This is a genomic window from Asticcacaulis sp. DW145 (assembly GCF_037101385.1).
GTDB lineage: Bacteria > Pseudomonadota > Alphaproteobacteria > Caulobacterales > Caulobacteraceae > Asticcacaulis > Asticcacaulis currens.
This window is the reverse complement of sequence record NZ_AP029024.1, coordinates 2,301,856-2,417,198: the sequence shown is the minus strand read 5'-3', so window position 1 is coordinate 2,417,198 and position 115,343 is coordinate 2,301,856. Positions and strand designations below refer to the sequence as shown.

General features: G+C 53.9%; 103 protein-coding genes (2 of these 103 only partly in view). 66 read left to right on the top strand and 37 right to left on the bottom strand.

Features of this window, described 5'->3' with window-relative positions:
* Together AACH73_RS11040 and AACH73_RS11035 are read left to right on the top strand one after the other, a co-directional pair.
* Positions 1 to 65, top strand: the final stretch of a protein-coding gene (locus tag AACH73_RS11040) for a hypothetical protein (RefSeq protein WP_338734981.1). The gene continues 604 nt to the left of window position 1, outside the view; the window shows 65 of its 669 coding nt (coding positions 605–669); its start codon lies beyond the left edge, outside the window; it ends in the stop codon at positions 63 to 65.
* Positions 62 to 916, top strand: coding sequence for a nucleotidyl transferase AbiEii/AbiGii toxin family protein (locus AACH73_RS11035; protein WP_338734980.1), 855 nt, complete (start codon positions 62 to 64; stop codon positions 914 to 916). Before AACH73_RS11040 ends, AACH73_RS11035 begins: the two co-directional genes overlap by 4 nt.
* Before the next feature lie 60 nt (positions 917 to 976).
* On the opposite strand, the gene thrC is transcribed toward AACH73_RS11035, so the two are convergent.
* Positions 977 to 2,374 carry a threonine synthase gene (gene thrC, locus AACH73_RS11030; protein ID WP_338734979.1) on the bottom strand — a complete coding sequence of 466 codons (1,398 nt, stop codon included), beginning with the start codon at positions 2,372 to 2,374 and terminating at the stop codon, positions 977 to 979.
* A gap of 139 nt (positions 2,375 to 2,513) precedes the next feature.
* On the opposite strand from thrC, the gene proB reads away from it, so the two are divergent.
* From proB to AACH73_RS10980, 10 genes are all read left to right on the top strand, one after another.
* Positions 2,514 to 3,659 carry a glutamate 5-kinase gene (proB, locus tag AACH73_RS11025; protein ID WP_338734978.1) on the top strand — a complete coding sequence of 382 codons (1,146 nt, stop codon included), beginning with the start codon at positions 2,514 to 2,516 and terminating at the stop codon, positions 3,657 to 3,659.
* A 51-nt stretch (positions 3,660 to 3,710) separates the two neighbouring features.
* The gene (locus tag AACH73_RS11020) at positions 3,711 to 4,976 is read left to right on the top strand and encodes a glutamate-5-semialdehyde dehydrogenase (RefSeq protein WP_338734977.1); all 1,266 of its coding nucleotides are present in this window, start codon (positions 3,711 to 3,713) and stop codon (positions 4,974 to 4,976) included.
* 180 nt (positions 4,977 to 5,156) lie between these two features.
* Positions 5,157 to 6,620 carry an ATP-binding protein gene (locus AACH73_RS11015; protein WP_272739658.1) on the top strand — a complete coding sequence of 488 codons (1,464 nt, stop codon included), beginning with the start codon at positions 5,157 to 5,159 and terminating at the stop codon, positions 6,618 to 6,620.
* A gap of 92 nt (positions 6,621 to 6,712) precedes the next feature.
* Positions 6,713 to 7,399 carry a phosphate signaling complex protein PhoU gene (gene phoU / locus AACH73_RS11010; RefSeq protein WP_272739657.1) on the top strand — a complete coding sequence of 229 codons (687 nt, stop codon included), beginning with the start codon at positions 6,713 to 6,715 and terminating at the stop codon, positions 7,397 to 7,399.
* An 18-nt stretch (positions 7,400 to 7,417) separates the two neighbouring features.
* On the top strand, positions 7,418 to 8,113 hold the full coding sequence (gene phoB, locus AACH73_RS11005) for a phosphate regulon transcriptional regulator PhoB (protein ID WP_272739656.1): 696 nt from the start codon (positions 7,418 to 7,420) through the stop codon (positions 8,111 to 8,113).
* Positions 8,114 to 8,163: 50 nt separating this feature from the next.
* Positions 8,164 to 8,766 (top strand): hypothetical protein, encoded by a 603-nt coding sequence (locus AACH73_RS11000; protein WP_338734976.1) that lies wholly within the window; start codon positions 8,164 to 8,166, stop codon positions 8,764 to 8,766.
* Positions 8,767 to 8,818: 52 nt separating this feature from the next.
* Entirely contained in the window at positions 8,819 to 10,456 is a 1,638-nt protein-coding gene (locus tag AACH73_RS10995) for an MDR family MFS transporter (RefSeq protein ID WP_338734975.1), read from the top strand.
* An 82-nt stretch (positions 10,457 to 10,538) separates the two neighbouring features.
* On the top strand, positions 10,539 to 11,414 hold the full coding sequence (gene trxA / locus AACH73_RS10990; RefSeq protein ID WP_272739653.1) for a thioredoxin: 876 nt from the start codon (positions 10,539 to 10,541) through the stop codon (positions 11,412 to 11,414).
* An 11-nt stretch (positions 11,415 to 11,425) separates the two neighbouring features.
* Positions 11,426 to 11,662 (top strand): Trm112 family protein, encoded by a 237-nt coding sequence (locus tag AACH73_RS10985; RefSeq protein ID WP_272739652.1) that lies wholly within the window; start codon positions 11,426 to 11,428, stop codon positions 11,660 to 11,662.
* Positions 11,663 to 11,929: 267 nt separating this feature from the next.
* Complete coding sequence (locus AACH73_RS10980) at positions 11,930 to 12,838, top strand: LysR substrate-binding domain-containing protein (protein ID WP_338734974.1); 909 nt, start codon at positions 11,930 to 11,932, stop codon at positions 12,836 to 12,838.
* On the opposite strand, the gene AACH73_RS10975 is transcribed toward AACH73_RS10980, so the two are convergent.
* Positions 12,835 to 14,082 carry a UbiH/UbiF/VisC/COQ6 family ubiquinone biosynthesis hydroxylase gene (locus AACH73_RS10975; protein ID WP_338734973.1) on the bottom strand — a complete coding sequence of 416 codons (1,248 nt, stop codon included), beginning with the start codon at positions 14,080 to 14,082 and terminating at the stop codon, positions 12,835 to 12,837. The two genes, AACH73_RS10980 and AACH73_RS10975, sit on opposite strands and share 4 nt — an antisense overlap.
* Before the next feature lie 101 nt (positions 14,083 to 14,183).
* Here AACH73_RS10975 and AACH73_RS10970 point away from each other — a divergent pair, with 101 nt between their 5' ends.
* A complete protein-coding gene (locus tag AACH73_RS10970; RefSeq protein ID WP_338734972.1) occupies positions 14,184 to 15,617 on the top strand; it encodes a serine hydrolase in 1,434 nt (477 codons plus the stop codon).
* Positions 15,618 to 15,710: 93 nt separating this feature from the next.
* On the opposite strand, the gene galE (AACH73_RS10965) is transcribed toward AACH73_RS10970, so the two are convergent.
* The 3 genes from galE (AACH73_RS10965) to AACH73_RS10955 are packed head-to-tail and all read right to left on the bottom strand — an operon-like array spanning position 15,711 to position 18,459.
* Complete coding sequence (galE, locus tag AACH73_RS10965; protein WP_272739648.1) at positions 15,711 to 16,691, bottom strand: UDP-glucose 4-epimerase GalE; 981 nt, start codon at positions 16,689 to 16,691, stop codon at positions 15,711 to 15,713.
* Positions 16,692 to 16,742: 51 nt separating this feature from the next.
* Positions 16,743 to 17,246: an FKBP-type peptidyl-prolyl cis-trans isomerase gene (locus AACH73_RS10960; RefSeq protein WP_338734971.1), complete on the bottom strand. Its 504-nt coding sequence runs from the start codon at positions 17,244 to 17,246 to the stop codon at positions 16,743 to 16,745.
* 10 nt (positions 17,247 to 17,256) lie between these two features.
* The gene (locus AACH73_RS10955; RefSeq protein WP_338734969.1) at positions 17,257 to 18,459 is read right to left on the bottom strand and encodes a threonine ammonia-lyase; all 1,203 of its coding nucleotides are present in this window, start codon (positions 18,457 to 18,459) and stop codon (positions 17,257 to 17,259) included.
* 241 nt (positions 18,460 to 18,700) lie between these two features.
* Here AACH73_RS10955 and AACH73_RS10950 point away from each other — a divergent pair, with 241 nt between their 5' ends.
* Positions 18,701 to 20,740 carry an NAD(+) synthase gene (locus tag AACH73_RS10950; protein ID WP_338734968.1) on the top strand — a complete coding sequence of 680 codons (2,040 nt, stop codon included), beginning with the start codon at positions 18,701 to 18,703 and terminating at the stop codon, positions 20,738 to 20,740.
* 119 nt (positions 20,741 to 20,859) lie between these two features.
* On the opposite strand, the gene atzF is transcribed toward AACH73_RS10950, so the two are convergent.
* The 5 genes from atzF to AACH73_RS10925 are packed head-to-tail and all read right to left on the bottom strand — an operon-like array spanning position 20,860 to position 28,218.
* Positions 20,860 to 22,635: an allophanate hydrolase gene (atzF, locus tag AACH73_RS10945; RefSeq protein WP_338734967.1), complete on the bottom strand. Its 1,776-nt coding sequence runs from the start codon at positions 22,633 to 22,635 to the stop codon at positions 20,860 to 20,862.
* Positions 22,635 to 26,258 (bottom strand): urea carboxylase, encoded by a 3,624-nt coding sequence (gene uca, locus AACH73_RS10940; protein ID WP_338734966.1) that lies wholly within the window; start codon positions 26,256 to 26,258, stop codon positions 22,635 to 22,637. Before uca ends, atzF begins: the two co-directional genes overlap by 1 nt.
* Positions 26,251 to 26,865: an urea amidolyase associated protein UAAP2 gene (locus AACH73_RS10935; RefSeq protein WP_338734965.1), complete on the bottom strand. Its 615-nt coding sequence runs from the start codon at positions 26,863 to 26,865 to the stop codon at positions 26,251 to 26,253. Before AACH73_RS10935 ends, uca begins: the two co-directional genes overlap by 8 nt.
* Before the next feature lie 5 nt (positions 26,866 to 26,870).
* Positions 26,871 to 27,680: an urea amidolyase associated protein UAAP1 gene (locus AACH73_RS10930; protein WP_338734964.1), complete on the bottom strand. Its 810-nt coding sequence runs from the start codon at positions 27,678 to 27,680 to the stop codon at positions 26,871 to 26,873.
* A gap of 40 nt (positions 27,681 to 27,720) precedes the next feature.
* Complete coding sequence (locus tag AACH73_RS10925; RefSeq protein ID WP_338734963.1) at positions 27,721 to 28,218, bottom strand: CopG family ribbon-helix-helix protein; 498 nt, start codon at positions 28,216 to 28,218, stop codon at positions 27,721 to 27,723.
* Positions 28,219 to 28,434: 216 nt separating this feature from the next.
* Between AACH73_RS10925 and AACH73_RS10920 the strand changes: the two genes are divergently transcribed.
* The 4 genes from AACH73_RS10920 to AACH73_RS10905 all read left to right on the top strand — a co-directional run bounded on the left by AACH73_RS10920 (position 28,435) and on the right by AACH73_RS10905 (position 32,526).
* Positions 28,435 to 29,526 carry a putative urea ABC transporter substrate-binding protein gene (locus tag AACH73_RS10920; protein WP_338734962.1) on the top strand — a complete coding sequence of 364 codons (1,092 nt, stop codon included), beginning with the start codon at positions 28,435 to 28,437 and terminating at the stop codon, positions 29,524 to 29,526.
* A gap of 8 nt (positions 29,527 to 29,534) precedes the next feature.
* Positions 29,535 to 30,353 (top strand): ABC transporter permease, encoded by an 819-nt coding sequence (locus tag AACH73_RS10915; RefSeq protein ID WP_272739638.1) that lies wholly within the window; start codon positions 29,535 to 29,537, stop codon positions 30,351 to 30,353.
* Positions 30,350 to 31,129: an ATP-binding cassette domain-containing protein gene (locus AACH73_RS10910; RefSeq protein ID WP_338734960.1), complete on the top strand. Its 780-nt coding sequence runs from the start codon at positions 30,350 to 30,352 to the stop codon at positions 31,127 to 31,129. The genes AACH73_RS10915 and AACH73_RS10910 overlap by 4 nt, the downstream gene beginning before the upstream one ends.
* A 467-nt stretch (positions 31,130 to 31,596) precedes the next feature.
* Positions 31,597 to 32,526, top strand: a complete 930-nt coding sequence (locus AACH73_RS10905) for a glycoside hydrolase family 16 protein (RefSeq protein ID WP_338734959.1) — start codon at positions 31,597 to 31,599, stop codon at positions 32,524 to 32,526.
* 17 nt (positions 32,527 to 32,543) lie between these two features.
* On the opposite strand, the gene AACH73_RS10900 is transcribed toward AACH73_RS10905, so the two are convergent.
* Positions 32,544 to 33,164 (bottom strand): carbonic anhydrase, encoded by a 621-nt coding sequence (locus tag AACH73_RS10900; RefSeq protein WP_338734958.1) that lies wholly within the window; start codon positions 33,162 to 33,164, stop codon positions 32,544 to 32,546.
* Between the two features lie 70 nt (positions 33,165 to 33,234).
* On the bottom strand, positions 33,235 to 33,438 hold the full coding sequence (locus AACH73_RS10895; RefSeq protein WP_338734957.1) for a hypothetical protein: 204 nt from the start codon (positions 33,436 to 33,438) through the stop codon (positions 33,235 to 33,237).
* 74 nt (positions 33,439 to 33,512) lie between these two features.
* Between AACH73_RS10895 and AACH73_RS10890 the strand changes: the two genes are divergently transcribed.
* Together AACH73_RS10890 and AACH73_RS10885 are read left to right on the top strand one after the other, a co-directional pair.
* Positions 33,513 to 34,499, top strand: coding sequence for an NUDIX domain-containing protein (locus tag AACH73_RS10890; RefSeq protein WP_338734956.1), 987 nt, complete (start codon positions 33,513 to 33,515; stop codon positions 34,497 to 34,499).
* Between the two features lie 303 nt (positions 34,500 to 34,802).
* Positions 34,803 to 35,183: a helix-turn-helix transcriptional regulator gene (locus tag AACH73_RS10885; RefSeq protein ID WP_272739632.1), complete on the top strand. Its 381-nt coding sequence runs from the start codon at positions 34,803 to 34,805 to the stop codon at positions 35,181 to 35,183.
* On the opposite strand, the gene AACH73_RS10880 is transcribed toward AACH73_RS10885, so the two are convergent.
* Genes AACH73_RS10880 through AACH73_RS10870 form a run of 3 tightly spaced genes read right to left on the bottom strand, consistent with a single transcriptional unit; the run spans position 35,167 to position 36,569 of the window.
* Positions 35,167 to 35,613 carry a hypothetical protein gene (locus AACH73_RS10880; RefSeq protein WP_338734955.1) on the bottom strand — a complete coding sequence of 149 codons (447 nt, stop codon included), beginning with the start codon at positions 35,611 to 35,613 and terminating at the stop codon, positions 35,167 to 35,169. The genes AACH73_RS10885 and AACH73_RS10880 overlap by 17 nt on opposite strands.
* Positions 35,610 to 35,957 carry a hypothetical protein gene (locus AACH73_RS10875; RefSeq protein WP_338734954.1) on the bottom strand — a complete coding sequence of 116 codons (348 nt, stop codon included), beginning with the start codon at positions 35,955 to 35,957 and terminating at the stop codon, positions 35,610 to 35,612. Before AACH73_RS10875 ends, AACH73_RS10880 begins: the two co-directional genes overlap by 4 nt.
* 36 nt (positions 35,958 to 35,993) lie before the next feature.
* Positions 35,994 to 36,569, bottom strand: a complete 576-nt coding sequence (locus tag AACH73_RS10870; RefSeq protein WP_338734953.1) for a helix-turn-helix transcriptional regulator — start codon at positions 36,567 to 36,569, stop codon at positions 35,994 to 35,996.
* Between the two features lie 218 nt (positions 36,570 to 36,787).
* On the opposite strand from AACH73_RS10870, the gene AACH73_RS10865 reads away from it, so the two are divergent.
* From AACH73_RS10865 to AACH73_RS10810, 12 genes are all read left to right on the top strand, one after another.
* The gene (locus AACH73_RS10865) at positions 36,788 to 37,390 is read left to right on the top strand and encodes a hypothetical protein (RefSeq protein WP_338734952.1); all 603 of its coding nucleotides are present in this window, start codon (positions 36,788 to 36,790) and stop codon (positions 37,388 to 37,390) included.
* Positions 37,383 to 38,375, top strand: a complete 993-nt coding sequence (locus AACH73_RS10860) for a serine/threonine dehydratase (RefSeq protein ID WP_338734951.1) — start codon at positions 37,383 to 37,385, stop codon at positions 38,373 to 38,375. The genes AACH73_RS10865 and AACH73_RS10860 overlap by 8 nt, the downstream gene beginning before the upstream one ends.
* 558 nt (positions 38,376 to 38,933) lie before the next feature.
* Positions 38,934 to 39,848 carry a hypothetical protein gene (locus AACH73_RS10855; RefSeq protein WP_338734949.1) on the top strand — a complete coding sequence of 305 codons (915 nt, stop codon included), beginning with the start codon at positions 38,934 to 38,936 and terminating at the stop codon, positions 39,846 to 39,848.
* Between the two features lie 639 nt (positions 39,849 to 40,487).
* Positions 40,488 to 41,258, top strand: a complete 771-nt coding sequence (locus AACH73_RS10850) for a hypothetical protein (RefSeq protein WP_338734948.1) — start codon at positions 40,488 to 40,490, stop codon at positions 41,256 to 41,258.
* Complete coding sequence (locus AACH73_RS10845) at positions 41,258 to 42,133, top strand: hypothetical protein (RefSeq protein WP_338734947.1); 876 nt, start codon at positions 41,258 to 41,260, stop codon at positions 42,131 to 42,133. Before AACH73_RS10850 ends, AACH73_RS10845 begins: the two co-directional genes overlap by 1 nt.
* A gap of 76 nt (positions 42,134 to 42,209) precedes the next feature.
* Positions 42,210 to 43,370, top strand: a complete 1,161-nt coding sequence (locus AACH73_RS10840; protein ID WP_338734946.1) for an AGE family epimerase/isomerase — start codon at positions 42,210 to 42,212, stop codon at positions 43,368 to 43,370.
* A gap of 71 nt (positions 43,371 to 43,441) precedes the next feature.
* Positions 43,442 to 44,242, top strand: a complete 801-nt coding sequence (gene cysQ, locus AACH73_RS10835) for a 3'(2'),5'-bisphosphate nucleotidase CysQ (protein ID WP_338734945.1) — start codon at positions 43,442 to 43,444, stop codon at positions 44,240 to 44,242.
* Between the two features lie 110 nt (positions 44,243 to 44,352).
* Positions 44,353 to 45,267, top strand: a complete 915-nt coding sequence (cysD, locus tag AACH73_RS10830; protein ID WP_338734943.1) for a sulfate adenylyltransferase subunit CysD — start codon at positions 44,353 to 44,355, stop codon at positions 45,265 to 45,267.
* Positions 45,267 to 47,189 (top strand): sulfate adenylyltransferase subunit CysN, encoded by a 1,923-nt coding sequence (gene cysN / locus AACH73_RS10825; RefSeq protein ID WP_338734942.1) that lies wholly within the window; start codon positions 45,267 to 45,269, stop codon positions 47,187 to 47,189. The genes cysD and cysN overlap by 1 nt, the downstream gene beginning before the upstream one ends.
* A gap of 113 nt (positions 47,190 to 47,302) precedes the next feature.
* On the top strand, positions 47,303 to 48,163 hold the full coding sequence (gene kdsA / locus AACH73_RS10820; protein WP_272739620.1) for a 3-deoxy-8-phosphooctulonate synthase: 861 nt from the start codon (positions 47,303 to 47,305) through the stop codon (positions 48,161 to 48,163).
* Between the two features lie 3 nt (positions 48,164 to 48,166).
* Positions 48,167 to 48,898 carry a 3-deoxy-manno-octulosonate cytidylyltransferase gene (locus AACH73_RS10815; RefSeq protein ID WP_338734941.1) on the top strand — a complete coding sequence of 244 codons (732 nt, stop codon included), beginning with the start codon at positions 48,167 to 48,169 and terminating at the stop codon, positions 48,896 to 48,898.
* Between the two features lie 2 nt (positions 48,899 to 48,900).
* Positions 48,901 to 49,899 (top strand): KpsF/GutQ family sugar-phosphate isomerase, encoded by a 999-nt coding sequence (locus tag AACH73_RS10810; protein ID WP_338734940.1) that lies wholly within the window; start codon positions 48,901 to 48,903, stop codon positions 49,897 to 49,899.
* Here the strand turns inward: AACH73_RS10810 and AACH73_RS10805 are convergent.
* Positions 49,879 to 50,916: a hypothetical protein gene (locus AACH73_RS10805; protein ID WP_338734939.1), complete on the bottom strand. Its 1,038-nt coding sequence runs from the start codon at positions 50,914 to 50,916 to the stop codon at positions 49,879 to 49,881. The two genes, AACH73_RS10810 and AACH73_RS10805, sit on opposite strands and share 21 nt — an antisense overlap.
* Positions 50,917 to 51,022: 106 nt before the next feature.
* On the opposite strand from AACH73_RS10805, the gene AACH73_RS10800 reads away from it, so the two are divergent.
* From AACH73_RS10800 to galE (AACH73_RS10745), 12 genes are all read left to right on the top strand, one after another.
* Complete coding sequence (locus AACH73_RS10800; RefSeq protein ID WP_338734938.1) at positions 51,023 to 51,352, top strand: transposase; 330 nt, start codon at positions 51,023 to 51,025, stop codon at positions 51,350 to 51,352.
* Positions 51,349 to 51,693: an IS66 family insertion sequence element accessory protein TnpB gene (gene tnpB, locus AACH73_RS10795; protein ID WP_338734937.1), complete on the top strand. Its 345-nt coding sequence runs from the start codon at positions 51,349 to 51,351 to the stop codon at positions 51,691 to 51,693. The genes AACH73_RS10800 and tnpB overlap by 4 nt, the downstream gene beginning before the upstream one ends.
* Before the next feature lie 67 nt (positions 51,694 to 51,760).
* Positions 51,761 to 53,374, top strand: a complete 1,614-nt coding sequence (locus AACH73_RS10790; RefSeq protein ID WP_338734936.1) for an IS66 family transposase — start codon at positions 51,761 to 51,763, stop codon at positions 53,372 to 53,374.
* Between the two features lie 320 nt (positions 53,375 to 53,694).
* Complete coding sequence (locus AACH73_RS10785) at positions 53,695 to 54,486, top strand: ABC transporter permease (RefSeq protein WP_338734935.1); 792 nt, start codon at positions 53,695 to 53,697, stop codon at positions 54,484 to 54,486.
* A gap of 9 nt (positions 54,487 to 54,495) precedes the next feature.
* Positions 54,496 to 55,254 (top strand): ABC transporter ATP-binding protein, encoded by a 759-nt coding sequence (locus tag AACH73_RS10780; protein ID WP_338734934.1) that lies wholly within the window; start codon positions 54,496 to 54,498, stop codon positions 55,252 to 55,254.
* A 4-nt stretch (positions 55,255 to 55,258) separates the two neighbouring features.
* A complete protein-coding gene (locus AACH73_RS10775) occupies positions 55,259 to 56,083 on the top strand; it encodes a glycosyltransferase family 2 protein (RefSeq protein WP_338734933.1) in 825 nt (274 codons plus the stop codon).
* A 1-nt stretch (position 56,084) separates the two neighbouring features.
* Positions 56,085 to 58,229: a glycosyltransferase family 2 protein gene (locus AACH73_RS10770; protein ID WP_338734932.1), complete on the top strand. Its 2,145-nt coding sequence runs from the start codon at positions 56,085 to 56,087 to the stop codon at positions 58,227 to 58,229.
* Between the two features lie 210 nt (positions 58,230 to 58,439).
* Entirely contained in the window at positions 58,440 to 59,630 is a 1,191-nt protein-coding gene (locus AACH73_RS10765) for a glycosyltransferase family 4 protein (RefSeq protein ID WP_338734931.1), read from the top strand.
* Between the two features lie 39 nt (positions 59,631 to 59,669).
* Positions 59,670 to 61,478 (top strand): glycosyltransferase, encoded by a 1,809-nt coding sequence (locus AACH73_RS10760; RefSeq protein ID WP_338734930.1) that lies wholly within the window; start codon positions 59,670 to 59,672, stop codon positions 61,476 to 61,478.
* A gap of 59 nt (positions 61,479 to 61,537) precedes the next feature.
* On the top strand, positions 61,538 to 62,731 hold the full coding sequence (locus AACH73_RS10755; protein ID WP_338734929.1) for a hypothetical protein: 1,194 nt from the start codon (positions 61,538 to 61,540) through the stop codon (positions 62,729 to 62,731).
* Between the two features lie 4 nt (positions 62,732 to 62,735).
* Positions 62,736 to 65,177, top strand: a complete 2,442-nt coding sequence (locus AACH73_RS10750; protein ID WP_338734928.1) for a glycosyltransferase — start codon at positions 62,736 to 62,738, stop codon at positions 65,175 to 65,177.
* Between the two features lie 11 nt (positions 65,178 to 65,188).
* Positions 65,189 to 66,187, top strand: a complete 999-nt coding sequence (gene galE / locus AACH73_RS10745; protein ID WP_338734927.1) for a UDP-glucose 4-epimerase GalE — start codon at positions 65,189 to 65,191, stop codon at positions 66,185 to 66,187.
* Here galE (AACH73_RS10745) and AACH73_RS10740 read toward each other — a convergent pair.
* The 3 genes from AACH73_RS10740 to AACH73_RS10730 form a co-directional block, all read right to left on the bottom strand.
* Complete coding sequence (locus AACH73_RS10740) at positions 66,184 to 67,380, bottom strand: UDP-galactopyranose mutase (RefSeq protein WP_338734926.1); 1,197 nt, start codon at positions 67,378 to 67,380, stop codon at positions 66,184 to 66,186. The genes galE (AACH73_RS10745) and AACH73_RS10740 overlap by 4 nt on opposite strands.
* A 218-nt stretch (positions 67,381 to 67,598) precedes the next feature.
* A complete protein-coding gene (locus AACH73_RS10735; protein ID WP_338734923.1) occupies positions 67,599 to 68,414 on the bottom strand; it encodes a glycosyltransferase family 2 protein in 816 nt (271 codons plus the stop codon).
* Positions 68,415 to 69,411: 997 nt separating this feature from the next.
* Complete coding sequence (locus AACH73_RS10730; RefSeq protein WP_338734922.1) at positions 69,412 to 70,266, bottom strand: aspartate/glutamate racemase family protein; 855 nt, start codon at positions 70,264 to 70,266, stop codon at positions 69,412 to 69,414.
* 169 nt (positions 70,267 to 70,435) lie between these two features.
* Between AACH73_RS10730 and AACH73_RS10725 the strand changes: the two genes are divergently transcribed.
* The 7 genes from AACH73_RS10725 to AACH73_RS10695 all read left to right on the top strand — a co-directional run bounded on the left by AACH73_RS10725 (position 70,436) and on the right by AACH73_RS10695 (position 78,466).
* Entirely contained in the window at positions 70,436 to 72,547 is a 2,112-nt protein-coding gene (locus AACH73_RS10725) for a M3 family metallopeptidase (protein WP_338734921.1), read from the top strand.
* Positions 72,548 to 72,666: 119 nt separating this feature from the next.
* Positions 72,667 to 73,209: a dTDP-4-dehydrorhamnose 3,5-epimerase gene (rfbC, locus tag AACH73_RS10720; protein ID WP_338734919.1), complete on the top strand. Its 543-nt coding sequence runs from the start codon at positions 72,667 to 72,669 to the stop codon at positions 73,207 to 73,209.
* Between the two features lie 30 nt (positions 73,210 to 73,239).
* Entirely contained in the window at positions 73,240 to 74,298 is a 1,059-nt protein-coding gene (gene rfbB, locus AACH73_RS10715) for a dTDP-glucose 4,6-dehydratase (protein WP_338734918.1), read from the top strand.
* Entirely contained in the window at positions 74,298 to 75,200 is a 903-nt protein-coding gene (gene rfbD / locus AACH73_RS10710; RefSeq protein WP_338734917.1) for a dTDP-4-dehydrorhamnose reductase, read from the top strand. Before rfbB ends, rfbD begins: the two co-directional genes overlap by 1 nt.
* Before the next feature lie 4 nt (positions 75,201 to 75,204).
* Complete coding sequence (gene rfbA, locus AACH73_RS10705; RefSeq protein ID WP_338734916.1) at positions 75,205 to 76,077, top strand: glucose-1-phosphate thymidylyltransferase RfbA; 873 nt, start codon at positions 75,205 to 75,207, stop codon at positions 76,075 to 76,077.
* A gap of 272 nt (positions 76,078 to 76,349) precedes the next feature.
* The gene (locus AACH73_RS10700) at positions 76,350 to 77,576 is read left to right on the top strand and encodes a putative DNA modification/repair radical SAM protein (RefSeq protein WP_338734915.1); all 1,227 of its coding nucleotides are present in this window, start codon (positions 76,350 to 76,352) and stop codon (positions 77,574 to 77,576) included.
* Positions 77,573 to 78,466 carry a TIGR03915 family putative DNA repair protein gene (locus tag AACH73_RS10695; RefSeq protein WP_338734914.1) on the top strand — a complete coding sequence of 298 codons (894 nt, stop codon included), beginning with the start codon at positions 77,573 to 77,575 and terminating at the stop codon, positions 78,464 to 78,466. Before AACH73_RS10700 ends, AACH73_RS10695 begins: the two co-directional genes overlap by 4 nt.
* A 22-nt stretch (positions 78,467 to 78,488) precedes the next feature.
* Here AACH73_RS10695 and AACH73_RS10690 read toward each other — a convergent pair whose 3' ends face one another.
* Together AACH73_RS10690 and bioB are read right to left on the bottom strand one after the other, a co-directional pair.
* Complete coding sequence (locus AACH73_RS10690; protein WP_338734913.1) at positions 78,489 to 78,716, bottom strand: hypothetical protein; 228 nt, start codon at positions 78,714 to 78,716, stop codon at positions 78,489 to 78,491.
* 87 nt (positions 78,717 to 78,803) lie between these two features.
* The gene (bioB, locus tag AACH73_RS10685) at positions 78,804 to 79,793 is read right to left on the bottom strand and encodes a biotin synthase BioB (RefSeq protein WP_338734912.1); all 990 of its coding nucleotides are present in this window, start codon (positions 79,791 to 79,793) and stop codon (positions 78,804 to 78,806) included.
* A gap of 111 nt (positions 79,794 to 79,904) precedes the next feature.
* Here bioB and AACH73_RS10680 point away from each other — a divergent pair, with 111 nt between their 5' ends.
* From AACH73_RS10680 to AACH73_RS10670, 3 genes are all read left to right on the top strand, one after another.
* Positions 79,905 to 80,558 carry an exopolysaccharide biosynthesis protein gene (locus AACH73_RS10680; RefSeq protein WP_338734911.1) on the top strand — a complete coding sequence of 218 codons (654 nt, stop codon included), beginning with the start codon at positions 79,905 to 79,907 and terminating at the stop codon, positions 80,556 to 80,558.
* A gap of 103 nt (positions 80,559 to 80,661) precedes the next feature.
* Positions 80,662 to 82,059 (top strand): adenosylhomocysteinase, encoded by a 1,398-nt coding sequence (ahcY, locus tag AACH73_RS10675; RefSeq protein WP_338734910.1) that lies wholly within the window; start codon positions 80,662 to 80,664, stop codon positions 82,057 to 82,059.
* A gap of 942 nt (positions 82,060 to 83,001) precedes the next feature.
* Entirely contained in the window at positions 83,002 to 83,298 is a 297-nt protein-coding gene (locus AACH73_RS10670; protein ID WP_338734909.1) for a TrbC/VirB2 family protein, read from the top strand.
* 78 nt (positions 83,299 to 83,376) lie between these two features.
* Here AACH73_RS10670 and AACH73_RS10665 read toward each other — a convergent pair whose 3' ends face one another.
* Positions 83,377 to 83,577: a hypothetical protein gene (locus AACH73_RS10665; RefSeq protein WP_338734908.1), complete on the bottom strand. Its 201-nt coding sequence runs from the start codon at positions 83,575 to 83,577 to the stop codon at positions 83,377 to 83,379.
* 46 nt (positions 83,578 to 83,623) lie between these two features.
* On the opposite strand from AACH73_RS10665, the gene AACH73_RS10660 reads away from it, so the two are divergent.
* The 10 genes from AACH73_RS10660 (at position 83,624) to AACH73_RS10615 (ending at position 95,954) form a co-directional block, all read left to right on the top strand.
* On the top strand, positions 83,624 to 86,047 hold the full coding sequence (locus AACH73_RS10660; RefSeq protein WP_338734907.1) for a VirB4 family type IV secretion/conjugal transfer ATPase: 2,424 nt from the start codon (positions 83,624 to 83,626) through the stop codon (positions 86,045 to 86,047).
* A 2-nt stretch (positions 86,048 to 86,049) separates the two neighbouring features.
* Positions 86,050 to 87,147, top strand: a complete 1,098-nt coding sequence (locus AACH73_RS10655; RefSeq protein WP_338734906.1) for a type IV secretion system protein — start codon at positions 86,050 to 86,052, stop codon at positions 87,145 to 87,147.
* Entirely contained in the window at positions 87,144 to 87,899 is a 756-nt protein-coding gene (locus tag AACH73_RS10650; protein ID WP_338734905.1) for a type IV secretion system protein, read from the top strand. Before AACH73_RS10655 ends, AACH73_RS10650 begins: the two co-directional genes overlap by 4 nt.
* On the top strand, positions 87,896 to 88,648 hold the full coding sequence (locus AACH73_RS10645; RefSeq protein ID WP_338734904.1) for a type IV secretion system protein: 753 nt from the start codon (positions 87,896 to 87,898) through the stop codon (positions 88,646 to 88,648). The genes AACH73_RS10650 and AACH73_RS10645 overlap by 4 nt, the downstream gene beginning before the upstream one ends.
* Entirely contained in the window at positions 88,645 to 89,511 is an 867-nt protein-coding gene (locus AACH73_RS10640) for a TrbG/VirB9 family P-type conjugative transfer protein (protein WP_338734903.1), read from the top strand. Before AACH73_RS10645 ends, AACH73_RS10640 begins: the two co-directional genes overlap by 4 nt.
* Positions 89,498 to 90,745, top strand: coding sequence for a TrbI/VirB10 family protein (locus AACH73_RS10635; protein WP_338734901.1), 1,248 nt, complete (start codon positions 89,498 to 89,500; stop codon positions 90,743 to 90,745). The genes AACH73_RS10640 and AACH73_RS10635 overlap by 14 nt, the downstream gene beginning before the upstream one ends.
* Positions 90,746 to 90,773: 28 nt before the next feature.
* Positions 90,774 to 91,757, top strand: a complete 984-nt coding sequence (virB11, locus tag AACH73_RS10630) for a P-type DNA transfer ATPase VirB11 (RefSeq protein ID WP_338734900.1) — start codon at positions 90,774 to 90,776, stop codon at positions 91,755 to 91,757.
* On the top strand, positions 91,754 to 93,676 hold the full coding sequence (locus AACH73_RS10625) for a type IV secretory system conjugative DNA transfer family protein (protein ID WP_338734899.1): 1,923 nt from the start codon (positions 91,754 to 91,756) through the stop codon (positions 93,674 to 93,676). Before virB11 ends, AACH73_RS10625 begins: the two co-directional genes overlap by 4 nt.
* A gap of 248 nt (positions 93,677 to 93,924) precedes the next feature.
* Entirely contained in the window at positions 93,925 to 94,980 is a 1,056-nt protein-coding gene (locus AACH73_RS10620) for a mannose-1-phosphate guanylyltransferase/mannose-6-phosphate isomerase (protein WP_338734898.1), read from the top strand.
* A 290-nt stretch (positions 94,981 to 95,270) separates the two neighbouring features.
* Positions 95,271 to 95,954, top strand: coding sequence for a sugar transferase (locus AACH73_RS10615; protein ID WP_338734897.1), 684 nt, complete (start codon positions 95,271 to 95,273; stop codon positions 95,952 to 95,954).
* Between the two features lie 6 nt (positions 95,955 to 95,960).
* Here AACH73_RS10615 and AACH73_RS10610 read toward each other — a convergent pair whose 3' ends face one another.
* Both AACH73_RS10610 and AACH73_RS10605 read right to left on the bottom strand, forming a co-directional pair.
* Positions 95,961 to 97,133: a glycosyltransferase gene (locus AACH73_RS10610; RefSeq protein WP_338734896.1), complete on the bottom strand. Its 1,173-nt coding sequence runs from the start codon at positions 97,131 to 97,133 to the stop codon at positions 95,961 to 95,963.
* Between the two features lie 27 nt (positions 97,134 to 97,160).
* Positions 97,161 to 98,231 carry a glycosyltransferase gene (locus AACH73_RS10605; RefSeq protein WP_338734895.1) on the bottom strand — a complete coding sequence of 357 codons (1,071 nt, stop codon included), beginning with the start codon at positions 98,229 to 98,231 and terminating at the stop codon, positions 97,161 to 97,163.
* Between the two features lie 606 nt (positions 98,232 to 98,837).
* Here AACH73_RS10605 and AACH73_RS10600 point away from each other — a divergent pair.
* The gene (locus tag AACH73_RS10600; protein WP_338734894.1) at positions 98,838 to 99,743 is read left to right on the top strand and encodes a glycosyltransferase; all 906 of its coding nucleotides are present in this window, start codon (positions 98,838 to 98,840) and stop codon (positions 99,741 to 99,743) included.
* 2 nt (positions 99,744 to 99,745) lie between these two features.
* Here AACH73_RS10600 and AACH73_RS10595 read toward each other — a convergent pair whose 3' ends face one another.
* From AACH73_RS10595 to AACH73_RS10575, 5 genes are all read right to left on the bottom strand, one after another.
* The gene (locus AACH73_RS10595) at positions 99,746 to 100,678 is read right to left on the bottom strand and encodes a glycosyltransferase family A protein (protein ID WP_338734893.1); all 933 of its coding nucleotides are present in this window, start codon (positions 100,676 to 100,678) and stop codon (positions 99,746 to 99,748) included.
* A 56-nt stretch (positions 100,679 to 100,734) separates the two neighbouring features.
* Positions 100,735 to 102,333 (bottom strand): hypothetical protein, encoded by a 1,599-nt coding sequence (locus AACH73_RS10590; RefSeq protein WP_338734892.1) that lies wholly within the window; start codon positions 102,331 to 102,333, stop codon positions 100,735 to 100,737.
* A gap of 276 nt (positions 102,334 to 102,609) precedes the next feature.
* Positions 102,610 to 103,563, bottom strand: coding sequence for a glycosyltransferase (locus tag AACH73_RS10585; protein WP_338734891.1), 954 nt, complete (start codon positions 103,561 to 103,563; stop codon positions 102,610 to 102,612).
* Positions 103,564 to 103,726: 163 nt separating this feature from the next.
* Positions 103,727 to 104,494, bottom strand: a complete 768-nt coding sequence (locus AACH73_RS10580; RefSeq protein WP_338734890.1) for a metallophosphoesterase — start codon at positions 104,492 to 104,494, stop codon at positions 103,727 to 103,729.
* 155 nt (positions 104,495 to 104,649) lie between these two features.
* Positions 104,650 to 105,084, bottom strand: a complete 435-nt coding sequence (locus tag AACH73_RS10575; RefSeq protein ID WP_338734889.1) for a VanZ family protein — start codon at positions 105,082 to 105,084, stop codon at positions 104,650 to 104,652.
* A 270-nt stretch (positions 105,085 to 105,354) separates the two neighbouring features.
* Between AACH73_RS10575 and AACH73_RS10570 the strand changes: the two genes are divergently transcribed.
* Entirely contained in the window at positions 105,355 to 106,524 is a 1,170-nt protein-coding gene (locus AACH73_RS10570; protein WP_338734887.1) for a nucleotide sugar dehydrogenase, read from the top strand.
* 47 nt (positions 106,525 to 106,571) lie between these two features.
* Here the strand turns inward: AACH73_RS10570 and AACH73_RS10565 are convergent, their stop codons facing one another.
* From AACH73_RS10565 to AACH73_RS10530, 8 genes are all read right to left on the bottom strand, one after another.
* Positions 106,572 to 107,531 (bottom strand): glycosyltransferase, encoded by a 960-nt coding sequence (locus AACH73_RS10565; protein ID WP_338734885.1) that lies wholly within the window; start codon positions 107,529 to 107,531, stop codon positions 106,572 to 106,574.
* Positions 107,532 to 107,555: 24 nt separating this feature from the next.
* Complete coding sequence (locus tag AACH73_RS10560) at positions 107,556 to 108,761, bottom strand: glycosyltransferase (RefSeq protein WP_338734884.1); 1,206 nt, start codon at positions 108,759 to 108,761, stop codon at positions 107,556 to 107,558.
* Between the two features lie 77 nt (positions 108,762 to 108,838).
* The gene (locus AACH73_RS10555; RefSeq protein WP_338734883.1) at positions 108,839 to 109,918 is read right to left on the bottom strand and encodes a glycosyltransferase family 1 protein; all 1,080 of its coding nucleotides are present in this window, start codon (positions 109,916 to 109,918) and stop codon (positions 108,839 to 108,841) included.
* Positions 109,919 to 109,945: 27 nt separating this feature from the next.
* Positions 109,946 to 110,929, bottom strand: a complete 984-nt coding sequence (locus AACH73_RS10550; protein WP_338734882.1) for an NAD-dependent epimerase/dehydratase family protein — start codon at positions 110,927 to 110,929, stop codon at positions 109,946 to 109,948.
* Positions 110,929 to 112,344, bottom strand: coding sequence for a nucleotide sugar dehydrogenase (locus AACH73_RS10545; protein ID WP_338734881.1), 1,416 nt, complete (start codon positions 112,342 to 112,344; stop codon positions 110,929 to 110,931). Before AACH73_RS10545 ends, AACH73_RS10550 begins: the two co-directional genes overlap by 1 nt.
* A gap of 184 nt (positions 112,345 to 112,528) precedes the next feature.
* Complete coding sequence (locus tag AACH73_RS10540; protein ID WP_338734880.1) at positions 112,529 to 114,271, bottom strand: ABC transporter ATP-binding protein; 1,743 nt, start codon at positions 114,269 to 114,271, stop codon at positions 112,529 to 112,531.
* Positions 114,252 to 115,145: a hypothetical protein gene (locus AACH73_RS10535; protein ID WP_338734879.1), complete on the bottom strand. Its 894-nt coding sequence runs from the start codon at positions 115,143 to 115,145 to the stop codon at positions 114,252 to 114,254. Before AACH73_RS10535 ends, AACH73_RS10540 begins: the two co-directional genes overlap by 20 nt.
* A protein-coding gene (locus AACH73_RS10530) for an asparagine synthase-related protein (protein WP_338734878.1) crosses the window boundary here: on the bottom strand, positions 115,142 to 115,343 show its 3' end. 1,646 nt of this gene lie beyond the right edge of the window; only the last 202 of its 1,848 coding nucleotides appear in the window; its start codon lies beyond the right edge, outside the window; it ends in the stop codon at positions 115,142 to 115,144. The genes AACH73_RS10535 and AACH73_RS10530 overlap by 4 nt, the downstream gene beginning before the upstream one ends.

The following is a 115,343-nucleotide window of genomic DNA, read 5'->3' as shown; positions in this document are numbered from 1 at the left end:
ACACAAAGGAGTTCTCAAACAAGCTCTACGAAGCCTGCCTGAAGAGCAATGGATCGAAGCGATGATAGAGATCATCCGTCAAAAACTGAATGAGTACAATGTCGTCAACACGCTTGAAGAGGAAAATGCCCTTAAGGAAATCCTTCAGGAGATCGCGCTCCACGCGCTTTGGCGTGCAGACTTTTTCGAGAGAGCGTTGTTTCAGGGGGGGACGTGCCTGCGCATTCTACACGGCCTGCCCCGATTTTCTGAAAATCTTGATTTTATCCTGCGGGAGCCGAACCCGTCCTTTGAGCTTCAACCGTACTTGAAAACCCTATCCGAGGTCTTCAATCAGTTTGGTCTCAGGCTTGAGATCATATCGAAAGAACGCATGGACAGTGTCATTCGGGAGGCGGTAATCAAAGATACCGCTATCGCGCGCCAACTTGACCTGAGTTTTGCCAACAGTCGGCACAAAACGATCAAAATCAAACTGGAAATCGATACAAATCCGCCAGTGGGTTCAACAGAAGCGAAAACCTATCTAGATTTTCCGACGGATTATGAGGTCAGACATCAAGACCTCGCGTCAAATTTTGCCCTGAAGATACACGCGCTTCTTTGTCGGCCATATGTGAAGGGGCGCGATTGGTTCGACTTCTCATGGTATGTCGCCCGACGCGTTATGCCTAATCTTACGCTGCTCTTAGCAGCCTTGCGGCAAAAAGGGCCGTGGGCAGGCCAGTCTGATCTTGATGTTGATATCAACTGGCTGAAAACCGTCCTTGCGGACAAGATCGACACCATCGCGTGGAGCGACGCAACGGAGGATGTCAGGCGCTTCCTGCGAGCCTCCGAAGCGAAATCGCTCGATTTATGGGGCGCGACGTTCTTTCACGCACGCCTTCAGAAAATTCTCCCTACAACCCCATAAGCGCAGGTTTCTTGCTGACGACCTGGGATGGGCTTGAAACCCGACATTGACCTCGACCGATTAATCGATCCATTCGATGAAAGCCTTCACGGTAGTGACCGCCGCAGTGACGTCGGCAGGCATTTCGCTTAGGGTTTCGGTTAAGCCATAGAGGTTGGTAATGGCGTCCGGAGCCTTAGGCTCAAAGCCCAGCGCTTCGGTCACAAAGGCAGGGAATTTGGCCGCATGTGCGGTAGACAGAACGATCTGTCCGCCTTTGGCTTCGCCCGTTTCGCGACGCGTCAGGGCCGCCGAAAGCGCTACGGCGGTATGCGGGCAGATCACCTGACCGTATTTTTCGTAAGCCAGCTTGATGGTAGCCTTAGTCTGATCTTCGGAAACGGTCGAGGCTGAGACCTCGGATTTCAGCGCCTCTTGCAGATGTCCGGACAATGCCACCTCACCGGACTGCCCGAAGGCATTAAATAGGTCACGCGTCGCGTCCGCGTCACGGCCGGAGGCTTCAAAGACCAGCCGCTCAAAGTTTGACGGCGCCTGCACGTCCATCGAAACGGAGGCCGTTTCGACGGCCTGACGGCGCACATAGCGGCCGTTATTGATGGCCTGATTGAGCGCGTCATTACGGTTCACTGCAGCGTGCAGATGACCGACATTGCCGCCAATCTGGCGCGCCACCCAGCCGGCAAACGCGTCGCCGAAATTGCCCGTAGGCACGATAAATTCCGGCTTGTGGAGGCCCGAATGGGCCGCGGCGGACAGATAATAGGGTACCTGCCCCAGAAGGCGGCCCCAGTTGATCGAATTGACCGAAGAGATCAGGCCCTGAGCTTTCAAGGCGGGCTCTGACAACAACGCCTTTACGATCTTCTGGCAGTCATCGAAATCGCCGTTGACCCCGACATTCAGCACATTGTCGGCCTGAACCGTCGTCATCTGCAGGCGCTGCACGGGCGAAACGCGACCCAGCGGATGAAAAACGATCAGCTTGACGTGTTCTGAGCCGGCGAAGGCGCGCACCGCGGCCGCACCCGTATCACCAGAGGTGGCGGTTACCAGAGTGAGTTTTTCGCCGCGCTGTGCGAGGGCGGCATCGGTAAGCGGGGCCATCATCTGCATGGCCATGTCTTTGAAGGCGTGGGTCGGGCCGTGGTAGAGTTCGAGCAGATAAAGATCGTCTTCCAGTCGCGTCAGCGGCACGGCCCCATCGCGCAAAAAGGCGTCTTCGGTGCGCTGAGCCGCCGCCTTGACCGCCTGATCGCCCAGAACGCCCACGCCGAAGAGGTTGAGGAGTTTCACCGTCAGGTCAGCATAGCCACCATTCGAGGCCGCTGACAGGTCGAAATCCGGAGTCGGCCACGCCTGAGGTACATAAAGCCCGCCATCGGGGGCCAGACCGTCTAGCAATGCGCCCGCAAAGCTGCGTTGCTCTTTGAAACCGCGCGTGCCGATATAGTTCATTTTGTTACCATTTCTTAAAAGCATTCAAACCCTTCTTGCTTCGCGAAGGGATTGTCCGCTAATAGGCGCAAGGGCGCTGCCCGCGATAAAACACTCGCGGCGGGCCTATCATTTTCAGACGCCTGAGAAAAGACTTTCCATGACGGTCGCCGCCATAAAATCGGACTTTCCGGCGCATATCGCGCAGGCGAAGCGCGTGACGCTGAAGGTCGGCTCGGCTCTCATCGTTAATCCGCAAACGGGGGCGGCCAATACTTTGTGGATGCGCGGCCTGGCTGAGGACGTGGCGCGGCTGAGGCGGGCCGGGGTCGAGGTTATGATTGTCTCCTCCGGGGCAGGCGCCCTGGGGCGGCGTTATCTGGGGCTCACGACGAGGCAGTTGCCGTTAGACCGGAAACAGGCGGCAGCGGCGGCAGGTCAGCCCATCCTGATGCGCGCCTGGGATGAGGTTTTCTCCGAACACGGAATCAAGGTGGCCCAGGTCCTTCTGACGCGTGAAGACACCGAACGCCGCCGACGCTGGCTAAATGCCCGTGAAACGGCAGATACGCTCCTGAAGCTGGGGGTTGTTCCCATCGTCAATGAGAACGACACGGTGGCAACGGAAGAAATCCGCTATGGTGACAACGACCGGCTGGCGGCGAGGGCGGCCATGTTGGTCCGGTCTGAAGCCTTAGTCCTTTTGTCGGACATTGATGGGCTTTATACCGCTGATCCGCGTAACAATCCGTCAGCGGAACATATTCCCATCGTTGACGCCATTACGCCAGAAATTGAAGGCATGGCCGGAGGCGCCAATGCGGCCGCCGGGGTGGGCACGGGCGGTATGGCGACCAAGATTGCGGCCGCACGCATTGCCGGGGCGGCGGGCTGCTCGACCACCATTATGAACGGGCTGGCTCTGCGGCCGCTGTCGGCGCTCAGTCAGGGCGCTCGCTATACACTCTTTGTGGCGCAGGCATCTTCCGGTGCCGCCTACAAAGCCTGGATCGCCGGGACGGTGGTGCCGGCAGGGCAAATCCATATCGATGCCGGGGCTGCCAGAGCGCTCGCGTCCGGCAAATCGCTTCTGCCTTCAGGCATCAGCTCGGTCGTGGGTCTCTTTGACAAGGGTGACAGCGTCTCGATCCTGCACGACGGTCGCGAACTGGCACGTGGCATCGCTGCCTATAGTTCAGACGATATTGCCGCCATCAAGGGTCGCGCGAGCAGGGACATAGAAGGTCTTCTGGGGTACACGTCAGGTGATGAGGTCATACACCGGGACGATATGGTGATGGTGTGAGCGCTCAATGGCGCTCACTGTATCGCAAGACAATCCATCTGGGATAGCAAAATGGACACCAACGGCAATCTGACCCACCTCATGACTGACCTGGCCGCTAAAGCCAGGGCAGGTGCTGAGGCGCTACGTCTTTCCGGTCCGGACGCACGCACACGGCTGATCCTCAGCGCGGCCAGACATATCCGTGCTCAGCAGGACGCTATTTTGAAAGCCAATGCGGCCGATGTGGAGGCGGCCTCCCAGAAGGGGTTATCGAGTGCGATGGTCGAACGTCTGGTGCTTAACCCAGATCGCGTAGAAGCCATGGCCAGGGGGCTCGAAGACGTGGCGGCCCTGCCCGATCCGGTGGGTAAGGAACTGGCGCGCTGGGAACGTCCGAACGGCCTCGATATTTCCCGAGTCTCTACGCCCATCGGCGTCATTGGCATCATCTATGAATCGCGCCCGAACGTCACGGCTGATGCGGCAGCTCTTTGTATCCGCTCGTCAAATGGCGCAATCCTGCGCACCGGTTCGGAGGCGCTGAACTCGGCTAAAGCCATTTTCGTCGCGTTTGAACAGGCCTTTGCCGAGGCCGCTCTGCCTGCCGCCGTACAACTGGTGCCGACGGCTGATCGTGACGCTGTGGGCCTGCTTTTAGGGGGGCTCAATGAGGCGGTTAATCTGATTATTCCGCGCGGCGGCAAGTCGCTGGTGGCACGGGTGCAGGCCGAGGCGCGTGTGCCGGTTCTGGCCCACCTGGAGGGCCTTAATCACACCTATGTCCACGCGGAAGCCGATCCGGACAAGGCTGTCTCGATCGTGCTGAATGCCAAGATGCGCCGCGTCTCGGTATGTGGAGCGACCGAAACGCTTCTGATCGACAAGGCCGTAGCCGAGACCTTGTTGCCGCGTATCGCTCTCGCCCTGATCGAAAAAGGCTGCGAACTGCGCGGCGATGAAGCCGCGCGCGCCATCCAGCCGATGGTCGAGGCCACTGAAGACGACTGGCGCACCGAATATCTCGACAAGATACTGGCTGTGCGGGTGGTGAGTGGTTTAAGCGAAGCGGTCGAACATATTCGTAGCTTTGGCACGCAGCACACCGAGGCCATTATCACCGAAGACGCCGAGGCCGCCGAAGCCTTTCTCAATGAGGTCGATTCAGCCATCGTCATCTGGAATGCCTCGACGCAGTTTGCCGACGGCGGCGAGTTCGGACTGGGCGCAGAAATCGGGATTGCAACAGGGCGCATGCACGCGCGCGGTCCCGTTGGTGCCGAGCAACTGACGACCTTCAAATACGTCGTGCGAGGCAGCGGTCAGACCCGCCCCTGACGCCCACCCGAGCGCGCTTATGAATGCGCGCTTTGGTTTTTAACGGATCTGTCACGCGCCTGTCTTCAAATCAGCCTAGGTCCTGCCCATAAAAACTCAGGGCGGAGACCTTTAATGGATAACAGGTTGTTAACGCACGCTGGGGTCTTATGGGCGCCACAATATCAGGATCCGGCATTTATGGCGGCGCAACCAAGAAAGCGCATCTTTCTGCCTCTCGGTCTGGGCCTTCTGGTCCTGATCGCGCTCGCCCTGTTGTCTCCCGGGGCCCACTGGCTCGTATGGCTCGCCGTCGGCATCCTCGCCGTAAGCCTGTGGGTGACCTATGCGGAACTAAAGCGGCATAAGACTGCGGTCATCGAAGACGTTGTAGCCGTGCCTGAGCGCGTGCGCGTTCAGCCGGAAGGCCCAAGCTTTCAGGAGGTGCTGCGCGCCATCCCCGACCCGGTGATGATTGTTTCGGGGATCGAACCCAATGACATTGCCGGCCGCTGGGTCGTATTCGCGAATAAGGCCGCTGTTGACGCCTTCGGAATCGCTAAAGAGGGGGGCCTGCTCGTGTCCTCACTGCGCTTTCCTGAGGTTCTGGAAGCTGTCGATGAAGCCCTTTTTGGTAATGTGGCGCGTGACACCGTTTTTGAAACCTCAGGCGCGCAGGATAAGTTCTGGCGCGCCTGGACCTCGCCGCTGCCGGTTACAGAGGGCGGCCTGCGGCGTCTTGCCCTCCTTGTCATCCGGGACGAAACCGATATCCGACGGATTGAGCGCATGCGCGCCGACTTCCTCGCCAATGCCTCGCACGAACTGCGCACGCCCCTGGCTTCGCTGACCGGCTTCATCGAAACCCTGCGCGGTCATGCCAAGGACGATCTGAAGGCGCGGGATAAATTCCTCAACATCATGGCCTCCCAGGCCGATCGGATGGGGCGCCTGATACAGGACCTTCTGTCTCTAAGCCGCATTGAGATGAACGAGCACGTGCCGCCGTCGGGTGAGGCTGATATCTCGCTTTGCGCGCGCGACGTAATGGATAGCCTCAGCATTCTGGCCAAGGAGAAGGGGGTAACAGTCAGCGTAAATGGCCCTGCGCCTGGTCAGTATTTTCTCACCGCTGATCGTGATCAGGTCGTGCAGGTGGTGCAGAACCTGTCGGATAATGCGCTGAAATATGCACCCTCCGGCTCAACCATCGACATTGAGATATTCACCGACTGCACACTTGAAGAGGCCTTCGGGGCGCGTGATCCTGCCGCGGCCAAACTCGTCCTCCTAAGGCCAGATCAGCGCGGATCCTGGTATACGGTGGTGCGTGTGACAGACCGTGGGCCCGGTATCCGGCGTGAGTTTTTGCCACGCCTGGCGGAGCGTTTTTATCGTGTGGAGGGTCAGAAATCCGGTGACCGTCTGGGTACGGGGCTCGGTCTTGCGATTGTCAAGCACATCATCAACCGTCACCGGGGAGCTTTGCTCGTCGAGTCCGTTGCTCAGCCCTCTGAAGGTGAGGACAAGTCGCTACTGCCCTATGGGGGCCTCGACCTTGTGCCTACAGGCAGCGTGGAGACCTATACAAGCTTTACGGCCTGCTTCCCTCAGCCTGGGCGTTACAGAGAAAGCCCGGCCATCGGCTTTGTGAACGCGCGCTGAGTGAAAAATGACAGTTTTGCCGTGATGAACGGCATGGTGTAATAAGCCTGTCACAAATTCAACATATGGGCTTTCGTCAAGGATAACGCGTCATGAACAACCACATCGTCAGAACCTACGGCGAAGAACTCGACCAGCTCAGCGCAGAAGTCATGCTGATGGGCGGGCTTGCCGAGGCACAGGTGGCCGACGCGGTCGAGGCCGTGGCGCGGCGCGATGTAGCGCTGGCACAAAGCGTCATTGAGCGCGATCGCAAGCTCGACGAGCTGGAGCGTGACGTCGAGCGCAAATGCATCCGTCTAATTGCGCTTCGCCAGCCCATGGCCGCTGACCTTCGCAAGACCGTCGCTGCGATGAAGATCGCGACCTCGCTTGAGCGTACGGGGGACCTTGCCAAAAATATCGCCAAGCGTTCGCTGGTGATTGCGGAGGCTGAGCCTCTGTCGCCGCTTACGCGCTCGATTGAGCGCATGGGGAAACTTGTATCATCGCGCCTGCGCGATGTGCTGGATGCCTATAAGGCGGCCAAGCTCGACATGGCCATGGCCGTGTGGACATCCGACACCGAGGTCGACGAGCATTATAACGCGCTCTTTCGTGAGCTTTTGACCTACATGATGGGTGATCCGCGCACCATTTCGGCGTGCACCCATATCCTATTCATGGCCAAGAACCTGGAGCGGATCGGCGATCACGCGACCAATATGGCCGAGCATATTCACTACGAAATCACGGGCGAAGACTATGTCGACGATCGCCCGAAAATGTCCACCCTATAGGGGCCATCAGGAACTGTCATGAGCGTAAAACCCTACATCATTGTCGCCGAAGATGAAGACGCCCTGTCCACCCTTCTGCAGTACAACCTCGAAAAAGAGGGCTATGAGGTAGGGGTCGCCACAGATGGTGATGAAGCCCTTATGATGATTAATGAGCGGCAGCCAGATCTTCTTGTCTGCGACTGGATGATGCCTAAGGTGTCGGGCATCGAAGTCACCCGCCGGTTACGCGCGCAGACCGAAACGCGCAACCTGCCCATCGTCATGCTGACGGCGCGTTCGGAAGAGACGGACCGGATCCGCGGCCTTGATACGGGAGCGGATGACTATGTCATTAAGCCGTTTTCTATGGTCGAACTTGTCGCGCGCATTCGTGCGGTCTTGCGCCGCATCCGTCCGGGTCTCTCAGAAGACCGTGTGATCTTCGGCGAAATCGTCATTGATCGCCTGTCGCACCGGGTTCAGCGTTCGGGTCGCGATGTCCATCTGGGACCGACGGAATATAAGCTTCTCGACTATCTGATGCAGCATCCCAAGCGCGTGTTCAGCCGCGAACAATTGCTGGATGCGGTGTGGGGCAACGATGTCTATGTCGAAGCGCGCACGGTCGATGTGCATATCGGTCGACTGCGAAAGGCGCTCAATGGCGACAGTGATTATGATCCGATCCGCACTGTGCGATCGGCCGGCTATTCCCTCGATATGCAAGGCTGATTAACCGCGTTTCGTCGCGGTTATTTCACGGATCCATGCGATAAAAAGGCATGGAAGCGCAATTCCCTGATGAGGCGGATGAGGTGATCCGCCTGGGCGGCCCCATGCCGGACTTTATCCGCTGGATACTTGTCGGCGCGGGTCTTTTCGCCTGCGTCATGGTCGTCGTCGAACTGGGGCGGGGCCTTTGGCCTCTGTCCCCTTTCAGCCTGTTCTTTGGTTTGATCATCGCCGGTGGTCTCTTCGTCGGGCTCGCCTTCATCATTTTTGGCGGCCTCGCGCCGGATGAACAGTGGGAGATCCGACCAGGTCTTCTGACACTGACCTGGTCGCGCGGCCAGCATCGTCTGGAGCACCATTACACAGCCGAAGATCTTGAGACCCTGACGGTAGTGCGCGATGACAGTGGCGATGGGCCTGACACCTGGCATCTTTTGGCGCAGATAAGGCTCGAGAGCTCCAAGCTCATCTCGCTACAGACGCATCCGGTATTCGCCGGGGTGCGATGGCTCGCCTATTTGCGGGCGCCGCTCGCAGGTCTCGGCAAAGGTGCAGCCTTTCATGACCGGATACGCTCTCCCGGTCTGACGACGGACGCGGCGGCGCAAAGGGCGCTTTTGGTTTTCTTCGGCGATTCAAAACGATTGCAGTAGCGCGATCCTCAAGACTGCCGGTATGGTGTCCCTCATATAAGCAGAGGGATCTATGGATACGCCGCAAACCTTTACTGCCGCCGAACGCCGGGTAACCGTCATTGCCCTGATGATCGTCTTTCTGTTGTCGGCGCTGGATCAGACCATTGTGTCCACGGCCATGCCTCGCATCGTGGCCCATCTGTCAGGCCTTGACCTCTATGCCTGGGTAACGACCGCCTATCTCCTCGCCTCGACCGTAATGGTTCCGATCTATGGCAAGCTCTCAGACATTTACGGGCGAAAGCCCATCCTTGTCATCGGTGTCGTTATCTTCATGCTTGGTTCTGGCCTGTGTGGCCTTGCCGGTGAGTTTGGTGACCTCCCGGTTCTGGGGGGGGGCATGGTGCAGCTTATCGTGTTCCGCGCGGTCCAGGGGCTCGGTGGGGCCGCCTTGATGACCTCGGCCTTTGCGGTGATCGCCGACCTTTACCCGCCGCGTGAGCGCGCAAAGCTCGGCGGGCTCTTTGGGGCAACCTTTGGCATTGCAAGTGTCATCGGTCCCCTTATTGGCGGCTTTTTCACCGATATGGGCACGGTTCAGATCTTCGGTCTGCCGGTCGCCGGCTGGCGCTGGGTCTTCTACATCAACCTGCCTCTGGCAGGGCTCGCCCTCTTCATGATTCTCGCCAAAACCCCAAAGCTCCTGCACCGCACCGGCGGCAAGATCGATTTTGCCGGAGCCATTCTTCTGGTGGCCACCTTCCTGCCCTTTCTGCTGGGCCTGAGCCTGGGCGGTACGGACGGATGGACCTCGCCAGTGGTGCTGGGGCTCTTCATCGGTGCGTGTGTCGCCCTGATTGCCTTTCTGGCCGTCGAGGCTAAGGTCGAAAACCCCATTTTGTCCTTGTCTTTGTTCCGTAACCGCACCTTTGCCAGTGCCAATCTGGCCTCCGTGCTGATCTTCATGGCCTTTATGGGCCTCGTTTCCTTCCTGCCGCTTCTGATGCAACTGGCACTCGGTCTGTCAGCGACCGTATCGGGGCTGGCGCTTATTCCTCTGACCGTGGGTCTCATTGCCTCAGCCACCTTGTCTGGCCTTCTGGTGCACAAGTTCGGCAAGTACCGCCTGATTATGCTGGGGGGCTCGGCGCTGACCGCGCTGGGTGCGCTTTGTCTGGCAACGCTTCCGAATACGGCCGGAGCCTGGGACGTGGTCTGGCGGGTCGCCCTTATCGGTGTCGGGTTGGGGCCGGCGCAAAGCCTGTTCAATTTGGCCGTTCAGAACGCTGTTGAGCGTCGGGAACTGGGCGTGGCGACGAGCGCCGGTCAGTTCTTTCGTCAGATAGGCTCGACCATCGGCGTGGCCGTCTTCGGAGCGGTCCTGACCCACAACCTGATGGTTATGGCGCCGAAGGCCAGTGTCGCGCACGAGCAGGTTCTGTCCCTGGCGGAACTTGAGCGCATGGCCCTGGCCAGCCAGACAGATGGGTCCGTTCAGTCGGGAGGGCCAAAGGTGGCGCTTGATCCGGTGGTGCGTGATACGATCTCTGAGGCGATTAAAGGTGTTATGTTTGCGGGATTTCTGGTGTCGATCCTGGGGCTTTTAGCCACGGGCCTGATCCCGGAACTGCCGCTGAAGTCGCTCCGCGATCCGGAACCGTTAGGAGAGGCGCCAGGCGAGCCCCCCCGCGAACCGTCACCGGAATAATCTCAGACACTGACCTTGCGCCAATTGCCTTCTCTTCCCATCCTGAGTAGGAAGACGACACAGAAAAAAGGTTGAGCAGATCATGGCTTCAAGCCCCCATATCATTGATGGTTCCGACGCCACCTTCGTGAACGACGTGCTCGAAGCCTCTCAGACCGTACCCGTCATCGTCGATTTCTGGGCGACCTGGTGCGGGCCTTGTCGGCAACTCGGCCCCGCTCTGGAAAAGGTCGTCACCGAAGCCAACGGTAAGGTGAAGCTGGTCAAGATCGACGTCGACAAGAACCCGGCCATTGCCGGACAATTGCGCGTGCAGTCTATTCCCACCGTTTATGCCTTTGTGGGAGGCAGACCGGTTGACGGGTTTATGGGGGCTAAGCCCGAATCCGAACTTCGAAGCTTTATTGAAAAGCTGGGAGTCGGCGCAGATGATGGCGCCCCCTCCATAGAAGATGCGCTGGCGCTTGCGGCCCAGTCACTTGAGCAGGGCGACCTCGGTGGCGCCATGGAGGCCTACTCTTTTGTGCTCGACCAGGATCCGCAGAACCTGAAGGCGATCGCCGGGGTCGCTAAGATGTATATGAAGGTCGGTCAGCCCGAGCAGGCCAAAGCCGTTCTCGATCAGGCGCCGGCCGACGCCAAGGACGCGGACATTCAGGGTTTGCGCGCCGCCTTAGAACTCTCTGACGGGGCGCCGACAGCGCTTGAGGAACTGCGCGCACGCCTCTTCACGGATCCGTCTGACCATGGTGCCCGCTATGACCTTGCCCGTGGCCTTGCCGGACAAGGTGAATTATCTGTGGCCATTGACGAACTTCTGGCGATTATAAAGGTCGAGCCAGATTGGGAGAATCAGAAGGCGCGTGAATATCTGTTCAAGATTTTCGCAGCCGCAGGTCAGATGTCTGACATCACAAAGGCGGGTCGACGCAAGCTGTCGTCCCTTTTGTTCAGCTGAGGAGCCCGCTTATGGCCGAAATAGAAATTGAAACGCCCGCCAGTGATTCCCCCGTGCCTGATACGTCTGAAATCGACCCGCGTCTCTTAGAAGCCCTCGTCTGTCCGGTCACCCGCCGGGCGCTGACCTATGACCGGGTTGCTCAGGAACTGGTCTCCCCCACGGCGGGCCTCGCCTTTCCTATTCGCTCAGGCGTGCCCATTATGCTCGTTGATCAGGCACGACGCTTTGAGCCGCAAAAGACTTAATCTTCGCCCTGGGCGCCAGCTTTTTCGAGCTGACCGCTTCAACGGTTTTGTCTAGCGAACGCGCCAGAAGGGGTTCTGCCGGCGGCTCGGCATAGTCCACCAAAGACTGTGATTGCTGCTCGAATCGGTCTGACATGGTCGCCTCCTTTCGGGTGAAGGTAACGATGGCAGGCACAAACTAAAGTTTCACTATGAAAGTCCATGCCCGCCGCATAAGGACGGTATCGCCAATTTGCGATTTTAATAAAGATTGCTTATATTGCGTGCATGCTCCCGACTCTGCGCCAGCTCCAGTATCTTAAGCTTCTCAACGAGCACAAAAGTTTCGTCGCCGCGGCAGAGGCTGCCTTTGTTTCGCAGCCGGCTCTTTCTTCCGGCATTGCCGAGCTCGAAAAGGCCCTGGGCGTGAGGCTTATTGACCGCACACGCGGTCAGGTGATCATGACCGCCATTGGTGAGGATGTTCTGCGCCGCGCGGAGGATATCCTGGCACGGGCCGAAGATCTGGTCGAAGCGGCAAAAGGCGCCAATCGTCCCCTGGCCGGGCGCTTTCGCCTCGGTGTGATCCCGACGATTGCCCCTTTTCTGTTACCGCAGGCTCTTTTGAAACTGCGGCAGGAGTTTCCGCAACTGCGGCTTTTCTTGCGGGAAGATCAGACCTCACGTCTGATCGGCTCTCTGAAAAGCGGAAGCCTTGATGCGGCGGTGATTGCCTTACCGTATGATTTAAGTGGGCTTGATCATGCCTTCATCTGCAAGGACGAAATTCTGGCGGTTATGCCAAAGGACCACCCCCTCTCACATGAGGCAGAGGTCGAACCGGAAGCGCTTAAATCATCTGAACTGATCTTACTTGAGGATGGGCATTGCCTGCGCGATCATGCGCTCGCCGCTTGTCAGTGGAATGCGCCGGGCGCCAGTGACGTCAATCAATCGCTGAACGGCGGGTTTGCCGCAACGTCCCTGAACACGCTGGTCCAGATGGTTGATGCCGGGCTCGGGGTGTCGCTTTTGCCGGAAATGGCTATCGAGGCGGGCCTTGTTGAACGCTCATCCGTCGCCGTTCGCCACCTGCGCTCAGACCACGCCTATCGCGACATCGTCGTGATCTGGCGGGCAGGCTCGTCGCGCTCGGCCGAGGCGCGGCTGCTGGCGGGGGTTATTGGGAGGGCTTAGACGGCCTCTCCCCGCAAGAGTTTTGGCAGGTCCCCGGTTGCCCCGCCGGCGTCCTCCATAAAGAAGCGTCGGGCGGGACCTATATTGTTGACAATGCCCATGCCGATATCGCGAAGAGGCCTGATCAGCGGATTATTGTTTGAGAAGAGATGCACAAAGGCATCCATAATCAGCGAGGTCGACACGTTCTCAAAACGTCGCCACCGGGCATAGCGTTCAAGCACGATTTCAGAGCCTAAATCCTCACCTAATCGTGCGGCCTCGACAAGCACTTCAGCGAGCGCCGCCGCGTCCTTCAGACCGAGATTGAGGCCCTGTCCTGCGATGGGGTGAATCCCGTGCGCGGCATCACCCAGAAGGGCAATGCGTCCCCGGTACATGTTTTCGGCCAGCGCCATCGACAGGGGATAGATAAACTTAGGACCGGCGAGCTCAACCTCGCCCAGAAAATCCCCAAACCTCTGCATCAGATGCGCCTGAAAAAGCTCAGGTCTGACTTCAAGGAGCGCTTTGGCCTTGGCGTGGCTCTCCGACCAGACGAGGCACGCTCGATTGTCTGTCAGAGGCAGAATGGCGAAGGGGCCAGACGACAGGAAATACTCGTACGCCACATGGTTATGCGGGTACTGCATCTTAACCGTCGCAACAACCGCGCTCTGTCCATAGTCGCGCTTTATAGTCTTGATGCCAGCGTGTTCGCGAAGGCCGGATTTTCGACCCTCTGCCGCAACCGCCAGGGGCGCGCTGATGACCTCGCCTGTGCTTAGACTGAGGCGAATATGGTTTGCCGTCTCCTCAATTTGGGTGACACTCGCCGGGCAGATGACGCGGATGCCTGCTTTGACGACTGCCTCGTAAAGAACGGCTCGGATATGTCGGTTTTCGAGCATATAGCCCAGTGGCTCGTTGCCGGATCGGTCTGAGATTTCCGCGGCATTAAAGTGAAGAAAGAAGGGCGACGGCGCCCTGGTCGCGGCGCCCGGCAGGTGCGCGTCTGTGACGACAATCTCGTCCATTCGGCAGGCATAGCCCTCAAGCGCCTCGCCGACCCCCAGGGTTTGCCACTGTCTGAAACACGAATAGGCGATAGCCGAGGCGCGCCCATCAAAGGTCGGCTCAATCTGTTCAGAGAGAGGCTGCCGCTCAACAAGAAGCGGGGTAAGTCCCGCCTTCGCCAGCGATAATGCCACGGTCATACCGGCCATACCGGCACCGACGATGATGATTTGCGCCTGAGTGTTCATGTTTTCAATTCTAAACCGACATGGAGGGGATCGCATTACAAATATTTCAGTAGCGACGCATTGGCGCAGCCTTCTAAGATGCGCTGATCGGGGGCGTTCCTATGCTGACAAGACGACACTTTCAAACTCTCGCTGCGGCCGCGTGCGGTGTCACCGCCTCGGGCCTGGCCTCTGCGGCTGATACGCCTTTCGATGGGATCTGGACCGGTCTCTTAAGCGCCGGCGCGGTTCGCCTGACCCTGAGGCTTGAGATTCGCGGGCAGACGGTGACGCTCATTAGCGTCGATCAGGGAAATGCCAGAATTCCGGCAACCAGCGTCGATATTGAGGACGAGCACATCAAGCTCTCTTTCAAAAGCATCAAGGCGAGCTTTTCAGGCGCGCTCACGAGCGAGCGTCATATCGACGGCACATTCACGCAAGGTGCACCTTTGCCTTTGCGTTTTACCAAAGGTGACAAGGCTGAAGCCCTGCCACCACCCGTGGTCGCTCCGCTCACGCGGGAGGTTTTGAACGATAAACGCCTCGCCGCCTACACGCCGGGCATGGTGGCGGCATGGGCGTCGGGGTTTGCATCTGATGTTTTAGCTGACGGCGCTCGCTCAAGTGGTGATGAAATCAGCGTTCAGCCGCAGGATCAGTGGCACTGGGGATCGATCACGAAATCGATGACCGCTACGCTCTGTGGTCGCCTTATCGACAAAGGGGTCCTCTCGTGGTCGACAACCGTGGGCGATGTCCTCGGAAAGCCTGACGGGCGGGTGCCAGAGCCCTTTCGTCAGGCAAGCCTCCTTCATCTGCTGAGCCACAAAGCAGGCCTTCAGGCAAACCTCGATCTGATGAACTTCGTGTTCTTTACGCGCGATGCTCTGACAGATCCCCGCGAAGAGCGCCTTAAATGGGCGCTTACAGCCCTGAAGCAAAAACCGGTCGGTCCGCTGGGCGCCCAGCATCTCTACTCAAATAACGGCTACATCATCGCTGGTGCGATGCTTGAGGTCCTGACAAATAAGCCCTGGGAGGCGCTGATTGAGGCGGAGGTCTTTACGCCTCTTGGTCTTAAAAGCGCGGGATTTGGGGCCCCAGGTCACTTCCGCCAAAGCGATCAGCCCTTAGGTCACCTGGTGCAAGGACACAATAGAAAGCCTGTTGAGGCGGGACCTGGGGTATCGAACGACAATCCCGTGGCGCTTGGTCCAGCCGGACGCGTACACATGTCTGCACCTGATATGTTGCTCTATCTTCAGGCCCACCTCAATCAGCCGTCAGGCTTTCTCAAGGCTGAAACCTGGGATACGCTTCATAAGGCGCATTTTGGTGATAGCTATGCCCTGGGCTGGGTTATCCGCGATGATGGCACCCTATGGCACAACGGCTCAAATATGATGTGGTATGGCGAAGTCCTGATTGATCAAAGGAATAAGACCGTCGCATGCGTCTGCGCCAACGATGCTGCCCCCGACACGCAACTTGCGGTCTCAGGCCTCCTTGCCTCTGCCAATGCCGCAGCCGTTAGTTCGAAGGGGGATGGCTGAGCGTATCGGCCATCCGTGCTGCGAAGGCTCCAAGGGGCGGCGGGAAAGACCTTCGCTCATCATAAGAAGGGAGCGAAGGTCTTTTAATCGCGCTTAGTAGGGCCTCGTCTTCTGCCACTGCGCCGCCGTGCGGATGATGGTCTCTGCGTCTGAGTATTTCGGTGACCAGTCAAACGTCGAGCGGATCTTGCTGACATCGGCGACGAGGATTTCCGGATCCCCATCGCGGCGTGGCCCGACACTGTGGGGCACGGGCATGCCCATAATGGCTTCGGCAGCTTTTATCACTTCCAGGACCGTAAGCCCTTCACCCGTTCCGACATTAAAGGCATCGCTTTTGCCGCCAGCCAGAAGATAGCGGATGGCTTCGACGTGGGCATTGGCGAGATCAACCACGTGAATATAGTCGCGGATGGGGGTGCCATCCTTCGTGGCATAGTCATCACCAAACACCGTCAGTGCCTTGCCGGTGCCGAGCGCGGCCTGACAAATCAGGGGAATGAGGTGGGTTTCGCAGCGGTGGCTTTCACCCACCTCGCCTTCGAGGTCAGCGCCAGCCGCATTGAAGTAGCGTAACACCACATAGTTGAGATCGTGGGCCTGGGAGAGCCAGTGGAGAGCACCTTCAAAGGCGAGCTTGCTGTCGCCGTAAGGATTGATCGGCGCTTTAGGATGATCTTCCGCAATCAGTCGCGTCTGCGGCACGCCGTAGGTGGCGGCGGTCGAAGAGAAGACCAGGGCCTTGACGCCGCCCTCAACGAGGTGGGACGCAAAGGCGGTCGCAGCGGCAACGTTATTATCATAGTACTTGGCCGGGTCCTTTGTGCTCTCGCCAACCAGGGAGAAAGCGGCAAAATGGATGGCGGCCTTGATGTCATAATCAGAAATGGCCTTCAAAACCGCTTCCCGATCACGGATATCGACTTCAATCAAAGGGCCCCATTTGACTGCTTCTTTGTGACCGGTCGAAAGATTATCGATCGTGACCGGTAAGAAGCCATTGGCGGCGAGAATTTTGCAGGTTTGCGACCCGATATAGCCGGCGCCACCGGCAACGAGGACTGCAGTGCTCATTCAAAAACCTCAAAAGAATAGTGTCTGAAAAATATAGGCGAAGACGCTAGTTCAGGGCTGAATGCCCAGCAACTCAATTTTGAATACAAGTACGCTATTAGGCGGAATGGGGCCAGCACCCGTTTCGCCATAGCCCAGCTGAGCGGGGACGTAGAGCTCCCAGGTTTCACCCGTCTTCATCTGCGGAACCGCAATCTTCCAGGCCTCGACGAGACCATCAAGAGGCATGGCGGCCGGAACGCCGCGGTCGTAGCTTGAGTCAAAGACCGTACCATCAACGAGGCGGCCCTCGTAATGGATCTTGACCGTATCCCTCAGCGAAGGCTTTGGTGCGTTAGGATCCTTTGCCGGCGTAATCACCTTATAGAGAAGACCCTTTGGCAACTTCTGGACACCCGGTTCCTTTGCCTTTTCAGCCAGAAAGGCTTCGCCCGCCTTGATATTGGCTTCACTTGCCGCTTCGGCGGCCGGATCAGTGCGATTACAGGCGCCAAGAGGCAAGGTCATTGCGGCGAGTAATAGAAGACAGACTGGTCTTATCCATTTAAAAGTCATTGATTTTCCTCTATTCCATTCTAAGCGCATAGCCAGTGGCGCGTAGCCCCTCGGCAATCTCGTGGGCATGGCGCGCATCCTGGGTTTCGACCAGGATATCAAATTCAGCGCCTTTTGCCGGAACGTCCAGGACCAGGCGATTGTGGGCGACATCTACAATATTCCCGCCTTTACGCGAGATAACGTCCGCCATCAACGACAACATGCCGGGGCGGTCATCACCCAAAATGCGATAGGTCACAAGACGCTTCTCACGGACGAGCTCGCGCTGCAGGACCGAGGCCAGAAGACGCATGTCGATATTGCCACCACACAGTACAAGGCCAACCTTTTGCCCTTCAAACTTTTCAGGGTAGCGCATAACAGCCGCAAGGCCTGCCGCACCGGCCCCCTCGGCGACCGTCTTCTCGACATTGACAAAGGCGGCAATCGCCCGCTCAAAATCGGCCTCATCGATAACGAGCACGTCATCGACCAAGGGGTTTGCGACTGAAAAGCTTAAGTCCCCGACCTCGCGAACGGCGATGCCTTCGGCTATGGTCGAGCCCCCGGTTGGCATGTTGAGCCCACGTCGGCGGGCCGCGAAAGAGGGGTACATGGACGCCTCTACACCGATAATCTTTATCCAGGGTTTGAGCGCCTTAGCCGCCGTCGCCATACCGGCAATCAAGCCGCCACCACCAATCGGTATGACGAGGACGTCAAGGTCTGGCACAGCGTCCAGCATTTCAAGCGCCAGTGTCCCTTGCCCTGCCATCACATCATAGTCGTTAAATGGATGGACATAGACGCCACCGGTCTGGCGACAAAGACCCTGGGCGTGCGTTGACGCCTCATCATAGGTCGTCCCTTCAATGACGACGCGCGCACCGTAAGACTGCGTCTTCTGCACTTTCACAAAGGGCGTGCCGTGAGGCATGACGATGGTTGCGGGTATTGAAAGTCGCTGGGCGTGGTAGGCTACGCCCTGGGCATGGTTGCCCGCAGATGCGGCAAAGACGCCGCGGGCGCGCTCCTCATCCGTCAGGGCTGAGAGCTTATTGAGCGCGCCGCGCTCCTTGAAGGCAGAGGTGTACTGTTGGTTTTCGTACTTAATCCAGAGCTTGGTGCGCGTCATCGCGCTCAGCTTTTGGGAGAAGGCGAGAGGGGTCTCAGCTATATGCCCCTTCAGTCGCTCCGCGGCCGCCCGGATCGCTTCAAGATCTACGCTCATCTTGGTTCACACACACCAATGTCAGTTGTCTTCCCTTAACAGAGACAACCCGACCAACCCAAGCCTAAAAAGGCACATCAGAAAGCCCAAATCAAGAAAGTAACAAATGAAATCAAAAAGGAAAATTTTAAGGGGTAATTCAACAGAAACTGCCATTTTTACGAAATTTCACAATCAATCTGATATCAATTCGTCGAAAATGGGCCTATATCGCTGAAATCGAAGTATGCGAGTGTCTAAAATGACGAAATCTGGCGACGACTTCTACTCCCCCGCATCCCATGGCTTTGTTCGGATCGCCTGTGCGACCCCGAATGTCCATATCGCGAACCCTCAGATGAACCTCAATGCGCATGTGGATCTGGCGGCAAAGGCCGATAAAGCCGGCGTAGACGTCCTCGTCTTTCCTGAGCTCAGTCTGACCGGCTATACGCTCGACGACCTGTTCTTACAAAAGACGCTTCAGGACGCGGCATCAGAGGCGCTTCTTGGGCTGATGCGGGCGTCCGAAGACTGGCGGTGTCTGATTGTGTGCGGCCTGCCGCTGGAGCTTGGCGGATCACTTTATAACTGTGCTGCGGTTGTCCATCGGGGCAAACTCATGGGCCTCGTCCCAAAGACTTTCCTGCCCAACTACCGTGAGTTTTATGAGAAGCGCTGGTTTGCGAGCGGGCATGGACTGGATACCCTGATCGATTTTAAAGGCCAGAGTGTGCGCGTCTCTACCCACCAGCTGTTTCAGGCCGGGGCGCTGAACGCTTTCACACTTGGCGTAGAGATCTGTGAGGATATGTGGGCGCCCGACACGCCCGCCACACCCCTTGCGCTCTCCGGGGCTACGATCATCGTCAATCTTTCAGCCTCACCAGTGACCGTCGGAAAATCGAGAGTGCGAAAACGTATTTGCGAAGCCACGTCTGAGCGGCTGATATGTGCCTATGCGTTCACGGCCTCTGGTCCGGGTGAATCGACCACGGACCTCGCGTGGGATGGGCAGTCACTCATTTACGAACTCGGCCAGCTCATTAGCGAAGGTGAGCGTTTTTCAAGCCAGACCCTGACCATAGCGGATATTGACGTTGACCGCATCAGGCAGGAGCGGCTTCGCACCGCAACCTTTGCCGACGCGCGCCGGTTTAACCCGCACCCGGCTATAGGCGTGCAGGTCTTTGAGGAAGCTCCGCACGACCTTAGCGATTTCTATCGCTCGGTCGAACGCTTTCCTTACGTGCCAAATGAGCGCGAGCGTCTTGATGAAGACTGCTTTGAAGCTTTCAATATTCAGGTCCACGGCCTCATGCGACGCATTGAGAGCACAAAGTCTCAGAGCGTCGTGATCGGTGTTTCAGGCGGCCTTGATTCTACCCATGCCTTGATTGTTGCCTGCAAAGCCTTTGATCGCCTGGGCCGGCCCCGATCAGAGATCCGCGGATATACGATGCCGGGCTTTGGCACGACCTCAGGGTCGAAATCAGACGCGCATAAGCTCATGCGGGCCCTGGGCGTCACGGCGGAGGAAATTGATATCCGCCCCGCATCAAAACGCATGCTCATGGATATAGGCCACCCCTACGGCCAGGGGGAACGCGTTTATGATGTCGTCTTTGAGAATGTGCAGGCCGGCTTGCGGACCGATTTCCTGTTCCGGCTTGCAGGACAGCATAAGGGCTTTGTGGTCGGTACCGGAGATCTCTCCGAGCTCGCGCTTGGCTGGTGCACCTATGGCGTCGGCGACCATATGAGCCACTACAACGTCAATTGCGGGGCGCCCAAGACCCTGATCCAGCATCTCATCCGCTGGGCGGCGCGCACGGAGTTTGACGCCAAAGCGGGCCGCGTTCTGCGCTCGGTCCTTGAGCGGGAGATTTCTCCGGAACTCGTGCCGGTTGAGAACGGGCAGGCCCAGCGCACCGAAGACAAGGTGGGGCCTTACGCCTTGCAGGATTTCACGCTCTACTACCTCACCCGCTTCGGGCTTAAGCCTTCAAAAATCGCCTTCCTCCAGTATCACGCCTGGAAGGACGTGGCCTCAGGCCACTGGCCCCCAGACTATCCCGAAGCCGAGCGGCGATCTTATGATCTGGCAGAGATTCGTAAGTGGATGGAGGTTTTCCTCTTCCGCTTTTTCACGATTTCTCAGTTTAAGCGCTCTGCCGTTCCCAATGGCCCTAAGCTGATTTCCGGCGGGGCTTTAAGCCCCCGCGGTGACTGGCGAGCGCCCTCTGACGGTGAAGCGAGCCTCTGGCTTGAGGAGCTGAGAGCGGGCGTCCCGGTCCAGTAATCTCATCCTGGATTCACGCACCACAGTCCCTGGAAACCGGGCGTAGGTGCGGTCATCGGTTCCTCTGTGGCCCGGTTCTTGTGGCCTCGTCCCTGTGGTGTGAGTGTTCGATGGATAGGTCAGCCTTTGAGTTTTGCCATGTAAGCTCGCCATCCGCCGAGCGCGGTTATCTCTTCAGCGTCCTTTGTCGCGCGCGGCTCGGCGACAAAGCCTTTTACCTGTTCGCCGCTGGCTAGCATAACCGTGCCTATGGCCAAAGGCGGCGGGACTTCGGCAACGAAGCTTCCGAAGGCGGCGGCATCGAGCTCATAGACTTCAACTTCAATGGCGGCGCCTTCCTCATCATGGATCAGGGCCGGCTTGGGTGGAACGCTGTTTGCCATGGCAAAGAGTTTGTAAGTCTTAGCCGTCGTTGTTTTTTCAACAAATTTAGCGTTACGCGAAGTCAGTTGCCAGTGTAGCGGCATGCCCTCAAGATGGGCGCCCACGACGCTGAGTTTTATCGTGTCCATGCGAAATTCCTGAGTGAGATCGAGTTCGGGTACGGGGTAGGTGGTGTGTCCCCTCCACTGGGAGGCGAGCGTCAAAAGGGCACGATCAGTGCCGGCCGGGCCCATGAAGGTGATGCCAAAGCCCGTTGCGTTTGGGCGAAAGCCCGCGGGAACGGCGATGGCCGCCATGTCGAGTAGATTGACGAAATTTGTGTAGAGCCCAAGATTGGCATTCAACGCAAAAGGCTGGGCCAGCATCTCACGCACGCGGTAAATGGTTGGCGTTGTCGGCAGCATGAGGGCATCAATCTGGTCCCACATCTGATCGGCATAGCGCTTGAAGCCTGCCAGCTGATAAATACCGTCAAACGTCTCAACGGCGCTGACGGTCAGGCCGCCCTCGACGATGCTGCGCACGGTAGGATCGATAGAACCCGCAGACGATTTGAGAAACGCCTTGATCGCGGCGGTGCGTTCGGCCACCCAGGGACCGGAATAAAGCAGAGCCGCCGCCGCGCTCAGGGGGGCAAGGTCGATCTCAATAAGGTCGAAACCCATCTGTTTAAGCCGCTCGAGCGCCTTTGCGTAGAGGTATTCTGAGTGGATGTCCCCGCACCAGTTCAGCTGTGCGGCCACGCCGATACGTTGCATCGGGTGCTCAATCTGGGCCAGGTCACGCGAAAAATCGTCCCCCGGATCGTAGCCGGAAACGACGTCGTCGATGAGCGCGGCATCTTCCGGAGCCTCGGTAAACACGCTGATGCAGTCAAGTGTGCGGCAGGCTGGCACGAGGCCAGTCGTGCTCCAGCGACCTTTTGTGGGTTTAAAGCCGGTCAGGTGGTTAAACGCGGCCGGGACCCGGCCGGATCCGGCCGTGTCCGTTCCAAAAGCAAACGCCACCAGTCCGGCAGCGGTTGCCACCGCTGACCCTGAACTTGACCCCCCGCTGATATACGCCCGGTTAAATACGCATCTTGGGGCGCCATAAGGGCTTCGGCTGCCATTGAGGCCAGTGGCGAACTGATCGAGGTTGGTCTTTCCGACCAAGATGGCGCCAGCGTCCAAAGCTTTTTGAACAAGGCGCGCGTTTTGAGGCGGCCAATAGGCATAGTCAGGACAGCCCGCAGTCGTCTCAAAGCCTAAAGCGTCGATATTGTCTTTCACCGCAAACGGCACGCCTGCAAGCGGCAAATGCTCTCCGGCCGCGACGCGTGTGTCGATTTCACGGGCCTTCTGACGAAGCGTATCCCCATCAGCTCGACTGATCCAGGCCTGTGGCTGAAGGGTGTCGTAGGCTGAAAGACGCTCTATCACCCCCTCAATAACCGCCAACGCCGTCGTCTGCCCGCTACGCACAGCCTGCGCAATATGGCGGGCACTTAATCGTTCAAGGGCTGCTCCCATCAGACCGCCTCCAGGGCCAGAAGTGGCGCGCCGGGGCCGATCGCCTTGCCCTGATCGACATAGACCGCGCGCACAATGCCCTTATGGGGCGCACCGATCCCGCATTCGGTTTTCATGGCCTCGATCACCGCGATGATTGTGCCCTTCTCAACCACGTCACCCGGTTTGACGTTTAATTTCCAGATCGAACCGCCAAAGGGAGCCTCAATCAATTCGCTGCCTAAAGGGGCAATGACGGCTTCAGTTTCCTCGTCTTTCGAGGTGTCGGCCGTCAGGGCGGCGACGCGGTCAAATTCGCCTCGTGCCTGCCACTCTTCGCGCTCAGCCTGGAAGGCGGCCTCCCGCTTCCTTTGAAACGCGCCGATGCTATCCGCATTGTCACTAAGAAAGGCACGATAGTCCTTCAGCCGGAAGACACTGTCCTCCACCTTGATGGCGCGGCGCCCCAGCGGGAAGTCGCGCCGCCACTCGGTGAGTTCCTCGTGGCTGACCGGGAAGAAGCGGATCTGGTCGAAAAAGCGCAAAAGCCAGGGCTTGCCGTCAACGAAAGCGTCTGTCTGGCGGTAGGTATTCCACACCTGGATTGTGCGGCCAAACAACTGGTATCCGCCAGGGCCTTCCATGCCGTAGATGCACATGTAAGCGCCGCCTATGCCCACCACGTTGGGCGGCGTCCAGGTGCGCGCGGGGTTATACTTGGTCGTCACAAGGCGATGTCGCGGGTCAAGAGGTGTGGCAACGGGGGCACCAAGGTACACATCGCCCAGTCCCATCACGAGGTAATGGGCATCAAACACGGTCCGCCTGACATCATCGGTATGCTCAAGGCCGTTCACCCGGCGAATGAACTCGATATTGTCAGGACACCACGGGGCGTCGTCACGAACCGAGGCGATGTACTTATCGATCGTCTGATAAATGGCCGGGTCAGCGTAGGATAGAGGCAGGTGGACGATGCGCGACGGGATTTCAAAATCATCGAGCGTGCCTAGCCGGTCCTCGGCCGATTGCAGCGCGTCGAGCAGTATCGACTGGGACAGAATGCGGCTGTCGAAATGGACCTGGATCGAGCGGATGCCTGGGGTGACGTCAATAATGCCGGGAAGTTTCAGGGCCTCGATTTCCATGAGTAGGGCGTGCACGCGCAAACGCAGTTCGATGTCGAGGACGATAGGGCCATATTCCACCAAAAGGTGACGATCGCCCTGACGACGATAAACAACGGCCGGACGCTCACCCTGCGAGGCGATTGTGCGCAAGACAGGAGATGCACATGCCCTGTAGTCCGGGAGGGGGGGGGGCGTTTCAAGCGAAGAGATAAGCAAATCCTGCGCGGTTTCTGCCGCCACCGCGAAGGCATCGTCGACGGGCACAAAACGCACGCTGTCGCCGGGCGCTAGTTGCCCGACCTTCCAAAGATCGGCATGAATGATGACAAAAGGACACACAAATCCGCCAAGGGAGGGGCCATCAAGGCCCAGAATGATCGGCATGTCCCCGGTAAAGTCGACGGCCCCAATGGCATAGGCATTGTCGTGGATGTTTGACGGGTGCAATCCCGCCTCTCCACCATCCTTGCGAGCCCATTCAGGCTTCGGTCCGGACAACCGTATGCCGGTACGGTTGGAGTTATAGTGCACCTTCCATTGGGTTGAGGTAATCATCTCAATGTCGGAAGGCTTGAAGAAGTCCGGTGCGCCATGCGGGCCATAAAGGACATGAAGATCCCATTCGCGGGTGAGTTGGGGGCGAAGGCCCTCCGCCAGCGCGCCTTTGTCTGCATCACCTGCGGTCTTCAGGTGCAAGGTGTCACCGGTTGTCACACCGCGCCCGGCATGACCGCCGAACTCGCCCAGCACAAAGGCTGAGCGGCTACCGAGATAGGTCGGGACGTCAAAGCCACCGCTGACGAGGAGGTAGCCTCGAAGGCCTGCCCCTGTAACGCGCCCGATCTTTAGCGTCTGTCCCGCGGCAACGGCAAATGGGGCGTAAAAGGCCACAGGCTCGCCGTCCAGCGTGGCTTCAAATGCTGCACCCGTCAGGCAGAGTGTCGTTGCCGCATTGAAAGTCAGAGTGGGCCCGGCGGCCGTGAATTCGAGCCCTGCGGCATCCTGGCTATTACCCAAAAGGCGATTGCCGAGGCGAAACGCCAGCGAGTCCATAGGCCCGGATGGCGGCACACCGACGTCCCAGTAGCCCTGCCGGCCCGGATAGTCCTGAACCGTGGTCGCCGGGCCGCCAGACAGGACCTTGACCGTATTTGGCCTGTAGCTGATCTTGTCGAGCGCGCGGGTTGAGACCTTGCCGCTGACGAAGGCCTCAGACCGCACGACCGTGCGTAACCAATCGAGATTGGTTTCGATGCCCGCCAGAACCGTTCGGTCAAGGGCGTCTGACAGAGCACTCGCGGCCGTCTCGCGATCAGGCGCGGTGACGATCAGCTTTGCCAGCATGGGATCGTAATAGGCGCTGACATCGCTGCCCGATACGACCCAGCTATCGACGCGTGGCCCTTGCGGGAATTTCACGTCTATAAGTCTGCCCGACGAGGGCCTATACCCCTCAACGGGATCCTCGGCGTAGAGGCGCACCTGTATCGATGCACCCTCAGAGGGGGGGGTGGCGTTAAGGAAGCTGAAGTCATTAGCGGCGCCACGGATCATCCATTCAACAAGATCAACGCCGGTCACCTGTTCGGTGACCCCGTGTTCGACCTGAAGGCGGGTATTGACCTCAAGGAAAAAGAACTCGTCGCGATCTGCGTCATAAAGGAACTCTACCGTTCCTGCCGACCGGTAGCGGGCAGAAGACATCAGACGGATGGCAGCGTCAATCAACGCCTGACGCGTGGCGGCGGAAAGACCGGGTGCCGGGGTTTCTTCGACGACCTTCTGGTTGCGACGTTGTAAAGAGCAATCGCGTTCGCCAAGCGCGATAACATGGCCTTGTCCGTCGCCGAAAACCTGCACTTCAATGTGACGGGCGACGGCGACATAGCGTTCGAGGAATACACCGCCATCTCCGAAATTCCCTGCGCCGAGGCGGGCAACGGTGGTAAAGCCCTCCCGTACCTCAGCTTCACGCGTGCAGACCTTCATGCCGATGCCGCCGCCGCCAGCGGTGGCCTTGAGGATGACGGGATATCCGATAGCGCTGGCGGCGGAAACCGCGGCCTCCTCATCTGTCAGAAGGTCCGTGCCTGGCGCCAGGGGAACATTCAGAGCCTGCGCCATGTCGCGCGCGGTATGCTTTAAGCCAAAAGAGCGGATGTTATCGGTTGTAGGGCCAATAAAAACGATACCTTCCGCTTCGCAGCGTTCGGCAAAGGCGGTGTTTTCCGACAGAAATCCATAGCCCGGATGGATCGCCTGTGCGCCAGTATCGCGCGCCGCCTTGAGGATGGCGTCGATATTAAGATAGCTGTCGCGCGCAGGTGCTGGCCCGATATGTATCGCCTCGTCAGCTTCAGCGACATGCAAGGATCCGGCATCGGCGTCACTGAATACCGCTACAGAGCCGATACCCATGCGTTTAAGCGTGCGTATGATACGGCACGCGATTGCCCCACGGTTGGCAATCAGTACCTTAGTGAACAAAGGCCCGGCGTTAAGTGGCTTAGACATTTTGGGTAATGACCATACGAATGGGGGTGGGGTTAAAGCCGTTGCAGGGATTGTTGATCTGCGGGCAATTGGAGACGACGACTTCGACGTCCATGAGCGCTTCCAGGTCCACAGTCAGACCGGCAGCGGAAATCCCATCCACGATCCCCAAGGTCCCGTCGGCTTCAACGGGCACATTCATGAAGAAGTTGATGTTTGACACCATGTCACGTTTGCCGCGTCCGGCGGTTGCGTTGACAGTCAGGAAATTATCAACGCACGAATGCTGGGACTTGGTGTGATGCCCGTAACGCAGCGTATTGGACTCGCATGAGCACGCGCCGCCGATTGTGTCATGATAGGCGACCGAAGTGGCAATAATGCGCATCATCGGATTGCCTTCGTTGGATAAAAGCAGCGCGCCCTCGCGCAGGAACAGATTGCCCTGCGCGGCAATGGTGTCCTGTGCGCTATAACGTTCGGCGTCATCAAGCGCAGAGTAGATGAGGAAGTCGACCGCCTGATTGCCTTCCAGGTCGATGATACGCAGACGCTGTCCCGCCTTCACCTTATGTATCCAGGGGGCGAGGGCATCGACGATTTCGTCATAAAGGATGGTCTCGGACATGCTGGTCACCGTGCGTAATAGTCTTCAGTGTTGAGAAACGCGCGTAGAGCCTCAGGCGTAGAGGTTCGGATCGCATCATCCTCAGGTGTGATCTCGCCTTTCCACGCGGTCACGCGCACGGGCGTCACGTGGTAGCCGTCGCGAGGGTCCAGAACATGCGGGGTGTTGGCGAAGACGACAATAAGGTCCATCTCGGCGCGCAGGATCACTTGCCGACCCGCTGTAAAGGGGCCTATTTGTGGCGTGGTCGCGCCATCTTCCTCAACCTTCACGCCTTTAAACCAGTTGAGGCAAGGATGGACGTCCTTGCGCGAGAGGCCAAACTTGGCGACGCCCAGCATGAAACGGTCACGGGCATTGGGGTAGGGGCTGTGATTAAATCCCTGGCCGTACTTTCGGGCGTTAGAGGCCTGATTGGAGGCCCCGCAAAAGGCGTCATGAGTGCCAGCTGTGTCCGTCATGACCGAGAGCATAACGCGCCCCAGATCGGACAGAAGGACCTTGCCTTCACTGATATAGGCGTTCCACTGAACCTTTAGTGTATCGGCGATGTTGAGGCGCTCAGTGGGCATCTCGGCGTTGAAAGCGAGCATCGACACACACCCATCTGCGTCCAGATCAATGAGGCGCAGCCGCGTGCCGCGCGAGAGCCGTTTGGCGCTATAGCCGCCGCTGGCGAGGGTCTCCTCCCACACAACGCGTACGCCCTCAGGCACATCCTCTGCAGTTGCGGGTAGGGTCGGCATGGCCGCGACACGCGTGCCAGCCTGGGCACGTGCGTGCTCACGCGCCCCTTTCGGATCGGCGGTAGTCATCGAGTATCCTTGATAATCAGATAGCGAAAGTGGTCGTGGCCTATCCTGCCCTGGCCACCGATGGTGATGTGGGTGGCGCGATGTCCGGTGCCAGGTGATCATGAAGAGGCGGAAGCAGCGCCGCCGTCGTTACCAGCTTGACCTGTACCATCCCGCGGATTCGTCGAAAGGCGTCACACAGATCGTCAAGCTGCGAGGGGGGGCCCTGAACGAGAAGGACTTCAAGAGACTGATCGTTCTCAAGAAAAACGTGCTGCGAAGAAATGACTTCCTTCAGGAAATCACGCTGTTTCTGAGCCACGCGGTGACGAACCATGCCGGAGTCAGAGGCGTAGACAAGCGTTACAGTCCCGGCCACGACATCGTCCGGGCGCATGCGCTCAGCGTGTTCAGCAACGGCACCGCGGATCAGTTCGGTCATGGCGCTGGAGCGGGACGGCAGGCCGCGATCAGCCACCATTTTATCGAAAGAATCGAGCAGCGAACCGGGCAGACTCATGCTGAGCCGGGCCAGATGATCGGTCTCGGTTTCAGACATGGCCGAACACCCTATACGTTATTACGAAATTTGTAAATCGTAATATTCCATAACGACAGACTTTGAAAGAAAATAACAATTACAATCCGTTACAATCTCGTGTTTGGACTGTGGATTGTTTTGCGGCATTCAATAGCTCTGGTGCGGCGCAACATCTGACGATGGACGAGCGCTGAGATCCAGAGTGAATTTGCACCGGTCTTTGAGGGGATACAGATGACCATTTCTCGACGCATAATTCTGGCGGGACTTCTTGCCACCACCTCAGCGGTTTCTCTGGCTGCCTGCAGCAAGCCAAAGGACGCGCCCAAGAAAGCGACCGGAAAAACCGAGTTTACTATCGGCTGGTCCATCTATGCGGGCTGGATGCCCTGGCCCTATGCGGCGCAGGCGGGGATCGTGAAGAAGTGGGCGGACGAGTACGGCCTCACTATCAATATCCTGCAGATCAATGACTATGTGGAATCGGTCAATCAGTTCACGGCAGGCAAGCTCGACGGTGTCACGGTTGCGAGTATGGATGCTCTGACCATACCCGCCGCTGGCGGCAAGGATACCACGGCCGTTATCGTGGGCGACTATTCTAACGGAAATGACGGCATTGTCGCCAAATCCGCCAAGACGGTTGCGGATCTGAAGGGGGCGCGTGTCAATCTCGTTGAACTGTCAGTCTCGCATTATCTTCTGGCGCGCGCACTGGAATCTGCCGGTCTGAAAATGACCGACGTCAAAACCGTGAATACGTCAGATGCCGACATTGTCGGCGCCTATGCCTCTGCCGACGTGCAGAACGTGGCAACATGGAATCCGCAGCTTGGCGAATTGAAGAAGACCAAGGGCACATCCCTAATCTTCGATTCTTCCAAAATTCCCGGTGAGATCCTCGATCTTCTCGTAGTCGATACCGCGCTTTTGGCCGCAACGCCTGATTTAGGTAAGGCGTTGACAGGCATCTGGTACGAAACCCTGGCTCTTATGGCCGCGAAGACGCCGCAAGGTGCGGCGGCGCGCGCTGCGATGGCGAGCCTTGCGGGTGCAACGCCCGAAGACTACGAGTCTCAGCTGTCTACAACCTTCCTTTACTACACACCGAAAGATGCCCTGAAAGCCATAGAGGATCCGCAACTTGCCACCATAATGGACCGTGTGCGCCAGTTCAGCTTCTCTCAGGGCCTCTTCGGTCCCGGTGCATCGTCCGTCGATGCTATTGGCATTTCTCTGCCAGGCAAGACGCTTGGGTCTTCTGACAATATCAAGCTCCGCTTCGACCCGACATGGACGAAGCTGGCGGCCGAGAACGCCTTGTAAGCGCACTGATGCGTCGCCTGATCAACATAAAGCCCGGGCAGGGGGCCGCGTTCATGCTGGGCGCGCTGCCCCTGATCGCAATCTTTCTCCTCTACGTCCAGGCGGCGGCAGAGCGCAGTGCCGCCAATGCGGCAGACAAGCTTTTGCCTACGCTGGACAAGATGGGCGAAAGCCTGTCGCGCGTCGCATTTCATCCTGATGTGCTGACGGGCAAGGTGCTTATCCTATCCGATACGATCGCCAGTCTGCAGCGCCTGGGGGTCGGGATCGGGATTGCCACAGTGGTGGCGCTCGTGCTCGGCCTGGCCTTGGGTGTTGTCCCCCTTGTACGCGCAACATTGGCGCCAATCATTGCAACCATAGCCGTCATTCCGCCGATCGCCGTCTTGCCCATCCTGTTCATCGTTTTTGGCCTGGGCGAAACCTCAAAAATCGTTCTGATCGCCGTGGGGATCGCGCCCTTAATGATACGCGATCTGGCCGCGCATGTGGCGGCACTTCCTAACGAACAGATCTTAAAAGCGCAGACCCTGGGGGCCAGTACCTGGCAGCTCACTCTGCGTGTGGCCTTGCCTCAGGCCTTGCCGCGCCTTATCGACAGTTTGCGTTTGTCGCTGGGGCCGGCCTGGGTGTTCTTAATCTCCGCCGAAGCGATCGCCTCTGATGTCGGGCTTGGCTATCGCATCTTTCTGGTGCGACGGTATCTTTCGATGGATATCATTCTGCCCTACGTGGCGTGGATTGCCCTTCTGGCGCTGCTTATGGATGTCATCCTGCGTGGTATCAGTCGCGAAGTCTTCCCCTGGTATCATGGGAAGGGCAAATGAGCGAAATTCTCACCTTCAAGGATATTTGGGTCGAGTACGGTGAAAAGATCGTACTTGAGCGTGTGTCTCTCTCTATTTCTGAGGGAAGCTTCGTCTCTATTGTGGGCCCCTCAGGTGCGGGCAAGAGTACCTTTTTGCGACTGGCGCTAGGCCAGGAAGCCCCAACACGCGGGCAGGTGATGCTCGACGGCAAAGCCCTTTTGCCCCAGTGCGACCCCGATCGCGGTGTGGTCTTTCAGCGTTACTCCGTCTATCCGCACCTGACCGCATTGCAAAATGTGCTCCTGGGCCTGGAGTTCGCTAAGTCCCCCTTTCTTGGCCGGCTTTATGGAAAGGCACGACGCGATGCCATTCAGACCGCGACCGATATGCTGACGGCCGTCGGTTTGCAGCATAATCTCAACATATATCCGAGCGCCTTATCCGGGGGGATGCAGCAGAGACTGGCTATTGCACAGGCACTCGTCAAGCATCCGCGCGTCCTACTCCTTGATGAGCCATTTGGCGCCCTTGATCCTGAGATCAGGCTTGAGATGCACGATCTCATCTTGCGTCTTTGGGCGCAGCACGGGCTGACCATTTTGATGGTCACCCACGATCTCCAGGAGGCCTTCAAGCTCGCTACCCGTGTCATCAAGGTCGATAAACGCCGCCACGACCCTCACGCCCCCCACCGGTATGGGTCTGGGATCATCAGCGATGTCACCCCCGATAAGACGAAGCCCGTTCCCCTCGACGTGACCACACTTCTTCTGCCCTCCTCTGATGAGGTCTAACCCTATGTCCAGTGACGAAAAGGCGGCGTTCTCAGGCCTTCAGTTTTCCCGCCTCAGCCTGATACAAGACCTGATGAGATTGATGATACGGGTCTGGCAGGGGATTTTTGGCCGCTAGAGCGCTGCGAAATCACCGGCGTGGAAAGGCTATTTTACCGAAGCTTTAGGACGAAACATTTTCTGAAGCCGCGCAGCCTCTATCGGTGACAAAAGCCGTCTATGAGGAAAGGCCGCATTGAGACCGGCGACAATGCTGAACACGCCACCCCTGCAAAGCAAGGATCAGAACCTGTCACGGCTCGCTGAGCTCAGGATCTGATCGCACCAGAGGCGAGGTGCGTCCGGCAGGGATTTGACAACTATATTATGTGTATGTGTAAGCGGAACAAAGGCGATCTTTTGGGTACACGCCTTCCCTTCGGCTTTTGTAACGGCAAGAACCGAAAAGCGCTCACAAGAGGCACAGTATGTCGCGTACCCGCTTCGTTTTTAGAAGTTTCACTACGGCCTTCGCTCTGATGGCTTGCGTTTTGGCTTCCTGTGGCGGTGGAGGTGGCGGTTCTACGCCCGCCACGGCCGTACCTGCCTCCTCCGCTTCTTCAACAGCCTCCACAAGCTCATCTGCCAGCGTGAGCGCCTCTTCGTCATCGTCCACGCCTGCGTCTGGCGCGGTCGAAAAGCCGGGCTATACCCTCACCTTCAATGATGAGTTCGACGCGCTCGACGTTTCTGCCAACGGCCCGGGCACAAGGTGGACCGCACATACCCCCTGGCACGGTGATTTTGGTGACGCGCTTTTTGCAGACCCGGTCGCGGGATTTCCATTCACCGTCGAAAACGGCATCTTACGTATTGAGGCGCGAAAGCGGCCAGACGGAAAATGGGAGTCCGGCCTTCTTGCGAGCGTGGACGCTAAAAATGTCGGGTTCAAGCAGCAGTACGGCTATTTTGAAATGCGGGCCAAACTGCCGTCAGGCGAGGGCGTGTGGCCCGCGTTCTGGCTCGATAGCATGATCCCGCCGCAATTCGAGGATCCGAGCCTCGAAATCGATGTCTTGGAGTATTATGGACAGTTCAATGACATCTATCACTCTACCGTCACCGTCTGGCCGAAGGATCGAACCCAGATAAGCCCTTTCTGGAATACTCAGATCCCGGTCAGAGCCAATAGCCTTACAACTGACTTCCATGTCTGGGGCGTATCGGTCGAACCCGACTGGATCATCTTCTATCTGGATGGGGCTGAAACGTGGCGCACAAAGACGCCCGACACCCACAAACATGAGATGATGATCCTCGTAAATCTTGCTCTGGGCGGCGGATGGCCGATCACGAACACGCCAAACCCATCCTACATGTATGTGGACTATATTCGCGCTTACAAAAAGGTCACCTGACGCAAACGCGTTGTCCGTCAGATATCGAAAACGCGTTCGCGGTCAACGAGGTTGCGCACGGAAATATTGAGGTCTGTGACATGTCCGTTGGCGATGGAATATACCCACCCGTGGATCGCCACCGGCTGGCCTTCACGCCAGGCATTCAGAATGATGGGGTTGGTAGCAACATTTCGGACCTGGGCGATCACATTGAGTTCGCACAGGCGGTCAACGCGCTTGTCCTGACTGTCGCACGCCTCGAGTTCATGGCGGTGATCATGCGCAACGTCGCGAATAGGCGACAGCCAGTGATCAATAAGACCGTGGTCTGTGGATTCAATCGCGGCTCGCACGCCGCCGCATCCATAATGACCGACCACAAGGACGTGCTTAATCTTCAGGACATTGACCGCGTACTGCAGCACGCTCAGATAGTTCGCATCCTGCTGGGGCGCGAGATTGGCCACGTTGCGGTGTACGAAAAGCTCGCCGGGATCGAGGTTGACAATTTCGTTCGCCGGAACGCGTGAGTCTGAGCAGCCGATCCACAGATATTCCGGGTGTTGCTGACGAACGAGACGCGAAAAAAAGTCAGGATCAACGCGTGTCTTTTCGAGGGACCAGCGGCGGTTGTTTTCGATAAGATGTTGAACCATGTCTGCCTTGATCCTTACGCAACGCATTGCGCATTAGAAGCCGAAGGCATCCCGGTCAAGTCCTTTTGGGCTAAGGGTTACCTGCCACCGACGCCAGCAGCGCACCAATGGCCGCCAGACCGGCATCGGCCTTTTGCCCCGCCGCGGACAGAGAACCCGTCATAAAATATAAAATCAATGTGAGTGCGCCCACGAGACCCAGAAGCGTTTCACACAACCGGATAATGAATTTCCCCGCATCAAAATGGGCTGTAGGTTTATATGAGTCCTGCATTGTCATTCCCCCGGCCATTGGCAGGGCGAAGTCTAATCCCCCAGTGGGCTCTGGCAAGTGTTTTATGATCTACAATGGAGCTGCCGTTGACGCGCGTTTGTCTGGTGATTGGACGTTTCCACCCTCTGACCCTGCGCTGTGAGGCCTTGCTGAAAGCAAAGTGTGAGGCAGGCTTTGATGTTAAGGTCTGTATCATAGGGGCCAATGCGCCCCGATCGCATCGTTACCCTTTCACCGCTGAAGAGCAGATAGCCATGATAAAGGTGGCAGGGTTTGAGGCCATTGCCATCGAAGAGGTGCTGGGTCGGCAGGCGCGACATGCGCAGTTTGTCAGTGTTGCGCCTGAGGCAGATATCCTTCTTTTTGATGACGCCTATGGCCGGTTCCTCCAAGAGGACTGGTCGGGTGGCTCGGTGGAAGCTGTGGCTGCACCGAATTTGTCGGAAATGGAGATGGCCAAAAACCGACTGCTTGAGTCAGGCACCTTTGAGTACGTTTCTGAAGCCGTCGGACAGATATGCGATCAGTCTTTAAGTCCTGAGATGCGCGCTCCGCTTTGGCAGGAGCAATGCTATATTTCTGAGTACAGAAAGAGCTGGGTGGCTGCGCCCTATCCTCCCGTTCTTGTAACGGCGGATATCCTTATTCAGTGTGTCGACAAGGTACTTCTGATCCAAAGAGGAGGCATGCCGGGAAAAGGTCTGTGGGCGCTGCCCGGCGGATTTCTTGATGCCGATGAGACGCTTTTTGAGGCCGCTTTCAGAGAGTTGCGGGAAGAGACCGGTTTAGATCTCCCGTATGAAGTGGCGAAAGCCTCTCTTGTCCGCAACCGCGTCTTTGATGATCCGAGCCGTAGCTCGAGGGGTCGCACTGTGACCCATGCGTTTTATTTTGATCTGACGGGGCAGACGATGAATGAACTTCGAGCCGGAGATGACGCGGCTGCCCTAAAATGGGTGAGCACGGAGGAGGCGCTGACTATGCGCTCTCAGATGTTTGAGGACCACTTTCTGATGCTGGAGTACCTTCTGACGGAGGGAGATGAGCGGTCGTTCGATTGACGGCTGACGAATTTCCCCTTTCGGGCGATTTTGGCGCGCCCTGTCGCGTCCCTTTCGCCCTGGCCTTGTGCGGCCTACCCAGTTTATGGGGTGTGGGCAGAAAATCTGTTGTGCGCCGCGAAAAAGGGGTTAACGTCTCGTTATTCATTGAGTTTTTTGAAACAAGTTCATTTTTTCTCGAGAAGGGTCACCCTGGCGGTGACCTTTTTTTTGCTCTTGACTTGTTCATCCAGACAAAATGCGGCCAATATCCCTGTTAAAGGGTAAGCCATTCTTCAGATCCTACGTCTCAGGAGCATCGCATTGAACGCACCCAACCCCGTCGATGTTCACGTGGGACAGCGTATTCGGGCGCGCCGCAAAGAGTTGGGTATGAGCCAGGGCGAACTGGCGAGGAACCTCGGTCTGACCTTTCAGCAGGTGCAGAAATACGAACGGGGTTTCAATCGTATAAGTGCGTCAAAAATGCATGATGCGGCCCGAGCTCTGGCAGTTCCGATAGATTATTTCTTTGAAGGCACAGAACTTGGGGGAGAGTTCAGCCAGTCCGAAAGTGAGATATCCGTCTCTCACTTCCTTTTGACGAAGGAAGGCACCGAACTTTCCTCGTACTTTTCCAAGCTGACGGCCAATCAGCGAAAGGCCATCATGGCTCTCGTCCGCAACCTCAGCCTTGACTATTAGCGGACAGTCGCCCGCGTTCGGCGTTTAGCATGCCTATAAACAGGGCGACCAGGAGCATGTAACCCGACCAGAAGCCATTGTTTAAAAAATAGGCACGGAATTCTGTTGGTGGCGAGATTTCAGATGCGAAATGGCCTGTTGTTCCTAGCAGCGCGCAAGCTGATGCTAGCAGTAGCCACAACTTTCTTGTCCTCTCTGAAAGCCAAATCAGGCAAATTGTGGCTACGACGTCAACAAGCGTGGTGCCCGGGTCTAAGCCGATCACGCCTACCGACTGCACCATCGGAGTGAGCGACCAGCCCACAAAAATGATGAGGGCGCTTAGGCGTTCCGCTACTCCACCCCGCCAAAGAGCCCAAATCACGAGGGCCGCCATCAAAAAGTGTCCTGTCCAAGCCCATAAATCCACGGTTCCCAGGTCTAGCGTCACGCGCTCTCCCGCGTATTCTCTACGACCAGAAGGCCCTTGGGCTTGGTTGTAAACTTGTCTTCGCCTGTCCCAACGGCCACTGTGCTGTATCCCAATTGACCCTTCACAGCGTTGAGTTGGCCGTGCGCGCATAGTATCGAAGATCTCGCCTCGGAGAGTGCCGTCATAGTCGCAACGAGGCTGGTCATGGCCTCGTCTCCGATCTCCAGCGCAATCTGCTCTTCCATTCTTGTGCGCCCGAGATAGCTGATAAGATCGGCAACGTCACAGATCGCCGTCTCAATCGCGCCCTCAGCCTGAATAAGGCGGGCTGCACCTGTTCTCACAATTTCTGCTCTTTTCATGTCTGCTTTCCTTTGATCCGGCCGGTGCTCCGGCCTTTAGGGGATGATCCCGTTAAGGGTTTGAAGCATATGCGCACTGACAAACAGGAGCGAACTCGCCGACAGGCCCAGCCCAATGGCAAGGAGCACAAGGGTGATCAGCCACTGAGTTGTGCTGGTCGTTTTGAGCCTCTTCTCGAATGCCGCCCATTTGGTCACTGGCGATTTGTGATCCGCCATCGAAGACACGGGCAGGACGACCGGGCCAGAAAGGCTGTTAGACACTTCTGGGCGATCATCATTCACGGACTGAGCGGTGACCGCTCCTACCTCACCATGCATGGCACCGGGATCAACGGAAATCCTCTTTGAGGGAGGTCCTTCTTCACGGATGAGGGCCGCGGCTGCGGAGGACGTGCATCCATATTCATGTTCTGCGAAAGCCCGCGCGGCGGCCCGGGTTGTCGTCTCACCGAGTTTCTGGCAGGCGCTGTTGGCGTGTGTTTTGACGGTGGTCACTTCAATATGCAGTTCACGCGCGATCTCCTTCTGGGTGTGACCAGTAAGGGTGAGGCGTAAAACCTGTTTCTCCCTTGGGGAAAGCTTGGTGATTCCGATCTTTGGGTGCGACATTTTCGGTTACTTTGCGGGCATAAGCGAAGAGCACCCGTTACCGTACGCCGAAACTCGCGTTTATAAAAGCGTCACAATCTTCAATTGAATATCTGAACCCGAAGCTGTGACATTTTCGCTTGACGCACCCTCATGGTGGACAGGCCCGCTTTTCACTTTCGGCAGGCCAGTCCTCACCATTAAGCTGACGAATGATTCGAACGTGAGGAAGAACGCGAATGTATGGACGATTGACGGTCATCTGCGGCCCTATGTTTGCCGGAAAAACCACGGAACTCCTGAAGCGTATTCTCTGGGCCCGAAATGGCGAGCGCAAAGATGTCCTCGTCCTTAAGACGGCATTTGACGTCCGCTATTCGCGCACAGAAGTCATAACCCATGACGGCCTGGCGGCAGAAGCCGTCGTTCTTCACGCCTTCTCAGATGTAGAGACGCGCCTGAAAGAGGCAGATCTTGTCTGTTTCGATGAGGTCCAGTTTTTCCAGAATATGGATCGCGACGTCGTCGAGTTGATAAAGGGGCTGCTGGAGACGGGCACCGACGTTGTGGCTGCCGGTTTAGATACCAACTGGAAAGGCGATGCGTTCTCGGCCACGGGTCTCCTGATGGCAATGGCCGATGAGGTCGTCAAACTGAGAGCGCACTGCGCTGTCTGTGGTCAGCCCGCTCATAAGACCTTTAAGAAGGTGGAGGACGAGTTAGAGATCCAGCTGGGTCACGGTGATCTTTATGAGCCCCGCTGCAATCGCCACTGGTTCGATCATCTGCCTCTTATTGAGATTTCGCGCTCAGCAACAAGGGGGGATAAGTCTGATGTCTGATGTCCTCCCCGAAGACCTGCTCACTGCACAGGCGCGCATCGCTCCATTCATTCACCGCACGCCTCTTTTTCAGTCCGACACGCTCAACAAGGCCCTGGGCCACAGCGTTATATTTAAGGCTGAGAACCTGCAAAAGATCGGAGCTTTCAAGCTGCGTGGTGCGATGAACACGCTCCTCGCCCTAAAGGAACAGGGGACTTTGGGGCATTCGGTCTGTGCGTTCTCGTCGGGGAACCACGCGCAGGCCGTGGCCTATGCTGCCCGCGAGCTTGGTGTGAAAGCCACTATTCTTATTCCAAAGCAGGCATCTGCAGTAAAGATCGCCGCCACGCGCGCCTGCGGTGCTGACGTTGTCGTTACCGAAAGCCGTCAGATTGCCGAAGCCTCTGTTGCCGAATTAATCTCTAAGGGCGCAACCTTTGTGCACCCTTATGACAACCCTTACGTCATTGCCGGACAGGGCACGGCTTGTCTCGAAGCACTGCAGGACGGCGTTGAAGCGGATGCCGTTTTTGCGCCGTGCGGCGGTGGTGGGCTTATGTCGGGCACCTGGCTTGCAGCCCGGCTCGCGCGACCTCAGGCTAAGGTCTACGCGTGCGAACCCAAAATGGCCAATGACGCCCATCGTTCCGTTCAGGCGGGCGAAATCGTCAGGCTCTCCGATACCCCGATGACGATTGCCGATGGCGTTAGAACGCTCGCCGTGTCCTCAAGAACGCTCTCCTATCTTCAGAGGCTCGACGGGTTTTATGAGGTGGAGGAAGATGAGATCATCTACTGGTCACAGTGGTTGTCTCATCTCCTGAAGCTTGTGATCGAGCCTACCTGCGCGATGTCGATGACGGGTGTAGTGCGGTGGCTTCAAATGCAAACCGAACGAAAAACGGTTCTGGTCATCCTTTCGGGTGGAAACATTTCTGCAGAAACCCACCAGGCGATCTGGGGTTTAGACAGGCTTTCTCTATTGCCATCTTTAATTGAGTGAGTTTATAATAAACGTCATGGTACAATTTTGGGTCGTATTGTTTAGCCATGCAAAAGCCGTCATCACACCTACAGGTCCAGCTCGGACCTCTTCACGATGAATTGCGCGTCTTCGCAAAAGAGAATGGCCTTACGATTGCGGAAGCCGTGCGCAAGGCCGTCTTTAACCTGACGACAGGCACGGATGTTAACCCTTACAGGTTCAGCTACGGCCAGACAGAGGGTGCCACAAAAAAGTGCCAAATTCGCCTCACAGCATCTGAGCATACCGCCATACGTGAATCAGCCCGAGCCATGGGTCTCAGTGATGCCAGGTGGATCCACTGGCTCATCAGGTCACATCTTACTCGCGAACCCCATTTCGGCCAGCTCGAGCTGGAGGCACTTACGAGCTCAAATCTCGCCCTGCTGAAGCTCAGCCGGGCCCTCAGGTCCGTGGCTTTCTCAGGGTCTTCCAGTGAGGTAGACCGCCTTTCGACAGATATAGCTCATCACACATTCTTGGTCGCCGAACTCGTACGGGCGAACCTAATGAGGTGGGGTATAACCCGGTGAAGTCATGCCAAAGAAGAAAGCCGGCGCCGTTTTCAATGAGGGTGACGTCGAACCGAAAGGCCGCAGACGCATCAATTCGGCGACTGGGGCATTTGTCCGCACAGTAGATCTATCAGCCAGACTGGAGACTTGGAAAAAGCACAGGCCGTCCGAACTATTGTCGGTGGCGAAAGGGGCGCCTCAAGTCGTGATTAAAATATGGAGCGGGGGGAAAACCTTCCGCAGCGTAAAAGAGAGCCTAGCCTATGTAAGCCGTTTAGGTGAGCTTCCCCTCGAAAACGAAGACGGTGAGACGATCCTCGGTGAAGACCAATTATACGCGCTCGGTCTCGAATGGCGCGATGGTGGTACGCCTATCCCTGATGAAAGCACGCTGACCGAGTATCACTGCTTCGTTTTCTGTGCGCCTAAAGCTGTTGACCCCGCCCTTCTAGAGTCGGCGGCATCTGAGGTTATTGCGGAAGTGTTCGAAGGATTCCAGTACGTGAAGGCTCTGCATAAAAAAGAGACAGACCCATCTCCCCGCGCTTCTGAATACCCTCATCTGCATCTCATCGTAAAAAGTCGCTCGTTAGCGGGTGATCGACTTTATCTGGGTGCCAACTTGCCGGTATACTTACGCCAGAGATATGCTCAGGCTCTGCGCGACAGAGGCGTCGAGATGGCGGCAACCTATAGATCTGAGAGATTTCCGGATCGACGGCCAGATGAAAACAGGGATGTTGACCAAACCGGAACCCGCGGGCCCGCCGATGACAGTTATGCTCTTCAGACCTACTCCAGTCTCTGGGAAAAACTCCAGAACGGCACCACGCTTGAGCGGTTACAGGCCAGTATTGTTTCAAAATACATTCAGACCCACACCGGAATTGATCTTGAGAAATCACGCCAGCCTGGAGGTTCAGGCCGCGAACGCTGAAGAGGCCGCAGGAGTTTAAAGCTTAGCCGTTAAAAGGCCTAAACCTGTGTCAGAGGTCTCAATCGAGCATAATTGTGAGCTATTCCCACTAGCCGTTGCCTCAAATCCGGCACCCGCATCTGCTACATACCGCATTTGGAATGGCGACAGGAGTATAGGGAAGAAACGTAGCGTCTTTATTGTATTCGCACCCGACCGATAGCCCACAGTTTGGGCACCGGTTTACCCACATATTAACGCAAATCCAAAACAAATGTAAAACAAGCAGGCCGGGCCACGAAAAAAATCCAATAATTCCCTCTATAAAGGTGGGTGATAATATAATGGCCAAAGATACGGCATGACCAATAATATATCTATATCTCGGACCAATCAGAAAATTCTTTTTTTCATTCACTTCGCTTTTTATCGACTGTAATATGTATTTTGAATCAATCAAAACCTGAGTCGTTCGCATTACTGTTCTGTTTTTGCGGCGATAATACCCGGCGGTGTACCATAAGGAACAACGCCGCCGACCTATGGATTACCCAATTATAAATTCCAGTGGTGGCGACACTGGTTTCTTATACGGCTGCCGACTTTACGTCGCAATCACAGAGAATATGGAGCTTAAGTCGCTAACAGCCGCTGAGACAAATGATGGCACAAAAACTGGATCCGGTCACAAACCTGGTGGTTATGGCCTTTGGGTCGCCTGGCGTGGCGCTTTTGCTGGCAGGCGCTATCCTGGCCTTCTCGGTGTCGTTGATCGTGTACTCAAACGTCAGGACATACAAACCGCTCCTAGTCGAACTGCGCGAGCGCTGGAACCTTCTCAATGGCCTGGATAGCCGCGCGAGGCCGGCATCCTTTTATACACGCTTCAGTGAGATAGACAGGCGATTTTCAGCCTCCACTAGCCTCGGACAGCCAAACAGCGCGTTACTGCTCGGCTGGTCGAACTATAGAAGCGTTCTTGTCGAAAACGGCGATAGTTTTGTAAGTTCGGTCAGGGCCGCTGAGGCGTTTGACCAGCTGGATGAGCCCGCACGTGCGCTTGAATGGTGGGCGAATATTATGGTCGCGGTTGGCCTGGTTATTACCTTTCTTGGTATTGTCGCCGCGCTTTCAGAAGCCACGCTGGCCATGGCAGGAAATCCGGCAAGTGGTACCATGCAGGCGTCTCTGATGGGGTTGTTAGCGATTGCGGCTACAAAATTCTGGACGTCCATTGCAGGCGTCCTCTCATCCATTTTTTTGCGTCTTTTTGCGCGCTCACGCAGAACAGCAATCCAGACGGCAGAAGCAGAACTGTTCGTGCTGCTCGATAGCTGCCTGAATTTTATGCCGCCAGAAAAGATCGCACTTGAACAGCTAAAAGCGCTCCAAAGGATTGAAGCCTCCATAGCTGCAAAAGGGGGGGCGTGATGGCCTTTCGACATCGGCGCTCAAGAGAGATTGAGGAGGGGGAGAGCTATTACATCTCCATGACGGATCTGATGGTCGGCGTCCTTTTCATCTTTATCATCATGCTGGCGTATTTTGCCCTGAACTTCCGGGAGACAACCACAGAGCTCACCGAGGCGAAGGATCCTCAAACGAGCGCCCTCCTTAAACTGGCGACCAATCTTAAATCTCTGAATGCCACCATTGACGTCGACCGGGAAAACCACATTGTCTGCGTTCAGGAGTCTGATCTCCTGGGTCTCGAGGGCGGGAAGGATCGCCGCTGCTTTGCGTTTTCCGGTCAGACTGCCATCAATCCGTCTTCTGACGAAGAGAAGCGGTCTGCCGCTTCCGTCGCCTTTTTTGCCGCGGATATGCAGGCTGATCTTGCACCCACTATCTCCTGGGCAGAGGTCAGTCTGTCAGACGCATCGACGCGTTTTGATGCGGACCGGCTTTTTCGCGCCGGAACGAGCGAGCTTACACCAGAGGGGCTCTCGGCCGTGTCCAATCTGGCGCAATCTCTTGCAAATCGGCTGCCATGCCTGTCTTACGGGCTGCCCGCCGAAGGCTGTTCGGGACAGGGAAAGCTTGAGGCGGTCGTGATTTTGGGAACTGCAGACGTGAACATGTATACCGCTCAAGGGCGGGCCGACCAGGCGCTATCTGTTGAGCGCTCCGTGTCTTTCCATAAGGCGTTGCTCAATGCCCAGCCGGCTTTAGCGCAGTTGCGTAACGCGCCAGAAGGTGGTGTGCCCCTTCTTCGGGTCGTGTCGATTGGTAACGCCAGTGCAACAGCGCCGGTTGGGGGAAGCGGCAAAGCCATTCAGCTGCAATTTCATATGAAAACACAGTGAAGCGCTCTTTTTTTAATTGGCCTCTTATGAGGCGCGGGCTATGCCTCTGGATATATTTTCCGAAAAGGCAATTTCCATGACCGCATTATCTCAACGCCTCGACCAAACCCAAACCCGTCTGAAACACTGGCTGTTTGAAGACGCTCTGCCGATCTGGCGCGATGTCGGTGTCGATAAGGAAAAGGGCGGCGTCTACGAGACGCTCGGTCTTGACGGGAGCCCCGTTGATGTGAACCGCAGAACCCGTGTGGCGGCCCGGCAGGTCTACTCCTATGCTTTGGCAAGACGCATGGGGTATGAGGGGGACGTTGACACGGTGATTGATGCGGGGCTTGCCTGGCTCTCAGGCCCTGCGGCCGCGGACAACGGTCTCGTCAGCGCTGTTCTGACGCCTGAAGGCAAGGTCGTAAAGGGCGAATTCGATTTCTATGACCATGCCTTTGCACTTTTGGCATATGCCTCTGCTAAGGCCGTGCGCCCGCACGATGCATCTCTCGAAAGCCGGGCCGTCGCCATCCGTGACGTTCTCCTGTCAAGGTACAAACACCCCGTCAGAGGGTTTGAGGAAGCCTATCCGCGCACACTGCCATTAAAGACCAACCCGCACATGCACATGTTCGAGGCCTCTCTGGCCTGGATTGAGGCGGGAGGTGATGAAACCTGGAAAACGATCGCGGCCGAAATAGCCGATCTTTGCCTGGATAAGTTTCTGCACCCGGAAAATGGCTCCTTGCGCGAATATTTCGATGGGGAATGGAACCCCATCGAAGGCGAGATGGGCCGCATTATCGAGCCCGGCCACCAGTTTGAATGGGCGTGGCTTCTTATACGCTGGGCGGCCATTAGCGGTGATCCGAAGTTCATCGCACCGGCAAAGCGTCTCGTCGAAATCGCGGAAACCTACGGCACAGACCACGCCCGAAATGCCACGATTTTTGAACTTTGGGACGACTTTAGCGTCAAGGACAATAAGGCGCGTCTTTGGGCCCAAACGGAGCGAATGAAAGCCTATGTTGCCTTACAGTCTGTCGCGTCAGACGAGGGCCAAAAGGCCGGATATGTCGAGACACTGATTAAAGCCGCCGAAGGCCTTGAGCTCTATTTCGATGTCCCTCTTAAAGGGCTCTATCGCGATAAAATGAATCCTGATGGAAGCTTCGTCGAAGAGCCAGCGCCGGCGTCCACGCTTTATCATATCATCTGCGCGATCGATGAAATGGGCAAGGCTTCGGTCTGAAGCCTGCATCGCGCTTGAGCCGGGCGCAATATTTGCCTAAAGGCCGGCAAGGCAGTTCATGGAGTCCGACAGTGAGTGACGTTCCCGCACTATTGATCAACACGGTGGCATTAAAGGCGGGGACCAGGATCATGGAGATTTATGCATCTGACTTCGCCGTCGAGGCAAAGTCAGATGCATCTCCGGTCACCGAGGCTGATGCTGCGGCTGAGCGCATAATTCTGGAAGAACTGGCAAAACTCAGTCCCTCGACGCCTGTGGTGGCGGAGGAAGCCGTCTCAGGCGGGGTCATACCGCAAACAGCCGAGCGCTTTTATCTGGTCGATCCACTCGACGGCACGCGTGAATTTGTCTCCAGAAATGGCGAGTTCACCGTAAACATTGCCCTGATTGAAAACGGCGTGCCTGTGATGGGGGTCGTCTACGCTCCGGCCCTCGGGGAGATCTTTTGGGGAGACGCATCTCACGGTGCCTTCAAAGCCAGGGTCGAAAACGGAAAAATCGGCCTTCATGTAGCACTGAAGGTGCGCAAGGCGCCGACTAAGGTCATCGCCATTGGAAGTCGTTCGCATGGCAGCGCAGAAACCGATGCGTGGCTCTCGCGCTATGAGATTGCAAACTTCGTTGCCGCAGGCTCCTCTTTGAAGTTTTGCCGCGTGGCGGAAGGGGCTGCTGATATCTATCCCCGTATGGGGCGCACAATGGAGTGGGATACGGCTGCAGGTGATGCGGTCTTAAGAGCAGCGGGGGGGCTCGTTACGACCCTCGACGGAATGCCGCTACAGTATGGAAAGCGCGACCGCCAGGACGCAATCGATTTTGCTAATCCTTACTTCGTCGCCTACGGTGATTTGGGCCTTAAGAAAGATTAGCTTCTCTGAATCGAGCCGCTAGGCTTTTACGTTTGTGGCAGGCTTCTAACCTTCGTAAAAGCCGGACAGGAAAAGAGCGGGATCACCGCAAAGAGGCTCTGTGGCGAAGCATGTCGATTACACCTGAACGTTTGACACACTTGAGGCGCCTTGAGGCTGAAGCGATCCACATTATGCGTGAGGTCGCCGCCGAGTTCAAAAACCCGGTCATGCTCTATTCGATCGGCAAAGACTCATCAGTAATGCTACATCTGGCTTTGAAGGCGTTTTACCCTTCAAAGCCTCCATTCCCGCTGATGCACATCGACACGACGTGGAAGTTCCGTGAGATGATCAAGTTTCGCGACGACACGGCCGCCCGTCTTGGATTGCAGTTAATCAAGCATACGAATGCGGACGGTGTGCGCGATAACGTAAATCCATTTGACTATGGAAGCTCTGTCTACACGGGCATTATGAAGACCGATGCCCTCAAGCAGGCCTTAACTGCCCATGGTTCTGATGCTGCCTTCGGTGGCGCGCGCAGAGACGAGGAGAAATCCCGCGCCAAAGAGCGCATTTTCTCCTTCAGAACCCAAAACCACGGCTGGGATCCCAAAAACCAGAGACCCGAGCTTTGGAACCTCTACAACGCCCGCATTAAGCCCGGAGAATCGATCCGCGTCTTTCCGCTCTCGAACTGGACGGAGCTCGATATCTGGCAATACATACTCGTTGAAGACATACCAATCGTGCCGCTCTACTTCTCAGCGCCGAGACCCGTCGTCGAACGTGGTGGGCAGTGGATTATGGTCGATGATGAGCGCCTTCCGCTTGGAGAGGGCGAAGTGCCAGAAATCCGCAATGTCCGCTTTCGTACCCTTGGATGCTACCCGCTGACCGCCGCTATAGAGTCGGAAGCGGCAACACTAGAAGAGATTGTAGCAGAGATGCTGGTCGCGCGCACGTCAGAGCGATCCGGGCGGTTAATCGATCACGACGAAGCGGGGTCGATGGAAAAGAAGAAGCGCGAAGGGTATTTCTAATGACCGCTCTGGGAAAGATCGACACCTCAGTCTTTACCGAATACCTCGCCACGCATGAGAAGAAGAGCCTTTTGCGGTTCTTGACGTGCGGAAGCGTCGACGATGGAAAATCAACCCTTATTGGCCGCCTTCTCTATGACACCAAACTGATCTTTGAAGATCAGCTGGCGGGCCTGGAGAAGGACTCAAAGCGCTTTGGCACGGTGGGCGAAGAGATCGATCTCGCCCTTCTCGTCGATGGCCTTCAGGCAGAACGGGAACAGGGGATCACAATCGACGTCGCCTATCGGTTTTTCACAACCGAAAAGCGCAAGTTCATCGTCGCGGATACTCCGGGGCATGAGCAGTACACCCGAAATATGGCGACAGGGGCATCGAATGCCGACCTCGCCGTAATCCTGATAGACGCCCGCAAAGGGATCCTGACGCAGACACGGCGCCATTCCTTCATCGTCTCTCTTTTGGGTATCAAGCACGTGGTGCTGGCCGTCAATAAAATCGACCTGATGGCGTATTCTCAAAGCGTCTTTGACCGCATATATGAGGACTATAAAGCCTTCGCGGCCGATTTTGGGTTTGAGAGCCTGCAAGCCATCCCGTTGTCGGCGCGTTTTGGCGACAATGTGCTGGAGCGTTCGCCGAGTATGGCCTGGTATGACGGCCCTACCCTAGTGGAGCACCTGGAGACGGTGGAGATTGAGCGCAATCTTTGGGATAAGCCCTTCCGCCTGCCGGTCCAGTGGGTCAATCGCCCTGATCTGAATTTCCGTGGCTTCTCCGGCACGATCGCTTCAGGGGTTCTGCGGCCGGGCGATGACATCGTCGTCGCGGCATCCGGCAAGACATCGAAGGTCAAGTCGATCGTGACCTATGACGGCGAACTGCCAGTGGCCGGCGCTGACGAGGCGGTTACCGTTACGCTGGAAGACGAGATAGACATCTCGCGCGGTGATGTCCTCGCATCGCCTGCCGCACGGCCTGAAGTCGGAGATCAGTTTCAGGCCAGCCTCATCTGGATGAACGAAGACGAGCTTCTGCCAGGCAGGCCGTACCTCCTAAAGATCGGTGCGCGTACGGTTACGGCGACCGTCACAGACATCCGCCATAAGACGGATGTGAACTCATTTGAAAAGCTCGCTGCCAAAACTCTAAAGCTCAACGAGGTGGCGACGGTAAACATCGCCACTCAGGCGCCGATTGCGTTTGATGCCTACGCTGAGAATAAGGCCACGGGCGCGTTTATTCTGATTGACCGCATCAGCAATCTGACGCTGGGCGCGGGATTGATCGATCATTCTCTGCGCCGTGCCAGCAATGTGCACTGGCAGGCACTTGAGGTGTCGAAGGCTGCCAGAGCTGAGATCAAACGTCAGAAGCCGGCCGTCTTATGGTTTACCGGGCTTTCAGGTGCCGGAAAATCTACCATCGCCAACCTTCTTGAGAAAAAACTCTTAAGCCTTGGCTATCACACAACCCTGCTCGACGGCGACAATGTCCGCCACGGTCTGAATAAGGACCTCGGCTTCTCGGATGCGGACCGTGTGGAAAATATCCGGCGGGTGGCAGAAGTGGCAAAGCTTATGACAGAGGCGGGTCTGATTACGCTCGTCTCCTTTATTTCGCCCTTCCGCGCAGAGCGTCAGATGGCCCGGGAGCTCCTGGAGACGGGCGAGTTCGTCGAAATCCACGTGGCCACACCTCTGGCTATAGCCGAAGCACGCGACGTCAAGGGGCTCTATAAAAAGGCCCGCGCGGGCGAGATCCCCAACTTCACGGGGATCGATAGCCCGTATGAAGCGCCAGAGGCGCCGGAGATCGTCGTGGCCGAAAAAGGTGAGGCGCCGGAAGCGGAAGCCGAGCGTATCTTCCAGTGGCTGTTCGATAACGGCTACTTGCCGGTCGAGCCCAACTACGTGATCTGAGCCGTTTGCGGCGCTTGTAAACGACGCGGATTAGCCCCATTTGTCTGCTTCAAAGCGGCGGGTTGAAGTGCTTCTCAGAATGCACTAGACCGCAGGTGTCCTGGAGTGCAGATATGTCCGAATTGCGTGCTAATCCCGTCGTCGAGCTCAAGTCAGCGAAGTTTGGCAATCACCTTCCGATTTCGGTGATTGCGGGCCCCTGTCAGCTGGAAAGCCGAGCGCACGCGCTTGAGGTGGCGTCGGCGCTTAAAGAGATATCTGACCGCCTCGGGTTTGGGATCATCTTCAAGACGTCGTTTGATAAGGCCAACCGGACGTCCGCGAAAGCCGCGCGGGGTATTGGGCTGAAAGAAGCCTTGCCGATCTTTGCAGAGATCCGTGAAAGCCTGGGTCTGGCAGTTTTGACGGACGTCCATGAATCGCAGCAGTGTGCACCGGTGGCTGAGGCTGTTGATGTCCTGCAGATCCCTGCCTTTTTGTGCCGTCAGACCGATCTGTTGCTGGCGGCGGCGGCAACCGGCAGAGCGATCAATGTCAAAAAGGGTCAGTTTCTGGCGCCCTGGGACATGAAAAACGTTCTCGATAAACTGGTGCTCGGCGGCAATCCGAACGTCCTTCTCTGTGATCGGGGGACAAGCTTTGGTTATAACACGCTTGTCTCCGACTTCCGTGGTTTGCCGATCATGGCTGCAACGGGCGCGCCTGTGATCTTTGATGCCACCCACTCTGTGCAACAACCCGGTGGCTTGGGTGGATCGTCGGGTGGACAGCGTGAGTTTGTCCCGGTTCTCGCCCGTGCGGCTGTGGCAGTGGGGGTAGCGGGTCTCTTTATTGAAACTCACCCGGATCCTGATAATGCGCCGTCCGACGGACCGAATATGGTGCCGCTGGCGTCATTCGAGGGGCTGATGCGCGACCTCATGGCGATCGATCAGGTTGCCAAGGCGATCACGGCACGTGATGCGGTGAAATAGCGTATGAAGCCGGTCATTCTTATCCCGGCGCGTATGGCTTCGACGCGACTGCCGAATAAACCTCTGGCCGACCTGAACGGCGAGCCCATGATTGTGGCGGTATGGCGCCGTGCCATTGAGGCCGACCTGGCCACCGTCTGGGTCGCGACTGACAGCCCCGAGATTGCGGACGCCATTCAGGCTGTCGGTGGAAACGCAGTCATGACCAGGAGCGATCATCCATCGGGCTCGGACAGAATCTACGAGGCCATCTCCCGGATTGATCCGGAAAAGCGCTACAACCTTCTCTTAAACGTGCAGGGTGATCTGCCAACCGTGGTACCCGCCACGATCCGGGCGGTGTTTGAGCCGTTGAAGGATGCGGACGTCGATATCTCAACGCCTGTAGCCCAGATTCATTCCGACGAGGAACGGACCGCCTCGTCGGTGGTGAAAATGATCGGTACGCCTGTTTCACCTCGCCGTTTCCGTGCGCTCTATTTTACCCGCGCTACGGCGCCCTGGGGGGAGGGGCCGCTCTATCATCATATCGGACTTTATGGATGGAAACGGGCCGCGCTTGAGCGTTTTGTTCAATTGTCGCCCTCGCCGCTGGAGCAGCGCGAAAAGCTTGAGCAGCTTCGCGCTTTAGAGCATGGCATGCGCATAGACGCTGTCGAAGTGGACGAAGTGCCCTTAGGCGTGGATACGCTCGCCGACCTGGAAGAGGCCCGTCGCCGGCTCGCGGGGAAATAAACATGGCTTTAGAAACCGCCCTTGATGCCACCTCGGCCCTGCAGGCAGCCCAACAGACTGTTGAAATAGAGGCGGCAGGCCTGAATGCCATGCGAGGCGCCCTCGATGGCGAGCTCGGTGTCCGCTTTGAAGCGGCTATTTCAGCCATTTTAGACGCCCAGGCCAAGAGCGGCCGTATCATCGTCACCGGGATGGGAAAGTCAGGCCATATTGGCCGAAAGATTGCCGCCTCGTTGGCTTCTACAGGCGCTCTGTCGCACTTCGTACATCCAGCCGAAGCCAGTCACGGCGATCTGGGTATGGTCGGCGCAAATGACGTTGTGCTTGCGCTTTCTTGGTCAGGAGAGGCGCCGGAGCTTGCCGACATTATTGCTTACACGCGGCGTTTTTCCGTACCATTGATTGCGATAACCTCTGGCCCAAAAAGTGCCCTTGGATCGGCTGCGGATATTGCGCTTGTCTTGCCGAAAATGGCCGAGGCTTGTCCTAACGGACTTGCCCCTACTACGTCTACGACCATGCAGCTTGCGATGGGCGACTGCATCACCGTCGCCCTTCTGTCGCTGAGAAAATTCACCGCACAGGACTTCCGGCAGTTCCACCCTGGTGGAAAGCTGGGATCGCGGCTCCTTAAGGTACGCGATTTGATGCAGGTAGGAGACGCGATGCCGCTTGTCGGCGAAGCCACGCCGCTATCGCGGGCTATCGTTGAGATGTCCTCCAAGCGCTACGGCATGACGGGCGTGGTGGATACTGAAGGCCAGCTAACCGGGATCCTAACGGATGGCGACCTGCGCCGCGCCTTCGCAGAAGGCTTTGTAGACCGTGCCGTCTCGGAAATCATGACCCGGGCCCCGCGTGTGACCACGCCGGACACTCTGGCTTCACAGCTCCTTGCCGAAATGAACGCCCGTAGCATTACAGGCATCTTTGCTGTCGAGAACACACGGCCGGTGGGTGTCATTCATCTGCATGAGATTTTAAGAGCCGGTGTTGCATGAACCCTTATCTCTCAACTTGTGCACGAGGTGCTCTTTACGCTGAATGAGCCCCTCATTATCGGGTGATAGTAATAGGGCAGATTCTATGGATAGCAACGCCGATCCCCATTCGCCGGAGAGCATCTGTTGATAACTAAGATGATCATAGTTTTGGAATGTTGGAGACAAATTTACAGCTTGCTTGGCCGCTACGGTAGAACCTGTATAATCTCGGAGATATTGAAGACAAGTGCTAATCAATCTATGTGTGTCGGCGTCGATCGGTTTGAAAATTAATGCTCTCTTGAACACTCGCAGGGAGCTTTGGTACTTTTTGTTATGGAGTAGATTTAAGCCAAGATGAAAATGATAAGACCAAGAATTTTTTCTTTCAGAGTATATATCGAATCCATCAGCGGAGTGAATTTCTGCTAATTGTAAAACTAAGCGTCGTAATATTTTGATCTCCGAAAGATATTGGGGGGTGGCATGCCCTGCAAATGGAATTTGAATCGGAGTAAATTTTTCATGAACGACATAGTCTTTTAAAAGATCAATATGCTTCGCATCTATGTCCATCGGATCATATATGGCAATTATATGGATTTTTTCAGAAAAAGTATCTGAGTTGATAGGATAGGCCCATTCAAATTTGTTCAGATAGCTGTCCCACCGTTTATCAAACGCTTCTCCGAGTGAGATTTGAGGCGAAAAGACGAGGGCGGTGTCTGCTTCCAAATGCCTTGAAAAGGCTAACGCACCAAACCCCCCCATTGAGCCGCCATATGTGATTCGGCGTAAATAACCCTTATCGAGGGTTCTCGCCCGAACCGTCTCGAAAATGTGTTTAGGTATATCTTGATACCAGTGATCGACATTGGTTTTGAAGGCTATAACATCATAGCCAGCATCGAAAAACTCTGCCCCACCATATCCCATGCCCGCCAATTCGCGGTTACCGAGATGTGTAAAAGTATGAACCAGTTTCGTACTTTTCTCACCCGTAAAGTACTCGATCAGAGTAAGCGTAAGCCCCACCCCGCGTTTTCCGGCGGCCTGAAAAGTTCGAGTATGCTGTGTTTTGAGGCACGGGGTATGAACTTCTATGGCTACGCCTATGCATGCGACTAGAAGTAGTCAGTTTGTGGAGCTTGTGACAAGCGGGAGGGTCGGGCGGGTGCGCCGCGACTGGCCTGAGGACTTCAAGGCGGAGATGGCGGCGCGCTCGATGATGCCTGGGGTGAACGCGTCGGCTCTGGCGCGGGAGATCGGCATCTCTCCGTCGCAGTTGTTTGGATGGCGCCGGTACTGCCGTGATCATGGGCTGGTTGAGACGGTTTGCGATGTGTCAGCGCGGCGAGCTGAAGAGAACGGTTCAATCGAGATTGAGATCAACGGCGTGGTCGTGCGATGTACGGGGTCGGTTGATGAGCGGGCGCTGGCTCGCGTGATCCGAGCGGTACGCGCGGCATGATCCCGGCTGGCGTCAAGGTGTTGCTGTCAGCCCAGCCTATCGACTTCCGAAAAGGTATGGATGGTCTTCTGGGTCTGGTTCGTGATGCAGGTCACGATCCGTTCAACGGGACGGTCTATGTGTTCCGGTCTAAGCGGGCCGACCGGCTTCGGATGGTGTGGTTTGATGGCACCGGGGTTTGCCTGGTATCGAAGCGTCTTGAGACGGGAAGCTTTTGCTGGCCGAAGGTCGGGCAGGCGCGTATTCGCTTAAACCAGGCGCAGGCGCTGGCCCTTTTGGACGGGCTCGACTGGAAGCGGGTTCGGCCCGAGAAGGTGGCTCGTCCTCGCCTTGCGGGATAGGGAAATTTAGTCCAAAAATCTGAAGAAATCCCATGCCGATAAGGGGGTTGCATGGTATAAATCGTTCATGTCGGACCCCTCGATTATCCTTCCGAAAGATCCAGCCGCGCTGATGGCGTTTGCTCTGGAAATGGCCCAAAAGGCCGCTCGGGTGGAAGCGCTTGAAGCCGAGGTCAGCGCCCTGAAAAGCCGGGAAGTCGCGTTGAATGAGCGTCTGGATCGGCTCAATGATATCCTCAAGATCTTCAACCGCGGCCGCTTCTCGCGCAAATCTGAGACCTTACAGGCGCCGCCGGCCGAAGATGACGAGCAACTCGTGCTTCTGTTTGAAGAGGTCGCGACGGGCGTAGGCGCCCTTGAGGCTGAAATCGGCAAAGGACGACCGAAGTCAGCGTCGTCGCCGTCGCGACCCCGCAAGAGCCTGCCGGCGCACCTTGAGCGCATTGAGGTCGTCATTGAACCCGAGGAGCCCGAAGAGCACGCGGGCAAGCAAAAGGTACGTATCGGTGAAGACCGCAGCGAGCGCCTGGACGTGATACCTGTGACGTACCGGGTCATCGTCACCGTGCGCCCCCGTTACGCCTACAAGGACAAGTCCATCGATGGCGTCCTTCAGGCTAAGGCACCTAACCATATCGTCGAGGCGGGCCTGCCAACCGAGGCGTTGCTTGCCCATATCGCGGTCGCCAAATATGCCGATGGCCTGCCCCTCTATCGCCAGGAAGCGATCTTCGCGCGGCAAAACATCGAGGTAAGTCGCCAGGTGATGGCGGGCTGGATGGGCGCGGTGGGCTTCGAGCTGACCACCTTGCACGCCTATATGATGGCACAACTCCTCAAGGGGGAGCGTTTGTTCGCCGATGAGACGGTTCTGCCGACCTTGTCTCCCGGAAACGGGAAGGTGTTACACAACTATCTCTGGGCCTATGTGAAAGACGACCGCCCCTTCGGCGGCGGGGATCCGCCGATCGTCGTCTACCAGTTCGAGGATGGGCGCTCAGGCGACCGGCCAAAGCGCCATCTCGCCGGCTTCAACGGCGTCCTTCAGGTGGATGGGTACGCGGCCTATAATCAGCTTGAAAAGGCCCCGGATGCCAATACGGGCATCCAGCTCGCCGGGTGCTGGGCGCATGTCCGCAGGAAGTTTTATGACCTGCATGCCAACAACAGCTCGGCCGTAGCCACCCAGACGGTTGAGATCATGTCTGCACTCTGGCACCACGAAGACAAGGTGCGTGGCCAGTCGCCGGAAGCGCGGGCTACCTACCGCCTGAAGCATGCCAAGGCCATAGTCGAGGAGCTCTTCCAGCTCTGGGAAAAGACCTCGTCGCAGATCTCTCAGAAATCATCCCTGGCAAAGGCTATCGACTATGCCCTGCGTCGTCGCAAGGTGCTGGAGCGGTTCCTTTATGACGGGCGTATCGAGCTGGACTCCAATATCGTCGAACGCGCCATCAGGCCTCAGACCATAACGCGGAAGAACAGCCTGTTCGCGGGCTCAGACGGCGGTGGCCGGACGTGGGCTATCATCGCGTCGCTTATCCAGACAGCCAGAATGAACGGGGTCAATCCGCAGGCCTGGCTGACAAAGACCCTTCAGCGCATCGCAGACGGCTGGACTGTCACTCGTCTCGACGAACTCATGCCTTGGAATTTTAAGCCAGATCAAGCCGGCGCCTGATCCACGAAATCATTAGATCCGCAACACGGGGGCGTGTTTACGCTTACCGATCAGATAGTTCGCGTCTTCATAAATTACGACTTTTTCCATAATTTGACCGACAAGTTGGTAGATTGACAGTTGCTAGCCTCCTCGTCGAACGCTTTGCAACTATCGCAAGCGGCGGCGGTGGAGTGCATTTGAATTTTGGGAATTTCCGCTTTCTCTCCTGGTTCAATTAAAAAGAGTGGCTTGAAAACCTAAATGCAATCGTCTAATCGTACGGCCGAAATTGGGGATGCGTTTCCTGCGAGCCCGCAGTTATTTTTAAAATACAACTCATGGCCATTATGATAAACAAAGCTGTAAAAGATGTAAAGGGTGGAGTATCCCTTTACCATGTTTGGATGTATCAAGCTTACCATGATCTTATGGCTAAGTACAAAAGAACTTTTTTGGGTTCTTTGTGGATAAGCGGCTCTATGGTGGCCACGTCTTTATCACTTTCAATTATTTTTGGTGGAATTTTTGGGCTGAGTCTTCAGGAGGCATTGCCCTATATCATGAGCGGTATGCTCGCCTTCACTATGGCCGCGTATGTGCTCTATGAGGCCCCTGAAATGTTCATGGCGAATGCGTCCATAATTAGAAATCATGCTTACCCGTTTACATATTATGCTTTTGAAACGACTTGCAAGGCTGTTATCCTGTTCTTTCACAACATGATTGTTTTTTATATATCTATGGCGTTTGTCGGGGGGCCTTTGTTGCCTCATTGGTCACTGATATTCGCGGTGCCAATCGTCATTATCTTCATGTTTTCCTGGGGGATGGTAATGGCGATGATAGCGGCGCGCTTTCGAGATATGCGCTTCCTCTTGCCTTATGTTGGGCAACTTTTGTCCGTACTGACCCCGATTTTTTGGCATCCTACTAACTTAAAGGGCTGGAAGACTGCGCTCGTCGATTTTAATCCGTTCTATGGAACGGTTGAAATTACCAGGCAGGCTTTGATGGGCAGTGTGGCGCCTTCCAAAGTCTGGGTTCTCGCCATCGTTTCAACGGCGCTTGGCGTGATTGTGTGGGCGTTCGCGTTTACCATCAACCGTCGTCGGATTCCCTTCTGGATTTAAAGGCTCGTTATGTCGGTTATTGAAGCGAAGGGTATCGAGTTGTCTTACCCTATCTACTCTATACGTGCGCAGTCGCTGCGTAACGCAATTGCTAATCTGGCCGTTGGCGGCAAGCTGCTAAAGGACGGACATGACGTCGTTCACGTCAAAGCCTTGGAGAATATTAACTTCTCTTTGAACGAAGGAGATCGGCTCGGCATAATCGGTCACAACGGCGCGGGGAAGACGACGTTGCTGAAAGTTCTAGCCGGCGTCTACGAACAGGACAAAGGACATCTTAAGGTCGCTGGCAAGGTATCATCCATGATTGATATTGCATTGGGTATGGATCTGGAGCTGACCGGTCGCGAAAATATCATCATCATGGGGCGTATGAGGGGATACACCACAAAGCAAATTATTCAAAAAATACCTGATATCGTTGATTTCTCAGACTTGGGACAATTTATCGATCTACCGTTGAAGACATATTCTGCTGGTATGACGACGCGTTTGGTTTTTGGTGTCGCTACAAGTCTTGAGCCCGATATCTTGCTAATGGATGAGTGGATTGGAGCTGGTGATGCGAGCTTTTTTCAAAAAGCTCTGGATCGTCTTAACGACATACTCGCTAAATCGCGAGTCATTGTATTGGCTAGTCATAATCAAGATTTGATAAAATCACTTTGCAATAAAGTACTGGTTATGAATAGTGGTTCCCAGATCTTTTTCGGCGACGTGGCTTCATGGGACTTTGAGCATAACAAAGTGGTGGAAAGCTTGGAATAAAGACATGGTCACGTGTACTGTCTGTTTGATCGCGAAAAATGAGGGGCCCTATCTTTTAGAGTGGATCGCTTACTATCGAAATATCGGGTTCGATAAAGTTGTCGTTTACGAAAACAACAGTTCCGACAGTTCTGCTTCATTATTAAAGGCGCTCGCGCGTTCTGGACAAATAATACATCGCCCCTGGAAGCTGGGGGCTAAAGAGTCCCCACAAATTACCGCCTACGTTGATGCTATTGGTAAGGCTGATACAGACTGGATATTTTTTGTTGACTGCGACGAATTTCTGGTTTTGCACAACACGACCCTCAAAAATATGTTGGCGCCCATCCATGCGCGCTCAAACGTAACCGCGATCGGAATAAATTGGCGTATCTTTGGCTCTTCACACCGATCAAAGTGGGAGCCTGGCTTGGTAATTGAGCGATTTACCCGCGCTGCTGCCGCTGATTTCCCAATGAACGATCACCTCAAAAGTTTTCTGCGCATAGGAACGATTGGGCCGCACATTGACATGCACATGAGTGATACGAATGGCCAAATCGTATTTGCTGATGGTGAAGAACTAACGCTTTTATCTCGGGGCCGCTCTAATAAAATTAGGCTCGATTGTGCTCAGATCAATCACTACTACACAAAAACTTATGAGGAATATCTTGTCAAAGCAAAAAGAGGGCAAGCCGGGACAGGTGAAAATTCAGATTTAAAATACTGGTATAATGATGATAGTTTTAAATTGCATGATGTTAACGATGTAGAGGATCTGAGTGCTCTAAATTATCTGGATGATACGCAATTGGAGATCAAGAGATTAAGGAATTTTCTTTGAAATGTTCCAATTTTTTTCTATAAAAACCAAATATCGTATTTCCAATTTTATTTTTAAAATATTGGAGACTCTTCGAGTTGAAAAAAGGTCGCTTATCAGTACTGATTTTCGAGCTGCGCGAGCGAATTCGCGTGCCTTTTCTCTTTCGCCTTCATACTTCGATGGCGAGTTTTACTGCGACGCTTATCCCGATGTGGCGGCTTCGGGAACCGATCCGTTTGTGCATTTCTTTTTACATGGCATTCTGGAAGGTCGAAAGGCGAGGTTCTTTAACCCGGTAGCCTATGCAAAGGCCTATCCCGATGTGGCTGCTCTAGGAAACGATTCTCATAACCATTTTCTGCAATATGGCAAAGAAGAGAATCGACAGGCATTCTACGTATACTTTACGCAGGATGAGGTATTGTCCCGGCGCACGCACTATTCAGATTGGCTGAAGGCTCACTCTGCAATATTGCAATTATCAAAATCTGAGCAAAGGCGCCGGTTAGCAATGTTCAAGAGGCATCCGCTGATCTCTGTCGTTATGCCCGTATATAATCCACCGGTCCCGTTCCTTGTTGAGGCTATCGAGTCTGTTATTCGACAAAGCTATCCAAATTGGGAACTTTGCATTGCAGACGATTGCTCAACAAATCCTGAGATTCGCACAGTACTAGAAGAGTACAAAACTCGGGATAATAGGATACGAGTTTGCTTTCGCGATATTAACGGCCACATATCCGAGGCATCAAACTCTGCTTTGGGTCTAGCGACGGGTGAGTATGTCGCTCTTCTTGATCATGATGATATTTTACCTGAAGATGCTCTCTTCTGGGTAGGTGACGCGATTGATCGCTTCCCTGCGTTGGATGTGATCTACTCTGATGAAGATAAGATTGATGAAATGGGTCGGCGATTTGACCCATATTTCAAAAGTGACTTTAATTATGAGCTTTTTCTGGCTCAGAACATGGTAAGCCACCTTGGCGTGTACAGGCGCGCCCTGGTGGAACGGGTGGGCGGTTTCCGGCGCGGATATGAAGGATCGCAAGATCACGATTTGGCGCTACGTGTCGTGGAGCAAACATTTGTCGACCGCATTCACCACATCCCCAGAGTACTCTACCATTGGCGCGCAATCGCAGGCAGTACGGCTGTAGATGTAAGTGAGAAAAGTTATGCTACACAAGCTGGCGTAAAGGCAGTTCGCGATCACCTCAAGCGCATTGGGGTTGATGCTACAGTAGATATCGCGGATGCAAAGATCGGCCATTATCGTGTGCAATATGCTCTCCGGAATAAAGATGCATTAGTTTCCATTATTATACCCACGCGTGATAGATTAGACTTGCTACGTGTCGCTGTCGAAAGTATATTTTCCAATACCACATACAAAAAATACGAAATCGTAATTATAGATAATGGTAGCATAGAAACGGATACACTCGAATATTTTGCATATCTAAAAGGCCGGGGCGTAAAGATTGTTAGAGATGATCTGACTTTTAATTTTTCCCGCCTAGTGAACATCGGCGTGAAGGAGAGTGCAGGCGAATATATTGTACTATTGAATAATGATATCGAAATAATTACTGATCGTTGGCTCGAAGAGCTTGTTTCGTTTGCACAAATGAAGGACATTGGATGCGTGGGAGCGCGTCTCTGGTATCCGGATCGCACTATACAACATGCAGGTGTTGTATTGGGTATGGGGGGAGTTGCTGGGCATGTTCATAAGCATTTAGATGCAGGCTCAAAGGGCTACTTCTGTCGGGCCGTTCACCACCAGAGTTTTAGTGCCGTGACTGCCGCATGCGTAATGGTACGTAGGGATGTCTTTGGGTTGGTGGGCGGCTTCGATGAAAGTTTGGCTGTAGCCTTCAACGATGTTGATTTCTGTCTTAAAGTTGTCGCTGCAGGTTATCGAAATATCTGGACGCCCTATGCCGAGATGGTTCATCATGAATCGGCCTCACGCGGTGAAGAGACTACCCCTGAGAAACAGAGGCGGTTTCAGGCTGAGGTAGACGCAATGATTGCGCGCTGGGGGGAGAAACTTTATTGGGATCCCGCCTATAATCCAAATCTCAGCCTGGATCACACAGACTTTTCGTTGGCTTGGCCCCCACGTCTTGTCTCTGAAAGAGTCTCGTCAATAGCCTAACACCAATAAGCTAACTGAGCCTGTACCCGGTGTTCCCCTCTGGTAAATCGTCTCGACAATCATATTGGAAAGGGATATTGGGCGAGGAGGGAATGACGCGATTACCTGGTAACCAACTAGGGACCAGGCCTATGCGCGTTGCCCAGGTGCGTAGAGTGGTGGGTATAAGATTGGCGTCATCAGAGCTGGCAAGGAGGGGCAAGTTCGCATATGGGTGGTCACAAGATTTTCTTTAATGCGTACTTAGATCCACGAGCTGGTGGGCCATCGGGTTATCTAGCAAACCTTGCAACTGGGTTGAGTCTAGTGGGAGCAGATGATCGCATACGGATTGTGCCTCAGGGACCTAAGCTGGCACCCGCGCCGGAAGGGGCTCATCCTACAGATGAAGTGTTACGCGGACATTTAGAGAGCTATCTAAATCCTCAGCACATAAAATTGGCACCCTTTCAGTTGGCCCCTCTTCTTGAAGGTGAAACTAAAAGTATTCACGCCCACTTCACTGTTGACGCGCTTAAGGTCATAAACTCTCTGGAAGAAATTGGGCGTCGCGACGTGTCCGTCATCCTAACTAGTCATTGCCCTGAAAGTGTGGCCCTCGAGGCCTCAAACGGTTGGCGACGGAAAGGGTATAATTCGTCCCTTTGCGATCAATACGAATTTGCTCTTCGTGAAATCGAGGCAATTGCTTTCAAAAAGTCGGATGTATGGATTTTTCCGTCTGAGCGGGCCATGGACCCCTATTATGATACTATCCCCGGATTTGCTGATTTGGCTGCAGACAAGGATATTCGCTTCGTTGTTACCGGTGCGCCGCCCGTAACCCTAAGTCATAATGAGCCGCCCGAGAAGAAACGCCTCGGCCTTGAAGGGAAAAAGGTGGTCGCGTTTATGGGGCGACACGAGCCTATTAAAGGGTATGATATATTTGTCGACGCCATGCTGCCGTTGGTTGAGGCAAGGCCGGATTTAGCTGTGGTCGTTGCGGGCCGTTTGGATGGAGTTGTGCCTCCGTCGCATCCGCGCTGGCTAGAAATCGGATGGACATCGTCTCCAGAAGTGCTGTTCTCAATCTCTGATGTTTTTGTTTTGCCTAATCGTCGCACCTACTTTGATCTCGTGCTTATTGAGGCCATGGCGGCTGGTAAGGCGGTTATCGCCTCAGCCACAGGAGGCAATATCTCCGTGTTTGAAATGACATCTGGGGCCCTGGCTCTGTTTGATGGCAGCGTTCAATCGCTCATGAATACAGTGGCGAATTTAATCGATAACCAAGACATTGTTAGTGATCTAGGTTTGCGTGCAAAGCAAGCATACGAAGATTATTTTACATTGGAAAAATTTGCAAAAGGTTACAAAGAAACCATAGGCGAAATCTGGCGAGACTATGCAATAATATAATATAAATCGGAAAGTGAATAGCATAATAGGTGAGATAATATGAATTCGGAATTTCCTACCGGGTATATTGTAAATCCAAATAATAAAATAGCGTTTGTCTTCGCAAAGAGTTGGAAGCAGTATTACTCATGCTCGCCTTTCTATTGGTTTATGTTTTCTAATCATAAGTATGTTGATGTTTATGAATTTGAAGGGTCTGATTTTGTTGGTGAAATCACCCAAATAATTATCCAAAGGGGATACATAGGGGTTGTATTTTGCGAAGTTTGCGCTCCGGCATTTCGAAAATTCGATTTCCCCAAAATGATCGTAACGGATGACCTACATAGATTTTTTAGAAACTACTCGAGAGAGTACTACTCAGAGGTGCACGCCTCCACGCCAGTCCTTTCCGATTACTGCTTGGCGAAGCCTATCTCAGCTTTGCCGCTGTCCGTAAATGAAGTCGCGCGTTCTCAGATGATATACTGTCCGAACTACACGGCACATTATCCTTGGCACAAACCTCATTCGGAACGTAAGGCTCTCGGCATCGCCGGGACGTTGTCAGAGGCTGCATACCCACTGCGTACGCGCATGATTAAGGCGCTTGCAGATCTTGATCCACGGCCTGAACGCTCCGAGTTGCGGGAGAAGTTTATTGAAGTTTTAGGTGAGTATCGGATAGGCCTTACAGATGATGTGGCCTATGGCTCCATTGTTGCTAAGTATTTTGAAATACCTATGGCTGGTTCTCTTCTAATAGCTCCTGAACCACATTCAGAGATAGAAAAATTAATATTAGGTTTCTCTGATGATAATTCTGCCTTGATCCCACGTGCACGTATTTATGACGATGTCTATGTTGAAAAAATAGTTCGTGATGCCGTGGGCGACCTCGAGGGAACGGAGGCTCGTGCAATTAGGGGGCAACAACTATCCATGCGTCGTCATACTGTAGAGGCACGCGTGCGATATATTTGGTCAATATTCCAGCGTATTAATGCGGGAACATGGTCCATAAGAGATCAATTTGACCTTTTCTTGGCATCTGAGTCCCGCTTAGAGGATGAAACTTTGTCTGGCGATATGGCGCCAACTACTTTCGGGGGGCGTATTCTGCTACAAACCTCAGAAGATGCCTCGGTTCGTGCAATTTTGTCAGCCTTAGGTGGTGGCGTAGAGAAGCTAACAATCGTCGCACCCACCGTCACCGAAGGTGAAAGGCTTTTGTCCCAGATCTGCGAGCAGCGCAATGATTTTGAGGTTGAGGTGGTACTTTTTGACCGCACTCGAGTCGAACGGCTGGCGCAGGAAAATGATGTCATTCTCCTTGTGGATGGAGCTAAGGTTACCAGGCCAGAGAAGATCACGGGCATCGGTGGGTGGGTGCATGAACCTAGTGCAGACCATATAAGACAGTCGGCCTTGGCATTTTGGAGGATTGTACGCGATGGTCTTAGGGCGCGCTTTGGAAGTGCGATTATCCATCATACCGAAGAAGAAAGCTTTGATTGGGATTTTGGAGCAATTGACTTCTGGCTTTGGTTGAGCCGAGAAAGATCGGTTAGAGTTAGGGTTGAAAGGGTGCTTCGCGCCGACCCTTATATCGGCATTTTGGCCGCCGATGGCGCTTCAGATGAGGCCGTCACTAAAATCAAAGATGTCTTTATGGCCGAACTGCTTAATGCAAATTCGACGGACCATTGGCAGGTGTTTACGCAGCTCACGCAATACCCCGTTTTTCATGATGTAAAGCGAGTCGATTGGGATGAGAAACAGGCCCGTTATACGAAAGCCATAGGAGATGCTCTCCGTATCTTGATCGATGATGTAACCGCAAATGAAAGCATGGCATCGCGCATGTAGTGCCTGTCGCTGCTCGGGAATGGTGCGGAAAAAAGAATATAAATATAAAGGAAATTATTGTGGAAAAGCTTCAATCTTCCGAATATATCGATGTAGGTGTCGAGCTAGAGAGTTTGCGGCTTCAGCTTTCTCAATTAAAGTTCGCCGCAAAAGCGAGATTAGAACTGCAAAAAGTGGTATACTCGGCGTATCCGCGTGATGAAATTTCTTCTGACGTATCATCTGATCCGCACACAAAAGACTCTATAGATTACATCTGGGATGCACCACGCGACACGCGCTATGCCCATGAAGTGGCGGGTTTCGAAAACGTTCTGTATGTTTTTCATAAGCACTGGGAGGGTATCAGAGCCGCTTGCGGCTCTTTGCCTGGACGGAAGCTGGCATTGACCGATGCTCTGCTTTCTCCAGAAAAGATTTTCCGCCTGGTAGAGGAAATAATCTCAGCTTCTCCCTCTCGTATCGTATTTCACGGAGTATCTCAAAATACGGGCCTCCTTTGTCGTGCCCTAAGCTCTCAGGGTTTGGCGGAGATTGTGTCGATCGTGTTCCATGGCTCCCTTTCGCAATGGTGCAATGAGCCGGAGCGTAGGCTCGCGTTTTTGGCTATAGACCTGAAGGCTGGCGGCCATGTCGGCGCATTGCATTTTATGAAAGCTGGCATTGAAATCCCAGGGGTAAATTTGCATTATCCAATGCTTTTTAACCTTTCGCCGCGTCTTGAGTCGCTTGGCTTGCCCATCATTCAACGACCCGAACAAACGACTGCGTTTATACCGGGCTGGGGAAGCTGGATTAAAAATGTCTATAATTCAGCTTTGGGGGCCGCTCTTAACGAGGATGTACAGCGGGTCGTACACTTTGCTAGCAATCTTGAGCTACCGTTGATGGCCGGCAATAAACTGGAAAAAGTTGTCTTCAAATCCCGCGAAGACACTTTTCTGCAATATGCGACTTCCACTTTTGCTATGAATGTATCTCTCACAGACTGTCATCCCATGGTAAATGTCGAAAGTCAGACTTTGGGCCGCCCATGCATACGAAGTAATCTATTTCTCGATGCCTTAGAGGAGCATCCCTACCTGAAAGTCACTACGGTTGAAAATCCAAACTCTCCTGTAGCCATTCGCGAAACTATCACGCGACTTTTGAAAGTGCCTTCGGATGAGGCAGGAGCTCTTGCCGCAGATTACCAATCTGAGACTGATAAAGTCGGTATTAGTCGCTATAAAGAATTTTTGAAGTTAGGTTGAGCTCATGGGTTCGTTGGTCTTTGTCGGTTGTGAACTATTCCCATTCACGGGTGGGGGCATTGGGCGTGTTAACTATAACATGCTTAAATCGATGTCTGCTGCGGACCGTTCAAGAAGTATCATGGTGCTCTGCGCTCCCGCACCTCAGATAGCAGCATTTAAGGCGATTTTTCCAGAGGTTGCTCTTATAAGCGTCGATTTTGATGCGACCCCTGATCGACATCAACCGGAAGCTCACGCGCCGCCTTCTTGGGCGTACAGCAACACTGTCTGGCACTGGCGGTCATGGCTTGTGTTGCAGGCCCTGAAAGAGTTGTCGTCGAAGGTTGAGATTGACTATCTAGAGTTTCAAGATTGGGGTGGGCTAGCATTTTGCACGCTTCAGGAGAAGCTGGGGGCAGGCTTTCTAAGATCGTCTTGTATAGCTATCCGATTGCATGGAGCTCACGGCGTCCTATTGTCAACAGAGAGATACTATATCCATCCGAATGATCTCAATTTGTTTGATCTCGAGCGAAAGTGTTTACGAGACTGCGATCTTATAATCGGTCAGGTCGCACCATATGCAGATTATGCAAGAAAAGTTTTTGGTTTCACAAAGACGGAGTGGGAGCCTAGGGTAATAATTCATTCACCGCCCGTGCTTATTGAGAATGAGCCAAATAATTTGGCGCTAAAGACGCGACCTATACTCTTTACGTCTAAGCTTCAGCATATAAAACGTCCTGAACTATTTGTTAGAGGAGTGAGTGCATTTTTGCAGACACACGCCAATTATTCAGAAGATGCGTACTTTTGTGCTAGTGGCGTCGAGGCGGGATATACGGCATCAATTAAAGCGATGGTGCCACCATCCTTAGAGGACCGCTTTGTATTTTTAGAAAAATTGAACAATTTTGAACGTAATCAATTAATCGCGAAATCCATTGTCGTGGTCCCTGGGGCATGTGAGTCCTTCTGCCTTGTTGCCTATGAAGCCTCTCTTTTAGGTGCTGTTGTCGTACTAAATCAGACAAACCCCGCATTTGGCGAAGGAACCCCTTGGATCCATGAAGTTAATTGCGTGAAGTTTGATGGAACATCGGCTGGCTTGACCGAGGCTTTGGTTGTCGCCACTCAAATACAAGCTATTGATCAAGTTGATGTTCCATTCAGTTCATGGCCTTGGGATAGGTTCGTACCTTCCAGTGAGCCTTGGTTGGAATTCAAGCAAGAGCCGAAAATCAGTGTCGTGATTGCTCACTATAACATGGGTAAATATTTAATCGAAACTTTAAAATCAGTATTAGATTCTACATATAGTAACATGGAAATTATAATTGTTGATGATGGTTCCACAGACAAATTAAGCCTTAGTATAGTCGATAATTTAGAAAAAAATAATTCGTCGCGCATGAGAATAATCAAGAGTCCTGCTAATGTAGGGTTGGCGGGTGCGCGAAATTTGGGGATTCGGAACGCTGATGGCGAATACATATTAATACTTGATTCGGATGATCTTGTACATGAAAGATTTATAGAGAAATGTGCAAAAGCCTTATATAATAATAGAAATTATGATGTGGTAACTTGCCAAGCCAGCATATTTCTTGATGGCCATCGTCGTCAAGGTGCGTATGAGGTGGGTGACTCAGTTGCATATTCCATCGTGATGGGAGAGCCTCACGTTACGGGAACTATAGAAAATAGATTTTCCACAGCTACTGCTTTGTTCCGAGCGAATGTATTGAAAGAAAATTTATATGATGAGTCGTTGAATATATACGAAGATTGGAATCTATATATTAGAATTTATGAGAGGGGATGCCGTTTTATAGTTTTGCCAGAGGCATACTTCTTTTATAGAAAGCGCGATAACTCTATGCTTAATGCGTCGCGCGATGAAATAAAGAAATCCGCAGATCATCATGACATGCTTAGGCAAGCAGCGCCTGACGCATTTTCATTTGGCTCACGGTATCTAGCTTTGTGTTTAAATAGGGGCTCGAATCCCGAAGTTGTACATTTAAGACAGCAAGTGCACTCTTTAGATTATCAACTCAGTTTAATTGCACCTGCAGTCAATAGTTATGAAAATGCATTGCAGATTTTACAGTCAATAGAAAGTCGGCAATCTGCTAACGGCCTCATCTCAGTTTTTAAAGCCATTAAATCGAATGTTATTGATTACTATACGACTCGAAACAAATCGGAAGAATATAAAGTGATAAAAAAATCTAGTTTGTTCGATGCCGATTGGTATAAAAATACATATGCGGATGTTCGCGAAAGCGGCATAGACCCTATAGAACATTATCTAATGTATGGTAGCATTGAGGGTAGAAACCCTAGTCCGTACTTTGATGGTAATCGATACTTGGATCTTCATCCTGACGTCAAAAGCGAAAATGTAAATCCTTTGTTGCATTTTTTGGTACACGGGATGAACGAGAAACGTAAAATCTAGAGGTATTTGATATGGCTGTACTGGTTACAGGTGGAGCGGGCTATATTGGTAGCCACATGGTGTTAGCGCTTCTTGATGCGGGTGAACATGTAGTCGTTGTTGACGATCTCTCTACTGGGTTTTCAAAAGCTGTGGATAAACGTGCAAAGCTATATGTGAATGATTTTTCAGATATTAATATACTATTGAATTTGCATAATAAATATAATTTTGATGCCGTATTACATTTTGCTGGGTCTGTTGTGGTGCCCGAATCCGTGCAAAATCCTCTAAAATACTTCTCAAATAATACTTGTAAGTCGCTCGCTCTACTAAAATTTATAGTCGAATCATCGATTCCGCACGTCGTTTTTTCTTCAACGGCAGCAGTTTATGGCACGCCTCAGTCTGGTGAACTTGTGTCTGAAGAGTCAAGGCTAGCTCCAGAGTCCCCTTACGGATTGTCGAAGCTAATGACCGAACAAATGTTGCGCGATGCGAGTAGCGCTCACAATTTCTGTTACGCAGCGCTTCGCTACTTCAACGTCGCGGGCGCTGACCCCCTACGGCGTGCGGGCCAGTCTACAGACGGGGCAACACACCTGATCAAGGTGGCGTGTGAGGTTGCGACCGGAAAGCGAGATAGTATCTGGATTTATGGGACAGACTACCCAACGCCTGATGGAACTTGCATTCGCGATTTCATTCATGTCTCAGATCTGGTATCTGCTCACGTCTGCGCGCTTTCATATTTACGGAAAGCAAAGCGGTCTATAATCGCCAACTTGGGATATGGACGGGGTCACAGTGTTCGAGATGTCTTGGCGGCTGTGGAGCGCGTAAGTGGCTGTGTTCTTAGAGTCATACCGACGGAACGACGTCCCGGTGACGCAGTTAAGGTCGTCGCAAATGCGACTTTAGCCAGGGATGTTCTAGAATGGGCGCCTATGCATGACGATTTGAATAAGATCGTCGAGTCTGCATTGGCTTGGGAGGGGGGAAGCAATTTTCGAGTGCCTTACACGCCTTAAGCTTTGTTATGGCTCATTTTTTCAATCCAGTTGTGCGCCCCTAACAGTGATTGGTTTATGACTTGGTCCATATTGAGATACTGGTAAGTGCCGCATCTGCCAATGAAGGTTATACGGCCGTGATCGCTGGCCATTCGCTTATACAGTTCATATAGTTTTTCGTTTGCCCCATCTGCCGTTTTTACAGGATAATATCTTTCCATTTCGTTTTCCAAATAGTCGCACGGCTCTTCAGAGGTTACGGCGTATATTCCATTGTCTATTTTGCAATTATTAGGCAAAACGTCCCAGCATGTCTCGCGTGTAAAAGGACCCATATCTGTAAAATTTGTTGTTGCCCACACGTGTTGTGTGAGCTTTTTTTCATTTCTATGGTGAAATTTAATGGAACGATAAGGCAAGTGCCCGAATGAATAATTGAAATACTCATCAATTGACATTGAATTAAATATGTGTATGTATTCCTTCTCTATTTTTTTGTCGAATTCCATTCTGAGTTGAATTTTTATATTTTCATGACTGAATATTGAAGCGAATAGATTGTCGTACCCATTTGAGGGTAGAGCTTGATATATATCATTTGGGAAGTATCTATCCTCTCCGTCAAATCTTATGGGTATGCGTTTTATTACTGAAGCGTCCATTTCTTCAAGATTTGCTGCCCACATCTTTTCGGTATAGGGACGAAAGAAAAGTTCCGTAAGTTCTTTTCCTATTTTAGAATACAAATAATCCGCAGCATTGTTTATATTTTTATAATTTTCGCCCAGACGCATTATAAATTGTTCCGCTTCTGAAGGATCTTTAAAATTTTTTCCAAAAACAGTTTTTATTGTATCTATATTTATAGGAATCGGAACGAATTGTTTATTCGGTAGTAGAGCACGTACGCGGTGCGTGTATGGGGTCCATTCACTGAACCTAGATAACCATCTCATTACTCTTAAATTAGATGTATGAAAAAGGTGGGGGCCGTACTTATGCACCCTTATGCCGTTTTCATTAATAAAGTCAAATGCGTTTCCGCCTATGTGTGACCTTTTATCTATTACATCTACTTCAAATCCAGCTTCAGCAAGAGTTCTGGAATAGCAGGCGCCTGCAAATCCTGCACCAACGACTAAGATTTTTTTTGAATTGATATTCATGATAATATTTGATTCTGAGTTTATTGATTTAGTTTTGATGTGCATAGCGTAACTTATGCATGATTATGGGATGAGCTGATATATAATTTGGCGACATAGGTCGTTTGAATGCTCCGTTTCCTGCTGGGTAACAAGGGCTGGTATTTAATTTATCACTTTATTTGTCGCGCGAAGTGTTTCAGCTATTTTGATAGTAAGCGGGCACGCACATTGAACGGCGAGAGCCCATCTGTCGGCCAACTGTGTGGCGCTTTTCATCCTGGTTAACGAATTGAGGTGGCGGCTTCTGTGTCACGTCGAAGATCAACGGGATAAAAAACGGACTGGCGGGCGAAATCGGGATAGAGTTCCAGGAATGCACGCAACTCGGCCGCATGACGTGCCTGCTGGTCTTCACGCTCATCATCGGGTCGCGATTGTCCCTCCTTATGCAGAAGGGTGGCCCCTGGATCGAATATGACCCTCAGGCCTAACCTCCGTGTCTTGAGGCACAGATCCACGTCATTCATTGTAATTGCAAACCGCGTTTCGTCAAATCCCCCGACATGATCGAAGAGTGTCTTACGGATGAGAAGGCATGCGCCGGTTACAGCGTCTACATCTCCGGCCGTGCAAAGAAGAGGATGTTCACGCCACGCCTCTTCCTTGAGGTGGCGCCAGGGATGGCCGGGACCAGGCAGAAAATGTGTGGCTATGCCGCCGTGCTGCAGGTCACCGGAAGGGTAAAGAAGCCGTGCGCCGACGACACCCACATCTTCCCTAAGCACAAAGCTACACATAGACTTAAGCCAGTTTCCATCCAGCGCCTCTATGTCGTCGTTGAGGAACAATAGCAACGGATATTGCGCTTCAGTCGCGCCGAGATTGCATAGAGTAGAGAAATTAAATGGGATCTCGTGCCTGATCACTCGCGTTTTGAATTCCCTCGCCTGCTCCTTCAGGAGAGTTAGCATTTCCGCATCTGTGGCACCGTTATCAACAATAATGATTTCGTATTTGACGCCGTCGATCTGTTTCAGGGAGCGCAAGCATTCCGACAATAAATCATGCCGTATCTTTGTAGGTATGATTATCGACACCGCTGTATCTCTGGGTACCGGCAGGCCTTCGACGATTGTCCGCGGGCTTATTTGCTTCGGCGATATGCATCTGTTTTTATTGACACTAAGACCGACGGCCCGAGACCGACTGACGCGGCGACTTCGTAATGCACTCGACCAACGTTTCGGATTAATGCCTAGCTCGGTGATTTTTCTGAAGTATAATCGCGCTCTAGCCCATATGTTTAGGCGGGTGACCACAAGTTGAAAGTGTGTTGGCAACGGCCCCTGTATAAGCCTGTAGAAGGTTTTATATCTGCCGTCGGGCAGTAGGAGGTAGCTCGTGGTAGCAGATGTATAGACCACGCTGCGTCGCATTGACCCGATTTCCATGATCTCAATTTCAATCGCAGGGCCGTTCGTCTCAAATCGATAGAGTCCGCAAAGTTCGAGCTCTGTCGCTCCCGCTACAACCCGACCATCCCATTCGTTTGAAAGGATGGCAGCTAAATCGGCGGAGAGGTCGTAGCGGCTCGGGCGTCTCATACGCCTTCTTATGGCGGCAGTGTAAGCCAGCGTCGAGAAAAAAACGCACCGGGGTCAAGTGAACCGCAAGCGTTAGTCTCCACTTGCGGGGTTCAGTTCAGAGAGGATGAGGTATTCCTCAAGTGCGTTGTAATCAGCTCTCGGTAGAGGTAGGCGCTTGAGCTGCACCCGCTACCTCGGCACTGCCTGTTTCCGTTGCAGTGGATGCGGCGTAAAAGAAGAGGCCCGCAATGAGGAAAGACAGACCGCTCCAGAAGAGGCGGCTGGCTATGTCAGGCTTGGCAAGCTCCGGAGCCACGGGAAGGTTCCGCATAAGGTCAGAGGGAAGGGGGAGGCACTCTAACGCCGGCAGGTCACCCTTTGAGCGACCGAAGATCCGGTGATCCGCCATGCAATGCACTTATTTGCAGGCGTTCTATTACGGCGCGAATATTGCGCCTGCGTAAATTCGTACGCAGGTGCAAAATTATAAAAATTTTGCAAATGTCGTTCAGGTCGCGATTTCAAAGGTCAGGGGGGCACCCCAAAACGCATCAACGATTTTTGGCTGCTTTCCAGCGTTGCCGGTGGTTAAGAACAGGCGACGGCCGGAAACCCCAACCGTAAACTTGCTATGGCGCTCGAGATAGCGCTCTAACGCTGATGCGACGGAGGAGGGCTGGTGAATCAGAGGGGTGCCTTCGGGAAGTGCGTCTCTGAACAGGTCCCCTATGATTTCATAATGGGTGCAGCCGAGGATGGCGCGGTCGGGATAGCGCCCAATACGCGTTTTCAAGGCTTGCACGCGACTATCTACGACCGCTCTTAACTTCTCCTCACTCTCGCCTGCCTCGATCATGCCCGCCAGGCCAATACACGGCTCGGTGAAGACGGCCAGGTCCTGCCTGCGCTTGTCGATCTCAATTTCGTAAACACGCGAACGAGCCGTCGCTGTCGTGCAGAAGATGCCAAGCACATCGACGTTTTCAATTTTTGCCCCGCGACGTTCGGCTTCATGCTCCCATGGCAGGCCCGTGGCCGCCTCAATTGTCGGGACGATTATCCCTAGGACATTCACGGGGCGCCCGACAGATTTGCGATAGTCCGCCAACCATGTCGATTGAAGGCGGCGCAGCGCCACAGCTGAGGCGGTATTGCACGCCAGAACCACGATTGAGGCCCCGGCATTAAAAAGGATTTCGCAGCCTTGGCGGGTCAGCTCTACGATCTCTTCGCCCGAGCGTTCGCCATAGGGGGCGTGTTTTTGATCGCCGAGATAGATAAAGTCAGCCTCTGGTATCCGATCCACTAGCGCCCGGTGAATACTCAATCCGCCTACGCCTGAATCGAAAACTCCTATAGCCATCTCATAACCCCATACGCGAATGCGACGATGTTGTCGCAGTGAAGTGAGGACCTGTCTATAGCCCTGTGCCCTTGTCGCCAGCAAGGGTGCATGCTTAGATGATTGCACTTGGAACGGACTTTGCGATGCCACACGTACACACATCGTGAAATCTTATTGGGAGCACTCGATGGAAATGGATCGCCGTATGGTTATGGGACTGATGACGTCAGCAAGCCTGATGCCTGGGGTGGCGCTTGCAGGCCCAGGTGAAAATGTTCTTACCCAGCCCTGGACGGGTCCATACGGGGGTGTACCACCATTCGATAAGGCCAAGATCGAGGATTTCGAGGCGGCGTTTGATGCCGCGATGAGATCCCAGAGGGCGGAAGTGTCGGCCATTACGCAGAACAAGGCAGCTCCTACCTTTGAGAACACCATTGTGCCCCTTGAGACGTCCGGTGCGGAGATGGAGCGGGTCTCAACACTTTACGGCGTCTGGAGTGGAGGTCTTTCGACTCCGGACCTTCAGGCCATTTCCAAGCGTCTTTCCGCGAAGCTCGCGGCTTTTGGCGATGAGATCAACCAGAACGAAAAGCTCTTTCAGCGCATAAAGGCCGTTTACGACAAACGCGCCTCGCTGAAGCTGACGCCTGAGCAGGACCGTTTACTGTGGGTGACCTATAACGGCTTCGTACGTTCAGGCGCCGCCCTTTCACCACAGGCCAAAACGCGCGTTGCCGAGATTAACAAAGAGCTCTCAACGCTCTTCAATCAGTTCTCTGATAATCTGCTCCATGACGAAGAACAGGTGCTCTATCTTGGCAAGGATGAACTGCCGGGGCTCTCGGAGGGATTTCTGGCCTCCGCCGCCTCGGCGGCGAAGGCGGCAGGTAAGGAAGGGCTTTATGCTATACCCAATACCCGCTCAGCGATGGAACCCGTTACGACCTTTTGTACAAACCGCGCCACCCGCGAAAAGGTCTGGCGGCTTTTCGTAAACCGCGGCGACAACGGGGATCAATGGGATAACAATGCGCTGATCAGGAAGATCCTCAAACTTCGGTTTGAGCGCGCTCAGCTGCGCGGCTATCCGACACACGCCCACTGGCGGGTGGAAAACGCCATGGCCAAGACCCCTGAAAATGCCATGAAGCTGATGGAGTCGGTATGGCCTGCGGCCGTTAAGCGGGTGCATGAAGAAGTCTCTGACATGCAGAAGGTCGCCGACGCCGAGAAGGCGGGCATCACGATTGAGCCCTGGGATTACCGCTTCTATGCAGAGAAGGTCCGCAAAGCCCGTTACGATCTCGACGAGAACGAAATCAAGCCCTATCTCCAGCTCGATAAGCTCGTCGACGGCATGTTCTGGGCAGCCGGACAGACCTATGGCTTCATGTTCAAAAAAGTCGAAGGTCTCCCGGTTTTCCATGAGGACGTGACGACATATGAAGTCTCTCGAGATGAGAAGGTAGTGGGCCTTTTCTACTTTGACCCCTATGCTCGCAAGGGTAAGCGCTCAGGTGCGTGGATGAATGCCTATCGCAGCCAGTCACGCGATGGGACGAAGGTCAATATGCCGATCGTCTCAAACAACTCGAATTTCCTGGAAGCGGCGCCAGGCGAGCCCATTCTGGTGTCCTGGGATGACGCAACGACCCTCTTCCACGAATTCGGCCACGCCATCCATGGCCTGTCCTCAAATGTCACCTATGCCTCTTTGTCGGGTACTTCCGTAGCTCGGGACTATGTCGAGTTTCCCTCTCAGGTGAATGAGCGGTGGTTGTCGACCCCGGAAGTGCTTTCGCGCTTTGCTCTGCACTATAAGACGAAGGCGCCTATGCCGGCTTCCCTTCTGGAGAAAATCAAAAAGGCCGATAACTTCAATCAGGGCTTTGGCACGGTGGAATATCTGTCCTCGGCCCTCATTGACATGAAGCTGCATCTCGCCGGCGATGCCGATATAGATCCGGATGCCTTTGAACGTGACGAGCTGACAAAGCTCGGTATGCCGAAGGAAATCGTCATGCGCCACCGCACGCCGCAGTTTGCCCATGTCTTTTCATCGGACGGCTATTCGGCTGGCTATTACAGCTATCTTTGGGCGGATGTTGTGGCTGCTGACTGCTCTGAAGCCTTTGCTGAGGCGCCAAAAGGCTTCTACGACAAGGCCGTTGCCGGTCGGATGATGAAATTTATCCTGAGCGTAGGAAACACAATCGATCCAGCGGACGCGTACCGCCAGTTCCGCGGCCGTGACGCCGACCCAGCGGCACTTATGAGGTCTCGCGGGTTTGCGTGACTGAGCCGAGTAGCAATGCCTAGCGAAGGCCGGAGCCTGCGGGCTCTGGCCTTCGTCAATTTTGGATTGTACCATGAAGTAAAACTGAGTATCACGAGCGGGTTCAGCGAAGCGGTGCCATGCAGATCAAATGCTATGATATCAAGGGCCCTGTCCTTTTAACGCCGAAAATGGTCGGCGACGCGCGCGGCTATTTCATGGAAGCCTTCAAGGATCCTTGGTTCCGCGAAAACGTGGCGGATGTGACGTTTGTGCAGGATAACCAGTCTCTGTCGGCAAAAGTCGGGACGATCCGAGGTCTACACTTTCAGAGAGCACCTTTGGTCCAAGGAAAGCTGGTCCGTTGCCTTCGCGGTGCGATCTTCGATGTGGCTGTTGATATTCGGCCGGGATCTGCCACCTTTGGTCAGTGGGTAGGGGAGATGCTGACACCTGAGAACGCGCTTCAGCTATGGGTACCGGAGGGCTTTGCCCACGGCTTTTGTACGCTCGAGCCGGATACGGTAGTTTTCTATAAGGTAACGAACCCATATAGCGCGGCGCACGACGCCGGTATTGCGTTTGATGATCCTGAAATTGGGATTGAGTGGCCGATCGATCTGGCCTCAGCGGTCCTGTCCGATAAGGACAAGGCCCAGCCTAAGCTTTCAAGTCTGCGCTAAGCACAGGCCTATTTTATTTTAGGACTCAAAATGCGAATTCTGGTCACCGGCGGCGCCGGTTTTATTGGTTCGGCGCTTGTCCGTTATCTGATCTCTGAAGTGGGGGCGGCGGTCTTAAACCTGGATAAGCTGACCTATGCCGGCAACCTGGCCTCGCTGGAACCTGTAAAGGGCGCTAGTAATTACAGCTTCCTTCAGGCAGATATATGTGATCGTGATGCGGTGGTTTCGGCCATTAACGGATTTAAGCCTAACCATATCATGCATCTGGCCGCCGAAAGCCATGTGGATCGCTCGATCACCGGGGCGGGTGAGTTTGTGCAGACGAATGTTATCGGCACTTTCACCATGCTCGAGGCGGCGCGCCATTACTGGAATGGCCTGCAAGGTGAAGAGAAGGCGAATTTTCGCTTCCTGCATGTGTCAACCGATGAAGTTTATGGATCGCTTGGAGAAACAGGGCTCTTTGAAGAAGTGACGCCCTATGATCCTTCCTCGCCCTATTCGGCATCAAAGGCCGCATCTGATCACCTGGCGAAGGCGTGGCACCGTACCTACGGCCTGCCTGTCGTAGTTTCGAACTGCTCGAACAATTACGGCCCTTATCATTTCCCGGAAAAACTGATTCCGCTGAACATCTTAAATGCGCTGGAGGGTAAGGCGCTGACGGTTTACGGCGACGGCTCCAATATTCGCGACTGGCTCTACGTGAAAGACCACGCGCGGGCCCTACACCTGATCGCGTCAAAGGGCCGTCTGGGTGAAACCTATAATGTCGGTGGTCGCAATGAGCGCAAGAACATCGATGTGGTCCACCGTATCTGCGCCCTTATGGACGAGATGAACCCCAAAGGGGCTCCGCACGATCGACTGATCACCTTCGTGACGGATCGCCCGGGCCACGACCATCGCTATGCGATTGACGCCACCAAGCTTGAAACGGAGCTTGGCTGGAAGGCGCGCGAAAACTTCGACACGGGTATTGAGAAGACCGTGCGCTGGTATCTCGACAATGAACAGTGGTGGCGTCCCTTGCGTGGCGGCGTTTATACGGGCGAGCGTCTGGGCGTTTTCGGCGAAAAGGTCTGATGATGCGCATTGTCGTTACAGGCAAGGAAGGCCAGGTCGACACCTCTGTTCAGGCCTTAGGTGAGAGCCTTGGTCTTGAGATCATTCGTGTGGGCCTGCCAGAAATCGATTTATCAAAACCTGAGACCCTCTCTGGGCCGATTAAGGCGGCTCGGCCGGATGTGATCATCTCTTCGGCCGCCTACACGGCGGTTGATAAGGCTGAAAGTGAAGCGGCTCTCGCTCAGGCGATTAACGCTGAGGGGCCAGGTGAGCTGGCAAAGATTGCGGCTGAGCTCAATATACCCCTCCTTCATCTGTCTACGGACTATGTGTTCGCAGGCGACAAAGATGGCGTCTATAGCGAAGGCGATGCCCCAGGTCCTGTGAGCGTCTATGGGGTGACGAAGCTGTCCGGTGAAACGCAGATTGCCGCGGCTACGCCCAACCATGTCATCTTAAGAACGGCGTGGGTCTACTCCCCCTACGGCAATAACTTCGTCAAGACGATGCTGCGTCTTGGTGAAACGCGTGACGAGCTGAATGTCGTGGCCGATCAGAGAGGGTGCCCGACCTATGCGCCAGAGATTGCCCGCGCCCTTCTTTTGATCGCGCAAAAGCTTGTTGGCGATCCCGATCCTGCGTTGCGCGGGATATTCCACCTGACAGGCCAGGGCGAGACGACCTGGGCCGGGTTTGCCGAGGCGATCTTTGAAGGTTCTGCCTTGCGTGGCGGAAAGGCCGTAAAGGTCAATCCGATCCCGACTGAGGCCTATCCGACGCCGGCAAAACGTCCGGCCAACTCACGTCTCAGCGGCGAGAAGCTGGCTGAGGTTTATAATCTGCGCCTCGATCCATGGCGTGTGTCACTTGATGATTGCCTGACGCGCCTGACGGGTGTCGCGGCGCCGGTGAAGGAGTAAGTCTATGAAGGGAATTATTCTGGCGGGCGGCAGCGGTACGCGTTTGCATCCGATGACGATTGGCGTCTCCAAGCAAATGATGCCGGTCTATGATAAGCCGATGATTTATTATCCGCTGTCGACACTGATGATGGCGGGTATACGTGAGATCCTAATCATCTCGACCCCGCACGACCTGCCCCTGTTCCGCAAGCTTCTGGGCGACGGGCAAAAGTGGGGCATCGAGCTCAGCTACGCGCCGCAGCCGAGCCCCGATGGTCTGGCCCAGGCCTATATGATCGGTGCAGACTTTGTGGGGCGTGAGCCCTCCTGTCTGATACTTGGCGACAACATCTACTATGGCTCGAACTTAACTGAGACACTGGAGGAGGCTGCGACACTGACGTCAGGCGCTTCCGTTTTTGCTTATCAGGTCTCAGATCCTGAACGTTATGGGGTCGTGGAGTTTGACGACGTCTTCAAGGCGCTATCGGTGGAGGAGAAGCCGGCTAAGCCTAAATCCAACTGGGCGATTACGGGTCTCTACTTCTACGACCATCAGGTGGTCGATATCGCAGCCAATCTGGCCCCGTCAGCACGTGGTGAGTACGAGATCACGGACGTGAACCGGGTTTATCTGGAGCGTGGAGCGCTGAGTGTGCAGCCGATCGGCCGCGGCTATGCGTGGCTTGACACCGGTACGCCCGACAGCCTCCTTGATGCCGCCGAGTTTGTGCGTGTGCTTGAAAAGCGTCAGGGCATGAAAATCTGCTGCCCGGAGGAGATCGCCTGGCGCAGAGGTTATATCACTGACACCGAGCTTGAAGGGCTCGCAAAGACCCTCGGTAAAAGCGATTATGGGCGGTATTTGGGTAAGTGTGTGCAATCAGGGCGCTAGGCCAGGCAGCCCTGATACACACTTTATTTGTGCACTCACTTAATGCATGTATGCTTTGCCCTGACTTGGTGAAACTGTGCCTCAAATTGGAGGCACAGATGCGCGAAATTAAATCCACCGCCACAGTAATGGTCATGGCCTTTGGTTTTGTAGGGGCCCTAATCGCGGGCCTCACCGTCGGACTCACCCATTAAGTCGCGAATTCATCATACGTGGCCATCAACTCGCTCGAGCGACGTTGACAATCTGAAAATGGAACATATCATGAACTCATGAAAAAGAGTTTGCGTGAACGCCTGGCTATTCTCTCGGATGCGGCAAAGTATGATGCGTCCTGCGCCTCTTCCGGCACATCGAAACGGGATTCGCGATCCGGCGGACTAGGATCAACAGAAAGCTCGGGCATTTGTCACGCCTATGCGCCTGACGGGCGTTGCATTTCTCTCCTCAAAATCCTGATGACGAATTTCTGCATCTATGACTGCGCCTACTGCATAAATCGCTCCTCGTCCAACGTCGAACGTGCCCGTTTCAGCGCTGACGAAGTCGTCTGGCTTACCCTGGAATTTTACCGGCGCAACTACATTGAAGGGCTGTTTTTATCCTCTGGGATTATCCGCTCATCGGATTACACCATGGAGCAAATGGTCAAGATCGCTAAAGATCTACGCCTGAAGCATGACTTTCGAGGCTACATTCACCTGAAGACCATACCCGAAGCCTCGGCCGCACTAATCGAAGAGGCCGGGCTCTATGCCGACCGCCTTTCCATAAACATAGAATTGCCGACGGATGCCGGGGTTGAGGCCTTCGCCCCGCAAAAGCACCCACAAAACATTCGCCGTTCCATGGGCGAGCTCAGGCAGAAGATCGATGAGTTCTCAGAACCCACCTTCCGGCGGCGTCGAAAGCGATTTGTCCCGGCCGGGCAGTCGACCCAGATGATTATCGGGGCCGACGCAACGAACGACGCAACGATTTTGGGCTCCAGTGCTTCGCTCTATGGCCGCTTCAGACTAAGACGCGTTTATTACTCGGCCTTCTCTCCCATTCCCGATGCTTCAAACGTTTTGCCACTGATAAAGCCCCCCCTGGCCCGTGAGCACCGCCTCTATCAGGCTGACTGGCTTTATCGCTTCTATGGGTTTGACATCGCAGAGATTACGGCCGGCCGCAAAGACGGGATGCTCGATCTTGAGCTCGACCCTAAACTTGCCTGGGCATTAGAAAACCGTGAGCGGTTTCCGGTGGACGTCAATCGGGCCGATAAGGAGGTGCTTCTTCGGGTCCCCGGGCTTGGTGTCAAATCGGTTCAGTCTCTTCTGAATGCGCGCCGTTACAGGCGCCTGAAAATCGAGGATCTGGTACGCCTCAAAATCTCGGTCCGGAAGGTGAAGCCCTTTATTGTCACCGACGATTGGACCCCCATAAAACTCATCGACCGTGGCAATCTGCGTGAACTGTTTGCGCCAGCGCCTGAGCAACTGGTTCTGCTGTGAAAGTCAAACTGAAGGCGCGTGGTAACTATGAAGAATGGCGTAAAGCGGCAAGGGCAGCGCTGACTAACGGCCTTGCGCCACAGTTTGTGGACTGGGTCGTCGAGACTGAGACGTACGACCTTTTTGGGGAGGCCGCTTCCTTTGGTGATGCTGCCGTTAATGAGGCTTCGGACGGCGCTTATCCGACACCAGCAAACCCCAAGAAGCGGACCGTCTCAACCCCGGCCGCCTTCGTTAGTTCCGCTTTTATAGAATTAACAAAGATGGCGATTTGTCATTCCGACGCAAAGCGCTTTGACATCTGCTATCGTCTGTTATGGCGCCTGCAATCCCAAAAGCATCTGTTGAACGATCCCGCAGACCCGGACGTTCGCGCGCTGCATGGGCTCGTGAAGTCAGTCCGACGCGATATGCATAAGATGAAAGCCTTCGTACGTTTCAAGGAGACGCAAGCTCTCTCAGAGCGCCGCGCCTTTGTCGCGTGGTTCGAGCCGGAGCATTTCATTGTCGCTCAGACAGCGCCTTTTTTCCAAAGACGTTTTGGAGACATGGACTGGATCATAGCCACGCCTAAAGGGTCTGCCGCGTGGAAGGGGGCAAGGCTTCATTTCAGCGAGGAACCGGCAAAACCGTTTGAATTAAAGGATGAAGCCGACGATCTATGGCGAACCTACTACGCAAATATCTTCAATCCTGCACGGCTTAAGGTTTCGGCGATGCAGTCTGAGATGCCAAAAAAGTACTGGAAAAACCTCCCCGAAGCGGCGCTTATTCCCGAGCTCATTCGCGATGCAGACAGACGCGTACGCCAGATGCATGAGCGAGCTTCCAGCGCTGAAGTGCCGGCATTTCATCGCGCCCTTAAGTCACGAATGACCGATCGGTCATAATGACGCCTTGCGTTTCTGGACCTCACTTGGAGGGTTCACCCTCTTGTGCCTCCATCAGAATTCCTATGCGGACAATCAGTTCGGCGGTGATGCGTTCGGAGGGCTGAGTGAGGGACAATTCCATCAAAGTGGAAATATGATTGGCTACCTCATTTCGGCGGCTGACCGGCACGAGCCACAGTAAGCTGCGCTCAAGCGTGCGCCAGTCGAGGACGAACATAGGCAGGGCAGGGGAGTGCGAGTGTTTCATGAAGAAATCACACCACAACCACCGCGCCTGCACCATCCTTCAAGGGGTACGATCACACCGAAGGCAGGAGGGTTCGGTTACGCCTGATCAGAGTGTGCCCGCCATAGGCTTGAGGCCGAGGGATTGTAAAAGGTGTGCATCTGTGCCCGGCTCCGGATTGGGCGTGGTCAGAAGCTGGCTTCCCACAAATATTGAATTGGCGCCTGCGAGAAAACAAAGGGCCTGAAGAGCCTCGTCCATTTCATTGCGGCCAGCGCTCAGTCGGACCATCGATTTCGGGCAAACGATACGGGCGACCGCAACGGTTCGAACAAACTCAATGGGTGAGATCTCGCCTTTACGCCGGGCGCGATCCCCCAATGGAGTGTTGGCGACCGGTACGAGATTGTTGATCGGCAGGCTGTCGGGGTGAGCAGGCAGGTTGGCAAGCTGCTGAAGAAACGAGACGCGGTCTTCGCGTGTTTCACCCATGCCAAGGATACCGCCGCAGCAGGTCTTCATCCCGACCTCACGAACGGCCGAAAGCGTATCGAGACGCTCCTGGTAGGTTCGGGTGGTTACCACCTGATCATAATATTCAGGAGAGGTATCGAGGTTATGGTTGTAATAGTCGAGGCCCGCGGCCTTAAGGGCTGATGCCTGCTGGGGGGTTATCATGCCAAGCGTCGCGCAGGTCTCAAGTCCCAGGGCTTTGACTTCAGAAATCATCTCGGCAAGTACCGGAACGTCACGATCTTTCAGGTCGCGCCACGCAGCCCCCATGCAAAAACGCTGTGCACCGCCAGCTTTTGCGGCCTTGGCTGCATTTAACACGGCATCGACCGCCATGAGTTTCGATGCCTTCAGGCCGGTATCGTGGTGGGCAGACTGAGAGCAATAGCCGCAGTTTTCAGCGCATCCGCCGGTTTTGATCGACAGAAGCTGAGAGAGCTGGATCTCCGAGGGATCAAAGACCTGTCTGTGGACGCTCGCGGCCTTATAAACGAGCTCCATAAAGGGAAGCTCGAAAAGGGCCGAGATCTCGCTTTTAGTCCAGTCGTGGCGAACCGCTACAAAAGCGTGCGTAGTGTCAGGCATATGTCTCTCCTCTGACCTTCTCGTTAGACGATCCATTTGGTCGGGTCAAACGGCCTCACATTGACGAAAGAAGCAATTTTTCGTAACGCGGATACTGGGAATGGACGAGTGATGATGCCAGTTTCGGATACGCCAGCCTCGCATCTTGTTGAAGACCTCGCGAAAAGCTTTGCGGGAGACGAGACGGTGACGGCTGGCGAACTTATAAAGCGCCTCGACGGGCGTGGCCTTGGGCTTTTACTCATCATTCTGGCCCTTCCGATCTGTATCCCCAACATCCCGGGTATATCGACCCTCTTTGGCCTTCTTCTCATAGGCCCGTCCTTACAAATGCTTTTCGGGCAGAGGCAGATTTGGATGCCAAGGCTTGCCACGCGCTGGCGTTTCAAAAATGAGACGCTCACTGGCGCCCTCAAGGCGTGCGTTAGCGTGCTCAGAAAGATTGAGTTTCTCGTCCGGCCGAGGCTCCCTGTCCTGACAGGTGGACTGTGGCTTCGCTATTTCGGTGCTCAGACCCTTCTTATGGCCCTTATCCTGTTGCTTCCTATGCCGGGGGCAAACATCATTCCGGGAATAGCCGTCGTCCTGACGGGGCTCGGCCTGTTGCAACGCGACGGTATATGCCTTTTGTTGTCTTTCCCTGTAGCCGTCGCCTCAGTCGCCTGGGTTTATTTTGGCGCGCGTTATGTGTGGAATTTCCTGATGTGGCTGTGGCTGCAAACAGAGGCGCTTTGGGCTGGCATTGTCGCTGCTTCAGGGTCTTAGGAGATCCGTCGCCATCATATAAAGACATCTTTATATCTTGATTGCATAATTGAGCGCGGGTCGTTATAAGACGGCTACATTTGAAACTATGGATGCACCCCTTATGGCCGCTCAAGACTTCATCGTAAAAGACCTCTCCCTCGCCGCATGGGGGCGCAAGGAACTCGAAATCGCCGAGGGCGAAATGCCTGGCCTGATGGCGACACGTGAGGAGTATGGGCCCAAACAGCCTCTGAAGGGCGCACGCATCGCCGGCTCATTGCATATGACGATCCAGACGGGTGTCCTCATCGAAACCCTGCAAGCGCTCGGCGCCGAGGTGCGTTGGGCGTCTTGTAATATCTTCTCGACGCAAGACCACGCCGCTGCCGCCATTGCGGAACGGGGCACGCCTGTCTTTGCCATCAAGGGTGAGACCCTCGAAGAATACTGGGATTATGCGCACAAGATCTTTGAATGGCATGATGGCGGCTATCCGAACCTCATCCTTGATGACGGCGGTGACGCCACGCTTCTGACGGTGCTTGGACCCAAGGCGGAAAAAGATCCGTCCATCCTCAATAACCCGCAGAACGAAGAAGAAGAGGCGCTCTACAAGGTGATGAAGCGCTACCTGGCGGAAAAACCCGGCTTCTATTCGGCCATCCGTGATGCGATCATCGGTGTTTCCGAGGAAACGACGACGGGCGTTCATCGCCTTTACGCCATGGCCCAGAAGGGCGAGCTGCCGTTTCCGGCCATCAATGTCAATGACAGCGTCACGAAGTCGAAGTTCGACAACCTTTACGGCTGCCGCGAGTCGCTCGTTGATGCGATCCGTCGTGCGACCGACGTGATGCTTGCCGGCAAGGTGGCCGTGGTGCTTGGCTATGGCGATGTGGGCAAGGGCTCAGCGGCGAGTCTCAGAAACGGTGGGGCCCGTGTCATCGTCACGGAAATCGACCCCATCTGCGCGCTTCAGGCGGCGATGGAGGGCTATGAGGTCCGTACCGTCGAAGAAGTGGCTAAGCTCGGTGATATCTTCGTGACAGCGACCGGCAACAAGGATGTCCTGCGTCTCGAGCATATGCGTGAGATGAAGCATAACGCCATTGTCTGTAACATCGGCCACTTTGACTCTGAAATCCAGGTTGCCTCTCTGCGTAACTATAAGTGGGACGAGATTAAGCCTCAGGTGCACCATGTGGAGTTCCCGGACGGCAAGAAGATCATCGTCCTGTCTGAAGGCCGCCTCGTGAACCTCGGCAATGCCACGGGCCATCCCTCATTTGTGATGTCAGCGTCCTTCACCAACCAGACGCTGGCCCAGATTGAGCTTTGGACCAATAACAAGGCCTATCAAAAGCAGGTCTACACCCTTCCTAAAAAGCTCGACGAAAAGGTCGCGCTCCTGCATCTTGAGAAGCTCGGTGCGAAGCTAACGACCCTTAATACCGAGCAGGCTGACTATATCGGCGTCTCCGTCGAGGGGCCGTTTAAGCCAGAGCATTATCGTTACTAAGCGTTGTAAACGCTCAATAAAAAAGCCTCCGCGGGTAACTGCGGAGGCTTTTTTTGTCCTTGAGAGGAAAGGATTAAAAGATGAGTGCGGCCACGCCAGCCCAGAAAGCTGCACAAAAACCAATTGCGGCCCAACGCAACATAAGGCTATCCCAACGTGCCGAAGTGTGTGCTCTACGTACAATGCGTACACGCGTCTTTTCCACGCGCGCTACAGGCGCAGAGTTTGCAAACGTCTCGTGTGTAATGGACCTCATGGCAACACCTCTTAATTTACGCCCACTGTCTTCGCTTATGAAGATATGTGTGAAAGTCTAAAAATTCCAGTACTCATTTCGGATGGTTTGGAAAGAGGGCGATTAAGGCCGTGATCTGAGAGTCATTATTCCCCATTTTTCTCGAGAATTGCACAGGTTTTGGCAAAATCTAGGGCGGCGCACGGAGGAAATTGCTGCAATGCAATATTATAAGGTCGATCTATACTGTCGATAACGGTTACAACTGTTCCCAACGTTTGGGATTTGTGCATCAGTCTCCGAAGATTTCGCATCCACAAAACGCGCATTTTTCTTTTAAATACAGAATATTTCAAATTGTTTCGTTTGATCACGAGCTGCGTTCTGGATAACCGTTTAGCTCGCCGGCGAGAAACGCAGCTCATCTCTTTTGACGGCGGCGCTTTGCAGTTCGCTGCAAACGCGAAGCACAAAATCGTGATCAGCCTAGCGGTGGAGGAGGGGTGTTTCGCCGCCGCTTTCAGCCGGCGAACGCTTTCCCTAGCCGCGAAAAACATTTCGCCGCCTTTACAGTTGTTATTTTGTTCGCCTGTGCCGAAATTGCAACTCTCCTTAAAATAGCAATAGATAATTTAACACCCCTATTGCGCGCATTCCAAAATGCCACCTAAGGTGGTTACATAGTGCAATATAATCGGAGATGGATTATGTGTTTCAAGGTACCGCGCCTCTTCTCTTCTGGCCCAGCGTCGATGCTTGCCCTCACGGCCGCATTCGTCATCCCAAGCCCGGCTTTCGCCCAGATCGAAAAGCTCACCAGCGTCCTCGAAAACGTGCGCACCGCCATTTTGGGTGTCGGCGTTGTTTTGTTCACCATCATGATCGCCTGGGCGGGATACAAGATGGGCTTTCAGCAGGCCCGCTGGACGGAGGTGAGCAACATCGTCATTGGGGCGGTCCTTGTTGGCGGCGCCTCGGCGATTGCGGGCTGGCTGATCAATTAAATGGAAGGCTTTCGGGATCCTTTTTTCAGAGGATGCACAAGGCCTCCGACCTTCTTAGGTGTGCCGCTCAGCGTGTTCTTAAGCTTTGCCGCGGCCTTCCTGGTTCCGGCCATGTGGGCTTTCGCCTTTCGTCTTCTTCTGCCGTGCGGCCTTTTCACAGCGGCCTGGCTGACCGGCCATCTCTATATGCGCGAGGTCACCAGAAAGGACGATCAGCGCGTCCTGCAGTGGATTTTGCGACTGCGGGTGCGCCTCACCCAAAGGCCCCTTCTTCGCCATTGGGGCACCGCCTCTTACGGCCCGCTCTCGTTTCAGAGATCGTCACATGACAATCCTTAGTTCGAAGTTGCAAACGCTGCGACGTCCGGGGCTATCGAGCGTCGACTACGTCCCCTTCACAAGTCTCATCACGCCTGAGGTTTTGTGGATGCGGGCAAAACGGGCCTATGTGAGCACCTGGCACTTAAACGGGGTCTGCGTCGAGACGGCAGAACCGGCTCTCGTGTTGCAGAGAAAGGCAGCCCTTGTTCAGTTCTTAAAGTCGCTTGGTGGCGGGGACTACAGCCTGTGGGTTCATCGCCTTCGCCACCGGATTGAACCTCATCTGAACGCACGCTTTGCCTCTGCATTTTGCCAGTCCCTGCACGATGACTATCTGGAGGGCTTAAAAGACCGCTTTCAGCGCTCCAACGCGCTTTATCTGTCCATTGTCTATTGCCCGTCGAGGCAGGCGGGTTTTCGTTTGCCGAACCTCTCGCTTGCCGATCAACGTGCCCATGCGCTCAGCACAATGAGCGCGCTTCATGATCAGGTGTGCGCAAGCCTTCAGGCCTATGGGCCAAGGCGCCTTGCACTTGATACCTCGCAAGGCCGTCCACAGTCTGAGCTTCTCACCTTTCTGGCTCAGCTGTTAAACGGTGTGTCTGAGCCCATAGGGCTGCCCTTTGCAGACATATCTGTCTGTCTTCCTTCTTCTCGACTGCATTTCGGCCGCTATTCGTCGGACGTTGAGATCTGGCATCCGCGAGAGCACCGCTTTGCCGGCCTCCTTGATATCCAGGACTTTCCACGCCAGTCTGAGCCAGGCCTTCTGAACCCGCTTCTTTATGTCGATTACGATTTCGTCGAGACGCAGTCCTTTTCGATGCTAAATCGCCGCGATGCGCTCGGCGCACTCACCCGACAAAAGGGGCGTCTGATAGCGACCGAAGATGCGGCCGTCGATGAAGTCGTCCAGATCGATCAGGCGATGAATGCGCTGCAGTCAGGCCAGCTTGAGCTTGGGGAGTATCACTATTCGCTCTGCGTCTTTGGCGATCAGCCCGAAGAGGTGGCCCGCCAGCTTGCGGATGCGCGCGCAAAACTGCAGGACCATGCCGGTCTGAGATTATCGCCCATAGATCTCGTCCCGGACTGCGCCTGGTTTTCGCAGTTGCCGGGTAACTGGCGCATGCGGCCCAGAAGCGCGCTTATAACGAGCCGCAACTTTGCCGATCTGGCGGGGTTTCATAATTTCACGACGGGCAAGTCAGAAGGAAATCCGTGGGGGGAAGCCGTGGCGGTTTTCAATACGCCCTCTGGTCATCCCTATTACTTCAATTTCCACGACTCTCCACCTGAGCAAAATTCTGAAGGTGAGGCCTATCCTGGAAATACCTTCATCTGTGGTGCTACCGGGGTCGGAAAAACGGCGCTTCAGTCGGTCCTACTGGCCTTTTCGACCAAGTATGAGGGGCTACGCGCGGTGGTCTTTGACAAGGATCGCGGCTCTGAGATTTTCATCCGCGCCATGGGGGGGCGCTATTTTCAGCTGGTCCGGGGCGAGCCGAGCGGGTTTAACCCGTTTCAATTGCCCCCAAGCGACACCAATCTGCGCTTTTGTGAGCACCTTTTACTGCGGCTTATCGCCGGTGGTGAAGGCAATCCAAATCTGCCGGCGTCTGACGAAGCCGCGATCGCCCATGCGGTCAGGGCCGTAATGAATGAGAGTATCGCCCCGGAACTCAGGTGTTTGTCACTTGTCGCGCAAAACCTGCCGAGGTCGGGAACGGACAGTTTGTTTGAGCGCCTTCGCAAATGGCTGAGAGGCCAGAGACTGGGATGGGTGTTCGATAATCCCGTCGACCTTCATGATCCGGCAAGCGTTCAGATCAGCGGCTTTGACTACACCGACATTCTCGACGACCCTGAAATCCGAACGCCTGTTATGGCCTATCTCCTCCATCGCACCGAGGAGATGATAGACGGACGCCCCTTCATCTATGTGATGGAAGAGTTCTGGAAGCCGCTGCGCGATCCCTATTTTGCCGATTTTGCCCTCAACAAGCAAAAGACGATCAGAAAACAGGGCGGACTTGGCGTCTTCGTCACCCAGTCACCCTCCGACGTCCTTGCCCACCCCATAGGCAAGACCATGGTGGAGCAAAGCGTGACCCAGATATTTCTGCCGAACCCGCGAGCTGATGCCGAAGACTATGTCGAGGGCTTTAAGCTGTCGCCGACCGAATTTCGCATCCTCAAATCCTTCGGCGAGTTAAGCCGTCAGTGCCTGATACGCCAGGGGCAGACCTCCAGAGTGGTCGTCTATGACCTCAGTATGCTGGGCGAGAAACTGGATGTACTTTCCGGCAATACCCGCTCGGTAGAGTGGCTCGATGCTATTCGAGGGCAGTTGGGCGATGACCCGGACGGGTGGTTGCCGACTTTTTATGAGGCCGTAGCTGCGCGCAAACGCACCTGGAAGGCCTGATCATGTCGTTTGCCACAGAAATCGAACAGACCGCAGATACGCTTCTTGACAGCTTTGTCACCCAGAAAAGTGCAGCATTGGCGTCTGCTCTTTCGCCGGTCGCACTGGTGGCCTTTAGTCTCTACATCATCGTGATGGGCTATGCGGCGGCCAGAGGCGAGCTGCGCGAACCGCTCATTGCGCCCCTCTCAAAGTTCATGCGGCTGGCGCTGGTCTCCACTTTAGCGCTTATCGCAGGGCAGTATCAGGCGATTGCGGTCGAAGGTTTCAGGGGGATTGAAAGCGGGCTTATTCAAACGCTCAGCGGCACGACGACGGTGGGCGCGGCGATTGATGCCTTCATGGTCCCTTTTGACGAATTAAGCCGCCTTCTCGGACAGGAGATCAGCGAAAACCTCGTCCCGGATCTGGTCCTTTTTGCCACGCTTGTGGTGATTGTCGTAGCGGAAATTCTCATTGTTGGCGTAGGCCTCGGCTACTATCTCCTCGCCAAGGTGTCGCTCGCGCTCATCCTTGCCCTGGGCCCGGCCTTCATCCTGTGCGCAGCGTTTCCGTCGACCCAACGCTTCACTGAGAGCTGGATCGCGCAGGTCCTGAACTTCCTGCTCCTCAATGTTCTGATTGTCGCGGCCTTCACCCTGGTCGTTTCATTGACTGAGCAGTTTGCGCAAAGTGTGCTCGTGACCTTTGAAGCCGGCGGGCAGGTTTTTCGCGATGCCATCGCCCTTCTTATACTTTGCGCCAGTCTGGCCATTGTGATGCTTAATCTGTCCGGGATCGCAATGGGGCTGGCCGGTGGTGTAGGCCTCGGCGGTGGAAGCATTGTGCCCGCACTGGCCGCTCGCACAGGTCTTGCCTTGATTCAGAAGCTTTTTGGCGGCTCAGGCAAGGGCGGCTCGAAGTTAGCCTCCGGCTCTAAGGGCGAAAAGTCATCCGATAGCTCGCAAAGTCCAGGCGCGTCTGCCTCTTCAGCTGCGGGGGATAGCCCTAGGGCACGGTCCGCTGAGCACGGCAAAGACGCCGCGGAACCCGCCTACAAGTATCAGCATCCGATCGTTGAAACCGTACATCCCTTCTGGCGCAAAGGACGTTCAAAATGAAGAAGTGGCATTTCCTTACGGTAACAGGTGGCGTTCTCATCTCGCTGTCGCTGATCACCCGGGCCTCGGCAGTCACCCCGGTCATCGACGCGTCCAATCTGGCCCAGGCCGTTAAACAGGTCAGTGCCTGGCAAAAGCAATATACCCAGATGGTCGAACAGATCAGCCATTTGAGAGCGAGCTATGAGAAAACAAAGGCGCAACTTGACGCGCTCACCGGCTCGCGGGGCCTAGGTGCCATAATCGATAACCCCCGCACCAGGGAGGTTTTGCCCCCAGATCTCGTCGAGACTTACGCGGTAATCGACGATCTTAAGGGACGTAAGCTCTCTGTCGAAGCCTTGGCCTATAAAGATAAAAACAAAATTCTGGACTGTAATCATTTGCAAGACAGACTTGTCTCGTCGTGCGAAGCTCGCCAGGATCAGCTCTATCAGGACATTGCGTTTCAGACTAAGACGCTTGAGCGCCTTCGCCTCCGATCCCAACAGATTGATGGCCTTAGAGACGAGATCAATCAGACGCAGGATCCGAAAGCCATCGCGGAGCTTCAGGCTCGTTTACAGGTCGAGCAGTCGCATATCGCGAATGAAAAAATCATCCTCGATACCGCGCGCACGCTTTCGACAGACGGACAGGCCCTGCTGCAGCAACGCATGCGCGAGCGAACGCTCTCACGCTTGTCAAAAGACGCTCCGTCCGCCGCAGCCTCCTTCGTATTCAACCCCGATCGAGGCAGAAGCGAGCCATGACGACGACGCCATTGCCCGAGCTTCCAACCGCCACGAAGGGCCCCTTCGACTACTTCCAGAAGGCGAGGCGCTGGGAGGACGATGTTGAGGCCCTGCGCCAGAGATCAGAACGCAGAGCCTGGACGGTTGCCCTCTCAGCGAGCCTTCTGGCACTGGTCTCTGTAACTGCCCTCGCTTTCCTTGCCCCGTTGCGTCGCGCCGTGCCGTACGTTTTCGAAGTCGATAAGACGACGGGTCTCGTCCAGTTCGTCGCTGCGGCCGATGATCAGACGGTGAAGGGATATGGTGAGCTTCTCGATAAACATTGGGTGCAACGCTATGTTCTCGCACGCGAAGCCTACTACTATCCCCTCCTGCAGTCGGATTATGACACAACCCTGTCATTGTCCGCGGGCGACGTCGCAAAGCAGTATGGCGCCCTTTATGAGGGGCCAGATAGTCGTGACCGGGTACTCGGAGCCCAAAACGAGGAGCGGATCGACATCCTCAGCATCACGCTGATCCCAGATAAGGTGAGCCAAAAGGCCTCTGTCCGTTTTATTCGTACGACGCGCAGTCTCAGCCATACCACAGGCGAAGTCCGTCAGATTTTTCTGGCGACGCTCGCCTATAGGTACGAGCCTTCCGCGTTCGGCAAGGAAAAGGACCTTATCCGCAATCCCTTAGGATTTAAGGTGACGGCCTATAGGGTGGATCCCGAGATTACGGACGAAGACCGGGCCCTTCCTTTATCAGCGGGGCGGCCATGACCCTTGCCTCTCTCCCATGGTTTCTGGCCAGTCTGCTTTTGCCGGCCACATATGAGGCTGCGCCGGCACTACCGGTAAAACCAAGCGATGACCTGGTCATACGGGTTCCCTATGACGAAAAAGAGGTGGTCCATGTGCGCGTGAAGGCGGGTGTGGTGACGCGCATTGTGCTTGGCGCCGATGAAGAGATAGACGCGGCCGCCTCAGGTCTGCCGGCCGATTGCGATAGCGCCAGCCATCTTTGGTGTATACGAGCGGACAAGGGGTCATCAAGCGTCTGGGTCCGCCCAAAGCCTGGCGCACGGTCAAATAATCTGGAGCTCAGATCCAACCGTCACGACTATAGCTTTGAGCTTGAGGTCGTTGAAGATCAGGTCAGGCGAAGCCCAAGAGGCCGCATCCTCAGTCGGGTAACGGCTCGACCACACTACCGAGTGATTTTTCAGTATCCGCAAGCCGTCGTCACGAACGACAAGGCGCGTGCACGGGCTGTCTATGAGACGACGTCCTCACCCGTGATCAATCGGCGCTATGTCTTTGAACCCAACAAGGCCGGCGAGCCGCTGGTACCTCTCGAGATGTCCGACAATGGATGTTTCACCCGCGTTCGCTTCGCTTCAGGAAGCGAACTGCCGGTGGTGTTTAAGATCGCTTCGGACGGCAAAGAGCAGCGTCTCGTTATGCAGATGGAAAATGGGACAGTCATCCTTCACGAGACGGCCGCCGCCTTCATCATTCGCCTGGGGCGGGCCCATGTGAAGGTGAAAAACCAGGGGTTTGATCCGCGATCGGAAAATCCAGTCTGTGGCGCTACCGCCGAACCCGGACGGATTGAAAAGGGGGCGGGACATGACGGACGATGATCTCGATGTGCCAAGACTTGAGCCCATGCTGCTCGAAGACAAGCCGCCTCAGATCAGGCAAGAGGGCGTTAAGCTTGCCTTCAAACTCCCGCCCCGCAACCTGCTGATCCTTTCAGGCTGCGCGCTCGCGATGGGGGCAGGTGCCGCTTTGTGGTTGAACACATCGGGTGCGTCTGCGCCTCAGCAGAAAGCGGAAAAGCCTGCCGTGGTTGCGAACGGGAAAGGGCGCCGGTTTAATACGTCCCAGCCCGCAGCGGCGGGTTCTTCCCCCGCCTCATGTCCGGACGCGTCATCACCCGTTCGCGTAAAGTCTTCCGATGGCGCCGGCATTTCGACGCCTGACGGCGTCATCATGATCTGTGCGGATGGGACGGTGATCACGCGACCTTACGCGGTGGCGCAATCGCAATCCGAGAGCCCGGCTGCTGAGCCCCTGAGCAGCCAGCAGTACGAGGCGGGCATGGGCACGCCTGCCCTAAGGCCTGTCCACACAAACGACAAATCTCAGAGTACGCCCCGGATAAAAGAGGCGACGTCTTTGTTCATTCCGAGCCCCAGGCCTGAGGGTGCAGCACCCGATGCTGAAATTGTCCGCCCCCGGAAAGAGCCTCTCATTACGTCTGAGAGTAGTAACGCTGTCCTGCCCTTGCAGGCCACAAGGCTCCTAGACCGGGATTATCTTCTGCCTGAGGGCCGGCTGATCGAATGTGCGTTGAGCGTACGTCTTATCAGCGAACTGGCGGGAAAGGCGGTTTGTATCCTCACGCGCCCCGTCTACTCCGACACCGGAAGGGTTTTGCTCCTCGAGGCCGGAAGTGAGGTTCTCGGCGATTACGAGGCCTTCTCCCGCCCAGGCCAAAATCGTCTGCTGGTTCGATGGCGCCGCATTCGCTCGCCCTCTGGGGTCAGTATACGTTTTGACGCGGACGCCACCGATAGCCTGGGTGCGGCCGGTCTCGATGGCAAGGTTGATAACCACTGGTGGCAACGTGTGGGTTCGGCCTTCCTTTTATCTTTTGTGCAGGACGCGGTCTCAAGCGCGACGCGCAAGCATCAGCAAGGTGAAATTGTCTGGCCCCAATCGGGACAGACCGGTCAGTCTATGGCTGAGAAGGTGCTTGATGCCAGCATAAACCTGCCGCCCACCCTTTATCGCCAGCAGGGTGATCGGGCCCTAATCTACGTCAACCGCGATGTGAGCTTTAAGGATGTCTATCGTCCCAATGCAGGCTGATCGGGTTCAAGGGCCAACTGCCGGCGCCATGATCAGCGAAATGCTGAAGCCATTGGTGGCACAGCTTAGTCGTGAGGACCTGCAGGAGCTGGTCATCAACCGCCCTTTTGAAGCCTTTTGCTTAACCGGCGAAGGATGGGAGCGCCATGTCTCCGAGGCGCTTAGCCTTGAGCGACTGATGACGATTTCTTTAGCCATTGCCACCTTCACCGCTCAGGCGCTTTCGGCCAGTACGCCCATACTTTCGGCTGTCCTGCCGGAAGGTGAGCGGGTCCAGATCGTCATTCCGCCGTGCGTTGAAGATGGGCTTGTCTCCCTCTCCATTCGTCGCCCCTGGCGATCTGCAAAACCCTTATCGATATGGGCGGCGGAGGGCGCGTTTGACGAGGTTGATCCTGTGTCTTTTCATGAGCCTGCCGATACTGACGAGGCTTCTGAAAGCCTGGTCGATGATCTGACAAAGAGCGTTCTTCGGGGGGATAATATAGCCATCGTCGGCGAGACCGGATCTGGCAAGACCACCCTTATGAAAAGCCTCTGTGCGGTCATTCCGACGAACGAACGTCTCATCACGATCGAAGATGCACGCGAGCTTTTTCTGCCCGCACATAAAAACTGTGTGCATCTTTTGTATTCAAGAGGGGGACAGTCGGGTGCACAGATTTCGCCCAGTGATCTCATTGCCGCGTGTTTGCGCATGCGACCCGACCGGGTTTTAATGGCGGAACTTCGCGGGTCTGAGGCCTTTGATTATCTGAAGCTCCTCTCAACAGGTCATCGCGGGTCGATCACCTCGTTTCATGCCGGCTCCTGCGCCCAGGCTTTTGAACGTTTCGCCCTCATGTGTCGGGAAAACCGGGACGCGGTCGGGTTTTCGAAATCAGAGCTTGTTGAGTTTGCGCGTTTCAACATCGACCTTCTCCTCCATCTGAGCGCCGCGCGACATTTAGGCGGGCGGCGTCGTGTCGTAAAAGAGATCTGGCGGCGTAAAACGGAAAGGGCGGCAGAGTGAGGCGGCCTTTAGAGATCGGGTTTATCGCTCTTTTATCCGTCATGGCGGTCGGTGGCTTGGCCTATCTGACATTGTCATTGGCAGGCCTTCTTTATCTCGGTCTGCAAGGCCATTTAACCGTGGCGGTCAGCCCGCTTCCCTGGCTGAGAGTGTGGTTTGCCTCCGAAGGTGCAGACCTGTTGCGGGCTGATCTTCTTCGCGCGCTGGGCTTAAGTGTGCTAGGAGTTTGCGTTGCAATCCTACTGACCCTTCAGCTGGTCTTTCAAACACCGCGGCAGAACATCCACGGGGAGGCAAGATTTGCGAGGCCATCCGAGATGAGACGGAAGGGTCTGTTTACTCGTTCTGGTATCATTGTGGGAAAGATCCATAACAGCCTCCTCCGGTTTGCAGGAGAGGAGTTCGTAATGATCGCCGCGCCGACGCGAACGGGTAAGGGGGTGGCGGTGGTCGTGCCGAACCTCCTCGACTTTGAAGGGTCCGTTCTCGTCGTCGATATCAAGTTCGAGCACTTTAATCTAACCTCTGCCTTTCGACGCGCCCTGGGTCAGGAGGTGTACCTCTTTAATCCTTTTGCCGCAGACGAGGCGACCCATCGCTGGAATCCGCTCGATACCATCCGGCGGGATCCGGCCCATCGCATCAATGACATACTGGCGATCGCCTACGTCCTCTATCCTCAGGGTAAGGACAAGGATGCCTTCTGGAACGAGCAGGCACGCAACCTGTTTCTGGGCGCGGTTCTTCTCCTGATGGAAACAAGGCCCGACGCCGTTACTATGGCCAATGTTTTTGCAGAGGTTTCCGGTCGGGGCGAGGCCCCCAAGACCTATCTGGCGCGTAAAAGTACAGAGCTAGAGGATGGCCCCTTCACCCGTATCTGCGTGGAGGCACTGGCCCGCTTTTGCCTCACGAGCGAGAACACGCTGACCTCAATTCTCGCCACTTTTAATGGGCCGCTTACCGTCTTCTCGGACCCTAAAGTCGCCTTTGCGACGTCTGCGAGCGACTTTGATCTGAGGGATCTTCGACGAAAGCCGATGAGCGTCTATCTTGGGATTGGACCCGCCGAACTTCTCCAGGGCGGCCTGATCCTCAATCTCTTCGTGTCACGTTTCGTTCAGCAAAACGTCGATCGTCAGCCATCGGATGATCACACGCTTTGTGTGCCCTGCCTTGTGATCCTTGATGAGTTTGCCGCGCTGGGAAAAATTGAGATACTCGCCAAAGCAAGCGCCTATATCGCCAGTTACGGCCTGAGGCTCTTAACCGTCATCCAAAGCTCAGCGCAGCTCGATTCCCTTTATGGCGAGCACGATGCGCGAACCCTTCGCGCCAACCATGCCCTGCATATACTTTTTGCGCCCAGAGACACTCAGGACGCCAAACGCTTAAGCGAGCGATTGGGCAATTATCAAATCGAGGAAATCTCGCGTTCTCGTATGGAGCGTCAGTCTGGTGTTTCGAATTCGCAATGGACAAGCTCACAAAAGCGACCTCTGCGTCTGCCCCAGGAGCTACAACTAATGAGCCCTGACGAGGCGATCCTGATCCTCGATTCAATTCCTCCGATACGGGCTCAGAAGGCTTACTACTATACTGAGCCGTTGTTTATTAAGCGCCTGAAGGCCGTAAGTCTCTCCTTGCGAAGTATACCTGATGCGACTTTATGCCAGGGGGACTTTGAAGCCGCCGCGCGGTCTGATCTGCGATTGTGGTTTCGCCCGATTGCGCCCTTTAATAGGGGAATAATGACAGCACATCCGACGGCCCCTTCATTCCCCAGTGACGACCTAAAGACTGAAAAAGGTGACGGTGTGGAGAGAACGGAAGAAATATCAGCTAAGAGGAGTGTCTTTCAAAGGCGAAAGCGCCTGTTGGAGACAGATCCTGAGCAACTGGAAATCAAACTGAGATAGTCGCCCTTTCCGATGGGCTTTTGAGGCCCCGTCCGAGCTCTGGTCACTCGCTATCCCCGCCCGATTGGGAATTCGTACGCCAATCAACCGGTGTCGCGTTGTCAGATCGAAAACTTACGGTTGCTCACATACTCCTGTCGCAAACAGCCTAACCTAGAAAGAGGGTTGCGGGTGTCCTCAGACAAAGGGCATAGTGGTCTTTCTTTTGCAGTGCACTCATTCAAACGATCGATTTTAGGACTTTTTCAATGAAAATTTTGCCGGTGATCATGTCAGGCGGGTCGGGTACTCGTCTTTGGCCCCTTTCAACGCCTGAACAGCCAAAACAGTTTCATGCTCTGGCGACCCAGCACACCATGATCCAGGAAACGGCTCTTCGGCTTTCGGGTTCTGAATTTCTGAAACCGGTGGTTATTTGCGGAAAGAGCCACGAGGCCCTGGCGGTTGCGCAATTGGACGCAATTGGTCTTACGCCCCAGGCCGTCGTACTTGAGCCCTTTGCACGCAACACGGCAGCTGTTGCGGCGGTTGCAGCCCTCATTGGTGCAGAAATTGATCCTGAAGCCTTCGTTCTGATGGTGCCGGCCGATCACATGATCTCCAAACCCGAAGAATTTCGTGCGGCTATATTGCGCGCCGCGCCCATTGCCAAAGATCACATTGTAACCTTCGGTATCACACCGACTGCGCCCGAGACCGGTTTTGGCTATATCCAGCGCGGCGAGGCGCTGACGGACGGCGTCTACGGGATCAGAAGATTCCTTGAAAAGCCCAATTTGGAAACCGCTCAAAGTTACCTGGCCGATGGCGGATATGATTGGAATGCCGGTATCTTCCTCTTCTCGCCCGCGGTCATGCTCGAAGAACTTGAGGCGCATGAGCCGGACGTCCTTTTGGCTACACGCGAGGCCTTTTCGGGGGCGCAAACGGCTGGAAACACGCGCATGCTGGAGCCCGAGAGCTTTGCACGTTGCCCCTCTATCTCGGTAGACTACGCGGTCATGGAGCGTACGCAACGCGCAGCGACCGCACCCTGCGATATTGGCTGGGCCGATGTCGGCGGCTTCAGCGAACTCTGGCGGCTGGGCGCAAAAGACGGGGGCGGCAACCACGCGCAGGGCAGCGCCATTCTCATTGACGCGCATAACTGCCTCGTGCGTGCCGATGGCCCGCCTGTGGCGATCATCGGCTTAGATGACATCATGGTTGTCTCAACACCTTCGGGCATCGTCGTAGCTCCCATCTCAAGAGCGCAAGACGTGAAGCTGGCCGCAGAAGCGGCTCGGAAGCTACAGTCTATCTAAAGGCTGTCGTTTGCGGAATATCCTGTCTAGAGGGCGCGGTGACCAAGGCGGACACCGCGCTTTTTCACAGGCACAAATCATCCGTGATATTAATATCTCGTTAACCAAACTTTTTCGCAAACAGGTGTTCTCTGCCTGTTGGGTTTGTTAAGTCCTCCGCCGGGTCGGGGGCCTCGACGTATTAGCTTGAGCGCGGATAGATGCACTAGCTGGCACGAAGCGTGCTCGTCTCGTCCATATGAGCCGGGATTGATCCCGTTTCGATACAGCCACGCTGAGACGAGCTACGGATGCGAAATATCGATGCTTATTCATCTGGCGCTTACCAGAGCGGGCCTATTGGGTCGCGGGTAACACCATCTGGAAGTCGTGTAGGAAAAAGTCTCTCAAAATCGGTCTTCGATTTCCTGATCGCGGGCTTCGCCCTAGCATTCCTTTTGCCCGCGCTCGCCCTCATCGCGATTTTCATCAAATGTGACAGTAAGGGGCCCGTGCTCTTTAGACAAACGCGGACGGGACTGAACGGGCGGAAGTTTTTCATCTACAAGTTTCGCACCATGCATGTGCTGGAGGACGGTGCTTGCGTTAGACAGGCCGTTGCCGGCGATGCACGTATAACGCGTTTGGGCTATTGGCTTCGCCGATCCAGCCTCGATGAGCTGCCACAACTCATCAATGTCCTAAAGGGCGAAATGTCTCTAGTTGGACCAAGGCCGCACGCCGTTGTGCACGATGAATTGTTTAGCGAAGTGGTTGAAGGATACTACGCTCGAACATATGCGCGCCCGGGTCTCACGGGGCTTGCTCAGATCAGAGGATATCGAGGCGAGGTCAAAACGCACTATGATGTCATCAGCCGTGTCAAAAGTGATATAGAATACATTGAAAACTGGTCGTGGATTTTAGATATAAAGATCATTTTATCAACGACTATGGTGTTTATGTTGCCGAATTATAAGAATGAAAAAATATAATTCATTTTATTGGAAATAATTCTTTGAATTTACCAAATACTGGAAAAATTTTTTATCTTGTTTTATATTGTTAAAATCGGATTCAACTTTTTCTCTCGCCCTTTTGGCAATTTCATTTAATGCGTCCGTATTCTGGAACACTCTAAGGAATGCGGAGAATAAAGCCTCCGGGTCTCGTTCTTGGGTTAAAAAGCCTGTAAGCCCATCTTGAACGATCTCTGGAATTCCAGAGTGGATCGTGCTCACCACGACCAGACCGCTGGCCATGGCCTCCATAATGGCGACGGGTATGCCTTCAACATCACCATTTGAAGCGGTTACACTTGGCAGTAAAAAGATATGCGCGGTTGCAAGGATATCCTTAACGCGCGCATGTGATTGGCTGCCCTCGAAGGTGACCTGCTCGTCTAGTCCCAGCGTATCTCTTAGCTCGCACAGTTGCGTAAGCAGGGGGCCGTCGCCAACAATGTTGTAGTGCCACAAAATGTCGGGTCGCTCCGACTTTAAAATGGCAAGTGCACGCAGCGCGAATTCAATTCCCTTTTTCTGCGTCAGGCGGCTGACAGATACGAACAGGAAAGGAGAATCCGAAAAGTTCCTTTCTAGAAAAGGTATCTCTTCAAGGTTCACACCCATGTGGTGAACAAACGTCCTATCTTCAGGGGCTCCCGCCTCTATGAGCAAACGACGAAAGTGCTCATTTACCGTCAGATGAAGGTGGCCATGCTTGAAGAGTTCTTTATAGATGCCAAGTCCGTTCTCCGCGTAGGGTACGCCCACGTCATATCCATGATAAACGGTTATGAGTGGGCACCTCATCAGTCCTCGTTTGATCAGTCGGGCAACGCGAAGACCATTATAGCCGAAATGTGCGACGACGACGTCTTGACGTCGTAGGCGCGGCAGGGCGAGGGTGTCCAGGCCGGTCATAATCTTGTCGCTGAGGCGATGCGGCAATCGGGCAAGGGACGCTCGCAAGGCCCCCAGAGGCCCCCACCAATCTTCTGCAAAATCAGCCAATGGACGCCCCGCCGAGGACAGGTCAGTAGCTGGCAAGGCGCACACGCCTTCGCAAACAACCGTAACTTCCGACCCGTGTTCGAGGGTCGCCTTGACCTGATGTGCCACAAACGTTTCAGATAACTGCGGAAAACGGCCAACTACGAACCCGACTTTCATTCCGGCCCCCTTAGCCACGGTCATTTATCACGAACTGTGATTTTTCGTGGCGTGTGTGAGGACGTTTAAGAAAGCTTCAAATTGCTTATCTGGATCAAGCTCCTCGCGTGATGCGTGCGCGGCGGCGAGCTTTGAAAGATCAGAGTAATAGGCCTCATCAGCCCATAGCCTTCGAAGTGTCGACGCCCAGAGTTCGAGAGGCGCATCGGGTGACAAAACGACCCCCCCGGATCCAACGGCTTCAGGTAGGCCACCTCTATTTGAGGCCAGCACCGGTATCCCACTGCACTGGGCTTCCGACGCAACGCGCCCCCAGGCCTCTTCCCATAGACTCGGTGCCAGCAAAACCCGGGTTTGTCTATATATGCCCTTCATATCCATGGTGCGTCTTCGAAACTTTACATTCGGCAGCGCATTCAGTTGGGCCAGAAGGGACGTCTCTTCTTCTTTGTTGAGACGCCAGCTCTCTACGAATAAGAAGGGTATATCTGGGCAAAGCTTAGCGACACCCAAAGCGACAGAAAGCCCTTTTTTCTCGACCGGATTTATAAACGTGACAAACTCGCCAAGCGTATCCGTGCAATAGTTCTCAGGATCTATGGTTGGCGGTATGACGGTTGAGTCGATGCCAAACCTCGACTTATAGACGAAAGCCGTAAAATGGGAATTTGATATAAAATCCGAGCCCTTGAGCTCTGTGATGTCACCTTCAAGCTCATGAAATTCGACGTTTCTCAGATAGACAACGACCGGCACATTCTGTGACATCAACGCTTTGGCCACGGGCACTGACCCGCCGCACTGGACGAGGGCCACGTCTGGCTTAAACTGTTTGCAAAGCTGCGGTATCGCTGAGACCGGTGACCATGATCGGAAGACGGGATATCCGAGTTGTTGATCGCGGACATAGCCTGAACCTCCAAGCTTTAGTTTTATCCTTGCCGCAAATCCAAAAAGTCCTTCGCCATAAAGTGCGGCTAATACCGAAGCCGTGTGTCCCCTGGCAGTCAGTCTGCGCGCAAGCGCGTCAGTGCTCGATTGCACGCCACCTGAAACCTCAGGGAAGTAACCTCGTCCACTGGCGAACAATATCTTCAATCTCGCCCTCTTGTGGGTTCGGCGCAATCTACGCAGACCTTCGGGTTGATGAGCACCGCCTAAAGCGGAACCAAAACTCGGCGCGCGCATAAGTATAGCTTCGCCGCTCGATAGAAATTTCAAATTGGTATAGGAACACTACCGTAACTTCCCATGCCGCGTTGTGCAAATAAAAAATTGATGGGTAGCGACCAGAATAACATGGAAATTTTGGAACGCTCATTGCACCCGGTCCACTAAAGGACTACACGATAAGCTAAACATAAGGTCACATTTGACACCTGTTGATGAGCGAGCGTATTTTTTTGAAACGATAGAATTTGAATTTTACTGAAACTTATATTTAAGGTTAATTGGAAGGCCTTTCTCAGCGAGCTGTCAGGCGCCTCGCCTGTGGCCGGTCCTCGAGTCTGCCCGCCACCTTGATTGCCGACACTGATCAGGGTTAAACAGAAAACCCGCATCGGTCGTGATCGCATCTATGCCCTTGGGGCCGTTTTTGACTACATAATATGCGGCACCAGAGCGGCTGACTGCAAGCCTCTGATTTCAAAGTGAACTAGGCTCTAATAGGGCTTCGGCAGTCTATTTTTTTAGAGAGATTTTATGAAAATTTCCGTGATCGTTTGTACGAAAGACAGAGCCCAATTGATAGGCTTGTGCCTCGACGCCATCTTTCTGGCTTTTCGTGCCGCCGAGCTCACAGAAGGCAGCGAGATTGTAGTTGTTGACAATGCGTCAACTGACGAGACGGCGAACGAAATCAGATCTTGGGGGGATAAAAACGAATGCAATATCCAATATGTATTTGCGGCTAAAACGGGGCTGTCAGCGGCCCGGAATGCAGGCATCGAGCGGGCATCCGGCGACATTATTGCCTTTATCGACGATGATTGCCGCGTTCATTCGGGCTACTTTTTAGATCTCTTGGCGCATTTTCAGAAAGATGGAGGCGAACTCGTTTTGAGGAGCGGGTCAGTTTTATTGGGGGACGAAAATGATCTACCTCTCACGGTGAAACCAGTAGCCACGTCGAGACGATGGAAGCGGCCTGCTTCTCGCGCCGATGAGGGCGACTTGATGGGTAAGTCGCTGATTGGCTGCAATATGGTCGGCCCCAAAGCTGTTTTTGAGCGCGTCGGGCCTTTTGATGAGCGCTTAGGTGCGGGCAGTGTGTGTAAGGCGGGCGAGGATACAGATTACTTCTATCGCGCTTACCTGGCCGGTGTATCGCTGGAAACCGTGCCCAATATGCATCTTTTTCATTTTCATGGCAGGCGCACGTTTGAGGACGGCAGAAAGTTGTTAGAGTCATATGCTGTGGGAAATGGCGCCGTTTCAGTAAAGTACACGTTTAAATATTTTCCGTTTTTTAAGCATTTGTATTGGTCATTTAAAAGATTTATATCGCATCTGCTTCGAAAAAATACCGCGCATTATATAACGCCGAGTAAAGAATTTTTTCTTATTTTAAAGGGGGCGTTTCTTTATCTATTTTATAGAAAAGCCTAAAATTAAATATCGCATAAATCTAAAAGCGAGCCTCTCGCGCGTGCCAATCCAGATTTACCATTTTTTACAATTGACCTTAATAGGTGAAATGCGTAATCTCCCGCGCACAATATCATGTATTTAATGTTTAAACAAAAAAGTCGGATATTGGATTTCCGAAAATTGAAAATATATATTTGAAGTTTTAAATGATTAGACTTAATGTATATGTAATTTTCTGAGTCCCAGTTCAGATTCGAAAAATACATGTTGACACCGGTCCCGCACTGAACAGACGAGTGAGGGTTACACACCACGGCTCGGCTGCGGCAGGCGAGCTCAAAAAAGAACAACACATCCTCCCCGGAATATTTGAGTCGCTCAGAAAAGCGAAGATCACGAGCTGCGGAGGATCGAAACACTGTGGTAGATGCTTGGCAGGGGAAATCTGTGAGACATAACTCCGCCATTCTATTTGGAGCAATGACTTCCAGACGGTTCTTCAGAATGTCTTGGTGGGCGAGGCCAGTTTTCATGGGACCATTCGATTGTCCCAAGTGTGATGCGTGAAATCCCTGTCTTGAGTTGTCGGTAAAATAAAAATCCGCTCCGCCTTCAAGACTACGGATGGCGTCAATAAGATGGGTAGCTGGCCATTCGTCATCAGAATCGAGGAACGCTATATAATCGAACCTCGAGCCGGCATGATCAAGGCCACGATTCCTTGCTCGAGCAACACCCCCATTTTCGGATTTGATAACATCGATCGAGAATGGAGGAGACCACACCAGTCCCTCAATTTCTTCATCTGCCGAAATGGGGGAGCCGTCGTCAACTACAATAACGCTGACTGAAACCCTGCCGAGTCCAGTCTGGGTCAAGACGCTCTCTAGGCTACGCCTAAGTATGCCTCGATTCTTTTGATAAAACGGTATGATAACGCCTATCTCTATCATGATTCAGTCCAGCGAGGCATCGAGACAGTTTGTAGGCACTTGGAACTCGTACACAGTCATTCAGACACCGCAGAGACGGTCGACGTTTTAACGACCACTGCCCCCATTCGGTGACGAAAAACGCTTAGCGTAAGTCCATATCGGTTGGTCAGTCTAAGTGCACGCAACTGTGAAAGAGTCACTGCTTCTCTACCATCTTCAAAAAGGTTGGAATGTTCAATCCAGGCAACAACTGGACAGTCAATTTCACTCACATCTCTTATGCTTTCTCTACCATCGGCGATGTCGAACCCTGAACGTGTAGCGAGTAGCTTGTATCCATAAAGGACATGGGCCGATGCTCGTTCGGAGCGAAAAGTTTCATCAAGGTTAATTGGGTCAATAACCCTTATTTTTCGGTTAGAGCACTCGCCCGCAAATTTTGTCACCGTATCAATCCCTGTCCAATACGGACGATACCGCAGTGCGTTTATAGCTGTGATCGGACCCAATACAGCCGTGATTATGAACAGCGCAATTCCACAAGACGCGAGAATCACTTTCCGGATATCATATTGTTCAAAATTTCTAGAATTCACTTCGCGCCAGGCACAAGTTAGGAACATGGCAAGCAAAGGGCCGCATCCAATGGCAAAATATCTTCCAAAAACGATTGGCACCTTCCATGAAATGAGCACGGGAAGGAAGAAGAATAACCCCATTGTCGATAGAAATATTAAACGGCTGATTCTAATGTTTTTACTCAGAGCAAAAAATACAAAAGCGAGCAATGCAACAGCGTAGGATATGGCGCCTCGACCAATAATGTATCCGGCCCCTTCCTTAAGCGCAGCTACGATAAACATAGGATCGTTGCTTAACCATCGCACGGTAGCAAGGGCATCACGGTCGGTCGAGTTAATCCAGATCCACCACACTAGGAATGCACTAAAGCTGAACACAAGTGTGGTCAAAGAGAGTTTAGTTAGGTCGTTACGCTTGTATAAAAATCCGCTTAACGCAACGGCTAGTGCGATTGATATGGCGAATATAGCGCCATACACATGTATCAAAGAAAGCAAAACAGAGGCAGTAATTGTTTTAATAAATGGGCGAGATATTTCTCTAGATTCGGCCATTATATAGAAATAGCTTAACACATGGGCGACACAAATCGCCGAAAAAAGCGGTCGTATTTCTCCTGCATATGCTAAGCTAGCGGAACTCCCTAAAATCACACACAAGAAAATATTTTTCAAATGCTTGCCTGAATTTTCCTTCAATATGACTAATATAGATAAAAATAGTATAAATATATTTAGCAATTTTCCTGTGAATATATCCTGATCATAAATGAGCCGGGCTAATTTCAGCAATACAAAGTAAACGGGCGGATTTGTTTCGTGCCGCAAAATATCTGAAAAGAGATATCGAAAACCTAAATTGTTGTTGGTGGCCCAAAGAGAATATGATTCGTCAAACCAAATACTCAATGCGTGGTTCGATATTATGAAAAATGCAATGAATGTAATTAAAGAAAAAAATACTGCAACGTGCAAAAATACGTCGTAAATTCTCGGAATTTTAGCCCATGTGAAAGGCCAAATGATTTTGATCTTACTAGCTAACCATTTTGTTAGGTGTAACCCTGCGGCCTTGTACGCGTCGATCCCCATCAAGCCCCCATTGTCCGTCTTCTGTATCAGGGATTGATCCTAGCACACAGCGGCCAAAATGAAACGGCTGACTGCTATCACAGCAAATTTAATTGTAGTACGAGATTGGGGTGTTAGCCATCTGTGTCGATTGATGGAGTCCACCATATTGATGGCACTGTAGACCTCATGTAAAAAATTCGGTAAAAAAATTAGTGCATAAAATCTACATTAATTCCCTTTTTTTTCAATTGTATTTCGTTGATCAAGCGGAATTTAGGCGATGTCTTTGATTGTTTAATTTTTTATCATATATCTTTCTATAATATATCCTGCCGCACCTATAGAGTAATTCAAAGACGTCCAGTAAATTACAGATTTAGCTTTTCCTGCGGTCAGTCTTGATATAGTATACAAAATAAAGTTGAAAAATATTGATCTTAACATCCATATGGGTACAAAATTGCTTCTCAAATTAAAACTTTTTCCCATAAAATTGTCCTTATTTGAAGTGGATAGGTAGGCCCAAGTCTCTCCCGCGGATTTGAAATACTTTGCTAAGTATTTAAAACTCAACCTTTCCTTGGGAATGACATGCGAGACAATGGCACCGGGAACCCAAACACCCTCTTCCGTCTTTAGAATTGAGCGCATCACCTCTGTCTCCTCACCTAGGCGGTTTTGATTTGGGCTGACGCCGAGGTGTAAATCGTATAACCATTTTCGTTGTTCAGCTGTCTTGACAGCGAAGTTTGCTCCGTACGGTAATAGGTCTTTATCGAGTGTTAGAGGCCTTTCGACGTTACCTAGATTTAGTTTAGCCAGAACGCTGTCTAGTGTGTTTTCATTAAGTTTCCACCATTCAGGTAGAGCTATCTCGGTAAGTGGGTCAATAACTCCGCCGAACAGCGCAGAATGAGGATACTTTCGGAATGCTTGATAATAGGCTTGTAGCCACAGCGGGTCGATAATGACGTCGTCATCAGTCCAGCAGATGTATTCGCCTTGTGCTGCCGCTACGCCCTTATTTCGCGCTAACGAAAGACCGGGTGACGACTCAAATACATATTTTATGGGAAGATTTTCCTGATATAGATTGCAAACCGCTTTAGTGTCATCTGTGCTCCCATTGTCGACGACTATAAGTTCCCAATTGATAGGTTCGGGCACGATTAACTCAGATGCGGAGTCGAGCACTCTCCGAAGTTGGTTCGCGCGGTTCCTAGTACAGATGATTACACTTATCAGCATTTATGACAGAATTCTCGGGCTAGTTTATTTGGTATGTCGAACTTTTTAATTTCACGAAGTGAAATTTTGGGTGGGTAAAAGGTTTTCGCCATATGCAATCCAAGCGTCCTATCATAAGGTATCGGTAACCGCATTTGACGTCATTTTTTTTTTACCGCAGCTTTCAAATTCCACGGACCTGAATAATTCGCCGGTCGAGCCCTTCAAGACGAATAGCGCTTAGAACTCCGGTAGCGTGGGCTGCGGTGTCTAAGCCGATACGCCATTTTTGATTCACAACGCCTTCAGTGGGTGTGTGCCCGTGTACAACCGCCTTGCTGCAGGCGCGGTCGACTCGTAAAAACCGGTTCCTGATCCAAAGGAGGACCTCCTCGCCTTGCGTACTTCTGTCACGCCAGGGATCAACGCCAGCATGGACAAACAGGTAGTCCCCAGCCTCAAAGCTCAGCCGCAAATCTGACAATAGCCGTCTTTGTCCCCTTGTCATCCGCCTTGCCAACTCATCCCGGAGGCCCGCCCAGCTCTCCGGGGTTCTCGGTTCGTCCATGATCAGGCCAAAAGACCGGACGGTTTCACTTCCCCCATGGCGAAACCACTGCGGACCGTTTTTTGCGTCCTTAAGGAATTGCAGAAAGAGCTGCTCATGATTTCCCTTTAAAGCCACAAGATCACACCAGGTTTCCTTTTTTAAGGCATTAATGCCGCTCAAAACCCTGGAGGCCTCCCGGCCGCGATCTATGTAGTCGCCCAGGAGAACAATTCGGCAGCTGGATTGAGTAGCTTCCATGTCCGCCTTGATGAGATGAACCATCTTTTTGAAGAGATCGAAACGGCCGTGGATGTCTCCAATTGCGTAGGTGAGACGGTCGATCTTCGGACCAATCTTAGGATCGCAAAAATGCACGTTTTTTGGGAACGGCGCGAGATCCACAAACAGCTCCGAGTTAAAATCTAAGGGTAAGCCTTGAGGTTATCACAAATGTTGCATTGCAAACAGAGGTAATTGAGCGCGTCCTTCGCGATACAAAAAGGCCTCGCGACTGGGCGAGGCCTTTTCAAAGAAGTACTTTTGAACCTTGGGTAGCTTTAATGTGGCCTGGCTTTGGCGACATTCGGCCGATCGGAAGAGCGACGGCGGGGCAGGGGGCGTCCAGACTTTTCAGCACGCTGGTAAATCCTAAATGACTCTGCATAGGCAGGTAGCGTTGCTCCGGCGACACCTATAACGTCAGCGAGCCAATCCGTTACACTGGCGCTACGTCCTGTGAAGAGCTGGATGACCTCAATGAGGGCTCCAGCAACAATCACCAGGAGTGCCAAGTCCATTCGCCGTATCCGCGGGAAAGCCAGATGAAGCATCATTGTAAGCGCGAAAAAAGCAATGATGTGTGCTTCCTTATCGTTCAAACCGAACGCCTGTTCTGCGCCTTGGAAGGGGCCGAGTACAAGTATCCCAACGAGTATCGATAGGGACACAAGGCCTGTTCGGACGAAAAGAATAGCTTTCTGAGCACGGGTCATTCAGGATCTCCTTTGAGGACACCCTAGTCTGATATGGAAAATAAATGGCTGATTATTATGGTTAAAAAATCATGTTTGTTTATAATCGCAGTGAGGCCGATCAGCACACCCCGTTCTCGTATCGATTGGCCTCCCTTGGAATTGTGATTTAGTCTCGTCTTTGGTTGATGATCCCCACCGTTTTGCGCTAAGCGGAGCAAGCTTTGGCTATTGATGACCCTCTGCAAACGCAAACGTCAGGGCCGATGGCTTTGGAAAAAGTAGGTAAAAATGGTCAAAATTGGTATAGCCGGCATGGGATATGTGGGCTTGTCGAACGCAATGTTGCTGGCGCGGCACAATGAGGTGGTCGCCTACGACATTGTTGATTCAAAAGTCTCTATGCTTAATGCGCGCCGCTCGCCTATAGTCGACCCCGACATTGAGCGCTTTCTTAGCGAGGAAAAGCTCCATTTTCGCGCGACATCAGAGGCGCATGAAGCATTTTCGGATGCCGAGTTCATCATTGTCGCCACTCCAACAAACTACGATCCAACCACAAACCGCTTTGATACGCGTTCAATCGAGGCTGTTATTTCGAAGATTATCGAGTTTAATAAAACGGCCACCATTATCATCAAGTCGACGATCCCGGTTGGATACACCCGCCGTCTGAAATCTCAGATGAACTGTGATCGGATTATCTTCTCTCCGGAGTTTCTAAGGGAGGGGAAGGCTCTTCATGATAACCTGCATCCGTCACGCATCGTCGTCGGTGAGCAGTCGGAACGAGCACGGACCTTTGCGACCCTTCTGGTACAAGGGGCGGATAAGGAACATATCGAAGTCCTCTTTACTGACAGTGAAGAGGCAGAGGCTATCAAGCTGTTTGCCAATACCTACCTTGCTCTTCGCGTGGCCTACTTCAATGAATTAGACTCTTATGCGGAGTCCCTTGGCTTGAACACTCGACAGATTATCGAGGGGGTGTCGCTCGATCCGCGTATAGGAAAAGGGTATAATAATCCGTCTTTTGGGTATGGTGGTTACTGCTTGCCTAAAGACACCAAGCAGTTGCTGGCCAATTATTCGGAGGTGCCTCAGAATCTTATCAAAGCGATCGTCGATGCAAATACGACGCGCAAAGACTTTATTGCTGAGCGCATCCTTATCAAGAAGCCAAAGGTGGTCGGGATCTATCGACTGACAATGAAGGCAAACTCAGACAACTTCCGAGATTCCTCCGTTCAGGGAATAATGAAGCGGCTGAAGGCGAAAGGCGTCGAAGTCATCGTCTTCGAGCCAACGCTTGAGGCAAACGAGTTCTTCAATTCCAAAGTCATACGAGATTTGTCGGTCTTCAAAGCCATGTCCGATGTGATCGTCGCTAACAGAGCAACCGATGAATTGACGGATGTTGCCGAGAAAATTTACACGCGAGACCTGTTCGGTTCGGACTAAGGCGTCTGTAAACGTATAACTCTTGGGAGGCTGCTCTGATTTACGGTTCAGTTCTGGGTGCCGGCGCGATATGTTTTTGCGACACATAGGGTCGGTTTTGCTTCTAAAAGCGTTCCTACGCGTGCGTACTCCGTATTGAGTTTTAAGCGCTGCTGAAGTTTGTACTTCAGCTTTTGAAATAGGGTCGATCGGGGCGCTATCGAGCTCAAAGCAGGAAAGCGCGTTATAAACTTCTGGTATGGCTTCGACCAGGCCGCCCCCCACGGCTTACCCGTATGGGTCCAGGGCCTGGGATTAGACATAAAGTGATAGACAATCGGCTGCGCCCGATCTTCGGCTGGCGTCCCAATAAGGAAGCCTGGGAAATTCCAGGTGTTGGGGATGTATATACATTTGTCGCCAACAGCCACGTTCATAGGATCCTGATCTCCGAACTTGTACCCCCCTTCTTTTTTACGGAAGGTTTCAAGCGTGGCTTGGCTGAGCTGTCGCCAGCTGGACAGATCAAAAACGAGTAGACCCGTGTTGAAATAGTCATCGAGCGACCCTGTGATGCCTGCATCCAACCGGTCGGAACTTATCGTCCGGTACCAGGCTGGGGAAAGCTTTGCAAATAGGGCTGCCGGGTCGCGAGCGGCCAAAAAATGTCCGGTCGGAATTTCGGCTTCAATGAGGGGTTCAAGACTGCCAACAACTTGAGTATCACCGTCAATATAGACAGTACGTTCATAAAGCTCTGGCAGGAGATCGTTAAGGAACAGCCGCCCAAACATCGGGTGCATGTTGTCGATAGCACTTAAGGGTTTCACAATAAAAGAGATCCCCAGCTCGCGTGCAACCTCTGCAGCGAGCTTTGTCTTCTCGGACGGCGCCGCAATGCAGATAATGACAACGTCCGTATCACGTGATTTATTATATTGACGAACCTGACTTGCGCTTAGAAGCGTCGGAAATAGGTAGTTGTCGTCTACCGCATAGCAGACGCAACTCTTTTTTGAAGAAGACATTCCTGCGAGATCCTTTAAGGTGCCTTATCCGGCGATTTTTTCGAACTTCGGTTCAACAGGTTTGATGGCAATGTCATCGCAGTGAAGACGCCATTTTTCTTCCAGGAGCTCACTGAATTCGCGACGGAAACGCTGAGTGGAAAACTTTAGAGCGTGGGCGCGAATGGTCTCGCGATCGAACCCCTCTCTAATCCGTTCGAGGCGTTCAACGGCAGAGCAAATTGCGGGGACCGTCTGTTCGTGGAAGTGAACGCCCGTAATTCCGTCAACAACAGTTTCGGCCGCGCCGCCCACAGAGTAGGCAACCACGGGTGTGCCACACGCTTGCGCCTCTACAGGCACAATACCAAAATCTTCCTCGGCGGCGAAAACAAATGCCCGAGCGGTCTGCATCTTTTCGAGCAGAACCTTATAGGGCTGATATCCCATTACCTCAACGTTTGACTTTGCTATCGCCTTAAGGGTCTTAAGGCCTGGACCAGCTCCAATAACACAGAGCTTTTTGTCCGGCATCTCGTTAAACGCCTCAACAATAAGTCGCATCTTTTTGTAAGGGACGATTCGGGAGGCGGCCAAATAGAAGTCCCCCGGCGCTGCGCCGATTGTGAAATTGTCAGTCTCAACGTTACAGTGAATGACGGTCGAGTCTCTGCGGTATACCTTCCGTATACGTCGGGCTATGTATTTGGAGACGGCTATGAAATGGTCAACGCCGTTTGCCGTTCGAACGTCCCAAATTCTGATTTTATGAAGGAACCACCGGGCGAGCCACTGCATAGGTCCTGGAAATTTCGAATTCTCGAGGTATTGATCCTGGAGATCCCATGCGTAACGCATGGGTGTGTAGCACATACAGATGTGCAATTGATTGGGGCCCGTGATTACCCCTTTTGCCACCGCATGACTGTTCGTCACGACGATATCATATCCTGAAAGGTTCAGTTGCTCGACTGCGAACGGCAAAATCGGGAGCAGGAAGCGGTAATAATGTCGTATGAAAGGGAGCTTCTGCAGAAAAGATGTCTTGATGTCCCGGTTTTTTAGGAATGCGGGACGTTCTTTTTCCGGTATGACATCGATAAGAGCAAAGATATCTGCGTCCGGGTAGTCCTTATGCATCGCCTCGAGAACCTTCTCAGAGCCTGCGAAATGCGTGAACCACTCATGGACGAATGCAATCCTCGGACGGCGGCCTTCTGACCTTAGATTTCTTTTTTCAGTTCGGGACATAGTTCTGGTCCAATTCTGCGTGTGACGTCACACTGCAAGAGACGTGCTAGCGGACCGTTAAGACCGCAAAAAAAACATCATAGTCTCTGAGCGTCCAAAATCACGCGGTAAAGCTTATCAGATGCAGATTGCCAGTTGAATTTCTGAGCCTGTCGCATTCCTGTCATACCCAGATCGTGGCATTGCGCATCAGAATTATTGAGGACGCTTATGGCGTCCGCCCACGCCTCGGGGGAGTTAGGATCAGCATAGAGCGCGCTATCCTCTACCAGCTCGGGTAAAGCGCCGCAGGGTGCAACAACCGCTGGCGTGCCTAACAGCATGGCCTCCAGCGGAGGCAGGCCAAAGCCTTCCGTAGCCGAAGGAAATAGGAAAGCTTTTGCGCCTTCAATAAGCGTCCTCATCTCGCCGTCACTTACCCGGCCAAGGACGCGCACGTTTGAAGGCAATAAAAAGCCTGCGCTGGCAAAGTCGGCCGCGCTGGCTGGGCCAAACAACACAACATTTATGCCATCTTTTTCGATCAGACGTGCCGCCTCGACCACCACTTTGATGTTCTTGTGTGCTTGAACCGTCCCCGGTGCCAGGAAGTAGGCCTTTGGTTTGAGGTCTAAACGCGTCAGGGTGGCGGTGTCAGGCGTCACATCAAGAATATGATCCACGCCATTGTGGATCACCTCAATCTTCTCATCTGAGATCACGCCAGCCTTTGCCAGGCACTCGCGGGCGTATCCCGACACGGTTAGCACTCGGGCGGCCTTTTGAGCGAGATGAGGCAGGATCGTTCGGTACCACAAACCAAACGCTTTCGAGTACGATTCGGGAGATATGAACGCTTGAGCGTCATGAATAAGCAAAACATCGCCTTGCCGAACCAAAGGCCCGACATTGCAGAGGTTTACGAGGAGATCATTGCCAGCCTGCGCAGGGAGTTCGAACTGCTCCCATGGAATGCCCTTAAGCAGAGATGCTGAGTGAGGCGATAAGTTGATCGCCTGCGAGGTTGCCCCCTTAGGGAGGGCAATACGCAGGTCATCTGCGCGACCATCTGCCTCAAAGCGTGCCTTAAGGCCTTTCGCGAAGGCAAATGCCACACGCTGTACACCCGTCATTTTCTGCGACAGGAATTTTCCGTTCAGTACGACACGACGGTGCACGAGTTACTCCATTTGACGGGGCGCTGCTTACGCTCCGAAGCCTACAAGTTCATCATCGAGGTAAAATTTAGCGGTAAGCTCAAGACCGCGTGACAGGGATACTGTCTCTTCGAAACCCGTCAACTCTCGCAGTTTCGTAAGGTCTGGAGCACGTCTTTTCACGCTTCCGGAGGGTGATGGATGGCAGTTAATCTCCGCCTTTATGCCGCGGACCTCAAGCATGAGCTGGCCCAGTTCAAGCATGGTGATTTCCCGGGCGCCGCCCAGATTGACGATCTGTCCAGCGCACGCAGCTGTTTCGCCAATCAGTGCGGTGCCCCTGACCGCGTCATCTACGTAAAGGAATGCCCGAGTATCCTCATATCCGTACAACTCAAAGATGCCATCGCGGGCACGAGCATAAAAGTCGGGTACCACGTGCTTGTCACCCATTCTCGGACCGTATGCGTTATGGAAACGCACGATTGAGTAGGCCATATCATAGGCGCGCCCGGCCTGAGCTGTTACGACCTCGCCGTGCATCTTCCCCATAGCGTAAGACCAGCGCGGGTTGGTAATGTCGTCAATTGAGAGAGGAACCGTTTCGTCGGTCGGTACCGGCCAGTTAAATCGCGTCACAGTCGATGCGTAGCTCTCACTCGTACCCGCGTAGATGAAGCGCTTCAACCGTGCGTGTTTGCCGTAATGTTCAGCAAGGAGCATGGTCGGTAGGGTGCAATGGCGGATGACGTCCATGGGGCGTTCGTAGAAGTTTTGCGTGCCGTTCATCGCCGCCAGATGATAGACGTAGTCTACATCAATGGGCAATGCCGCCACGGCACTCTCGTCAGAGAGATCCGCCTTGATCAGGCTGAAACCTTTGTGCGATGTCAGGCTTTGCAGCGCCTGATCGTGAACTCCGCGCACCAGATTGTCGACGCCAATCACCTCAGTGTTTTCACGCGCCAAAAGAAACCGGGCCAGATGGAAGCCTAGAAAGCCGGCGACCCCGGTGACTACAATCTTTGTCATTACGCGATCTCCGTCTTCGCATTAAAAGCGCCCAGCGGAGCATATCGAACGCCGTCTGCCAGTTCAGCGTTGACGCGCAAATCGTGCTGGTGCCAATAGTCAAAAATAAGGCCCGGTTTAGACATCAACTCGGAGAGTTTTCCAAGCTTCAGGCGCTCTAGAGCGGGGTGGTTGTTTTGCATGATCACGAGGGAGGCACCCTCAAAGGCGCCTTCAGCAGTTTCATAGGGTGTGATACCTAAGGACTGCAGATTTTCGCTCGTGACAATGGGATCCCATCCCGACAATTGAGCCTGTGGGAATGCCTCCTTAAGCTCGGTAATGATCTGAATGACCAAAGAGCCGCGAAGATCGTCTGTTTCCGGGCGGCCTTTAAAGGCTGCACCCAGTATACTAATTTTCAGATTTCCAGGTGCGCCTTTTGCCCGAAGCTCATTAGCCATACGAGAAACCGTACGCGAGGGGAGGCCCTCGTTCCAGTGGCGGCCAGTCAATGAGATCTCGGGCTTGTAACCTATGTGTTCGAGGCCTTCAGCGAGGATGTAGGGATCCTTTTCCAGGCACGGGCCACCCACGGGGCCGGGATAGGGCAGGTTTGCGCGAGGATAGCCGAGGTTTCCAGACGCGATGACTTCCTTCGCTGATATGCCCAATTGGTCACACATCTCTGCCACTTCATTCGCGAACGCGAAGATCATGTCACGCTGTGTATTATTGATCAGCTTAACCATCTCTGCTGTTTCAGCGTTTTGCACACGTACAATCGACGGTGTGAGGAAGCTAAAAAGCTGCGAGGCGCGGAAGGTCGACCGATCATTTATGCCCCCGACGACCTGAGGAAGCGTACTCAGTTCAGCAAGCGCTTTACCCTCGAGCGTCCGTTCCGGGCAAAAAGCCAAATCATACCACTTACCGGTTGCATCAAGAACGGGCTTAGCAAACTCTGTAGTCACGCCGACACGAACCGTGGATCGCAAAACCACCATGTCGCCCTCCTGGATGACCGTCGAGATAGCGGTCATGACGGTCTTGAACGACTCATAGTTTGTGCGCTTGTGCGCATTTAGGGGCGTGCCGACCGTTACGACATAGACAGTGGTTTCCTCGTCCGGCATCACCTTTGGCGCAAATGTGAAGCGGCCATTCTGCAGTTGCAGCGCGAGACGTTCATTCAGGCCGACTTCGGAGAAATGCGCTCGCCCCTCCGAAAGACATTTCAAGATTTCAGGGTTAGTTTCTACGCCGTGGACCCGGAAGCCGGCATCCGCCATCGCAACTGCGAGGGTGAGACCTACGTACCCAAGGCCGATGATACAAATTTTTTTATCTCGATAGCTGATCGGGAGCATCAAATTAGCGCCTAAAATGAAAGAGTTGTTTGAGTTCTGAGCAAAAAACGGGCCTGAGAGCGGCAAGCGCCTTGAAAAATTCGTTCCCCGGTAGGGGTTACATGAAGCGTTTGTTTTACATAGAAAAACAGCAATATCTTGCCGAGACTTACCGTCATATAGGCGACACGTCAGGAAAACCTTAACGTGAAGTCCGCTTCTCGCACAAGCGGTAACACTGTTGTCTCAAAATGAGAGGCTTTTTTCTCCATTAAAGAACATCACCGTGACCCGCCCCCGTCAATTCGAGCACCCTGTCCGCACGTTTTATCACCAAAGGATCGTGACTGATCACGAGGACGGCGCTTGTCTGTTTAAGCTGGTCTAAAGTGTTCAAAATTAAGCCGGCCGAGTAGGCGTCGAGGGCACTTGTCGGTTCGTCAAACACAAACAAACGCGGTTGACGAACAATAGCTCGTGCGATCGACAATCTTTGCTTTTGTCCACCAGAAAGGCCGGTGTACTCAGTACTTAAATCGGCATCAAGCCCGCCTGGTATTAAGTCGGTAAACTCGTTTGCGTGCGCGAGCACGAGTGCGCGTTTTATATCTTCATCAGAGGCGTTGAGTTGGCCAAAGGTGAGGTTATCCCTCAGGGACCCATTAAAAATCTGGCTTTCCTGGGGAACGTAGGCGATTTGTTGGCGCCAGTTTCGGCAGTCAGAATCTTCGAGTCGATGATCGTCAACGAATAAGGCCCCTTTTTGCGGCCTCTGAAGACCTAAAACTAGGTCAGCTAGGGTGGATTTGCCCCCGCCAGAGGGACCCGTTATGGCGACAATCATTCCCACACGGATTTGCAGGTTTAGGTCTTTAAGGACCATCCGGTCCCCATAGCTGAAACACACCTCTTTTAAACACACGTCACGTGTTAATCTTGGGAGGGGGCTGGCACCGCTATTGGGTTCGGCATGCGAAGACGCGTCGCGCCTCAACCGCTGAAGAGCTTCGAAGGCGGGGAGGTTCATTAGAAGGGCCTGTGCCTGATCCTGAACGGCACTGAAACGAGGCCCGAGCCGGCTAAAAATGATTAACAGTGTTCCGATTTCAGAAACTGACGCCTTAAAGACGAGTATAGATACTGCCAAAAACGCGGCCAGGGCCAACGCCGTTAAGCTCGTGAAAAAGACCCCTGACCATGTACTGGCGCTGACGTAGGCGTTCGTCTCAGCGTAGGCATCCGTCAGAGACTTATCAACGCTGCTGACGTAGGCTTTCTCAGCGTTGTAGGCTTTAATGGTCTTAACGGCCGACAGAAAGGTGCCGACCAGACGAAACTGAAGCTGTTTAAATTCTGTAAGGCGGTGTCCGAAATCGCCCGATTGGCGTCGGGCTTTGGAGAGGACTAGATAAATGCCTATCCCCACCCCAACGGAAAACAGAGTTATTCCGGGCGAGACAAGGAGAGATAACAGGGTATAGATTGCCAGGAAAAAGAAATTCTGCGCGCTCAGAACGATGCAGCCTACAGCGGTTTCCAGTCTCTCAATCTCGCCATTTATCAGGTGTGCTATGTCGTCGGAGCGACGCGTTGACAGGAATGACCAAGAAGATTGTGCGATCGATGCAAAGAGCGCAAGCCTCACCCGCTTCATGGTCGCCGACAATAAAAAGGCGACGGCTATGGCGCGTTGCCTCGCCGCAAGAGCCCCAAAAACCGTTAAGGCGAAAAAGGCTGATAGAAGAGAAATAAAGCGAAATTCATCCGTTAAGCCGTAACGAAGGCTCAAGGCGTCAAAAATTGGAAGGGCAAGAGGATGGCCCGTGACAATAGCAAGCGCCGGATAGAGGAGGGCTAATGCCGCGCCTTCACAGATTGATCCTACGAGCAACCAGATGCAGATTTGAAGGAAATTCCGTCGCGAGGTCGAATAGAGATACGAGGCAAGGTTCCAAACCCTCAAGAGTCCCGTTTTGAAACGGCCCCCCTTTGCCTTAAGCCGTGAGAATACCATCCACAATCTCCTGGGCTTTTGGAAGCGCCTTCAAATCTTCCGGTAGAGTGAGCCGATAGAAATTTGAGTTGCGCGCGATTTCTGTGCACTGACTCAGAATTTGTTCGCCTAGTCCGTCTTTGAGAACCTCCGATCCAAACCTGCGGAGATACGAAAACCGCATAGCGTAGTTGAAGCTCTCAAGCGCCGTACATTGTTTGATGCTAAGCTCAAGCCCGCGTTCGAGTACAAAAAAAGCCTTGGCAGGTGTAGGGTTGGTTTGAAAGGTGGCACTAGGTATATACTGGTCCTTATCTAGGCCAGGAGCGACCACCTTGGGACGAACCTCGCCGGCGAGCCCGACGCTCTCGGCAGTTGCCGGGGCGAGTTTAACATTCGGGTAGGCCGGAAAAATCATCGGTGGGGCTTTTGGCAGCACAGAAACGACGTCATCCGACAGCAGTGCATGCCCCCCCGTGATCATAGCTGCGGCTGTGGTCGACTTTCCTGCCCCCTTATCCCCTAGAAATGTTGCCGCCGCGCCCGCCCGCTCCGTGGAACTCGCATGAAGAATGAGGCGTCCGTTCAGTTGCAGAAGGAGTGCCATAACTGCCCCTAGAAGAGGAAAGCGGACAAGTCCTTCGTCGCAGTCTGGTCTTATGGCGGCGATGATGAGGTTGCGATTGAGGACTTCAAAATAGCCTATCAGCGCCCAATTAAGCTCAACTCTGTCCATCGAGTGAAAAACCATAAAATCACGCGACGGGTCATGCTTAGATCCGACTGAATTTTGCCTTTTGATGGAAAAGTCGATAGAATTGGGTCCAGTTTTTGAAAATTCTGGTATGTCCAGTTCAGATTCTATATAATATCCAAAGGCTCTATAAATATTCATTTTTCTTTTTCTAATGTTTTTAGCCAATAATCTAGAGATATAATTCGCCACAACAATTGAGCGTCTTCACTTTTAAGCCTGTGCGTATCCTGACATTTTTTGAGAAAGGATGTTATTCTTTCCTGCGAAAGAATGTTCAGAAGAGGGGAAGAGCGCGCGTCGTCGTTTAGATCCGTTTCTTTTTGCCAGGGGGCAAGT

Coding starts and splice junctions, on each gene's coding strand:
- AACH73_RS11035 (WP_338734980.1), top strand. CDS start 62: ATGATAGAGATCATCCGTCAAAAACTGAATGAGTACAATGTCGTCAAC.
- thrC (WP_338734979.1), bottom strand. CDS start 2,374: ATGAACTATATCGGCACGCGCGGTTTCAAAGAGCAACGCAGCTTTGCG.
- proB (WP_338734978.1), top strand. CDS start 2,514: ATGACGGTCGCCGCCATAAAATCGGACTTTCCGGCGCATATCGCGCAG.
- AACH73_RS11020 (WP_338734977.1), top strand. CDS start 3,711: ATGGACACCAACGGCAATCTGACCCACCTCATGACTGACCTGGCCGCT.
- AACH73_RS11015 (WP_272739658.1), top strand. CDS start 5,157: ATGGCGGCGCAACCAAGAAAGCGCATCTTTCTGCCTCTCGGTCTGGGC.
- phoU (WP_272739657.1), top strand. CDS start 6,713: ATGAACAACCACATCGTCAGAACCTACGGCGAAGAACTCGACCAGCTC.
- phoB (WP_272739656.1), top strand. CDS start 7,418: ATGAGCGTAAAACCCTACATCATTGTCGCCGAAGATGAAGACGCCCTG.
- AACH73_RS11000 (WP_338734976.1), top strand. CDS start 8,164: ATGGAAGCGCAATTCCCTGATGAGGCGGATGAGGTGATCCGCCTGGGC.
- AACH73_RS10995 (WP_338734975.1), top strand. CDS start 8,819: ATGGATACGCCGCAAACCTTTACTGCCGCCGAACGCCGGGTAACCGTC.
- trxA (WP_272739653.1), top strand. CDS start 10,539: ATGGCTTCAAGCCCCCATATCATTGATGGTTCCGACGCCACCTTCGTG.
- AACH73_RS10985 (WP_272739652.1), top strand. CDS start 11,426: ATGGCCGAAATAGAAATTGAAACGCCCGCCAGTGATTCCCCCGTGCCT.
- AACH73_RS10980 (WP_338734974.1), top strand. CDS start 11,930: ATGCTCCCGACTCTGCGCCAGCTCCAGTATCTTAAGCTTCTCAACGAG.
- AACH73_RS10975 (WP_338734973.1), bottom strand. CDS start 14,082: ATGAACACTCAGGCGCAAATCATCATCGTCGGTGCCGGTATGGCCGGT.
- AACH73_RS10970 (WP_338734972.1), top strand. CDS start 14,184: ATGCTGACAAGACGACACTTTCAAACTCTCGCTGCGGCCGCGTGCGGT.
- galE (WP_272739648.1), bottom strand. CDS start 16,691: ATGAGCACTGCAGTCCTCGTTGCCGGTGGCGCCGGCTATATCGGGTCG.
- AACH73_RS10960 (WP_338734971.1), bottom strand. CDS start 17,246: ATGACTTTTAAATGGATAAGACCAGTCTGTCTTCTATTACTCGCCGCA.
- AACH73_RS10955 (WP_338734969.1), bottom strand. CDS start 18,459: ATGAGCGTAGATCTTGAAGCGATCCGGGCGGCCGCGGAGCGACTGAAG.
- AACH73_RS10950 (WP_338734968.1), top strand. CDS start 18,701: ATGACGAAATCTGGCGACGACTTCTACTCCCCCGCATCCCATGGCTTT.
- atzF (WP_338734967.1), bottom strand. CDS start 22,635: ATGGGAGCAGCCCTTGAACGATTAAGTGCCCGCCATATTGCGCAGGCT.
- uca (WP_338734966.1), bottom strand. CDS start 26,258: ATGTCTAAGCCACTTAACGCCGGGCCTTTGTTCACTAAGGTACTGATT.
- AACH73_RS10935 (WP_338734965.1), bottom strand. CDS start 26,865: ATGTCCGAGACCATCCTTTATGACGAAATCGTCGATGCCCTCGCCCCC.
- AACH73_RS10930 (WP_338734964.1), bottom strand. CDS start 27,680: ATGACTACCGCCGATCCGAAAGGGGCGCGTGAGCACGCACGTGCCCAG.
- AACH73_RS10925 (WP_338734963.1), bottom strand. CDS start 28,218: ATGTCTGAAACCGAGACCGATCATCTGGCCCGGCTCAGCATGAGTCTG.
- AACH73_RS10920 (WP_338734962.1), top strand. CDS start 28,435: ATGACCATTTCTCGACGCATAATTCTGGCGGGACTTCTTGCCACCACC.
- AACH73_RS10915 (WP_272739638.1), top strand. CDS start 29,535: ATGCGTCGCCTGATCAACATAAAGCCCGGGCAGGGGGCCGCGTTCATG.
- AACH73_RS10910 (WP_338734960.1), top strand. CDS start 30,350: ATGAGCGAAATTCTCACCTTCAAGGATATTTGGGTCGAGTACGGTGAA.
- AACH73_RS10905 (WP_338734959.1), top strand. CDS start 31,597: ATGTCGCGTACCCGCTTCGTTTTTAGAAGTTTCACTACGGCCTTCGCT.
- AACH73_RS10900 (WP_338734958.1), bottom strand. CDS start 33,164: ATGGTTCAACATCTTATCGAAAACAACCGCCGCTGGTCCCTCGAAAAG.
- AACH73_RS10895 (WP_338734957.1), bottom strand. CDS start 33,438: ATGCAGGACTCATATAAACCTACAGCCCATTTTGATGCGGGGAAATTC.
- AACH73_RS10890 (WP_338734956.1), top strand. CDS start 33,513: ATGGAGCTGCCGTTGACGCGCGTTTGTCTGGTGATTGGACGTTTCCAC.
- AACH73_RS10875 (WP_338734954.1), bottom strand. CDS start 35,957: ATGAAAAGAGCAGAAATTGTGAGAACAGGTGCAGCCCGCCTTATTCAG.
- AACH73_RS10870 (WP_338734953.1), bottom strand. CDS start 36,569: ATGTCGCACCCAAAGATCGGAATCACCAAGCTTTCCCCAAGGGAGAAA.
- AACH73_RS10865 (WP_338734952.1), top strand. CDS start 36,788: ATGTATGGACGATTGACGGTCATCTGCGGCCCTATGTTTGCCGGAAAA.
- AACH73_RS10860 (WP_338734951.1), top strand. CDS start 37,383: ATGTCTGATGTCCTCCCCGAAGACCTGCTCACTGCACAGGCGCGCATC.
- AACH73_RS10855 (WP_338734949.1), top strand. CDS start 38,934: ATGCCAAAGAAGAAAGCCGGCGCCGTTTTCAATGAGGGTGACGTCGAA.
- AACH73_RS10850 (WP_338734948.1), top strand. CDS start 40,488: ATGATGGCACAAAAACTGGATCCGGTCACAAACCTGGTGGTTATGGCC.
- AACH73_RS10845 (WP_338734947.1), top strand. CDS start 41,258: ATGGCCTTTCGACATCGGCGCTCAAGAGAGATTGAGGAGGGGGAGAGC.
- AACH73_RS10840 (WP_338734946.1), top strand. CDS start 42,210: ATGACCGCATTATCTCAACGCCTCGACCAAACCCAAACCCGTCTGAAA.
- cysD (WP_338734943.1), top strand. CDS start 44,353: ATGTCGATTACACCTGAACGTTTGACACACTTGAGGCGCCTTGAGGCT.
- cysN (WP_338734942.1), top strand. CDS start 45,267: ATGACCGCTCTGGGAAAGATCGACACCTCAGTCTTTACCGAATACCTC.
- kdsA (WP_272739620.1), top strand. CDS start 47,303: ATGTCCGAATTGCGTGCTAATCCCGTCGTCGAGCTCAAGTCAGCGAAG.
- AACH73_RS10815 (WP_338734941.1), top strand. CDS start 48,167: ATGAAGCCGGTCATTCTTATCCCGGCGCGTATGGCTTCGACGCGACTG.
- AACH73_RS10810 (WP_338734940.1), top strand. CDS start 48,901: ATGGCTTTAGAAACCGCCCTTGATGCCACCTCGGCCCTGCAGGCAGCC.
- tnpB (WP_338734937.1), top strand. CDS start 51,349: ATGATCCCGGCTGGCGTCAAGGTGTTGCTGTCAGCCCAGCCTATCGAC.
- AACH73_RS10790 (WP_338734936.1), top strand. CDS start 51,761: ATGTCGGACCCCTCGATTATCCTTCCGAAAGATCCAGCCGCGCTGATG.
- AACH73_RS10785 (WP_338734935.1), top strand. CDS start 53,695: ATGGCCATTATGATAAACAAAGCTGTAAAAGATGTAAAGGGTGGAGTA.
- AACH73_RS10780 (WP_338734934.1), top strand. CDS start 54,496: ATGTCGGTTATTGAAGCGAAGGGTATCGAGTTGTCTTACCCTATCTAC.
- AACH73_RS10775 (WP_338734933.1), top strand. CDS start 55,259: ATGGTCACGTGTACTGTCTGTTTGATCGCGAAAAATGAGGGGCCCTAT.
- AACH73_RS10770 (WP_338734932.1), top strand. CDS start 56,085: ATGTTCCAATTTTTTTCTATAAAAACCAAATATCGTATTTCCAATTTT.
- AACH73_RS10765 (WP_338734931.1), top strand. CDS start 58,440: ATGGGTGGTCACAAGATTTTCTTTAATGCGTACTTAGATCCACGAGCT.
- AACH73_RS10760 (WP_338734930.1), top strand. CDS start 59,670: ATGAATTCGGAATTTCCTACCGGGTATATTGTAAATCCAAATAATAAA.
- AACH73_RS10750 (WP_338734928.1), top strand. CDS start 62,736: ATGGGTTCGTTGGTCTTTGTCGGTTGTGAACTATTCCCATTCACGGGT.
- galE (WP_338734927.1), top strand. CDS start 65,189: ATGGCTGTACTGGTTACAGGTGGAGCGGGCTATATTGGTAGCCACATG.
- AACH73_RS10740 (WP_338734926.1), bottom strand. CDS start 67,380: ATGCACATCAAAACTAAATCAATAAACTCAGAATCAAATATTATCATG.
- AACH73_RS10730 (WP_338734922.1), bottom strand. CDS start 70,266: ATGGCTATAGGAGTTTTCGATTCAGGCGTAGGCGGATTGAGTATTCAC.
- AACH73_RS10725 (WP_338734921.1), top strand. CDS start 70,436: ATGGAAATGGATCGCCGTATGGTTATGGGACTGATGACGTCAGCAAGC.
- rfbC (WP_338734919.1), top strand. CDS start 72,667: ATGCAGATCAAATGCTATGATATCAAGGGCCCTGTCCTTTTAACGCCG.
- rfbB (WP_338734918.1), top strand. CDS start 73,240: ATGCGAATTCTGGTCACCGGCGGCGCCGGTTTTATTGGTTCGGCGCTT.
- rfbD (WP_338734917.1), top strand. CDS start 74,298: ATGATGCGCATTGTCGTTACAGGCAAGGAAGGCCAGGTCGACACCTCT.
- rfbA (WP_338734916.1), top strand. CDS start 75,205: ATGAAGGGAATTATTCTGGCGGGCGGCAGCGGTACGCGTTTGCATCCG.
- AACH73_RS10700 (WP_338734915.1), top strand. CDS start 76,350: ATGAAAAAGAGTTTGCGTGAACGCCTGGCTATTCTCTCGGATGCGGCA.
- AACH73_RS10690 (WP_338734913.1), bottom strand. CDS start 78,716: ATGAAACACTCGCACTCCCCTGCCCTGCCTATGTTCGTCCTCGACTGG.
- bioB (WP_338734912.1), bottom strand. CDS start 79,793: ATGCCTGACACTACGCACGCTTTTGTAGCGGTTCGCCACGACTGGACT.
- AACH73_RS10680 (WP_338734911.1), top strand. CDS start 79,905: ATGATGCCAGTTTCGGATACGCCAGCCTCGCATCTTGTTGAAGACCTC.
- ahcY (WP_338734910.1), top strand. CDS start 80,662: ATGGCCGCTCAAGACTTCATCGTAAAAGACCTCTCCCTCGCCGCATGG.
- AACH73_RS10670 (WP_338734909.1), top strand. CDS start 83,002: ATGTGTTTCAAGGTACCGCGCCTCTTCTCTTCTGGCCCAGCGTCGATG.
- AACH73_RS10665 (WP_338734908.1), bottom strand. CDS start 83,577: ATGGCGAAGAAGGGGCCTTTGGGTGAGGCGCACCCGCAGTCGCAAAAT.
- AACH73_RS10660 (WP_338734907.1), top strand. CDS start 83,624: ATGACAATCCTTAGTTCGAAGTTGCAAACGCTGCGACGTCCGGGGCTA.
- AACH73_RS10655 (WP_338734906.1), top strand. CDS start 86,050: ATGTCGTTTGCCACAGAAATCGAACAGACCGCAGATACGCTTCTTGAC.
- AACH73_RS10650 (WP_338734905.1), top strand. CDS start 87,144: ATGAAGAAGTGGCATTTCCTTACGGTAACAGGTGGCGTTCTCATCTCG.
- AACH73_RS10645 (WP_338734904.1), top strand. CDS start 87,896: ATGACGACGACGCCATTGCCCGAGCTTCCAACCGCCACGAAGGGCCCC.
- AACH73_RS10640 (WP_338734903.1), top strand. CDS start 88,645: ATGACCCTTGCCTCTCTCCCATGGTTTCTGGCCAGTCTGCTTTTGCCG.
- AACH73_RS10635 (WP_338734901.1), top strand. CDS start 89,498: ATGACGGACGATGATCTCGATGTGCCAAGACTTGAGCCCATGCTGCTC.
- virB11 (WP_338734900.1), top strand. CDS start 90,774: ATGATCAGCGAAATGCTGAAGCCATTGGTGGCACAGCTTAGTCGTGAG.
- AACH73_RS10620 (WP_338734898.1), top strand. CDS start 93,925: ATGAAAATTTTGCCGGTGATCATGTCAGGCGGGTCGGGTACTCGTCTT.
- AACH73_RS10615 (WP_338734897.1), top strand. CDS start 95,271: ATGCGAAATATCGATGCTTATTCATCTGGCGCTTACCAGAGCGGGCCT.
- AACH73_RS10610 (WP_338734896.1), bottom strand. CDS start 97,133: ATGAAAGTCGGGTTCGTAGTTGGCCGTTTTCCGCAGTTATCTGAAACG.
- AACH73_RS10600 (WP_338734894.1), top strand. CDS start 98,838: ATGAAAATTTCCGTGATCGTTTGTACGAAAGACAGAGCCCAATTGATA.
- AACH73_RS10595 (WP_338734893.1), bottom strand. CDS start 100,678: ATGATAGAGATAGGCGTTATCATACCGTTTTATCAAAAGAATCGAGGC.
- AACH73_RS10590 (WP_338734892.1), bottom strand. CDS start 102,333: ATGGGGATCGACGCGTACAAGGCCGCAGGGTTACACCTAACAAAATGG.
- AACH73_RS10585 (WP_338734891.1), bottom strand. CDS start 103,563: ATGCTGATAAGTGTAATCATCTGTACTAGGAACCGCGCGAACCAACTT.
- AACH73_RS10575 (WP_338734889.1), bottom strand. CDS start 105,084: ATGACCCGTGCTCAGAAAGCTATTCTTTTCGTCCGAACAGGCCTTGTG.
- AACH73_RS10570 (WP_338734887.1), top strand. CDS start 105,355: ATGGTCAAAATTGGTATAGCCGGCATGGGATATGTGGGCTTGTCGAAC.
- AACH73_RS10565 (WP_338734885.1), bottom strand. CDS start 107,531: ATGTCTTCTTCAAAAAAGAGTTGCGTCTGCTATGCGGTAGACGACAAC.
- AACH73_RS10560 (WP_338734884.1), bottom strand. CDS start 108,761: ATGTCCCGAACTGAAAAAAGAAATCTAAGGTCAGAAGGCCGCCGTCCG.
- AACH73_RS10550 (WP_338734882.1), bottom strand. CDS start 110,929: ATGACAAAGATTGTAGTCACCGGGGTCGCCGGCTTTCTAGGCTTCCAT.
- AACH73_RS10540 (WP_338734880.1), bottom strand. CDS start 114,271: ATGGTATTCTCACGGCTTAAGGCAAAGGGGGGCCGTTTCAAAACGGGA.
- AACH73_RS10535 (WP_338734879.1), bottom strand. CDS start 115,145: ATGAATATTTATAGAGCCTTTGGATATTATATAGAATCTGAACTGGAC.